115 protein-coding genes and 1 riboswitch (2 of these 116 cut by a window edge) are annotated in these 112,837 nt (G+C 60.2%); of the genes, 44 read left to right on the top strand and 71 right to left on the bottom strand.

Annotated elements, in window-relative coordinates; translation table 11 throughout:
- A protein-coding gene (locus GF108_RS16160) for a kinesin (protein WP_153668993.1) crosses the window boundary here: on the top strand, positions 1-706 show its 3' portion. It extends 4,433 nt beyond the left edge of the window; 706 of the gene's 5,139 nt are visible here — the last part of the coding sequence; its start codon lies beyond the left edge, outside the window; the stop codon is at positions 704-706.
- 49 nt (positions 707-755) lie between these two features.
- Here GF108_RS16160 and GF108_RS16155 read toward each other — a convergent pair whose 3' ends face one another.
- The 5 genes from GF108_RS16155 to GF108_RS16135 form a co-directional block, all read right to left on the bottom strand.
- Positions 756-1,088, bottom strand: a complete 333-nt coding sequence (locus tag GF108_RS16155) for a hypothetical protein (protein WP_153668991.1) — start codon at positions 1,086-1,088, stop codon at positions 756-758.
- A gap of 57 nt (positions 1,089-1,145) precedes the next feature.
- Complete coding sequence (locus tag GF108_RS16150) at positions 1,146-1,730, bottom strand: ABC-type transport auxiliary lipoprotein family protein (RefSeq protein WP_027231676.1); 585 nt, start codon at positions 1,728-1,730, stop codon at positions 1,146-1,148.
- Between the two features lie 68 nt (positions 1,731-1,798).
- On the bottom strand, positions 1,799-2,791 hold the full coding sequence (locus GF108_RS16145) for an MlaD family protein (RefSeq protein WP_027231677.1): 993 nt from the start codon (positions 2,789-2,791) through the stop codon (positions 1,799-1,801).
- Positions 2,792-2,794: 3 nt separating this feature from the next.
- On the bottom strand, positions 2,795-3,670 hold the full coding sequence (locus GF108_RS16140; RefSeq protein WP_153668989.1) for an ABC transporter ATP-binding protein: 876 nt from the start codon (positions 3,668-3,670) through the stop codon (positions 2,795-2,797).
- A gap of 23 nt (positions 3,671-3,693) precedes the next feature.
- Entirely contained in the window at positions 3,694-4,869 is a 1,176-nt protein-coding gene (locus GF108_RS16135; RefSeq protein WP_153668987.1) for an ABC transporter permease, read from the bottom strand.
- Positions 4,870-4,935: 66 nt separating this feature from the next.
- Between GF108_RS16135 and dgcA the strand changes: the two genes are divergently transcribed.
- Positions 4,936-5,919, top strand: a complete 984-nt coding sequence (dgcA, locus tag GF108_RS16130; RefSeq protein ID WP_153668986.1) for an N-acetyl-D-Glu racemase DgcA — start codon at positions 4,936-4,938, stop codon at positions 5,917-5,919.
- On the opposite strand, the gene GF108_RS16125 is transcribed toward dgcA, so the two are convergent.
- The 3 genes from GF108_RS16125 to GF108_RS16115 all read right to left on the bottom strand — a co-directional run bounded on the left by GF108_RS16125 (position 5,916) and on the right by GF108_RS16115 (position 9,148).
- Complete coding sequence (locus tag GF108_RS16125; protein WP_172982651.1) at positions 5,916-7,118, bottom strand: MFS transporter; 1,203 nt, start codon at positions 7,116-7,118, stop codon at positions 5,916-5,918. The genes dgcA and GF108_RS16125 overlap by 4 nt on opposite strands.
- 121 nt (positions 7,119-7,239) lie before the next feature.
- Entirely contained in the window at positions 7,240-8,337 is a 1,098-nt protein-coding gene (locus GF108_RS16120) for a glycosyltransferase family 1 protein (RefSeq protein WP_153668981.1), read from the bottom strand.
- Positions 8,327-9,148, bottom strand: coding sequence for a UDP-2,3-diacylglucosamine diphosphatase (locus tag GF108_RS16115; RefSeq protein WP_153668979.1), 822 nt, complete (start codon positions 9,146-9,148; stop codon positions 8,327-8,329). Before GF108_RS16115 ends, GF108_RS16120 begins: the two co-directional genes overlap by 11 nt.
- 228 nt (positions 9,149-9,376) lie before the next feature.
- On the opposite strand from GF108_RS16115, the gene GF108_RS16110 reads away from it, so the two are divergent.
- Together GF108_RS16110 and GF108_RS16105 are read left to right on the top strand one after the other, a co-directional pair.
- Entirely contained in the window at positions 9,377-11,674 is a 2,298-nt protein-coding gene (locus tag GF108_RS16110) for an NADP-dependent malic enzyme (RefSeq protein ID WP_091921986.1), read from the top strand.
- Between the two features lie 91 nt (positions 11,675-11,765).
- Positions 11,766-12,824 (top strand): DUF2865 domain-containing protein, encoded by a 1,059-nt coding sequence (locus tag GF108_RS16105; RefSeq protein WP_172982650.1) that lies wholly within the window; start codon positions 11,766-11,768, stop codon positions 12,822-12,824.
- Here GF108_RS16105 and gltX read toward each other — a convergent pair.
- The 9 genes from gltX to GF108_RS16060 all read right to left on the bottom strand — a co-directional run bounded on the left by gltX (position 12,742) and on the right by GF108_RS16060 (position 22,894).
- Positions 12,742-14,115, bottom strand: coding sequence for a glutamate--tRNA ligase (gltX, locus tag GF108_RS16100; RefSeq protein WP_153668975.1), 1,374 nt, complete (start codon positions 14,113-14,115; stop codon positions 12,742-12,744). The genes GF108_RS16105 and gltX overlap by 83 nt on opposite strands.
- A 68-nt stretch (positions 14,116-14,183) precedes the next feature.
- Positions 14,184-15,998 carry an ABC transporter ATP-binding protein gene (locus GF108_RS16095; RefSeq protein WP_153668973.1) on the bottom strand — a complete coding sequence of 605 codons (1,815 nt, stop codon included), beginning with the start codon at positions 15,996-15,998 and terminating at the stop codon, positions 14,184-14,186.
- 364 nt (positions 15,999-16,362) lie between these two features.
- Positions 16,363-18,033: an NAD+ synthase gene (locus tag GF108_RS16090; protein ID WP_153668971.1), complete on the bottom strand. Its 1,671-nt coding sequence runs from the start codon at positions 18,031-18,033 to the stop codon at positions 16,363-16,365.
- Between the two features lie 51 nt (positions 18,034-18,084).
- Positions 18,085-18,435: a diacylglycerol kinase gene (locus GF108_RS16085; RefSeq protein ID WP_153668969.1), complete on the bottom strand. Its 351-nt coding sequence runs from the start codon at positions 18,433-18,435 to the stop codon at positions 18,085-18,087.
- 49 nt (positions 18,436-18,484) lie between these two features.
- Positions 18,485-18,919, bottom strand: a complete 435-nt coding sequence (locus GF108_RS16080) for a GFA family protein (protein ID WP_153668967.1) — start codon at positions 18,917-18,919, stop codon at positions 18,485-18,487.
- Between the two features lie 31 nt (positions 18,920-18,950).
- Positions 18,951-20,138, bottom strand: a complete 1,188-nt coding sequence (gene nhaA, locus GF108_RS16075; RefSeq protein ID WP_153668965.1) for a Na+/H+ antiporter NhaA — start codon at positions 20,136-20,138, stop codon at positions 18,951-18,953.
- 75 nt (positions 20,139-20,213) lie between these two features.
- On the bottom strand, positions 20,214-20,789 hold the full coding sequence (locus GF108_RS16070; RefSeq protein WP_153668962.1) for an ester cyclase: 576 nt from the start codon (positions 20,787-20,789) through the stop codon (positions 20,214-20,216).
- Positions 20,790-20,936: 147 nt separating this feature from the next.
- On the bottom strand, positions 20,937-22,316 hold the full coding sequence (locus GF108_RS16065; RefSeq protein ID WP_153668960.1) for a class II 3-deoxy-7-phosphoheptulonate synthase: 1,380 nt from the start codon (positions 22,314-22,316) through the stop codon (positions 20,937-20,939).
- A 284-nt stretch (positions 22,317-22,600) separates the two neighbouring features.
- Positions 22,601-22,894, bottom strand: coding sequence for a putative quinol monooxygenase (locus tag GF108_RS16060; RefSeq protein WP_153668958.1), 294 nt, complete (start codon positions 22,892-22,894; stop codon positions 22,601-22,603).
- A 250-nt stretch (positions 22,895-23,144) separates the two neighbouring features.
- Here GF108_RS16060 and GF108_RS16055 point away from each other — a divergent pair, with 250 nt between their 5' ends.
- Positions 23,145-24,032: an alpha/beta fold hydrolase gene (locus GF108_RS16055; RefSeq protein ID WP_027231693.1), complete on the top strand. Its 888-nt coding sequence runs from the start codon at positions 23,145-23,147 to the stop codon at positions 24,030-24,032.
- Positions 24,033-24,073: 41 nt separating this feature from the next.
- Here GF108_RS16055 and gor read toward each other — a convergent pair whose 3' ends face one another.
- From gor to rpiA, 3 genes are all read right to left on the bottom strand, one after another.
- Complete coding sequence (gor, locus tag GF108_RS16050) at positions 24,074-25,465, bottom strand: glutathione-disulfide reductase (RefSeq protein ID WP_153668956.1); 1,392 nt, start codon at positions 25,463-25,465, stop codon at positions 24,074-24,076.
- Between the two features lie 119 nt (positions 25,466-25,584).
- Positions 25,585-26,151: a DUF2059 domain-containing protein gene (locus GF108_RS16045; protein WP_091922006.1), complete on the bottom strand. Its 567-nt coding sequence runs from the start codon at positions 26,149-26,151 to the stop codon at positions 25,585-25,587.
- A gap of 4 nt (positions 26,152-26,155) precedes the next feature.
- A complete protein-coding gene (gene rpiA, locus GF108_RS16040; protein ID WP_153668954.1) occupies positions 26,156-26,860 on the bottom strand; it encodes a ribose-5-phosphate isomerase RpiA in 705 nt (234 codons plus the stop codon).
- A 197-nt stretch (positions 26,861-27,057) separates the two neighbouring features.
- Here rpiA and GF108_RS16035 point away from each other — a divergent pair, with 197 nt between their 5' ends.
- The 6 genes from GF108_RS16035 (at position 27,058) to GF108_RS16010 (ending at position 32,610) form a co-directional block, all read left to right on the top strand.
- On the top strand, positions 27,058-27,741 hold the full coding sequence (locus GF108_RS16035; protein ID WP_153668952.1) for an HAD family hydrolase: 684 nt from the start codon (positions 27,058-27,060) through the stop codon (positions 27,739-27,741).
- Between the two features lie 174 nt (positions 27,742-27,915).
- The gene (locus GF108_RS16030) at positions 27,916-28,386 is read left to right on the top strand and encodes a BA14K family protein (protein ID WP_153669516.1); all 471 of its coding nucleotides are present in this window, start codon (positions 27,916-27,918) and stop codon (positions 28,384-28,386) included.
- Between the two features lie 232 nt (positions 28,387-28,618).
- The gene (locus GF108_RS16025; protein ID WP_370462194.1) at positions 28,619-30,031 is read left to right on the top strand and encodes a circularly permuted type 2 ATP-grasp protein; all 1,413 of its coding nucleotides are present in this window, start codon (positions 28,619-28,621) and stop codon (positions 30,029-30,031) included.
- Positions 30,032-30,089: 58 nt separating this feature from the next.
- Positions 30,090-31,031, top strand: a complete 942-nt coding sequence (locus GF108_RS16020; protein WP_091922014.1) for an alpha-E domain-containing protein — start codon at positions 30,090-30,092, stop codon at positions 31,029-31,031.
- 5 nt (positions 31,032-31,036) lie between these two features.
- The gene (locus GF108_RS16015) at positions 31,037-31,834 is read left to right on the top strand and encodes a transglutaminase family protein (protein ID WP_153668950.1); all 798 of its coding nucleotides are present in this window, start codon (positions 31,037-31,039) and stop codon (positions 31,832-31,834) included.
- A 32-nt stretch (positions 31,835-31,866) separates the two neighbouring features.
- Entirely contained in the window at positions 31,867-32,610 is a 744-nt protein-coding gene (locus tag GF108_RS16010) for a proteasome-type protease (protein WP_027231702.1), read from the top strand.
- A 1-nt stretch (position 32,611) separates the two neighbouring features.
- Here GF108_RS16010 and GF108_RS16005 read toward each other — a convergent pair whose 3' ends face one another.
- A complete protein-coding gene (locus tag GF108_RS16005) occupies positions 32,612-34,531 on the bottom strand; it encodes a murein L,D-transpeptidase (RefSeq protein ID WP_153668948.1) in 1,920 nt (639 codons plus the stop codon).
- A gap of 225 nt (positions 34,532-34,756) precedes the next feature.
- Entirely contained in the window at positions 34,757-35,131 is a 375-nt protein-coding gene (locus GF108_RS16000) for a gamma-butyrobetaine hydroxylase-like domain-containing protein (protein WP_027231704.1), read from the bottom strand.
- 193 nt (positions 35,132-35,324) lie between these two features.
- On the opposite strand from GF108_RS16000, the gene moaA reads away from it, so the two are divergent.
- The 8 genes from moaA (at position 35,325) to GF108_RS15960 (ending at position 41,818) form a co-directional block, all read left to right on the top strand.
- Entirely contained in the window at positions 35,325-36,314 is a 990-nt protein-coding gene (gene moaA, locus GF108_RS15995) for a GTP 3',8-cyclase MoaA (protein ID WP_153669512.1), read from the top strand.
- Between the two features lie 86 nt (positions 36,315-36,400).
- The gene (locus tag GF108_RS15990; protein ID WP_246663973.1) at positions 36,401-37,324 is read left to right on the top strand and encodes a DMT family transporter; all 924 of its coding nucleotides are present in this window, start codon (positions 36,401-36,403) and stop codon (positions 37,322-37,324) included.
- A 2-nt stretch (positions 37,325-37,326) separates the two neighbouring features.
- A complete protein-coding gene (mobA, locus tag GF108_RS15985) occupies positions 37,327-37,956 on the top strand; it encodes a molybdenum cofactor guanylyltransferase MobA (protein ID WP_370462193.1) in 630 nt (209 codons plus the stop codon).
- A complete protein-coding gene (mobB, locus tag GF108_RS15980; protein ID WP_153668946.1) occupies positions 37,953-38,480 on the top strand; it encodes a molybdopterin-guanine dinucleotide biosynthesis protein B in 528 nt (175 codons plus the stop codon). Before mobA ends, mobB begins: the two co-directional genes overlap by 4 nt.
- Before the next feature lie 223 nt (positions 38,481-38,703).
- Positions 38,704-39,495, top strand: coding sequence for a transporter substrate-binding domain-containing protein (locus GF108_RS15975; RefSeq protein WP_027231709.1), 792 nt, complete (start codon positions 38,704-38,706; stop codon positions 39,493-39,495).
- Between the two features lie 122 nt (positions 39,496-39,617).
- A complete protein-coding gene (locus tag GF108_RS15970; RefSeq protein ID WP_027231710.1) occupies positions 39,618-40,331 on the top strand; it encodes an ABC transporter permease in 714 nt (237 codons plus the stop codon).
- Entirely contained in the window at positions 40,328-41,170 is an 843-nt protein-coding gene (locus GF108_RS15965; protein ID WP_370462192.1) for an ABC transporter permease, read from the top strand. The genes GF108_RS15970 and GF108_RS15965 overlap by 4 nt, the downstream gene beginning before the upstream one ends.
- Positions 41,171-41,197: 27 nt before the next feature.
- Entirely contained in the window at positions 41,198-41,818 is a 621-nt protein-coding gene (locus GF108_RS15960) for a glutathione S-transferase family protein (RefSeq protein WP_153668944.1), read from the top strand.
- 7 nt (positions 41,819-41,825) lie between these two features.
- On the opposite strand, the gene GF108_RS15955 is transcribed toward GF108_RS15960, so the two are convergent.
- A complete protein-coding gene (locus tag GF108_RS15955) occupies positions 41,826-44,285 on the bottom strand; it encodes a penicillin acylase family protein (protein WP_153668942.1) in 2,460 nt (819 codons plus the stop codon).
- 62 nt (positions 44,286-44,347) lie between these two features.
- On the opposite strand from GF108_RS15955, the gene GF108_RS15950 reads away from it, so the two are divergent.
- Positions 44,348-45,217 carry an NAD(P)-dependent oxidoreductase gene (locus GF108_RS15950; protein ID WP_153668940.1) on the top strand — a complete coding sequence of 290 codons (870 nt, stop codon included), beginning with the start codon at positions 44,348-44,350 and terminating at the stop codon, positions 45,215-45,217.
- Positions 45,218-45,237: 20 nt separating this feature from the next.
- Here the strand turns inward: GF108_RS15950 and GF108_RS15945 are convergent, their stop codons facing one another.
- The 4 genes from GF108_RS15945 to GF108_RS15930 all read right to left on the bottom strand — a co-directional run bounded on the left by GF108_RS15945 (position 45,238) and on the right by GF108_RS15930 (position 47,783).
- Positions 45,238-45,717 (bottom strand): Lrp/AsnC family transcriptional regulator, encoded by a 480-nt coding sequence (locus GF108_RS15945; RefSeq protein ID WP_027231714.1) that lies wholly within the window; start codon positions 45,715-45,717, stop codon positions 45,238-45,240.
- A 193-nt stretch (positions 45,718-45,910) separates the two neighbouring features.
- Positions 45,911-46,531: a uracil-DNA glycosylase family protein gene (locus tag GF108_RS15940; RefSeq protein ID WP_153668938.1), complete on the bottom strand. Its 621-nt coding sequence runs from the start codon at positions 46,529-46,531 to the stop codon at positions 45,911-45,913.
- Between the two features lie 2 nt (positions 46,532-46,533).
- Positions 46,534-47,145: a glutathione S-transferase gene (locus tag GF108_RS15935; RefSeq protein ID WP_370462191.1), complete on the bottom strand. Its 612-nt coding sequence runs from the start codon at positions 47,143-47,145 to the stop codon at positions 46,534-46,536.
- Positions 47,142-47,783 carry a thermonuclease family protein gene (locus tag GF108_RS15930; protein WP_153668934.1) on the bottom strand — a complete coding sequence of 214 codons (642 nt, stop codon included), beginning with the start codon at positions 47,781-47,783 and terminating at the stop codon, positions 47,142-47,144. Before GF108_RS15930 ends, GF108_RS15935 begins: the two co-directional genes overlap by 4 nt.
- A gap of 157 nt (positions 47,784-47,940) precedes the next feature.
- Here GF108_RS15930 and GF108_RS15925 point away from each other — a divergent pair, with 157 nt between their 5' ends.
- Entirely contained in the window at positions 47,941-49,461 is a 1,521-nt protein-coding gene (locus GF108_RS15925; RefSeq protein WP_153668932.1) for a HAMP domain-containing sensor histidine kinase, read from the top strand.
- An 87-nt stretch (positions 49,462-49,548) separates the two neighbouring features.
- Positions 49,549-49,995: a DoxX family protein gene (locus tag GF108_RS15920; protein ID WP_027231719.1), complete on the top strand. Its 447-nt coding sequence runs from the start codon at positions 49,549-49,551 to the stop codon at positions 49,993-49,995.
- 30 nt (positions 49,996-50,025) lie between these two features.
- Here GF108_RS15920 and cobT read toward each other — a convergent pair whose 3' ends face one another.
- On the bottom strand, positions 50,026-51,045 hold the full coding sequence (gene cobT, locus GF108_RS15915; protein WP_370462215.1) for a nicotinate-nucleotide--dimethylbenzimidazole phosphoribosyltransferase: 1,020 nt from the start codon (positions 51,043-51,045) through the stop codon (positions 50,026-50,028).
- A 125-nt stretch (positions 51,046-51,170) separates the two neighbouring features.
- On the opposite strand from cobT, the gene cobS reads away from it, so the two are divergent.
- The 3 genes from cobS to GF108_RS15900 are packed head-to-tail and all read left to right on the top strand — an operon-like array spanning position 51,171 to position 52,901.
- Positions 51,171-51,938: an adenosylcobinamide-GDP ribazoletransferase gene (gene cobS / locus GF108_RS15910; protein WP_153668928.1), complete on the top strand. Its 768-nt coding sequence runs from the start codon at positions 51,171-51,173 to the stop codon at positions 51,936-51,938.
- Between the two features lie 19 nt (positions 51,939-51,957).
- A complete protein-coding gene (locus GF108_RS15905; protein ID WP_027231722.1) occupies positions 51,958-52,191 on the top strand; it encodes a DUF1289 domain-containing protein in 234 nt (77 codons plus the stop codon).
- Positions 52,192-52,196: 5 nt separating this feature from the next.
- Complete coding sequence (locus GF108_RS15900; protein ID WP_027231723.1) at positions 52,197-52,901, top strand: TIGR02281 family clan AA aspartic protease; 705 nt, start codon at positions 52,197-52,199, stop codon at positions 52,899-52,901.
- Positions 52,902-52,996: 95 nt separating this feature from the next.
- Here the strand turns inward: GF108_RS15900 and dusA are convergent, their stop codons facing one another.
- Both dusA and GF108_RS15890 read right to left on the bottom strand, forming a co-directional pair.
- Positions 52,997-53,998 carry a tRNA dihydrouridine(20/20a) synthase DusA gene (dusA, locus tag GF108_RS15895; protein WP_246663972.1) on the bottom strand — a complete coding sequence of 334 codons (1,002 nt, stop codon included), beginning with the start codon at positions 53,996-53,998 and terminating at the stop codon, positions 52,997-52,999.
- Positions 53,999-54,126: 128 nt separating this feature from the next.
- A complete protein-coding gene (locus tag GF108_RS15890; RefSeq protein WP_153668926.1) occupies positions 54,127-55,017 on the bottom strand; it encodes a dihydrodipicolinate synthase family protein in 891 nt (296 codons plus the stop codon).
- Positions 55,018-55,375: 358 nt separating this feature from the next.
- On the opposite strand from GF108_RS15890, the gene GF108_RS15885 reads away from it, so the two are divergent.
- Positions 55,376-56,437 (top strand): porin, encoded by a 1,062-nt coding sequence (locus GF108_RS15885; RefSeq protein WP_153668924.1) that lies wholly within the window; start codon positions 55,376-55,378, stop codon positions 56,435-56,437.
- A gap of 61 nt (positions 56,438-56,498) precedes the next feature.
- On the opposite strand, the gene phnN is transcribed toward GF108_RS15885, so the two are convergent.
- The 14 genes from phnN to phnG form a co-directional block, all read right to left on the bottom strand.
- Complete coding sequence (phnN, locus tag GF108_RS15880) at positions 56,499-57,113, bottom strand: phosphonate metabolism protein/1,5-bisphosphokinase (PRPP-forming) PhnN (protein WP_370462190.1); 615 nt, start codon at positions 57,111-57,113, stop codon at positions 56,499-56,501.
- An 11-nt stretch (positions 57,114-57,124) separates the two neighbouring features.
- Positions 57,125-58,264 (bottom strand): alpha-D-ribose 1-methylphosphonate 5-triphosphate diphosphatase, encoded by a 1,140-nt coding sequence (locus GF108_RS15875; protein WP_153668921.1) that lies wholly within the window; start codon positions 58,262-58,264, stop codon positions 57,125-57,127.
- Between the two features lies 1 nt (position 58,265).
- The gene (locus GF108_RS15870) at positions 58,266-58,973 is read right to left on the bottom strand and encodes a DUF1045 domain-containing protein (protein ID WP_153668919.1); all 708 of its coding nucleotides are present in this window, start codon (positions 58,971-58,973) and stop codon (positions 58,266-58,268) included.
- A gap of 85 nt (positions 58,974-59,058) precedes the next feature.
- Positions 59,059-60,390, bottom strand: coding sequence for a phosphonate ABC transporter, permease protein PhnE (gene phnE / locus GF108_RS15865; protein ID WP_153668917.1), 1,332 nt, complete (start codon positions 60,388-60,390; stop codon positions 59,059-59,061).
- Positions 60,387-61,355 (bottom strand): phosphonate ABC transporter, permease protein PhnE, encoded by a 969-nt coding sequence (phnE, locus tag GF108_RS15860; protein ID WP_091922052.1) that lies wholly within the window; start codon positions 61,353-61,355, stop codon positions 60,387-60,389. Before phnE (GF108_RS15860) ends, phnE (GF108_RS15865) begins: the two co-directional genes overlap by 4 nt.
- 75 nt (positions 61,356-61,430) lie before the next feature.
- The gene (gene phnD, locus GF108_RS15855) at positions 61,431-62,348 is read right to left on the bottom strand and encodes a phosphonate ABC transporter substrate-binding protein (protein ID WP_153668915.1); all 918 of its coding nucleotides are present in this window, start codon (positions 62,346-62,348) and stop codon (positions 61,431-61,433) included.
- Positions 62,349-62,432: 84 nt separating this feature from the next.
- On the bottom strand, positions 62,433-63,266 hold the full coding sequence (gene phnC / locus GF108_RS15850; RefSeq protein WP_153668913.1) for a phosphonate ABC transporter ATP-binding protein: 834 nt from the start codon (positions 63,264-63,266) through the stop codon (positions 62,433-62,435).
- A 119-nt stretch (positions 63,267-63,385) separates the two neighbouring features.
- Positions 63,386-64,000, bottom strand: a complete 615-nt coding sequence (locus GF108_RS15845) for a DapH/DapD/GlmU-related protein (RefSeq protein WP_153668911.1) — start codon at positions 63,998-64,000, stop codon at positions 63,386-63,388.
- Positions 63,997-64,707 (bottom strand): phosphonate C-P lyase system protein PhnL, encoded by a 711-nt coding sequence (gene phnL / locus GF108_RS15840; protein WP_153668909.1) that lies wholly within the window; start codon positions 64,705-64,707, stop codon positions 63,997-63,999. The genes GF108_RS15845 and phnL overlap by 4 nt, the downstream gene beginning before the upstream one ends.
- A gap of 9 nt (positions 64,708-64,716) precedes the next feature.
- Positions 64,717-65,493, bottom strand: a complete 777-nt coding sequence (gene phnK, locus GF108_RS15835; protein WP_153668908.1) for a phosphonate C-P lyase system protein PhnK — start codon at positions 65,491-65,493, stop codon at positions 64,717-64,719.
- Entirely contained in the window at positions 65,490-66,371 is an 882-nt protein-coding gene (locus tag GF108_RS15830) for an alpha-D-ribose 1-methylphosphonate 5-phosphate C-P-lyase PhnJ (RefSeq protein ID WP_091945365.1), read from the bottom strand. The genes phnK and GF108_RS15830 overlap by 4 nt, the downstream gene beginning before the upstream one ends.
- Positions 66,368-67,462, bottom strand: coding sequence for a carbon-phosphorus lyase complex subunit PhnI (locus GF108_RS15825; protein ID WP_153668906.1), 1,095 nt, complete (start codon positions 67,460-67,462; stop codon positions 66,368-66,370). Before GF108_RS15825 ends, GF108_RS15830 begins: the two co-directional genes overlap by 4 nt.
- Before the next feature lie 4 nt (positions 67,463-67,466).
- A complete protein-coding gene (phnH, locus tag GF108_RS15820; protein ID WP_153668904.1) occupies positions 67,467-68,078 on the bottom strand; it encodes a phosphonate C-P lyase system protein PhnH in 612 nt (203 codons plus the stop codon).
- Complete coding sequence (gene phnG / locus GF108_RS15815; RefSeq protein WP_246663971.1) at positions 68,078-68,551, bottom strand: phosphonate C-P lyase system protein PhnG; 474 nt, start codon at positions 68,549-68,551, stop codon at positions 68,078-68,080. The genes phnH and phnG overlap by 1 nt, the downstream gene beginning before the upstream one ends.
- Before the next feature lie 90 nt (positions 68,552-68,641).
- Between phnG and phnF the strand changes: the two genes are divergently transcribed.
- Positions 68,642-69,385 carry a phosphonate metabolism transcriptional regulator PhnF gene (gene phnF, locus GF108_RS15810; RefSeq protein WP_370462189.1) on the top strand — a complete coding sequence of 248 codons (744 nt, stop codon included), beginning with the start codon at positions 68,642-68,644 and terminating at the stop codon, positions 69,383-69,385.
- Between the two features lies 1 nt (position 69,386).
- On the opposite strand, the gene GF108_RS15805 is transcribed toward phnF, so the two are convergent.
- Positions 69,387-69,998: a pyridoxamine 5'-phosphate oxidase family protein gene (locus GF108_RS15805; RefSeq protein ID WP_153668902.1), complete on the bottom strand. Its 612-nt coding sequence runs from the start codon at positions 69,996-69,998 to the stop codon at positions 69,387-69,389.
- A gap of 138 nt (positions 69,999-70,136) precedes the next feature.
- On the opposite strand from GF108_RS15805, the gene GF108_RS15800 reads away from it, so the two are divergent.
- Positions 70,137-71,054, top strand: a complete 918-nt coding sequence (locus GF108_RS15800; RefSeq protein WP_153668900.1) for a sugar kinase — start codon at positions 70,137-70,139, stop codon at positions 71,052-71,054.
- On the opposite strand, the gene GF108_RS15795 is transcribed toward GF108_RS15800, so the two are convergent.
- The 3 genes from GF108_RS15795 to GF108_RS15785 form a co-directional block, all read right to left on the bottom strand.
- Entirely contained in the window at positions 71,051-72,079 is a 1,029-nt protein-coding gene (locus GF108_RS15795; RefSeq protein WP_153668898.1) for an aldose epimerase family protein, read from the bottom strand. The genes GF108_RS15800 and GF108_RS15795 overlap by 4 nt on opposite strands.
- Complete coding sequence (locus GF108_RS15790) at positions 72,080-73,537, bottom strand: NAD-dependent succinate-semialdehyde dehydrogenase (protein ID WP_153668896.1); 1,458 nt, start codon at positions 73,535-73,537, stop codon at positions 72,080-72,082.
- A 142-nt stretch (positions 73,538-73,679) separates the two neighbouring features.
- Positions 73,680-74,636 (bottom strand): AEC family transporter, encoded by a 957-nt coding sequence (locus GF108_RS15785; protein ID WP_153668894.1) that lies wholly within the window; start codon positions 74,634-74,636, stop codon positions 73,680-73,682.
- A gap of 102 nt (positions 74,637-74,738) precedes the next feature.
- Between GF108_RS15785 and GF108_RS15780 the strand changes: the two genes are divergently transcribed.
- From GF108_RS15780 to GF108_RS15755, 6 genes are all read left to right on the top strand, one after another.
- Positions 74,739-75,329: a histidine phosphatase family protein gene (locus GF108_RS15780; RefSeq protein WP_153668892.1), complete on the top strand. Its 591-nt coding sequence runs from the start codon at positions 74,739-74,741 to the stop codon at positions 75,327-75,329.
- A 106-nt stretch (positions 75,330-75,435) separates the two neighbouring features.
- Positions 75,436-75,717, top strand: a complete 282-nt coding sequence (locus GF108_RS15775) for an acyl carrier protein (protein WP_027231748.1) — start codon at positions 75,436-75,438, stop codon at positions 75,715-75,717.
- Between the two features lie 72 nt (positions 75,718-75,789).
- Positions 75,790-76,974, top strand: a complete 1,185-nt coding sequence (locus tag GF108_RS15770) for a beta-ketoacyl-ACP synthase (RefSeq protein WP_153668890.1) — start codon at positions 75,790-75,792, stop codon at positions 76,972-76,974.
- A gap of 11 nt (positions 76,975-76,985) precedes the next feature.
- Positions 76,986-78,263, top strand: a complete 1,278-nt coding sequence (locus tag GF108_RS15765; RefSeq protein WP_153668888.1) for a beta-ketoacyl-ACP synthase — start codon at positions 76,986-76,988, stop codon at positions 78,261-78,263.
- Positions 78,264-78,289: 26 nt separating this feature from the next.
- A complete protein-coding gene (locus tag GF108_RS15760; RefSeq protein WP_027231751.1) occupies positions 78,290-79,318 on the top strand; it encodes a zinc-binding dehydrogenase in 1,029 nt (342 codons plus the stop codon).
- Positions 79,319-79,324: 6 nt separating this feature from the next.
- On the top strand, positions 79,325-80,254 hold the full coding sequence (locus GF108_RS15755) for a lipid A biosynthesis lauroyl acyltransferase (protein WP_153668886.1): 930 nt from the start codon (positions 79,325-79,327) through the stop codon (positions 80,252-80,254).
- A 4-nt stretch (positions 80,255-80,258) separates the two neighbouring features.
- On the opposite strand, the gene GF108_RS15750 is transcribed toward GF108_RS15755, so the two are convergent.
- The 6 genes from GF108_RS15750 to GF108_RS15725 all read right to left on the bottom strand — a co-directional run bounded on the left by GF108_RS15750 (position 80,259) and on the right by GF108_RS15725 (position 86,381).
- Complete coding sequence (locus tag GF108_RS15750; protein WP_153668884.1) at positions 80,259-81,161, bottom strand: DmsC/YnfH family molybdoenzyme membrane anchor subunit; 903 nt, start codon at positions 81,159-81,161, stop codon at positions 80,259-80,261.
- Between the two features lie 519 nt (positions 81,162-81,680).
- Positions 81,681-82,448, bottom strand: coding sequence for a 4Fe-4S dicluster domain-containing protein (locus GF108_RS15745; protein WP_153668882.1), 768 nt, complete (start codon positions 82,446-82,448; stop codon positions 81,681-81,683).
- A complete protein-coding gene (locus tag GF108_RS15740) occupies positions 82,445-85,300 on the bottom strand; it encodes a molybdopterin oxidoreductase family protein (RefSeq protein WP_153668880.1) in 2,856 nt (951 codons plus the stop codon). Before GF108_RS15740 ends, GF108_RS15745 begins: the two co-directional genes overlap by 4 nt.
- A gap of 219 nt (positions 85,301-85,519) precedes the next feature.
- Entirely contained in the window at positions 85,520-85,699 is a 180-nt protein-coding gene (locus GF108_RS15735) for a hypothetical protein (RefSeq protein WP_027231756.1), read from the bottom strand.
- Complete coding sequence (locus GF108_RS15730; protein WP_153668878.1) at positions 85,696-86,061, bottom strand: hypothetical protein; 366 nt, start codon at positions 86,059-86,061, stop codon at positions 85,696-85,698. Before GF108_RS15730 ends, GF108_RS15735 begins: the two co-directional genes overlap by 4 nt.
- Positions 86,058-86,381: a hypothetical protein gene (locus tag GF108_RS15725; RefSeq protein WP_153668877.1), complete on the bottom strand. Its 324-nt coding sequence runs from the start codon at positions 86,379-86,381 to the stop codon at positions 86,058-86,060. The genes GF108_RS15730 and GF108_RS15725 overlap by 4 nt, the downstream gene beginning before the upstream one ends.
- A gap of 150 nt (positions 86,382-86,531) precedes the next feature.
- Between GF108_RS15725 and GF108_RS15720 the strand changes: the two genes are divergently transcribed.
- From GF108_RS15720 to GF108_RS15700, 5 genes are read left to right on the top strand one after another with little or no spacing between them, the layout of a single operon-like run.
- A complete protein-coding gene (locus GF108_RS15720; protein WP_153668875.1) occupies positions 86,532-87,803 on the top strand; it encodes an acetylornithine deacetylase/succinyl-diaminopimelate desuccinylase family protein in 1,272 nt (423 codons plus the stop codon).
- Between the two features lie 18 nt (positions 87,804-87,821).
- A complete protein-coding gene (locus GF108_RS15715) occupies positions 87,822-89,306 on the top strand; it encodes an ABC transporter substrate-binding protein (protein ID WP_153668873.1) in 1,485 nt (494 codons plus the stop codon).
- A 49-nt stretch (positions 89,307-89,355) separates the two neighbouring features.
- Positions 89,356-90,303 carry an ABC transporter permease gene (locus GF108_RS15710; protein ID WP_153668871.1) on the top strand — a complete coding sequence of 316 codons (948 nt, stop codon included), beginning with the start codon at positions 89,356-89,358 and terminating at the stop codon, positions 90,301-90,303.
- The gene (locus tag GF108_RS15705; protein ID WP_210386088.1) at positions 90,300-91,151 is read left to right on the top strand and encodes an ABC transporter permease; all 852 of its coding nucleotides are present in this window, start codon (positions 90,300-90,302) and stop codon (positions 91,149-91,151) included. Before GF108_RS15710 ends, GF108_RS15705 begins: the two co-directional genes overlap by 4 nt.
- The gene (locus GF108_RS15700) at positions 91,151-92,776 is read left to right on the top strand and encodes an ABC transporter ATP-binding protein (protein WP_153668869.1); all 1,626 of its coding nucleotides are present in this window, start codon (positions 91,151-91,153) and stop codon (positions 92,774-92,776) included. The genes GF108_RS15705 and GF108_RS15700 overlap by 1 nt, the downstream gene beginning before the upstream one ends.
- Positions 92,777-92,812: 36 nt before the next feature.
- Here GF108_RS15700 and cbiB read toward each other — a convergent pair whose 3' ends face one another.
- Genes cbiB through cobA form a run of 4 tightly spaced genes read right to left on the bottom strand, consistent with a single transcriptional unit; the run spans position 92,813 to position 96,963 of the window.
- Positions 92,813-93,793 (bottom strand): adenosylcobinamide-phosphate synthase CbiB, encoded by a 981-nt coding sequence (gene cbiB / locus GF108_RS15695; protein WP_153668867.1) that lies wholly within the window; start codon positions 93,791-93,793, stop codon positions 92,813-92,815.
- Positions 93,794-93,822: 29 nt separating this feature from the next.
- Positions 93,823-94,833, bottom strand: coding sequence for a threonine-phosphate decarboxylase CobD (gene cobD, locus GF108_RS15690; protein WP_153668865.1), 1,011 nt, complete (start codon positions 94,831-94,833; stop codon positions 93,823-93,825).
- 4 nt (positions 94,834-94,837) lie between these two features.
- Positions 94,838-96,136 (bottom strand): cobyrinate a,c-diamide synthase, encoded by a 1,299-nt coding sequence (locus GF108_RS15685; RefSeq protein ID WP_153668863.1) that lies wholly within the window; start codon positions 96,134-96,136, stop codon positions 94,838-94,840.
- Positions 96,133-96,963, bottom strand: coding sequence for a uroporphyrinogen-III C-methyltransferase (gene cobA, locus GF108_RS15680; protein WP_370462188.1), 831 nt, complete (start codon positions 96,961-96,963; stop codon positions 96,133-96,135). The genes GF108_RS15685 and cobA overlap by 4 nt, the downstream gene beginning before the upstream one ends.
- 112 nt (positions 96,964-97,075) lie before the next feature.
- Between cobA and GF108_RS15675 the strand changes: the two genes are divergently transcribed.
- On the top strand, positions 97,076-98,191 hold the full coding sequence (locus GF108_RS15675) for a cobalt-precorrin-5B (C(1))-methyltransferase (RefSeq protein WP_153668859.1): 1,116 nt from the start codon (positions 97,076-97,078) through the stop codon (positions 98,189-98,191).
- Positions 98,178-98,927, top strand: a complete 750-nt coding sequence (locus tag GF108_RS15670; RefSeq protein ID WP_153668856.1) for a cobalt-precorrin-6A reductase — start codon at positions 98,178-98,180, stop codon at positions 98,925-98,927. The genes GF108_RS15675 and GF108_RS15670 overlap by 14 nt, the downstream gene beginning before the upstream one ends.
- Here GF108_RS15670 and cobM read toward each other — a convergent pair.
- Genes cobM through GF108_RS15655 form a run of 3 tightly spaced genes read right to left on the bottom strand, consistent with a single transcriptional unit; the run spans position 98,919 to position 100,512 of the window.
- Positions 98,919-99,680 carry a precorrin-4 C(11)-methyltransferase gene (gene cobM / locus GF108_RS15665; protein WP_153668855.1) on the bottom strand — a complete coding sequence of 254 codons (762 nt, stop codon included), beginning with the start codon at positions 99,678-99,680 and terminating at the stop codon, positions 98,919-98,921. The genes GF108_RS15670 and cobM overlap by 9 nt on opposite strands.
- A 14-nt stretch (positions 99,681-99,694) precedes the next feature.
- A complete protein-coding gene (locus tag GF108_RS15660; RefSeq protein WP_153668853.1) occupies positions 99,695-100,084 on the bottom strand; it encodes a cobalamin biosynthesis protein in 390 nt (129 codons plus the stop codon).
- Positions 100,081-100,512 carry a TerB family tellurite resistance protein gene (locus tag GF108_RS15655; protein WP_027231771.1) on the bottom strand — a complete coding sequence of 144 codons (432 nt, stop codon included), beginning with the start codon at positions 100,510-100,512 and terminating at the stop codon, positions 100,081-100,083. Before GF108_RS15655 ends, GF108_RS15660 begins: the two co-directional genes overlap by 4 nt.
- Positions 100,513-100,682: 170 nt before the next feature.
- Between GF108_RS15655 and GF108_RS15650 the strand changes: the two genes are divergently transcribed.
- Positions 100,683-101,471 carry a TSUP family transporter gene (locus GF108_RS15650; RefSeq protein WP_153668851.1) on the top strand — a complete coding sequence of 263 codons (789 nt, stop codon included), beginning with the start codon at positions 100,683-100,685 and terminating at the stop codon, positions 101,469-101,471.
- A 138-nt stretch (positions 101,472-101,609) separates the two neighbouring features.
- A complete protein-coding gene (locus GF108_RS15645; RefSeq protein WP_153668849.1) occupies positions 101,610-102,254 on the top strand; it encodes a glutathione S-transferase family protein in 645 nt (214 codons plus the stop codon).
- A 36-nt stretch (positions 102,255-102,290) separates the two neighbouring features.
- Here GF108_RS15645 and cobO read toward each other — a convergent pair whose 3' ends face one another.
- The 10 genes from cobO to GF108_RS15600 form a co-directional block, all read right to left on the bottom strand.
- Positions 102,291-102,929 (bottom strand): cob(I)yrinic acid a,c-diamide adenosyltransferase, encoded by a 639-nt coding sequence (cobO, locus tag GF108_RS15640; protein ID WP_153668847.1) that lies wholly within the window; start codon positions 102,927-102,929, stop codon positions 102,291-102,293.
- 26 nt (positions 102,930-102,955) lie between these two features.
- Positions 102,956-106,687 carry a cobaltochelatase subunit CobN gene (gene cobN / locus GF108_RS15635; RefSeq protein ID WP_153668845.1) on the bottom strand — a complete coding sequence of 1,244 codons (3,732 nt, stop codon included), beginning with the start codon at positions 106,685-106,687 and terminating at the stop codon, positions 102,956-102,958.
- A gap of 12 nt (positions 106,688-106,699) precedes the next feature.
- On the bottom strand, positions 106,700-107,752 hold the full coding sequence (gene cobW, locus GF108_RS15630; RefSeq protein WP_153668843.1) for a cobalamin biosynthesis protein CobW: 1,053 nt from the start codon (positions 107,750-107,752) through the stop codon (positions 106,700-106,702).
- 4 nt (positions 107,753-107,756) lie between these two features.
- Positions 107,757-108,281, bottom strand: a complete 525-nt coding sequence (gene cobU / locus GF108_RS15625; RefSeq protein ID WP_153668841.1) for a bifunctional adenosylcobinamide kinase/adenosylcobinamide-phosphate guanylyltransferase — start codon at positions 108,279-108,281, stop codon at positions 107,757-107,759.
- Complete coding sequence (locus GF108_RS15620; protein WP_153668839.1) at positions 108,281-109,012, bottom strand: CbtA family protein; 732 nt, start codon at positions 109,010-109,012, stop codon at positions 108,281-108,283. Before GF108_RS15620 ends, cobU begins: the two co-directional genes overlap by 1 nt.
- Positions 109,013-109,139: 127 nt before the next feature.
- Positions 109,140-109,316: a CbtB domain-containing protein gene (locus tag GF108_RS15615; protein ID WP_027231779.1), complete on the bottom strand. Its 177-nt coding sequence runs from the start codon at positions 109,314-109,316 to the stop codon at positions 109,140-109,142.
- Between the two features lie 48 nt (positions 109,317-109,364).
- A riboswitch (cobalamin riboswitch) is annotated at positions 109,365-109,600 on the bottom strand.
- A 59-nt stretch (positions 109,601-109,659) separates the two neighbouring features.
- Entirely contained in the window at positions 109,660-109,749 is a 90-nt protein-coding gene (locus GF108_RS22750; RefSeq protein ID WP_370462214.1) for a hypothetical protein, read from the bottom strand.
- Between the two features lie 14 nt (positions 109,750-109,763).
- The gene (locus tag GF108_RS15610; RefSeq protein ID WP_370462187.1) at positions 109,764-110,063 is read right to left on the bottom strand and encodes a type II toxin-antitoxin system VapC family toxin; all 300 of its coding nucleotides are present in this window, start codon (positions 110,061-110,063) and stop codon (positions 109,764-109,766) included.
- 2 nt (positions 110,064-110,065) lie between these two features.
- Positions 110,066-110,308: a type II toxin-antitoxin system VapB family antitoxin gene (locus GF108_RS15605; protein WP_153668837.1), complete on the bottom strand. Its 243-nt coding sequence runs from the start codon at positions 110,306-110,308 to the stop codon at positions 110,066-110,068.
- 61 nt (positions 110,309-110,369) lie between these two features.
- Positions 110,370-111,818: a cobyric acid synthase gene (locus GF108_RS15600; protein WP_153668835.1), complete on the bottom strand. Its 1,449-nt coding sequence runs from the start codon at positions 111,816-111,818 to the stop codon at positions 110,370-110,372.
- Positions 111,819-111,927: 109 nt separating this feature from the next.
- Here GF108_RS15600 and GF108_RS15595 point away from each other — a divergent pair, with 109 nt between their 5' ends.
- Positions 111,928-112,837: the 5' portion of an isobutyryl-CoA dehydrogenase gene (locus GF108_RS15595; RefSeq protein WP_153668833.1), read on the top strand. 254 nt of this gene lie beyond the right edge of the window; only the first 910 of its 1,164 coding nucleotides appear in the window; its start codon is at positions 111,928-111,930; its stop codon lies off the right edge, out of view.

Genomic DNA, 112,837 nt, shown 5'->3' with positions numbered 1-112,837 from the left:
GACCGCCCAGATGCGCAAGGCCGTTTCCGAGCAGATCAACGCGCTCAAGGAACTCTCTGAAATCGTTCAGAAGTCGGGTCGCCTGACCGATGTTGGTGAAGGCCGCGCCGCACGCACGGCCACCGCTGGCAGGACAACGGCAACCGTCGCCCCGCAGCCGCAGCGTACGCCTCCGGCACCGGCGGCCCAGCCGGCGGCACCTGCTCCTGCCGCACCGCCTCTGCGCGGCAGCCTCGACGCGCGCGCTGCTGCGCCCCGCCCTGCCGGCAATGGCTGGGTTTCGGATCTCCTTCGCCGCGCTTCGAGCGATGAAGGCCCGTCCGAGCCAAAGGCCAAGGCAACGGAAACGCGTTCCCCCGGCCAGGTTGTGGAATCGCTGAACTCGTTGTCCATCGACATTACCCGCGCCATCGACCACGAAGCGTCCGTGGAACTCTGGCAGCGTTACCGTGCTGGCGAGCGCAACGTCTTTACCCGCCGCCTCTACACGCTGAAGGGCCAGCAGACCTTTGACGAAATCAAGCGCAAGTATCAGGCCGACAGCGAGTTCCGCCGTGCCGTTGATCGTTACATGGATGATTTCGAGCGCCTGCTCGAAGATGTCAGCCGCAACGACCGCGACAATGTCACGACGCAGAATTACCTGACGTCCGATACCGGCAAGGTCTATACGATGCTGGCGCATGCGAGTAACCGCCTGCGCTAAGGTGGCAATAATGTGCAAGTAAAAAAACGCGGCCTCCGGGCCGCGTTTTTTATTGGATCGTCCGATCTTTATTGTGCAATTTCTGCACTACTGAACCAAGCTTTTCGCGCAAGGCATCGGCGTCGCCCGAGAGCCTGCGGTTCGCATCGGAGAACCGCCCCACCCGCTCCCGCTCACTATCGAGACTGTGCTGCAGGTCGGCAACCTTCCGTTCAAAACCGGCAATCAGTTCGCGGCTTTCGGCCTGCATTTCAGTATTGCCGGCAGCACGTCCCGCAAAGAACGAGCAGGTTATTGCCGTCGATCCTGCCACCGCCAGGAATACCATCTGCGTTAAGGATAGATGGCTGACAATTTGTAAAAACGATTGCTGGCGATACATCGGCAATCCAACTTAAAAACAACTGCTGGGCTCAAATGCATTCGTAAGTTCGAAAAATTAAATGACCGACAGCGTCCATGAGACAACATCGGACGTCACATTATCAAAGGCGCGGTCGAGGGCAGAAATGTAGGCATCGTTGCCCGGTCCGCTGACGGGCGAGGACGATCGGAAAACCCGTGATGCGCGCACAGTGCCATTCTTGTCATTCAGGATTCTGATGGCGATTTCGACCACTGCATTGTTGCCGCGCTCGACATCGATATCGAAGGTGCGCACTTCGCTGAGCACCTGATAGTCGATCGCAAGGCCGTCGCCCGGACGCCCGACACCGCCTAGACGGTGCGTGCTTTCAAAAGCCTGGACAAAGCGCGACTGGACGATGCTTGGCAGCCTGTCTGCCCATTGCGCGCCCTTCAAATAGGAAATCGAATGCGGGCCTGAGCGCACGACGACATTCTCGCCATCAAGCGCTTTCAGCGCCGATGGCGCAGCGATCAGAATCTGCCTGCCTTGCTTGCGCGAGGCCGATACGGCAGGCGACGGGCTGGAGAGATCGAACGTGTCTAGTTTCTTGCTGCTGGCGCAGCCAGAAACGGACAAGGCAATAAGTAACGCGGGAACGGTCCTGAAACTCACCAATGCCCCCCAACGAAGCAAAACGAACTGTAAATATCTATTAACCTTCATGCTTTGCGAATCGACCAAAGTCAACGGCGTGTGCGTCCGTCATACTCAGGAACGCTACCGCTGCCGCCGAAAATGACCCGCTGCGGATTTTTCTCAAGATCGGTGATCGCCCGCTCGATGCGCTGCACCGACTGGCGGCTTTCATTGACGAGCGACTGAACGTCACGCAGGCCCTGACCCGAAAAGCGGTTGATGTTGTCGGTGATCGGTCCGAGCCGGGCATTCAAATTATCGGCAACCGCGCGATATGACTTCATCGTCTCACGCGCCTCGCGGACCACGCTGCCGTCCTGATCGGATAATTGCGTGTCGAGCTTGGCTAGCACACCATCGACGCGCGTCGAAGCAGTGTTGAGCTTTGCCATCATCTCGCGCGCTTCCTTGACGACCGCCTGCACATCCTCGGCGCTCTGGCTGAACTTGTCGATGACCTCGGAATTCTTGGCGAGCGCATCGGTGAATTTCTTGGTGTTGTTGACCGTGTCGACCAGCGGTCCCTTGACCTCGGTGATGAAGCTTTCGATAGAACTGACTGCACCGTCCACGCGCTCGAGAATGGTTTGCGCCTTTTGCAGAAGGTTGTTGACCACGGAGGGGTCGGCGTCCATGCGCGCAATCTGCTCGTCCTTGGCCGCTTCCTCGAGGAGGTTCGGCTCGTTGAGCTTGCCGCCCTTGAGTTCGATGAACGCCTGGCCAGTCAAGCCGGCAAAGCCGAGTGTCGCCTGCGTGGACCGTGTTATCGGCGTTGTCGCATTGACTTCCGTCTGCGCAATAACGGCGTCGGGATTATTGTCGTCGATCGAGAGCTTCTTGACCGTGCCGACCTTGATGCCGTTGAACAGCACTTGGCTGCCTTCGGAAAGACCGGTAACCGAGCCGAGAATACGGATTTCGAGGGTGGCTGTCTCGCTGCGATCGCCATAGCGCGCAATCCAGTATACGAACGCGAACGCAAGGGCGCAGATCACAAGCGTGAAAACACCGACCAGAACATAGTTGGCTTTCGTTTCCATGCGTTAGCTTACCTGACCCTTTTGCCCTTGCTCAGATACCGCCGCCGCACGGACGCCTTCTGATCTGCGCTTTGTCTTGCCGTCATTGACGATCTGGCGCGCACGCTTGCCGCGGAAATATTCCTGAACCCACGGATCGTCAAACGCCAACATGTCTTCGATGGTTCCTTCGACAAGAACCTTCTTCTTTCCCAATACAGCGATTCGGTCACACACCGCGAACAGGCTGTCGAGATCGTGGGTCACCATGTAGACGGTGAGACCCATCGTATCGCGCAGGTTGGCGATGAGTTCGTCGAAATCGGCAGCGCCGATGGGATCAAGGCCGGACGTCGGTTCGTCGAGGAAGACGATCTCGGGGTCGAGCGACAGCGCCCGAGCCAGCGCCGCGCGCTTGATCATGCCGCCGGAGAGTTCGGAGGGAAATTTTTCGGCTGTATCGGGCTTCAACCCGACGAGTTCGATCTTGAGCCGCGCGAGTTCGTCCATCAGCCTTTCGGGTATATCGAGATATTCGCGCATGGGCACCTGGATGTTTTCAAGCACAGTCAAGGACGAGAACAACGCACCATGCTGGAACAGGACGCCCATGCGCATGTCGACGCTGAGTTTCTCCTGATCATTCGCCCTGTCGATGTCATGACCGAAAATGCTGATCGTGCCGGATTGCTTCTGGTTGAGCCCCAGGATCGTGCGCATGAGCACGGACTTGCCCGTGCCGGACGCGCCGACGAAGCCAAGAATTTCGCCACGATAGACATCGAGCGAAAGATTATCGAGCACTTTGGACCGACCAAAGGAAACGCTCACATCCTTGACCGACAGGATGATGTCTCGTTCTTCGGTATTGCCGTTTTCCTGCTGCGCTGTCGGCGTCATTGGGTCTTCTTAAATCTCCGGCTTTAAAAATTGATCGATGCGTAGAATACGGCAAAAATGCCATCGACCACGATCACGACGAAAATGGATTTAACAACAGATGCGGTCACGCGCTGGCCGAGCGACTCGGCGCTGCCACCGACCTTCATGCCCTCGACCGAGGCCATGACGCCGATGATCATGGCCATGAACGGCGCCTTGATCAAGCCCGCAAGATAGCTCGAAATATCAATGGCATCGCGCAGACGCTGAATAAAGGCATCTGGCGGAATACCGGAATAGGCCCAGGTAATGGTCATGGCGCCGGCAAGCGCGGCAAAATCAGCGATGATGGTCAAAAGCGGCAGCGAAATGACCAGCGCGACCAAGCGGGGAAATACCAGCACGCCGACCGGATTGAGGCCGATAACCGTCAGCGCATCGGTTTCCTCGCGCATTTTCATCGAACCGATTTCGGCGGTGATCGCGCTGCCGGAGCGCCCGGCGATCATGATCGCGGTCAAAAGCACGCCGATCTCGCGCAAAACCAGGATGCCGACGAGATCGACGACGAAAATCTCCGCGCCGAAATAGCGGAGCTGGAATGCGCCCTGCTGCGCGATGATCGCCCCGATGATCGTCGACATCAGCACGACCACCGGAATGGCCCCGATGCCCATGCTGTCGATCTGGTGCACGATCGCCGCCGGGCGGATGCTGCCCCGGCGACTGCCCTTCATCTGCGCGCCGCGAACGGTAGCGCCGAGTATGTGCATCGATTTGACGAAGTCGTCGCCAAACGCATAGACGTTGCGTCCGATTGCGGCAAAGAAACGCACCGGGAGAGATACATGTTCGGGCGGCGGCGAATCATCAGGCGTGGTCGCAACTTCGCCGACAGCATCAAAGAGCGCGCCCCAGCTTTCCGATTGACCCTCGATCTTGACGTCCTTGCCGGCCTCCTGCAGCGTCGTACGCAGGCGCTCGATCAGCCACGTTCCTGCCGTATCGAGGAGCTCAATGCCGGAAAGGTCGATCACAAGCTTGGAAATGCTGGTATCGCGCTCGATTTCGCGCATGCGCTCGTCGACACGCCTGACATTGCGGGTTGTCCACGCACCCGATAGCGCAACAGTCGCGCCGTCGCCTTCCTTCTGGAATTCGACGTGAGGCGGCGCGGCGGTAGAAGCACTTGAATTGTTTGCTCTATCGGTCAACATCACACACACATATCGAGTCTCTCGACCGATGTCACTTGAACAATAGTTTCGGATAGGGCCCAAACAATGGCGCTGGAAATTTCGATTTCGGTTGAACGCTGGCCCATTGCCGGAACCTTCACGATCTCGCGTGGATCGAAGACCGAGGCAGCCGTAGTCATCTGCACATTGACCGATGGCCCATTCGTTGGACGAGGCGAATGCGTGCCCTATGCGCGCTATGGCGAGAGGCTCGAATCGGTGTGCGCCGAGATCGAGGCCCTGCGCGGCGCACTGACAAACGGCGCGACACGCGATGACCTGCCGGCCCTGCTCAAGGCCGGCGCCGCCCGCAACGCGGTCGATTGCGCATTGTGGGACCTCGAAGCCAAGCGCAGCGGAACCTCCGTTGTGGCCCTCGCCGGTCTCGCTCCTCTCCGCGAATTGACCACGGCGGTTACGGTGTCGTTCGGCGAGGCCGAGGCGATGGCAGCCTCGGCCAGGAATTTCGCCGACAGGCCCGTGATCAAGGTCAAAGTCGGCGGCGATAACGATGCGGCGCGCATTGCGGCGGTTGCGGCGGCAGCGCCGGCAAGCCGCATTATCCTCGACGCCAACGAGGGCTGGACCGATGCAAATATCATCGAAAATATGCTGGCGGCGGCGAAGGCTGGCGCCGTGCTGATCGAGCAACCGCTGCCCGCTGGAAAGGATGCGATCCTTTCCAGGATACCGCACCCTGTTCCGATCTGCGCCGATGAAAGCGCGCACGGCACCGACGATCTTCCGGACCTGATCGGCCGCTATGACAGCATCAACATCAAGCTCGACAAGACCGGCGGCCTCACGGAAGCGCTGCACATGCAAAGGACCGCCCGCGCGCTTGGATTTGGCGTCATGGTCGGCTGCATGGTCGGAACCTCGCTGGCGATGGCTCCGGCGATGCTGGTCGCCCAGGACGCGGATTTTGTCGATCTGGACGGTCCATTGATTCTCAAGGAGGATCGAGCGCCGGGCCTGGTATTCGAGGGCAGCCGGGTTTTCCCGCCGAGCCGCGATCTCTGGGGCTAATTTTGCCTCTGTTCCAGCCGTAGCGACACGCCCGCAAGCACAAGGCCGCAGGCGGCAAGCGCAACCATCACATAGAAGCCGTAAATTTCCGTCCTGGCGTAGAGCGGCCCCGAAACCATCGTGGCGATGGCCAGCGAGGTTCCGATGAAGAATGTCGAAAGCCCCTGGGCGGTGCCACCGCGTTCCTCGGGGATGGTCAGCGCAATCATCTTCTGCATGCCAAGGAATGAGAGCGCGAATGAGAAGGCGTGCAGGCTCTGGATGAGAAAGAAGCCCGCGACACCCAATCCCGAAGGGGCGACGAGCGGAAACGCGGCCCATCGAAACATGGCAAAGGCCGAGCCGATCATCAGCACCCGCGCAGGGTGAAGCTTTCCGAACAACCGTCGAAACATCGTGAACATGATCACTTCGGCAACAACCGAGATCGACCATAATGCGCCGATCACCGTTTCGCCTATTCCGATCGACTTCCAGTAAATTGCCGAAAAACTGTAGCCATAGGCATGGCTCGCCTGCGTGATGCCGGTTGCGATCAAGAAGGTGACGAAGGCGGGACGACGCAGTGCCCTGCCCGCATCGGCAATATCGACATCGGAAAGCGGCGAGAGCCGGCGCGGCTTGCCGATGCGCGGTACGACGAAGCTCATGGCGCAGGCGGCAATGAGTGTGGCCAGCAGGGCCGAAGGGATGATCCACTCGCCGAAATACTGGATAAAGACTCCGCCGGCGAAGGAGGCAAGCAGGAAGGAAATCGATCCCCAAACCCGCATTTTCGCAAAATCGGCTCCGTAACGGCGCACGCCGGAGAGGGCAATCGTGTCGGCGAGCGGCACTTGCGATGTCCATGGCGGCGCCAGCATCAGCGACACGATCAATATGCCGGTAAAGCCGAAGGGAACGAAATAGAAGGCGGCGACGATGACCGCAAGGACAGTTGCCGTCGTCAGGATATGCGCCCGGTCGTTGGACCGGTCGGCGAGCATTGAAACAAGCGGCGCGGCGATGACGCGCACGAAAAGCGGCATGGAAAGGACGATCGAAATCTCGGTCGGGGTCAGCGCCCGGTATTCGAGCCACAAGGGAAAATACGGCAGGTGCAGGCCGCTCGAGGCGAAGATGGCGAAATAGGCGAGAGCCACGCGCAGCTCGAAGCGAGGCGGCTTGTCGAGACCCGGATCCGCAGAGGCGGTGATCATTGCAGGACTTTCGGAAGAACGACGACGGCTGGGGAGAATCGCAATCATGATCCGCCCGCGCCACGCACCTATCACGAAATACTGCACCCGCCTAGAAATGCTCGCGATAATTGTGGGAGTTCTATAGGTCCGACGGTTGCCGCGCCGGGACCGCGCGCTTGCGGCCTATCCATCTGGCGACTGCTTCGCGCGAAGGAACGATCTCCGTCAGCGCGCTTTCGAAGATATCGGCGCAAGCTTCCCAGCTGAAGCTCCTGAGCCTTGCATCGGGATCGACCTTGCCCATCGCCAGCGCGCCAAGCGCGGCTTCGTGCAGATCGTCGGAAAGGACGCCTGCGCCCGAGACGCCAATCACATCCTTCGGACCTGGGACCGGATAGCCGGCCACGGGCACGCCACAGGCGATCGCTTCGAGCAGCACGAGTCCGAAAGTGTCAGTGCGGCTCGGGAAGACGAACACGTCCGAACCCGCATAGTGGCGCGCCAGTTCCTCCCCCTCCTTCTTGCCGGCAAAAACCGCATCCGGATATTTGCGTTTGAGCTCCGGCAAACTCGGCCCGTCACCGACGACGAGTTTCGTTCCTGGCAGATCGAGCGCTAGGAAAGCCTCGAGGTTCTTCTCCGGCGCGACCCGCCCGACGCACAGGAAGATCGGCCGGTTAAGTTTGAGATCGACCTCCGGCTGGGGGCGGAAGAGCTTGCGATCGACGCCGCGGGTCCAGACCCTCAGCGTTTTGAAACCGCGCGCGGAAAGTTCGTCGTTGATCGATTGCGTCGGCACCAGACAGGTTTCGGCGGCATTGTGAAAGCGGCGCAGGAAGGCGTAGGTCCAGGCCAGCGGCACCGGCATGCGCTCGCGCAGATATTCGGGAAAGCGCGTGTGGAAGCTGGTCGTGAACCGCCAATTATTCCTGAGGCAGGCGCGCCGTGCCATGATGCCGAGCGGACCTTCCGTCGCGATATGCACGAAAGCCGGCTGCAGCGCCTCGATGCGCGCTTTCACGGCATACGGAAGCGTCAGCGCCAGGCGGATTTCCGGGTAGGTCGGGCACGGAGCCGAACGGTAGTCGGCAGGCGAGATGATCGTTACCTCGAATCCGCGCGCCTCCATTTGCTCGCGCAGCTTCGTCAGGGTACGTACGACCCCATTGACCTGGGGATGCCAGGCATCCGAAACGATAACGAGCCGTTTGGGCTGCACGCTTGGCTCAGGCCGCATTCGCCGCCTTCGGGCGCTTGTCATCAAGGCGGATGACCGGTGCAAATCCAGCCTGTTCACCGATCAGGTGCGTCCACGACAGGAGTTCCATGCGGCCGTCAAAATGCTCGACGATGGCCGTGCAGCTTTCCACCCAGTCGCCGGTATTGATATATTCGATACCGTCGATCTGCTCGATGGTTGCGTGGTGAATGTGCCCGCAAATGACACCGTCAGCGCCGATGCGGCGCGCTTCATCGGAAACGACCGTCTGGAACGAGCCGATGAAATTGACCGCCTTCTTGACCCGGAATTTCGCCCAGGCCGAGAACGACCAGTAGCGCAGGCCGAGCATGCGCCGCACCTTGTTCATGATGGTGTTGATCGCGAGGGCCGCGTCATAGGCCCAGTCGCCGAGATAGGCGATGTGGCGAGCGTTGCGCACCACTACATCGAACTGGTCGCCGTGAATGACGAGGAACTTTCGTCCATCCGCGGTCTCGTGCATCGTCCGGTCGATGACTTCGATGCCACCGAAATGGGTGCCCTGGAAATCGCGCAGGAACTCGTCATGGTTGCCGGCGATGTAGAGGATGCGCGCGCCCTTGCGGCTCTTGCGCAGGAGCTTCTGCACGATATCATTGTGCTCCTGCGGCCAGTGCCAGCTGCGGCGCAGGCGCCAGCCGTCGACGATATCGCCGACGAGATAGATCGTATCGGCATCGTGATACTTGAGGAAATCCAGAAGAAAACTGGCTTTCGCACCTTTCGAACCGAGATGGACATCGGAAAGAAATAGAGTGCGGAATTTGCGGGCCTCGTTCTCGACCATGATGCTGATCTCCGTTCAGCGCTGACGCAGGGCGTCCGGTTGCGCTGACACAAACCCGATTCATGTCACAATCATATGACGATGCGGAAAACTGCATGTTTTCGGATGATAAACACTTGTAACAAAATGGACTTCATTTATGCGTCTGGATGTTATTCAAGCATGCTAGAAATGCCTGAACTGATGATTTGTGAACGCGCCGCACCAATTTCCGGAAGGACCCGCTCCATGGCCAACGACAAAACGCCCAGCAGCTCTGACCTCGATGAAAGCGCGCTGTTCTACCACCGCTTTCCTCAGCCGGGTAAGCTGGAAATCCAGGCCACAAAGACACTCGGCAACCAGCGCGACCTCGCGCTTGCCTATTCCCCCGGTGTTGCCGCCCCATGCCTTGCCATTCACGAAGACCCGGCGACCGCCGCTGACTATACGAGCCGCGCCAACCTCGTAGCCGTGGTTTCCAACGGAACGGCGGTGCTTGGCCTTGGCAATATCGGCCCCCTCGCCTCCAAGCCGGTCATGGAAGGCAAGGCCGTGCTCTTCAAGAAGTTTGCCAATATCGACGTCTTCGACATCGAGATCGACGCCAAGGAAATCACCCGCATTGTCGACGTCGTCTCAGCGCTCGAACCGACCTTCGGCGGCATCAATCTCGAAGACATCAAGGCGCCGGAATGTTTCGAGGTCGAGGAACAGCTGCGCGCCAAGATGAACATCCCCGTCTTCCATGACGATCAGCACGGCACCGCCATCATCGTCGCCGCTGCAATCCTCAACGGCATGGAGCTTGCCGGCAAGGACCTTTCCAAGATCAAGATCGTTGCCTCGGGCGCCGGCGCTGCCGCCCTCGCCTGCCTCAATCTTCTCGTCAAGCTTGGTGCGGACCGCAACAACATCTGGGTCTGCGACATTGACGGCGTTGTTTACGAGGGCCGCAATACGCTGATGGACCGCTGGAAATCGGTCTATGTGCAGAAAACCGATGCGCGCGTCCTTGCCGACGTTATTGGCGGGGCCGACGTCTTCCTCGGCCTTTCTGCTGCAGGCGTGCTCAAGCCAGAACTCCTCAAGCAAATGGCGCCGAACCCGCTGATCATGGCGCTCGCCAATCCGACACCGGAGATCATGCCGGAGGAAGCTCGTGCCGCGCGCGCCGACGCTATGATCTGCACCGGCCGCTCAGATTTCCCCAACCAGGTGAATAACGTCCTTTGCTTCCCCTATATCTTCCGCGGCGCGCTCGATTGCGGCGCGAGAGCGATCAACGAAGAGATGAAGATGGCCGCTGTCCAGGCCATCGCGGCGCTCGCCCGCGAAGAACCATCCGACGTCGCTGCCCGCGCCTATTCAGGCGAGACCCCGACCTTCGGGCCGAACTATCTCATTCCCTCGCCCTTCGACCCCCGCCTCATCTTGCGCATCGCCCCGGCCGTCGCCAAGGCAGCCATGGATACCGGCGTCGCCGAGCGTCCGATCGACGACTTCGATGCCTATCTTGACCGCTTGAACCGCTTCGTCTTCCGATCCGGGCTGATCATGAAGCCGATCTTCACGACGGCGAAAACGGCCGAGAAGAAGCGCGTGATCTATGCCGATGGCGAGGACGAACGCGTCCTGCGCGCCGCGCAGGTCGTGCTCGAGGAAGGGATTGCGCTTCCGACGCTGATCGGACGTCCGCAGGTTATCGAGACGCGCCTCAAGCGCTACGGTTTGAAGATCAAGGTCGGCAAGGACTTCGATATCATCAACCCCGAGGACGATCCGCGCTACCGCGATTACGTCGATCTTCTGGTCAAGCTCACCGGGCGACGCGGCACCACTCCGGAAGTGGCGCGTACCATGGTTCGCGCCAGCAGCACCGTCATTGCCGCGCTCGCCATCGTGCGCGGCGAGGCCGACGCCATGATCTGCGGGCTTGAAGGACGTTTCGAGCGGCATTTGCGCAATGTCGACCAGATCATCGGCAAGCTGGAAGGCATCCGCAATTTCTCGGCGCTCAGCCTGCTTATTTCGCAGCGCGGCGTTCTCTTCCTCACCGACACCTATGTAAGCATCGATCCGACCGCCGAGGAGATCGCCGAAAAGACTGTGCTCGCGGCGAGCGAAATCAGCCGCTTCGGCATCGAGCCGAAGGCGGCCTTGCTGTCGCATTCGAATTTCGGATCGCGCGATTCCGAAAGCGCCGCAAAGATGCGCCATGCATCCGAACTGCTGCGTGCCAAGGCACCGCATCTCGAGCAGGACGGCGAAATGCACGGCGATTCGGCGCTGTCGCAGGTGCTTCGCGAACGGGTGCTGCCGCATTCGCGGCTGAACGGCGAGGCCAATCTCCTCGTCTTCCCCAATCTCGATGCTGCGAATATCACGCTCAATGTGGTCAAGAGCGTTACCGACGCGCTCCATGTCGGGCCAATCCTGCTTGGCGCTGCCAAGCCGGCCCATATCCTGACGCCTTCCGTGACATCGCGCGGCATCGTCAACATGACTGCGCTTGCCGTGGTGGAGGCATCACAGCGCGTTGATTGAGACAGCGAACGTCTTATTGCTGCCGCATGGCCGTGGATGGTTCAGGCGCATTCGCACCCGTCGAATGCCCCTGAACTTTCCGGACCGCCTCATGCATCGGACACTCCAATCTGCCATCATCGCCGCTGCCGCAATTCTCGCGACGGCCCCGCTTGCTTATGCCAATTCCGACAATTGTGTCCGGATGCAGGAACGTCTCGACCAATTGAACAGCAATGCAGATGTCGACGACTACGAGTTGCAACTGCGCCGCGACCGCGTGGTGGCCGCGCTCGATGCCAATGATTGCCCCATCATTGACTCGCCCATTCACGATGAGCCGCGTTACGACATGCCGCTGCGCGATCAACCGATACCCGACTATCCGGTACACGAGGCACCCCAGCGCGATTACCCGCTGCGTGACACGCCGCGCCGCGCGACTGCCGCGCCTTCCTATGAGATTTACGGAACCGAGCCGGAACCTGTCGAGCCGGAAATGAGCACGGCCCCCGTCTCCGGCGGACGTTACCAAACGCTGTGCGTGCGCAGTTGCGACGGCTATTATTTCCCGATCTCCTACGATACGGGTGCGGAAAATTTCGCGCGCGATCAGGCGCAATGCCAGTCCCAATGTACGGGCGCGAAACTGTTTTATCGGCCGACCGAGAACCAGGACCCCGCCGCGATGATTTCGCTGCGCGGCGATGCCTACCGCAACACGCCGAACGCCTTCAAATTCCGCAAGGTCGGCGCCAATGGAACGCCGCAATGCAGCTGTCAAAAGACGGCCGGCGACTTCAAGGCCCTTGTCGATCCGAGGAAAGTGGCAGCGCCAACGCCCAAACCCGCTCTCGCCGAGCCAGCCAAGCCGGCCGCACCGAGGGTCGAGACCGCGACGCCTGCCGAGGCTGCAAAGCCATCAGCCCAACCGCAAGAGGCGAAGAGCGAGCCTACCGTTCCCGCCGGCGAGCCCGCGACACAGGCCTCCTCGATCATTCAGCTCGGGGAACCAGAGGCGAAAAAAACCGAGGTGGAGAAGCCGAAGCCGCTCACCGAAGACAAGCCGATCGATCCCAACCGCAAGGTCAGGGTCGTCGGGCCAACGTTCCTTCCCGACCAAGAAGGGGCAGCAGATCCGCAAGCTCCGGACCAGAAGCGAGCCCAGTAAGCGCGATGCGCAGCGGCATGAACAGGCTCTTGCCCTTGCGCCCGCTCTGATCCTTGACCGCATCCGTCCACTGTTTCCAGGTCTCCCGGCTCCAGGGCTCGGCCGGCAGCAGGTCGAAGGCGGCGCGCACGAAATCGGCATCCTCGGCCGCCACAGCCACATCCGTTGCAGGCCCCTCGTTCACGATCGTCCACCAGGCGGCGGCATCTAAAACCTTCGAAAGGTTGCCGCGCACGGCGAGCCAGAAGGCTCCCGCCCGGTCGCCCTTAATACCAAGCGCTGTGAGCCGTTCACTGACTTCCTCGAAAGGCATCGCATGGATCAGGGCACGGTTGAGCGCATCGAGATCGGCAGGGTCGAATTTCGAAGCGGATTTCGATGTCGCAGCCGGATCGAAAATCGCGGCCAGCGAAGCCATGTCCGGCACGGCGGTAACATTTTCCGATGTGCCGATCAGCACGGCAAGGCTCGCCACCGCCATCGGCTCGTAGCCATCGCGGCGCAGGCTACCAATCGACAATGCGCCGGTGCGCTTGGAAATACCTTCGCCCGACGCCGTCGTCAGGAGATTGATATGGCCAAGGGCCGGGACCTTGGCGCCCAGCGCCTCGATGATCGAGATCTGGACGCCGCTATTGGTGATGTGGTCATTGCCGCGAATGATATGGGTAATGTCCATGTCGATATCGTCGACCACCGAAGTGAAGGTATAGAGATAGGTGCCGTCCTCACGCACAAGGACCGGATCGGACAGCGAGGAGAGATCGACGGTTTCGCGGCCGCGCACCAGATCGTCCCAATGAACCTCGGTGCGCGCTATCGCAAACGGATCGTCCTTGAAATTCGGCAACAGAAAGCGCCAGTGCGGACGGCGACCCTCGGCCTCGAGCTTCTCCCGATCGGCAGCGGTCAGCTTCAAAGCCTCGCGGCCATAGATCGGCGGCAACCGGCGCGCCAGGCGCAGCTTGCGCTTGCGCTCGAGTTCCTCGGCGGTCTCGTAGCACGGATAAAGGACGCCCGCTGTCTTGAGCTTCTCGGCAGCAGCGTCATAGAGCGGGATGCGCTTCGACTGATATTCGATGCGCACTGGCTCGATGCCGAGCCATTCAAGATCGGCGATCGTTGCCTCGGCATATTCCGTCTTCGAACGCACGGTATCCGTATCGTCGAAGCGGAGGATGAACTGCCCCTTGTTCTGCAGCGCGAACAGCCAGTTGAACAAGGCTATGCGTGTGTTGCCGATATGGATGAAGCCAGTCGGAGACGGTGCAAAACGGACGATGGTGGTCATTGGTGGGGCATATCGGATGCCGCCTGCAATGGCAATATGGGCCGCGATTGCGCGCGGCCCATATTTCGTTAATCGTCGTTGAGGACGAGGCCCTTCGTCAACTCCAGCGCCTGCCGTTCGAACAGACTGCGGTAGATGCCGCCCCCGAGCCGGATCAGCGCCTCGTGGTTACCCTCCTCGACGATCTTGCCGTGGTCGAAGACCAGTAGCCGGTCAAGCGAGCGCACCGTGGAAAGACGATGCGCAATGACGAGCGTCGTCCGTCCCTGCATCAGCCGCTCCATCGCCTGCTGGATCAGCACTTCCGATTCTGAATCGAGGCTCGATGTCGCCTCGTCCAGAATGAGGATCGGTGCATCCGCAAGGAACGCCCTGGCGATCGCCACACGTTGCCGCTCGCCGCCCGAAAGCTTGACACCACGCTCGCCGACGAGCGTGCTGTAGCCCTTTGGCAGCGCCGAGATGAACTCGTGCGCGCTTGCCTGCCGCGCCGCTTCCTCGATCTCCTCCTGTGAGGCGCCGGGACGGGCATAGGCGATGTTCTCCGCCAGGGTCCGGTGAAACAGGATCGGTTCCTGCTGCACGATGGCGATTTGCTGGCGCAGCGACGCCTGCCGCACCTCGGCGATATCCTGACCGTCGATCAAAATCCGGCCCGCCTTTACGTCGTGCAGCCGCTGAATCAGCTTGACGAATGTCGTTTTGCCCGACCCGGAATGACCGACGAGCCCCACCCGCTCGCCCGCCCGGATCGTCACCGAGAACCGGTCATAGAGCGGCAGGCGGTGCGCACCGTAGAGGAAGGTCACGTTGTCGAACTCGATCCTGCCATCGGTAATGACAATCGGCTTTGCACCTGGGCGATCCTCGATGCCGAGGCGCTGACTCTGAATATCAACCAGTTCCTCCATGTCGTTGATCGAGCGCTGCAAGTTGCGAATGTGCATCCCGACTTCGCGCAAGTATCCCTGCAGGATAAAGAACGACGTCAGCACGAAAGTGATGTCACCGGCGCTGGCATTTCCGTCTGCCCAGAGGATAAGCGCAAAACCGATCACCGCCGCCCGCAGGAAGAGCAGCATCGTTCCTTGTGTCGTGCCGTTCCACGTCCCCCTGATCCAGGTGCGCGCCGTCCGGTCCTTCCACTTGTCCAAAACCTTGACGAGACGCGCATCCTCGCGGCTTTCCGCGCCAAAGCCCTTCACCACCATGTTGCAGCTGACGGCGTCCGCAAGCGAACCGCCGAGCTTCGTATCCCAGCGATTGGCAAGGCTTGCCATCGGCGCGACGAAGCCGAGCGACATCATCACCGTGACAGTGACGAAAACCAACGAACCGATGCCGATGATGACACCCATCAGTGGCCAGTACCAGGCCATCAGGATCGTCGATCCTGCGAGCATTATGATCGACGGGAACAAGGCCAGCAGCAGCGTATCGTTAAGCAAGTCGAGCGCCCACATGCCGCGCGTTACCTTGCGCACGGTCGATCCGGCAAAGCTGTTCGCGTGCCAGTCGGTCGAGAAACGCTGGATACGATAGAATGCGCCGGACGCGATGTCGGTCATCATCTTCAAGGTCAGGTGCGTCACGGCGACGAAGGTGACGTGCCTGAGAATGATCGCGCCGAGCGACAGGGCAAGAAGCGCCCCGAACGCCGCCATTGCGGCATTCCAGACAATTTCCTCACGGGCGTGCCCATTGACGACGGCATCGACGAGCCGGCCGGAATAGAGCGGCGTCAATACGTCGGCAAGGGTCGAAAGCATGACCGCCCCGGCGATAATGCCCACGCGCACCGGCTGTTTTTGCCAGTGGCACCAAGTGAATCCGAGAACGGCGCGGAATGCTCCCCCGCGCAGGTTGAAACGCAAAAAATTCATGACAATGTCCGGCGCCCAATTGCACCGGCCTCACAGATAATCAGGAACGAGCTTGCCGTGTAGTGGATAGGAATCAGTACGGCAGAAGTGATTTGGCGACTTGCCCGAATACGGGAAAGGCCAATGTCGGCGATGGGTTACCTTGACGTGTGAAGGTAATTGAAAAGCCTCGTGGGCTTTTCCGCATCACGTGTCAGGAACGAACGCCGCCCCGCGGGGACATATGGAAAACTGTCATTCGAAAACCTCCCGGTCTTCATTGCCGGACTTGGGCTTATAAGTGAATCGTTTTCGCGCGCCAAGCACCAATTTTTTCAACTTCGCGTGTTTGCGACATAGGTGAGGCGCGCCTGCAACACTCGTATCAGCGATCCCGGAATCGATTGGTGATCGGATAGCGGCGATCGCGGCCGAAATTCTTCCTGGTGACCTTTACACCCGGAGCCGATTGCCGGCGCTTGTATTCGGCGATGTAGAGAAGGTGCTCGATCCGCTCGACCGTCGCCCGATCGTGACCGCGCTCCACGATTTCATCGACGCTCATCTCGTTCTCGACGAGGGATTCCAGAATATCGTCGAGAACCGGATAGGGCGGCAGCGAGTCCTGGTCGGTCTGGTTTTCACGCAGTTCGGCCGACGGCGCCTTGCTGATGATGTTGACCGGAATGACCTCGCCCGATGGCCCGAGGCCACCGGCGGGAACGTTCTTGTTGCGCCACTCGGACATGGCGTAGACCTGCATCTTGTAGAGGTCCTTGATTGGATTATAGCCGCCGTTCATGTCGCCATAGAGCGTGGCATAGCCGACCGACATCTCCGACTTGTTGCCCGTCGTCACCACCATCGAGCCGAACTTGTTGGAGATCGCCATCAGGATCGTGCCGCGGGCGCGGCTCTGCAGGTTTTCCTCGGTAATCCCTTCCTTGGTGCCTGCGAAAATCGGGCCCAGCGCCTTGAGAAAACCTTCTACCGGCTCGAAGATCGGCACGATGTCGTACCGGCAGCCGAGCATGCGGGCGCAATCCTCGGCATCCTTCAGCGAATCCTTCGACGTATAGGCATAGGGCATCATCACCGCGCGCAGGCGTTCTTCGCCCAGGGCATCGACGGCGAGCGCGGCGCAGATCGCCGAATCGATGCCGCCGGAAAGCCCGAGTACGACATCCTTGAAGCCGTTCTTGTTGACGTAGTCGCGCAGGCCAAGCATGCAGGCGCGGTAATTGGCCTCCTCCCCCTCAGGGATGCGCGACATTGGACCTTCGCCGCACGACCAGCCATCCGCGCCCCGCTTCCAGGTTGTCACCATCAGTTGCTCTTCGAACTGCGACATCTGGAAGGCCAGATTCTTGTCGGAGTTGAAGGCAAAGGAGGCGCCGTCGAAAATGAGATCGTCCTGGCCGCCGAGCTGATTGGCGAAGATAAGGGGCAACCCCGTCTCGATCACGTGGCGCAGCGCCACCTGATAGCGAACGTCGACCTTGCCGCGATAATAGGGCGAGCCATTGGGAACGCAGAGAATCTCCGCGCCGCTCTCCGCCAGCGTTTCGCAGACACCGAGATCACCCCAGATATCCTCGCAAATTGGAACGCCGATCCGCACGCCGCGGAAGTTTACCGGGCCCGGCATGGGACCGGCCTGGAATACACGTTTCTCGTCGAACTCGCCATAATTCGGCAGGTCCACCTTGAAACGCTCGGCGATAACCCTGCCCTCGTCCAGAACCATGACGGCATTGTGCAGGCCCGATGGCCGTTTCAACGGAATCCCGATAATCACACCCGGACCGCCATCCGCCGTGTCGGCCGCAAACTCGTTCACCGCCTTCTCGCAGGCATCTATGAACGAACGCTTCAGAACAAGATCTTCCGGCGGATAGCCTGAGATGAATAGCTCGGTGAAGAGGATCAGATCGGCGCTCTGCCGCGCTGCATCGGCGCGCGCCTCACGGGCTTTGGCAAGATTTCCTTTGATATCGCCGAGCACCGGGTTGAGCTGAGCGATAGCTATGCGGAGGATGTCAGTATTTTTGCTCATAGTGAACATATATCGTTTCGTTGCAGGCAAGACAAGGCGAGCGCGCTCTTCCTAGGCAAAAAACACGCTCCAGAGCGTATAGAGCCAGACGGCGGCGACAAGGATAACCGAGATGAGCACGGCGAGCGATCCACAATCCTTGGCGATCTGGATCTCCCTGTGAAAATCGAGCGAAACGGCATCGCAGGCAGCCTCGATGCCGGTATTGAGCACCTCGATCAGGATCAGGAACAGCACCGATCCGGTCAATAGCAGAAAGGCAAGTCCCGAAGGCGCGATGAAGGCGGCAACCGGTATCGAGATGAAGAAGAGACCGAGTTCCTGTTGAACCGCCTTTTCATGCATGGCCAAATGTTTCAAAGCCCGCATGGAATTGATGAATGCCAGTACCAGCCGATGCATGCCCCACCCTCATTTGTCCGCACAAGCTTTAGAGCGAGTTCGGCCAAGGTCAATCCCCGGGCGTTTCATTGACGGTTACGACAACGCCGCCGCCGCTTTTCTCATATTGGGGCAGATGATCCTCGATGGCGTAGTAGTCGCCCTTATCGGCGACAAAGATATGGCATGCGCCTCTCAAACTGGTTGGCTCCTCGAATGCGCCGGCCATGACGGAAATATGATCGAGATCGCGATGCTTCCAGAACAGCGCCGAACCGCAATTCCTGCAAAAGCCCCGCCGAGCGAAAGCGCTCGCCTCGTACCAGCTGACGTTCTCTTCGCCCGAAATGCTGATCGCATCGTTCTCAACATTGGTCGCAGCATAAAAATGTCCGGACTGCTTGCGGCATTGCGAGCAATGGCAATAGACGACCCCGCGCAGTTCCCCTCTCGCCTCAAAACGGACCCTGCCGCAAAGGCACGATCCTTTATGCGTTTCCCTCATGCCGCACCTCCCGATGATTGACGAATTCCAGCTATTTTTTCGGCTCGGGCTTCTTTGAGCGGGCAGCCGCCACGGCCAGAACAAAGGCGCCGAACACCGCCGACAAGAGCGAGCCAAGGAGCACGCCGAGCTTCGTCTCGTCCTGCAGCAGCGGCGACTTGTCATAGGCGAGAAGCCCGATGAACAGGCTCATGGTGAAGCCGATGCCGCACAGGATAGCGACGCCGTAAATCTGGACCCACGTCGCGCCAGGTGGGCGTTCGGCAAGACGAAGCTTGATCGCCAACCAGGCAAAGGCGAAGACGCCAAGCTGCTTGCCGATGAAGAGCCCAGCCGCAACACCGATCGGCACCGGATCGGCAAGGTTTGACAGCGATACGCCGCTGAAGGAGACACCGGCATTGGCGAAACCGAAGATCGGCACGATGATGAAGCCTACCCAGGGCTGGATGGCATGTTCGAGTTCGACCAGCGGCGAATCAGCCTCGCCGCGCTTGCCTTTCATCGGAATTGTCAGCGCAAGGAGAACACCGGCGATCGTTGCGTGGATGCCGGACTTGAACACCAGAATCCAGAGGATGACGCCGAGAACGAGATAGGCCCAGAGCCGCACCATGCCGAGATAATTCATGGCGACGAGAATGGCGAATACCGCCGCCATGCCGGCGAGCGCCGGAACATTCAGGCCTTCGGAGTAGAACAGCGCGATGATGATGACCGCACCGAGATCATCGATGATGGCAAGGGCGGTCAGGAAAACCTTGAGCGAGAGCGGCACGCGCGCGCCGAGCAGCGAGAGGACGCCTAGCGAAAAGGCGATATCCGTCGCCGAAGGGATTGCCCAGCCGCGAATGGTGGCGCCCTCATTGAAGAACAGAAAGATCAGCGCGGGGACCATCATCCCGCCGACTGCAGCAAAACCCGGCAAAGCGCGCCGCGACCAGGTGGACAATTGTCCGCTGATCATTTCGCGCTTTATTTCAAGCCCGACAAGCAGGAAGAAAATCGCCATCAGGGCGTCATTGATCCAATGGAGGATGCTGAGCCCGCCGACGTAAGTCTTGAGAAAACCGAAATAATCTTCGCTGACCGGGGAATTGGCGATGATTAGGGCAAGTGCGGCAACCGCCATCAGAATGATGCCGCCAGCAGCCTCATTCTCCATGAACGAACGGAACGACGCAGTCAGGCGGATTCGGCGCGTGGGTTTAATGTCCATGCAGACTTGATAGAATCCTGAAACGGAAAACTCCAGTCCCGAAATCCGCCTTTCCCGCGTTGGTTGCGTGGCGGGCTACTGCGCCAGCCCAATCTGCTTCATGAAACTCAAATTGTCCCAGAAAAGATATTCCTCGTCCATCACGCCGGCGGGCGTCCAATGGCCAAGCGTCGCCATCGTCAGCTTGAACGGCTTGCCGGTGGGCGCGATGGATTTTCCATCGGGTGTCGGCATCGGTTTGGTGAACGTGCCTTCCATCGCCCCTATCACGCCGGTCCACTGCCCTTGGCCGAACCGCACCGGGTGCACATTGATATGCGTATCCGGTGCATAGACGAATATTTCCTTCAATTCCTCGACGTGATCGTGAAGCCCCTTGGTCGTATGACCATCGGGATAGTGGACGAGAATATCGGCAGCGTGGCTTTCGCCCAGACGATCCCATTTCTGGTTGGTATAGACATCGAAGTCCAGTGTATCGAATGTTTTCAGATTGGTGTCCGTCGTCTTCTCGGCATTCTGATATTTGGGGAGTTCTTCCATGAGGGCGGGAAGAGCCTTCTCCGCAGCCTTTGCGGGATCTTCTGCATATGCTTGAGCTGGCAGTCCGATCGTCAATGCAGCGAAGGCAACAACAATATAGTTGTTCATGGCTGAATTCCTTTTCTGGAAATATTTCGAATGGAAATCGTCAGTATTGGCCAGGCCAAAATCGCCAGCCTGCCGTGACGTACGTTATATAAACAAAGGGCGGCCATAAAGACCGCCCTTCGGGAATAGTGGCAGACAGTGCGTCGCTCAGGCGTTGACTGCCAGCTTCTGTGGGTGGCTGTCGCGCTCCTTCTTCAGAAGCTCGGCGACGAGGAATGCCAGTTCCAATGCCTGGTCGGCATTGAGACGCGGATCGCAGTGCGTGTGGTAACGATCCGAGAGGTCGTCCGCCGATATGGCGCGGGCACCGCCAGTGCACTCCGTGACGTTCTTGCCGGTCATCTCGATATGGATGCCGCCGGGATAGGTCCCTTCGGCATGATGAACTGCAAAAAAGCTCTCGACTTCCTTGAGGATACGGTCGAAGGGCCGGGTCTTGTAGCCATTGGCGGTGATCGTGTTGCCATGCATCGGATCGCAGGACCAAACGACGTTGCGGCCTTCCTTTTGTACCGCGCGGATCAGCTTGGGCAGATGGTCGCCGACCTTGTCATGGCCGAACCGGGCGATGAGGGTAAGGCGCCCTGCCTCGTTGGCCGGATTGAGCAGGTCGATCAGCCGGATCAAATCGTCGGCCTCAAGCGTCGGGCCGCATTTCAGGCCGAGCGGGTTCTTGATGCCCCGGCAGTACTCGACATGCGCATGATCTGCCTGACGCGTGCGATCGCCGATCCAGATCATGTGGCCGGACGTGCCGTACCAGTCGCCGGAGGTGGAATCGACGCGGGTCAGCGCTTCCTCATAGCCGAGCAGCAGAGCCTCGTGGCTGGTGTAGAAATCCGTCTCGCGCAGTTGGGCGTTGGTTTCCGAGGTGATCCCGACGGCGCGCATGAAGTCCATCGTATCGGCAATGCGGCGGGCCAGCTTGCCGTAACGCTCGCCCTGCGGGCTGTCGGAAACGAAGCCGAGCATCCACTGGTTGACGTTTTCGAGATTGGCATAGCCGCCCTGGGCGAAAGCGCGCAGCAGGTTCAGCGTCGCGGCGGACTGGCGGTAAGCCATCTCCTGACGCGCCGGGTCCGGGATACGGGCCTGCTCGGTGAATTCGGTGCCGTTGATGATATCGCCGCGGTAAACGGGCAGCTCAATGCCATCCTTCGTCTCCGTGTCGGCCGAGCGCGGCTTGGCGAACTGGCCGGCGATACGGCCGATCTTCAACACCGGCTGCGACGCGCCGAAGGTCAGGACAACCGCCATCTGCAGGAAGACGCGGAAGAAGTCGCGAATATTATCTGCGCCATGCTCGGCAAAGCTTTCGGCGCAGTCGCCGCCCTGGAGCAAAAAGCCCTCGCCGCGCGAGACTGCGGCCAACTGCTTTTTCAGCTTGCGCGCTTCACCTGCAAAAACGAGCGGCGGATAGGTACGAAGACGGGCCTCGACATCGCTCAAAGCCTGAGCGTCCGGATAGAAAGGCATCTGCTTTACCGGTTTGCCTCTCCAGGAAGTCGGTGTCCAGTTCTTCGTCATTATTGCACCCTGTTATGACCTTCAATATAGGTTGTAATTGATTGTGTTTCCCCGGGCTTTGCCGGAGGCGCTCATATAGTCCAATTGCTGCAGATATGCCAGTCCCGTCCGCAACCGCGGACAATATCAAGCGAACATGCCCATGGACACGAAGGGCACCCCTCTCAGGAACCGACATTTGAGCGGTCAGAGGTTGTTATAGCGTCTGCCATAACGTGTTGATTATGGCCTATGGGCAAAGTGAAGACGCGATCGATTACTCGATGAAGCGGTTCCTGTAATCTCTACTCAAGTTCCTCGATTGTGTATTCTCGGGGGATGGCGGAGGTAGCAGTGAACCACTCCGACGCGCGGGTTCTTTGCTGATGAAAATCAAAGGCAGCGCGATCTACAAAAAGCTCCTCCACCCGCCACACCAGAGCATCATCGGTGTGCGACACATCAAAAGAGATGCATCCTGGCTCGGCCCTGGTAAGTCGAAGGTGATCGGGAAGATAATCGATGACAAGCGCGACATCGTGCATCGATGCGCATCGCAGGAAACCGGAGAGTCTAACTGCGCCTGTTCTGTTACTCATAATATACCATCCATTTACGGCAGCGATTTATTCGTGTTGCACCCTGAGTAGGCCGGTTTCAGGTCAAACAGGTCTTGAGCGTACGAACGTCAGCGTACCGTTGATTTCGCTTTTACATCGATGACTGAAGCGTGGCTCTAGAGCGGAGAGACATTAGTTTTAAGTTCGCGTGTTGTCAGTTGCGAAATCACCATTGTCGGCAGCGCCATTTTGATTTACGTTAACGTCAAGGTAAGATCTGGGAGGATCGATGAAGGATATACGTTTTCTGGCGGCGGACGGCTTTCCGCTGCACGGTCATCTGTATGAAGGCGGCGGCGAAGGGCCGGCCGTCCTGATTTCGTCTGCAGCCGCCGTACCTGACGCGATTTACCGGCATTTTGCCGCCCACCTCATCGATCTCGGCGCATCCAAGGTTCTTACTTACGACTACCGCGGAGTCGCCCGCTCCGAGGCTCCCAGCCGCTGGAAATCCCGCCTCAACCTCAAGGATTGGGGCGTTCTCGACTTTCCCGCCGCCGTTGATGAACTGAGGCGCCTCTCGGGGTCGCGGCCCATGGTCGGTATCGGCCATTCCTATGGCGGCGTCGCCCTCGGTCTCAGCAACCGGTCTGCGAGCTTCGAGCGTTATGCACTGCTGGCGTCCTTGTCCGGCTACTATCGCAATACGGCGCAGCCCTGCGCCATGTACGCCAAGATGAACCTTGTCGGAGTGCCGCTTACAATTCCCTTCGGCAAATTGCCCAAATGGGGCGGGCTCGGTGAAGCCGTGCCGGGCACGATATTCCGTGACTGGGCCCGCTGGTGCCGCAATCCGAACTTCCTGTTCTCCGACCCTGCGGTTCCAGAAGCGCAAAACTTTCAGAAGGTGACGATCCCCCTCCTCTCGGTTGGCATCACCGACGATGTCTGGGGAACGCCGCGCGCGGTCGAAAGCCTGCTGCGCCGCTTCGACAATGCCTCCGTTCTGCACGAGATGTGGTATTCCCCGGCAAGTTCGGACGGCGCGCCGATCGGTCATCTCGGTTTCTTCCGCAAGCACCAGGCCAATAAATTGTGGCCGGCCGTGACGGATTGGCTGCTTAATGCCAAGGTTCCGGATGGAGCGGCGTTGCGGCCGGAAATGCGTGCCGCCTAGGCCTGCCTTTTGACGCGAGCCGCCGCAGCCCGGGCGCGCGGTCAATCGACACGTTTCCCATCGACCACGCGGTAACTCGGCCTGTACATCGTCACCAGTTCTTCGGAAGCTGTCGGATGCACCGCCATCGTCCTATCGAAATCATCCTTGGTGCAGCCGGCCTTGATGGGAATGGCAAGGAGCTGCGCCATTTCACCGGCATCAGGCCCGAGGATGTGCGCGCCGATGACCCGGCGTGTCGCCGCATCGACGATCAGCTTGGTCAGCATCTTGTCCTTGGCGCCCGATAGCGTGTTGCGCATCGGGCGGAACAGGGCGCGGTAGACTTCGAGTTCCTTGTATTCCCTTGCAGCGTCCGCCTCGCAAAGCCCGACCGTGCCGATCTCGGGCTGCGAGAAGACGGCCGTCGCAATGTATTTATGGTCCGGTTCGGTCGGATTGTTCTTGAACGCCGTCTCGAGGAAGCACATCGCCTCATGGATGGCGACCGGCGTAAGCTGCACGCGGTTGGTCACGTCGCCGACGGCCCAGATATTGTCTTTGGTCGTGCGCGAATAGGCATCGACCTTGATCGCGCCAAGTTCGTCGACCCCGACGCCGGCTGCTTCAAGGCCAAGCGACTTTGTGTTCGGCACGCGCCCGATGGCGAGCATCACCTGGTCGGCTTCAATGCTGTCGCCCGAGCCGAGCTGCACGGCGAGCCTGCTGTCACCCGAACGCCTGACTTCCTTGATCATCTCGACGCAGCGAATGCGGATACCCTTCTCGGTCATCGACGCATGCAGCAATTGCCGCAAATCATGGTCGAAGCGCGAAAGGATTTCCTTGCCGCGGTAGATGAGGGTCGTTTCAACGCCGAGGCCATGGAAAATATTCGCAAACTCGACGGCAATATAGCCACCGCCTTCAATAACGATGGCTTTCGGCAGTTCGGCAAGATGGAACGCCTCGTTGGAACTGATGCAGAGATCATGTCCCGGCAACGCCGCATGCGGATTGGGATGACCGCCAGTCGCCACAAGAATTTGATCCGCTGTCACCCGCTTGCCGGTCTTGAGGATCTCGATCGTGTGGTCATCGATGAGCACTGCCCGGCTGTCATGGATCTCGACGTTGGAATTGTCGAGCCCCAGCCGGTAAAGGCCTTCGAGGCGGGCAATTTCGCGGTCCTTATTGGCAATGAGCGTCGGCCAGTCGAAGCTCGCCTCCCCGACGCTCCAGCCATAGCCTGCCGACGCCTCGAAATGTTCCGGAAATTGTGACGCGTAGACGAAGAGCTTTTTCGGTACGCATCCGCGGATGACGCAGGTGCCGCCCATCCGATATTCTTCGGCAAGGCCGACTTTTTTGCCCATGGCGCCCGCAAGCCTGCCGGCGCGCACGCCGCCCGATCCGCCTCCGATAACGAAGAGGTCATAATCAAAGCCTGTCATGGCAAGGCACTCCGAATCTGCTGAGGTTCATTGCATATGGGTTCTATCGCGGTGTCTTGAAAGAACAAAGCCCGGCGCTGGGGCCGGGCTCTGTAGAAAGTTTCAAACGGGCTTCGCCGTTACTGCTTCGGCTTTGCCGGCGTCTCGGCCTTGGCGGGCGCCGGTGCATTGGCTGGCGCCATCGTCGCAGCGGTTGCCGCAATCTTCTCGGCGACAGCCTGCGCGAGGTCGCGGGCGACGCCGCGCTGCCAGATCGAGGCGGCCTTGTTCACTTCACGCGTCACGATCGGCCCTTCCGAAAGGAGCTTGAGGCCGGCCGGGGACGTGTAGAAACCGGTGATGGCGTTAAGTTCCTCTTCAGTGAAGGAAACCGCATAGGCGCGGGCGGCTTCGTTCTCAAGGTCGGCACGGCGCGCTGCGAGCTTGATCGCCTGCTCGTCGACGGCAGAGCTGATCACCGATTCGAGATTGGGATCTTTCTGGATAAGCTCGGCCTTGAGACCGCGGGCAGCATCGGGAAGGATCGAGTCGAACATGTCAGTCGCCTTGATGGCGGCCACCGCTGCACGGGCAGCTGCGAGATGCGAAGGGGTGATTTCCTGCGCTTGTGCCGAGCAGAGACCGCCCAGCACGATCGCAACAGACAAGGGTGCAATCAAGCGGCGAAAGCCAGATGCAAGGTTCATGAGTTTATCGCTCCGTTTTCGTTGTCAGTGTGCGGATGCCGTCAGCGCCAGCCAGAATGGCCACGCGCGCCAGATCCAGAAAAAGTCCATGCTCCACCACGCCGGGAATGGCGTGCAAAGCGAGTGATAAGGCTCTTGTATCCGGAATGCGGCCAAAAGATGCATCCAGGATCAAATGCCCGCCGTCTGTAACAAATGGTTCGGCTCCCGTCATCCTCAATGTAAGTGGCCCCGACAGATCGAGTGACGAGGCGGCGCGCTCGATGGCAATCTTCGTCGCCGCAAGCCCGAAACGATTGACCTCGACAGGCAGAGGAAACGCACCGAGTGACTCGACAAGCTTGCTTTCGTCGGCAATCACCACCATCCGCTTGGAGGCGGCAGCAACGATCTTCTCGCGCAGCAGGGCCCCGCCGCCGCCCTTGATGAGGGTCAGCTCGGGATCAACCTCGTCCGCCCCATCGATCGTCAGGTCAAGTTGCGGCGTCTCCTCAAGCGTCGTGAGCTTGACGCCGAGTTCGCGGCAAAGCGCGGCCGTGCGCTCCGATGTCGGCACGCCAATGACGTCAAGACCGTCCTTGACCCGCACCGCGAGCAGCCGCACGAATTCCTCCGCGGTCGAGCCTGTGCCGATGCCGAGCCGCATGCCGTCCTCGACATAGGTCAGCGCCTCGGCCGCGGCCTTGATCTTCAATGTTTTGGCATCCATCGGTGGTGCGCCTTCTTGTAGCTTTGACTTGATATGGCTTTGCCTTGACACTGGGCTCCCTAACACGTCAGACGATCGGGTCAAGGCTCATTGCCGGATTTATCCCGGCCTGATTATCGTACATGCATGCATCAGGGCACCGAACACACAATTTATCGCAACCTTCGCTCCGAACCGCGAATGCCACAGGAAAAAATATGCCTCAGCCAATCGTTGTTTTCGACCTAGACGGAACCCTGGTGGATACGGCCCCTGATCTTCTCGACAGCCTCAATCATTGCCTTGAGGCCAAGGATATGGAGAAAATCGATCCCGTCGCGCTGCGTCGCTATGTCGGCCATGGAGGCCGCGTCATGATCGAGCGCGCCTTCGAGGCGCAGCAGAAGCATTTAAGCCCGGAAGAACTCGACCGGCTGGTCGACATCTTCATCGAACACTACGGCATGCACATGCCGGGTCGCTCCGCGCTTTATGAAGGCGCCGAACAGGCGATGGAACAGTTGGCCGAAGCCGGCTACCTCCTCGCCGTCTGCACCAACAAGTTCGAGGGGTTGTCGGTCAAGCTTCTGGACGGGCTTGGCCAGACCTCGCGCTTCGGCGCTATCTGCGGCGGGGATTCATTCTCCTTCCGCAAGCCCGATCCGCGTCATCTCATCGAGACCATCCGCAAGGCGGGTGGCGATCCGGAGCGCGCCGTCATGATAGGCGACAGCCGGACCGACATCGATACGGCCAAGGCGGCAGGCATTCCTGTCGTTGCCGTCGACTTCGGTTATTCGGACTTGCCGGTTTCTGCTTATGATCCGAGCCGTATCATTTCGCATTTTCGCGAATTGAAGGTGGAACTCGCAAATGAGTTGATCGGGTCGGTGGATGCATGACGCAAGCAGCCTGCCGGAACAAATGAAGACCAGGCACGTTTAAGTTTCCGAGATAAGAGGCCGTTTTGGCCCGAAATCTGCGTATTTCTTACTTCTATGAAACGTGTGCGAGGCACTGCGTCTCGCAAGGAGGAGAAATTGAAGAAACTGACCTCGATACTTTCTGCCTTGGCAATGGTTGGGGGCATGGCGACGGCCACAAGCGTTCCTGCCTACTCTGCACCACTTGCGCCGGTGACGATTGAAACCGGCAACGCCAACATCGATCAGGTACAGTACCGGCGCCATTGGCGCGGCGGTGGCTGGAACGGCAACCGTGGCTGGTATCGTGACCGCGCCTGGAGCGGACGCCCATATTGGCGCGGTGGCGGCGGCTATTGGGGCGGCTATCGCGGCTACAACTATTATCGCCCGGGCTACAGATACTATAACGGGGCATGGTTCCCGCTTGCAGCTTTTGGCACCGGCCTCATCATAGGCAATGCTTTCAGCGCGCCGCCTGTCTATCGGTACGGTGGACCTGTGTACCGGACTGGCGGATCCCACGTGCGGTGGTGCTATGACCGCTATCGCTCCTACCGTGCCTACGACAATAGTTTTCAGCCCTATTCCGGGCCGCGCCGCCAGTGTGTTTCGCCTTACTGATCAAATGAATCGGGGTGATTCATCAGGGCCCGGGACTAAAATCCCGGGCTTTTCTTTCGGTTACCCCATCTCTAGCCCATGGATTAGACGAAAGTCGTCTTGCGCTTGCCTCTGCCGTGATGCAGTTGCCTAATTTTTAATCCGGCCGCCCGGCCACAGCCTTAAACGATGGATAGTGCTTGCTTTTTTCGATGAACCCGCTTGAATGTCCCTTATATGAAGGGGATTTTGAGTGAAGCCATTTGACGAGATGATCAAAACAGGCGGCGACGTTCGACCGCCCTATGAACAACTGAAATGCTGGCTCGACACCCAGAACCCCGAGCGGTTGGCACAAAAAGCCCTTGATGCTGAAAACGTTTTCCGCAAAACGGGTATCACTTTCGCCGTCTACGGCGACGAAGAGGCAGCCGAGCGCATCATACCCTTCGATATCATCCCGCGCATCATCACCGGCAATGAATGGCGCCGCCTGTCGCAGGGCATCGAACAGCGTGTCATGGCGCTCAACGCCTTCCTCGACGATATTTATCATCGCCAGGAGATTATCCGTGCCGGACGCATCCCGCGCGAACTCTTCACGCACAATGATGCCTACCTTCCGGAAATGGTCGGATTTCGTCCGCCCGGCAACGTCTACACGCACATTATCGGCGTCGACATCGTCAGGACGCAGGAGAACCAGTTCTACGTTCTCGAAGACAATGCCCGCACGCCTTCCGGCGTTTCCTATATGCTGGAAAACCGCGAAACCATGATGCAGCTCTTCCCGGAGCTCTTCCAGCAGATCAAGGTTCGCCCTGTCGAAACCTATCCAAAGCTGCTCAGGCAATCGCTGGCCGCGGTAGCGCCGCCCGGATGCAAGGGCCCGCCCACGATCGCAGTCCTTACTCCTGGTATTTTTAATTCAGCCTATTTCGAACATGCGTTTCTAGCCGACCAGATGGGCGTTGAGCTCGTCGAAGGCAGCGACCTCAAGGTTGAAGACGGCAAGGTGGTCATGCGGACCACCGAAGGCAATCGCGCCATCGACGTGCTTTACCGGCGCGTGGACGATTCCTTCCTCGATCCGCTCACCTTCCGCAGGGATTCCGCGCTTGGCGTGCCCGGCATCATGGATGTCTACCGCTCGGGAAACATTACGATTGCCAACGCGCCCGGCACCGGGATCGCCGACGACAAGGCGCTCTATTCCTATATGCCGGAGATCGTCGAGTTCTATACGGGCCGCAAGGCAATCCTCGAAAACGTGCCGACGCATCGCTGCTCCGAGCCCGACACCCTTAAATATGTACTCGAAAATCTTGCCGATCTCGTCGTTAAGGAAGTGCATGGCTCGGGCGGTTACGGCATGCTGGTCGGTCCGGCTTCCACGAAGAAGGAACGTGAGGTCTTCGCCGCCAAGCTCAGCGCCAATCCGAAGAACTACATCGCCCAGCCGACGCTGGCGCTTTCGACGACGCCGATCATGACCGAAAAGGGCCTCTCCCCGCGCCACGTGGATTTGCGCCCCTTCGTCCTGGTCTCGGACCGCATAAGGATCACGCCTGGAGGCTTGACGCGGGTCGCGCTCAAGGAAGGCTCGCTCGTCGTCAACTCCAGCCAGGGCGGGGGCACGAAAGACACATGGGTGCTCGACGATTAGCATTTTGATAAAGAGCCGCCGAAGACGGTTCCACAAGAACGAGGGATGATACTGGAAAATGCTGCTCGGCCGAACCGCAAATGGTCTTTACTGGATGTTCCGCTATATCGAGCGGGCGGAAAACATGGCTCGGCTGATCGACGCCGGTTTGCGCATGGCCCTGACCAAGACTTCCGATGCCCCTGAAGAATGGTCCTCCGTACTGATGAGCGCTGGCGTGAAGATCGGCTACGACAGCAAGTACACCGAATACAATGCCGGCCAGGTGTCGGACTTCCTGCTGCGTGACCTCAACAACCCGTCGAGCGTCATGTCTTGCGTGGAGACGGCCCGGCTTAACGCCCGCATGGTGCGCACCGCCTTGACCCGCGAAGCCTGGGAGAGCGTCAACGAGACGTGGATGATCCTGAAATCCACGCTCGCCAACCCGATACCGGAAACCGACCTGCCGCGCGTCCTCGACCAGATCAAGCGCGAGACAGCGATCATCCGCGGCGCCTTTCATGGCACGATGTTGCGCAACGAAATCTTCAATTTCGCCCGTATCGGAACGTTCATAGAGCGCGGCGACAACACCGCCCGCATTCTTGACGTCAAATATTACGTGCTCTTGCCTTCGATCTCCTATGTCGGCACGACCCTCGACAATTTTCAGTGGGAATCGATCCTGCGCTCGGTCTCGGCGCACCGTTCCTACCGCTGGGTCTATGACGTCGAATACAACCCTGTAAACATTGCCGATTACCTGATCCTCAACTCGCGCATGCCGCGCTCGCTCAACTTCTGCTATTCAAACATCGTCGACAATCTGAGATTTCTGGCCAATGACTACGGCCGCCGCCACGCCTGCCATGACATGGCGGAAGGCATCATGACCCTGTTGCAGGACAATGATATCCGGACCATATTCGATAGCGGCCTGCACGAGTTCCTGAGTGACCTCATCTATCAAACGAACAGCTTGAGCACGAAAATTGCTGAAGCCTACAACTTCGATTGAAGATCATGCTTCTCAACATCCAGCACATTTCCAGCTATCATTATGACGCTCCCGTACACTATTCGGTTCTACGGCTGCGTATGCACCCGCAAAGCGGACCGGGCCAGAAAGTCATCGACTGGTCTGTGCAAGTGGAGGGAGCGACACAGGAGGCAAATTACCGCGACGGTTACGGCAACCGCACCATACTGATCCGCCTGCAGCGCGACACAGAACGCCTCGTCATCCGTGCCATGGGCCAGGTCGAGACCGAAGATAAAGCTGGCGTGCTCGGCAAGGTCTATAACTTCATGCCGATCTGGCTCTACGAACGCGATACCGCTCTGACCAAGGCCGGAGATGCGATCCGCGCTCTCGCCGCCGATCTCGACAGCAGCCTCGAGCGGCTGCCTCTCATGCATCAACTGATGGGCATGCTGAACCAACGGGTCGCCTACACGCCGGGTTCGACGACGATCACGACAACGGCAGAAGAGGCGCTGCTTAACGGCAAGGGCGTGTGCCAGGATCATACGCACATCTTTCTTGCGACGGCGCGCCTGCTTGGCATCCCCGCCCGCTACGTCTCTGGCTACCTGATGCTCAATCACACGATTGAACAGACGGCGAGCCACGCTTGGGCGGAGGTGCATATCGACGGGCTTGGCTGGGTCGGTTTCGACGCCGCCAACGATCTGTGCCCGAACGAGACCTATGTGCGCATCGCCTGCGGGCTGGATTATCGCGAGGCGGCGCCGATTTCCGGTATACGCATGGGACCCGGCATTGAATCGCTTGCCGTAGAGATTAATGTGGAGCAGTAATCGGCTCTGGCTTTTAGAATCTGGGATTGATTATGACCTATTGCGTGGGGCTCAAACTAGACCGCGGCCTCGTGTTCATGTCCGACACGAGAACCAATGCGGGTGTCGACAATATTTCGACATTCAAGAAAATGTACACCTGGGCCAAGACTGGCGATCGGGTCATCACCTTGCTATCGGCCGGCAATCTTGCCACCACGCAGGCGGTTATCAGCATTCTCAACGAACGTACCAAGATGCCGTCCGAACGCGCGCCCAGCATCTATGACATGCCGTCAATGTTCCAGACCGCGCGCCTAGTCGGCGATACGATCCGCCACGTCATCGACGAGGTGGGCGCCAGTGGGCAGCGCGCCGATTCGTTCGGCGCCTCGATTATCCTCGGCGGCCAGATCAAGGGCGGCGATCCGCGCCTATTTCTCATCTACCCCGAAGGAAACTTCATCGAATCCACGCCAGATACGCCATTTTTCCAGATCGGCGAGCACAAATACGGCAAGCCGATCATCGTCCGCTCCTATGATCCGGCCATGACCTTCGAGGAAGCGACCAAGCTGCTTTTGGTCTCATTCGATTCGACGCTGAAATCCAATCTTTCAGTGGGCCTGCCGCTCGATCTGCAATTCTACCAGGCGGACAGTTTCAGGCTTGGTTTCGAAAGACGCGTGGAACGTCACGATCCCTATTATGAAATGATTTCAGATGGCTGGTCGCAGGCCTTGAAGCTTGCGCTGCAAAGCCTGCCGCCGTTCGAAATCGAGCCCAGGGGACACTAGGTCAGAGCTTCGCCGTCTGCGCGGTGACCGGACTTGCCTCACGCACCGCCCGCGTCTTGTCGATCGCCTTCTGTAGATAGGCGTCGCGCTCATAGACATCGTCGTAAAACTTGATTTCGCCCGTTGCCGCATCCGGCCAGGCGGTGAAGTACGAGACATAGACCGGCAGCGGGTTGGCGACCTTTACGCTGCGCTCGTTCTTGCCGAAATACGGCGTCAGGTCCGCGACCGACATGCCGAGCACGGCTGCAGCCATGTCGCGCGGGTGCTCAAGGCGGATGCAGCCATGGCTTAGTGCACGCATGTCCCGCTTGAAATAGGACTTCGCCGGCGTATCGTGCATGTAGATGTCGTGGCTGTTGGGGAACAGGATCTTGAGTTCGCCGAGAGCATTGTCGAGGCTCGGCTTCTGGCGAATGCCGACGCCGCCGCCGTTGGCGGCAACCTGCGACCAATTCACCGCACTTGACGGAATGACGCGTCCCGACTTGTCGTAGACCTCGTAGCCGCTGCTTTCGAGATAGGACGGATTGTTGAGGATTTTCGGCATCATCTCGTTAAGTATGATCGAGCGCGGCACGCCCCAGGAAGGATTGAAAACAACGGTTTCGATGGTGTCGTTGAAGAAGTAGGTCTGGTTGGTCGGCGATCCGACAACGATATTCATCGCCAGCTTCTCGGTACCGCCATCGAAATACTGGGCGCGAAAGGCAGGCTGATTGACGAATACATAACGCTGGCCGAAATCATGCGGCAGCCAGCGCAACCTTTCCATGGAATAGACGATGCGGTCGCGCTTCGAAGTGTTCGATTCAGCCTGAAGCGCTCCAATCGTGCTGGTGCCGATCACGCCATCCGGCTTGCGTCCCTGATCACGCTGGAAATCCTTGATGGCCTCGACGAGGCTCTCGTCGTAGATGCTGGCATTCTCATGGGCATCGAGAACGGCCTCATGCGTGAGGAGATAGGATTTCGGCGCCTTCGCCTTGATCAACGCCACCACATTGCGCAGTTCCGGATTGTCGTCGCCCGGACGGATCTTGGTGCCGGGTGCGACGCGGACGGTCGGCTCCGACGCATCGCCAAGCGCGGCGAGGCTCTGTTTCAGTTCGGCGTACCACTTGCTCTGCGGTGCAAAGCCGGCGAGCACCGCGCCCGGATCGCTGGCGGTGGCAAGCTGATTCATCACGTCGCGGGGTTGCAGGCGGTCCACAGCAAAATCATGAAAGCCGCTGAGGCGGTTCGGATTGATGCGGCCGTCGCCCTGATCCATCGCATAGCGAAGTGCGCGCGCCGATAGCGTCAGCTCGAAATCCGCGAGCTCTTTCAGCCGGGCGGGGATATCGCTGCGATCATAGTCGTCGGAGGGCATCTTGACGGCATAGTCGGCCGGATCGAGCCCCTCTTCGCCCGCCTTGGCAAACAACGCCATGACCGCCTTTGCCTTGGGGCGGACATCATAGGAAGCGGTCCAGATCGGCTGCTGCTTGGCGGCGTAATAGGAGACGACAGCATCGGCGATGTTCTTTTCCGCTAGGACATGCGCTTCCTTGAAGTGGTCGAGCTTCAGCCCGAAACGCTCCATCTGCGGTGGCGACACAATGCCGTGGTCGGCGGAAGCCGTCAGCTGCGGATCAACCTTGGAAAAGTCGATCTGAGTTACCTGCTCCGGCTTGTAGTCGTAATTTGTCGGGGCGGTGACAGTCACGCGCTTGATCGGTGCGGATGGGCGCCTTGCCTCTCCTGGCGCCTCGCCCGGCCGAAGCGCGCGCGGCTGGACGACTGGCTGCGACTCGACGCGGCGCTGGCCGAACAACAGCTCCATCAGATTGTTTGCGGCAGATGCGGGCGACAGCGGTATGGCTGTTGCCGAAAGCATCGCAGCCAAAAAGATCGCACGTTTTTTGGAATAGGAATTCATGATGTCCGCCCGGATGGTACTTGCCCACGGGTGTATCATGGGCCGGCCTCTGATTTGGTGTTCGGCCAGTTTCATCGCATCCTATTTAGAATCTTTTAACAATGCCCATCGATCGTTTGATTATTCTTGAACGGCACAATTTTGCGCCGTGTGCCGATTTCGACACAGGCGATTTTTCAGGATGGCAAAGCAGAAATAACCCGCGCGACACGGCGTATGGTGGTGTCAGTGCGGCCGAATTGCCGGCTCGCGGCTCAAGCCCTTTTCAGCAAGCTCGTCGAGATAGGACTGCCAGCGGTCGTCCTTGTTGCGCCCGAGTTCAATCAGGTAATCCCAGCTGAAGAGACCCGTATCATGCATGTCATCGAAAATGATTCGTACGGCATAATTGCCGACAGGCTCCATTTTCATGATCGCGACATTGATCTTGCCGGGCACCGTAACGCGCTGCTCAGCCGAGTGTCCCTGCACTTCGGCCGACGGCGAGGCAACACGCAGAAATTCGGCCGAAAGAATGTAAGTCTCGCCATTGTCGAAGCTGACCGTCAGCGACCGGCGGTCCTTGGCAACACGCAATTCTTTCGGCCAGGCACTCGTCATGGTGTATAATCCCTATATTGACGACCCTTGTGTAGCATGCGCAAGACGGCCTGCAAGTCGGCGTATAGTTTTCCTTGAAACAGCATGCTAGCGGCGATGACTGGACAAGCAAGCGGCCGCACCTTATCTCTCCTTCAGGAGGAAGCTCTTGGATCACGTTTCACTGCTCGAAAGACCCGGCATTCAGGCACCAATGGTCGACCCGTTCGGTCGAACGATCAGCTATTTGCGGGTTTCGGTGACGGATCGCTGCGATTTTCGCTGCACCTATTGCATGTCCGAGCACATGACATTCCTGCCCAAGCGGGATCTGTTGACGCTCGAGGAACTCGATCGTTTGTGCACGGCCTTCATCGAGCGTGGCGTCAGGAAGCTGCGGCTGACCGGCGGCGAGCCGCTTGTTCGCAAGAACATCATGCATTTGATCGGCGAACTGTCGCGTCACCTTCGCTCCGGCGCGCTGGAGGAGTTAACCCTGACGACGAACGGCTCGCAGCTGGCGCGCTTTGCAGCCGAGCTCGCCGATCACGGCGTCAGGCGCATCAATGTATCGCTCGATACACTCCATCCGGACAAGTTTCGTCAAATCACCCGCTGGGGCGATTTGGGCCGCGTCATGGAGGGTATCGACGCGGCACAGGCTGCCGGCATCAAGATCAAGCTGAACGCGGTCGCACTCAAAGGTTTCAACGATCACGAAATACCTGAGATGATCCGCTGGGCCCATGGCCGCGGCATGGATCTGACATTGATCGAAACGATGCCTATGGGCGAGATCGATCTCGACCGAACAGACCAATATCTGCCACTGTCGCTGGTGCGTTCGAAACTTGCCGAAGAATTCACGCTGCACGACATCGCCTACAAGACCGGCGGTCCCGCGCGCTATGCGCAGATCGAGGAAACCGGCGGCCGCATAGGCTTCATCACGCCGATGACCCATAATTTCTGCGAGAGCTGCAATCGTGTCCGCCTCACCTGTACCGGCACGCTCTATATGTGCCTCGGACAGGAAGATGCGGCAGATTTGCGTGCGCCGCTGCGGGCATCCGAAGGCAACGACCTTCTCAACGATGTCATTGACGAGGCCATCGGCCGCAAGCCCAAGGGTCACGACTTCATCATCGATCGCCGCCACAACCGCCCTGCGGTCTCCCGCCATATGAGCGTTACCGGCGGCTGATAATTCCGAATGCGCGGATTGATATAGGCTGATATATCAATCCTTGCGATTCCGGAGGAGGATCGCTGCAATTTCGGATAGAAGTCTTGGCATTATCTCCCAATCTGCGCGGCGCGATTTACATGGCCATCGGCATGGCCAGCTTCACCTTCAACGACGCGACGGTGAAATATGTCGGCGAACACATGAATATGGGCCAGGTCATGCTGGTGCGCGGCTCGATCGCCACCGTGCTCATCCTGGCGCTCGCCTGGCACAAGGGCATGCTCATTCCGCTCCGCGAGGCGCTGCACAGGATGACCATTGTCAGGGTGATCGGCGAAGTTGTCGGAACCGTGAGCTTCCTCGTCGCGCTCGTTCATGTTCCGCTGGCGCTGACCTCCGCAATCCTGCAGGCGCTGCCGCTTGCCGTTACCATGGGCGCGGCGATGTTCTTCGGCGAGCCGGTGGGCTGGCGCCGCTGGGTCGCCATCGCTGTCGGTTTCTGCGGCGTGCTGATCATTGTGCGTCCAGGCGGCGAAGGTGTCAGCCCCTATATCCTGCTGATCGTCGTCACCGTCATTTTCGCCGCGCTGCGCGACCTTGCCACCCGCAAGGTGCCGAAGACCATTCCGGTGCTCATGATTTCGGCGCTGACATCCATCGGCGTATCGCTTGCCGGCGTCGCCATGATCGGGCCGCTCGGCGGCTGGAAGCCGATGTCATTGATGAATACGATGCTGCTGACGCTTGCGGCCTGCTGTGTCATCGTCGCCTATCATTTTCTCATCCTCGCCATGCGTGAAGGCGAGATCTCGTTCATCGCCCCGTTTCGATATACCAGCCTGCTCTGGGCGATCCTCCTCGGCTTCCTGTTTTTTGACGACCTGCCCGATGTCCCGATGATTGTTGGTTCGCTCATTGTCATTGGCAGCGGACTTTATACGCTCTACCGTGAGCAGATCATTGGCCGTATGAAGCCAGTCGAAATTGCAGCGGCTGCGGCACGAACATCGCCAGATGGAGTTTAGCGGTGCGCATTGCAGGCATTATTCTCGCCGGGGGCCAGTCGCGCCGCATGGATGGCCGGGATAAGGCCATGTTGCCATTCGGCGATCGCCGGCTCATCGACCATGTTCACGAGCGCTTGTCGCGCCAGGTCGAAACGATCGCCCTCAACAGCAACGCCGATGCCGGGGGCTTCGCCGACCTCAATGTCCCGGTGCTTGCCGACGATATTCACGGGTTCGCCGGCCCTCTCGCCGGCATCCATGCGGGCATGGAATGGGCGGCAGCACAGCCGCTCCCGTTCTCGCACATACTTTCGGTCGCCACCGATACGCCCTTCTTCCCCGATGAGCTTTTGGCCGGGATCAGTCAGACGATCCTTGATGCAGACGACCACATAGGCGTTGCGGCCTCGGGCGGCCGGATGCACCCCACCTTTGGCCTTTGGCCGGTGTCCCTGCGATCCGATCTAAAGCACTGGCTCGACGATCCCGCGAATCGCAGGGTGACCGCTTGGCTGCAACGGCACCCGCACCGGGTTGCGGAATTTCCGCTCGTCAAGGCGCAGACAGACGATCCATTCGACCCGTTCTTCAATATCAATACGCCAGAAGATATCGCGGTTGCGCGACAGCACTGGAAGACAGCGAAATGAACCCCAGCGATCACCGCATTTTCGGCATTACCGGTTGGAAGAATTCCGGCAAGACGACGCTGGCGGTCAAGCTCGTCAGCGAACTTGCCAGACGCGGCTGGAAAGTGTCGACGGTAAAACATGCGCACCACGATTTCGATATCGACAAGGAGGGCACCGACTCCTGGCGCCACCGGAAAGCGGGCGCCGGAGAGGTCGCTATCGTTTCCGACCGGCGCTGGGCGCTGATGCATGAATTGTCGGAAGAAGCGGAACCCACCCTCGCCGAGATCATCGCTCGCTTCGCCCCCTGCGATCTCGTCCTTGTTGAAGGGTACAAACGTGAGCACCACAAGAAAATCGAAGCGAGAAGGCTGGATGCCCGATCGACGGATCCCTTGTCCACCGGCGACCCGACCATCGTCGCAATTGCCAGCGATCATGCAGTCAGCGGCGAGACGATCCCCGTTTTTGATCTCGATGACATTGCCGGACTTGCCGATATGATCGAACGCGAAATGCAACTTTCGCGCGATCCGAGTTAGAAAATGCCGTTTCAACCGAAACGCGCGCAACAAAAGTATTATATGCCGAATTTAATGTGATTGTGCCCGCCGGATTTGCGCGCCGGCGAACGATTCCCGGTTGCAATTCTTCAAAAACTAGTGGGAATATCGCGCCAGGAGCAGTAACAGCTGCGACTTGCCCGGAAGGCTGTTCAAAAAGAAACAGGGGAACAGCCGGGCCACAATAGAGAGGTTCAAATATATGCGTATCACCAAGCGTCTGGCACTTGCGTTTTCCGCTGCAGCCATTGCTTTCACAATGGGTGCGGCCCACGCAGAGGACGCCCTGAAACTGACGATTGCTTCCGAAGGCGCTTATCCGCCCTTCAACAACCTCACCCCAGATGGCAAGCTCGTAGGCTTCGACATCGATATCGGCAATGCGCTGTGCGAAGAGATGAAGGCGCAGTGCACATGGGTATCGCAGGATTGGGACGGCATGATCCCGGCTCTGCAGGCCGGCAAGTTCGACGCGATCATCGCGTCCATGTCGATCACGCCCGAACGCCTTCAGAAGGTAGATTTCTCCAAGAAGTACTACAACACGCCCCCCGGCATTGCAGTTCCGAAGGATTCCGATGTCAAGGACATCACTCCGGAAGCACTGAAGGGCAAGACCCTCGGCGTTCAGGCTTCGACCAGCCATTCGAACTATGCGCAGTCCAAATATGCCGGTTCGGAAGTGAAGATGTATCCGACTGCCGATGAGTACAAGCTCGACATTTCCAACGGCCGTGTCGATGCGGTCATGGATGACGTGGTCGTTCTCGGCCAGTGGCTCGACAGCGACGCAGGCGCATGCTGCAAGCTCCTTGGCACGGTCACGCCTGACCCGGCGATCCACGGCCCCGGTGCCGGCGTAACCGTCAAGAAGGGCAATACCGCCCTCGCTGACAAGTTCACTGCCGCGATCGCAGCCATTCGCGCGAATGGCAAGTACAAGGAAATCAACGACAAGTACTTCAAGATCGACGTCTACGGCGGCGAGAACTGAGCCGTTTGATCTGACCGAAAAAGGTGAATGGCGGTCAGCCGCCATTCACCGATCTTTCAAGAATGACGGGCAGGCCGGATTAAAGGGCCTTGGGGAATTGCCCGCGAAAAAGAAAGTCGCCTATGGAAGGCTCAATAGCATTACTCGGTTTTGGCGAGGGCGGATGGGGCCCGAGCATTGCCAGCGGTGTCCTCGTGACGGTAAGTTTGGCGCTGGCGACACTGCCCGTGGGGCTGGTGATCGGTTTCTTTGTTGCGCTTGGCAAGCAATCGCCCGAACCGTCGGTCAGGCTTGCCTCCAACATGTACACGACAATATTCCGCGGCCTGCCCGAACTGCTCACGCTGTTCGTCGTCTATTTCGGTGCGCAGATCGGTATCCAGAAACTCGCGGTGCTTGTCGGCTATACCGGTACCGTTGAAATCAATTCGTTTATCGCCGGCATGTTCGCGCTTGGCGTGGTGTTTTCTTCCTATGCCAGTGAGGTGTTCCTCTCGTCGTTTCGGGCAATCCCGAAAGGCCAATATGAGGGCGGCTATGCCATCGGCCTTTCAAACGGCCAGACGATGCGCAAGGTCATCCTGCCGCAGTTGATCCGTATCGCGCTGCCTGGCCTCGCCAACCTCTGGATGATCCTTCTCAAGGATACAGCACTCGTTTCCGCCATCGGCCTTGCCGACATATTGCGCCAGACTGGCGTTGCGGCCCGGGTAACCAAGCATGCTTTCCTGTTCTTCGGCACAGCCTGCATGATCTATCTTGTCCTCGCTGTCGTCTCTTCCTTCTTCATTGACGGCATTGAGCGCTGGGCTGCCAAGAGCGGGGTGAAGCGATGACCCAGACCTTTATCAACGCGCCGGCGCCGACAACGACAACGATGCGCCCGCCTGCCCCACCCCGGCGCTGGACGAAACCACGCATCATCGGTAACGCGCTGGTGGCGCTGTGGGCCGCTCTGATCCTCGGCCTTGTATTTTACCTTTATACCGCCTGGGATCCGGAGGTCATCGGGAAATATGCGCCGAGCTACTGGGCCGGTCTGAAAACAACGATCGGCCTTGTCACGGCGTCGATCATCCTTGGCGCGATTCTGTCGGTACCGGTTGTCCTTGGCCGGTTGAGCAAAAACCGCATCATCGCGTCGATAGCCTATGCATATGTCTATTTCTTCCGCGGCACACCGCTGATCGCGCAGGTGTTTTTGATCTATTACGGCCTCGGTTCATTCAAGCCGTTTCTGGAGGCGATCGGCCTCTGGGTCTTCCTGCGTGAGGCCTGGTACTGCGCCTTGCTCGCCTTCTCGCTGAACACTGCGGCCTACCAGGCGGAAATCCTGCGCGGCGCCATCAGAAGCGTTCCGCTTGGTCAATGGGAAGGTGCCGCATCACTCGGCGTCTCGAAGTTCGTCACCTTCCGCAAGGTGATCCTGCCGCAAGCACTGATCGTCGCCTTGCGTCCCTATGGCAACGAAGTGATCCTGATGATCAAGGGCTCGGCTATCGTCGCGCTGATCACGGTCTACGACCTGATGGGCTATACCCGCCTTGCCTATTCCCGCACCTTCGACTTTCAGGCCTATCTCTGGGCAGCCATCATTTATCTTATTTTGGTGGAAATCCTGCGCCACGTATGGGATTGGATGGAGCGACGCATCACGCGCCATCTGATCCGATAAACTCCCCCGCAGAAGTGATTTCCGGCCATGTTGAAGATTTGGGGTCGCATAAACTCGACCAATGTCAAGAAAGCGCTATGGGCCGCCGAAGAAGTCGGCGTCGCCTATGAGAACATCCCCGCCGGCGGCGCCTACGGAATCGTCGCCGATCCCGAATATCGGGCAAAGAACCCCAACAGCCTCGTTCCGACGCTTGAGGATGACGACCTGGTGCTTTGGGAAAGCAATAGCATCGTTCGCTATCTTGCCGCCAAGTACGGTCAATCGTCGCTCTTAACGGCCGATCCAGCGGCAAGGGCGCTCGCCGAGCGCTGGATGGACTGGCAGATATCGACGCTGGCCGGACCATTCCGGCCCGTTTTCTGGAACACGGTTCGCCTGCGGCCCGAGGAACAGGATCACGCGGCAAAAGCCAAGGGCCTTGAAGAGTGCGCACGTCTCTTCGGCATTGTCGACGCAGCGCTTGCGCGCAGCCCCTACCTGTCAGGCGAGACGCTCGGCGTCGGCGATATTCCGCTCGGTTGCGTTGCCTATGCCTGGTTCGAAATGCCGATCGAAAGGCCGAACCATCCCAACCTTTCCGCCTGGTATGAACGGCTGAAACAGCGCCCGGCCTATCAGAAGGCCGTGATGACGCCTCTGACTTGAACCGTTCTCACTTCCCCGGTTTCAGCCTCCAAACGCCCAGCAAACCATCCTGATAGGCGGTCTCGTCGGTCGGGATGGTGATTGCTCCTGTGTTTGCCCATGTCTCGGCAAAGTCGCGATAGTTTGACGAGAACACGTTACCCGACTGACCTGTCGTCTGGATGTACGTCGAGCGGTCAAGATCGGCTAGATCGAACAATCCACGGTAACTCGTGCCGTGGGTCACCCGGTAGGGATTGCTCTCGTCGGTATAGGCAGACTTGCCGCGGTCGAGCGTGAAGGCCCCGCCGGATACGGGGACGGTCACATTGAATATCCGGTCGAGCGGGCTGACCTGCGAAAACGGCCGATGCGCCCCATAGGCATAATGCAGCGCGCCATAGGTCCACGCCTTGCGATCCGATCCAAGTCGCGTTTCGAGATCCTTGAGCGCATCCTTGAGCGACAGCGCCAGAATATCGCCGCAGCTTTCCTTCCATGGGGTCCGCCGGTCATCGCACCAGTCGCGTGCCGCCCCTGGTCCAAGCCAGCGCAGCATGGCGGTGACATGGGCCTGCCAATAGGAGGGCAGCGCATCGCCGAGATCGTCCTCGAGAATGCGCTTGATCGCAATGCGCAGCCAGGCATTGAAGAGCAACGGTTCGATTTTGGCGCGATCCTCGACGAAGTCCCAACCCTTGAGCCTTGCCAAAGCATCCTGATCAACGTCGTTGCGGCCTTCCAGTGCCTTTAGCATCACCGGCAGGAGCACTGCAAAGCCATCGCTGCGGGCGTCGCCCTGCACCTTGCGATTGCTTTCCAACGTTTGTCCGTTTGCGCCATACACCAGCGTCTTGATGCGATTGAGCCGCCAGGGCTCATCCCAGTCGAAGGTGAGGAAATGCGGATAGCTCGAATCGACGATCTTGGTATTGGCGGTGGCGAGCACATTATCGGCTGGACTGTCGACGCGTGGCAGTTCGCCGTAGGGAATGAAGCCCTTCCAATCGTAGGTAGCATCCCAGCCCGGCGATGGAGCTCGTCCCATGATCTGGTTGGCGGGATCGCGCACCGGCACCCTTCCGGGCGCGATCATCCCGATATTGCCGTCGACATCGGCGATAACGATAGATTGCATCGGCGTGATGAAATCATGCATGCCATTCTGGAAGTCGCTGACCGTTGCAAAATCCCAGAGCTTGAAGCCCGCCGCGATCGTCTTGTCGTCGCCGGAAAGCGCGGTCCATGACAGGGCCGCGACGGTGCCTTCCGGCATGTAATGGTCGAGGCCGCGATAGTCGGCAGGGAGGACGGGGCCGTGGCGCGTCGCGAGGCGGTCGAAGCTGACGCTCTTTCCGCCCTTCACTTTGATGTCGACCCGTCTCTTGTCGAAGGCCTGAAAACCTTGCGGTGTCTGGTACTCGTCCGGATTGGCGGGATTGATCTTTTCAACGAAGAGGTCCTGCACGTCGGCCCCGGCATTGGTGAAACCCCATGCCAGCTTGTCATTGCGCCCAAGCAGGACAAGCGGCGCGCCGGGCAATGTAACGCCGACGAGATTCTTCACCGTGCCGTCGCCCCCCTTTACCTGCAGATGAGCGAGATACCAGATGGCGGGCGCGCTCAAGCCAAGATGCGGATCATTGGCGAGAATCGGCTTGCCGGTTTCGGTGCGTGCACCGCCGACAACCCAGTTGTTCGATGCTCCAGTGGAGACGACGTCGCCGAGCGCGGCGTAGCGGCGTTCGGCTTCCGATGCTCCGGCTTTCAACGTGCCGGTTTGAAGGCCGAGCACCTGCCGCAGATCCGGGAGCGGCGGCGGCGTATCGCCCTCGACCGGCGGCTCGAGATCGGTGATCTCCGCATCGCTCATGCCGAGCCGGGCGAATTTGAGGCGCAGGACTTCGTCATCGATATTGGCGCCGAGCGACACCGACATCAGCTTCAGGGTTACGATGACGTCCGCAGCCGTCCATTTCTCCGGCTTGTGACCAAGGATGACGAATTCCGGTGAGTATTTGGAGCCGAATGTCGGCGGCGCGCTGTCGATAAACGCATTGATTCCGCGCACATAGGCGTCGATCTTGCCACGATCCGCCGCGTCCAGGGATGAGACCGAGCTTTCGGCCGATTCGTAAAGACCAATCGACCGGATGAAGCGATCAGTGAAAATGGTCTTGTCGCCGAATATCTCGGAAAGGCGGCCCTGCCCCGCCATGCGGTTCATTTCCATCTGCCACAGGCGCTCCTGCGCATGGACGAAACCGAGCGCCATCAGCACATCCTCGACCGAGCTGCCGCTTATGTGCGGAACGGAGTTCCTGTCGCGGGTAATGCTGACGGGCGCTGACAGGCCCGCAAGTGTCGCTTCGCCTGCAGCCGGCGTAACCGAGCGGGCAAACCAGACATAGGCGAGGACCGAAGCAAGCAATGCTATGGGGATGAGCGAGAAGACAATCCACAATAGGCCTTTGATGATACGCCGCATTGTCCTAACGTCCCCCGAAGCCACACTTACACAACGACCTATCTGACAGAGGAATTTACGCAATGGCAACAGTCGCTTTTATTGGCCTCGGCGTCATGGGCTACCCGATGGCCGGTCACCTGAAATCACGCGGCGGCCATGATGTTACTGTCTTCAATCGCAACAATGCGAAGGCGCAGAAATGGGCCGACGCTTTCGGCGGCAGCCACGCGCCGACGCCCGCAGCGGCCGCAGAAGGCAAGGATTTCGTCTTCTCCTGCGTCGGTAATGATGACGATCTGCGATCCGTGACAATCGGGGAAAACGGCGCCTTTCATGGGATGAAGCAAGGCGCAATCTTCATCGACAATACGACGGCCTCAGCTGAAGTCGCCCGTGAACTCGACGCGGAAGCGCGCAAGCGAGGCTTCCACTTCCTCGATGCGCCGGTTTCGGGCGGACAGGCAGGTGCGGAGAACGGCGCTCTGACGGTGATGGTCGGCGGCGAAGCGGACGCCTTCGAGCGGGCAAAGCCGGTCATTGAGTCCTTTGCAAAGATGGTCGGTCTCATGGGTTCTGCCGGCGCGGGGCAACTCACCAAGATGATCAACCAGATCTGCATCGCCGGCCTCGTCCAAGGCCTCGCCGAGGGAATTCACTTTGGCAAGAAGGCCGGTCTCGACATCGAAAAGGTGATCGAAGTCATTTCCAGGGGCGCGGCCGGATCCTGGCAGATGGAAAATCGCCACAAGACCATGAATGCCGGCAAGTATGATTTCGGCTTCGCCGTGGACTGGATGCGCAAGGACCTTGGCATCTGCCTTGCGGAAGCCGAACGCAACAAGGCCAAACTGCCGGTTACTGCGCTGGTTGACCAGTTCTATAAGGACGTGCAGGAAATCGGAGGCAGCCGCTGGGATACGTCATCGCTCCTGGCGCGGCTTGAGAAGTAGTCGAGAGCTCCGGCCTGAACTCAGGCCGGCTCCTTCTCGATGCTCATATAGTCGAGCGGCAATTCCGTCGTGTATTTGATCTGCTCCATGGCGAAAGCCGAGGAAACGTCGCGAATGTCGATCTTGGTGATCAGGCGCTTATAGACGGCGTCATAGGCGGCAATATCCGGCACGACCACGCGCAGAAGATAATCGACGTCGCCGCTCATGCGATAAAATTCAACGACTTCGGGGAAGTCCTGCACAACCTCCGAAAAGCGCTTCAGCCACTCGTTCGAGTGCGAGCCGGTCCGGATCGAGACGAAAACAGTCACCCGCGTATTGACGCGCACGGGATCGAGGATGGCGACGCGGCGCTGGATCACGCCGTCTTCCTCGAGCTTCTGGATGCGCCGCCAGCACGGCGTCGTCGAAAGCCCGACCTTCTTGGCGACATCCGCCACCGCGAGCGTTGCGTCTTCCTGCAAAAGGCGAAGGATCTTCCGGTCGAGTCTGTCCATTTGCGTGTTCCCCTTACTGCGCGCTGCCCGCTGGCCGCACAAACAACGCAGTAATTGTTTGAATTTGCGCACAAACCGTTCGGTTTTGGCTCATGCTCTGGAATGAGATACTTTATGGTCTGATAATCATCGAGCGTACAAGAAAATTATTCCAATCTTTGTAATTCTCAAAAAAATTTCGTGCATATATTCACTAAGTTAGAATCCTGACCTTCTCCCGCAGCGCCGGAAGAACGTTATCTGCGAACCATGGGTTTTTCTTCAGCCACCCGCTATTGCGCCAGGATGGATGCGGCAGCGGCAAAATTGCCGGACTGGTGCTTGCGACGACGTAATCCTGCCAGTTCAGAACCGTCGCCGTCATGCCGCGCCGGCGCCGGTCACGAAGGTGATAGGCCTGAGCATATTGGCCGATCGTCAGGATCAGTTCGAGTTGCGGCATCGAGCGGAAAACGCGCTCGTGCCAGGTTTCCCTGCACTCGCGCCTTGGCGGCAGGTCGCTGCCATGCGCATCATAGCCGGGAAAGCAAAAACCCATCGGCACAATGGCGAATTTGTCGGGATCATAGAAGGTCGTCCGGTCGACATCCAGCCACTCGCGCAGCCGGTCACCCGAAGGGTCCTGGAACGGGATTCCGGAATTGTGCACGCGAATGCCGGGCGCCTGCCCGCAAATGGCAATGCGCGCCGTGGATGAAAGAATGCAGACCGGGTTGGGCTCATGCGGCAGCGCCGGGCCGTAGCGCGGAGCATCCCGGCAAATCCGGCACGCCTTTATCTCGGCCGAAAGCGTGCCAAGGTCGGCGGTGGACATTGTCACGCCTTGGCGCTTGGCCGACCGGATACCGCAACATGCCAACGGCGCAAATGCTCCAACTCCTCTGGTATCTGCAGCTTGGCCGGCTTCAGGAAGTCTGTTGCAACGAGCAAGGTGATGTCGGCAATGGAGAATCGGCTCCCGGCAATGAACTCGTTCCGTCCCAGTTGGTCATCCACGATCTTCATATATTGCAAGGCCTTGGGCCGGTTTGCTTCGCCCCAAGCGGGAACCTGTGGCACCTCCCATTCGATCATGGCGGGGTGGGTATGGCGGAAGGCGGCGGTGATCGCCGCCATGAGATAGAGCTCGACGCGCCGGTTCCACATCTCCACCATGGCCTTGCCAAGTGCGCCGACGCCGAAGAGCGGGGGTTCCGGGTGCATCTCCTCGAAATAGCGGGAAATCGCCACTGACTCGGTCAGGATCGTGCCGTCATCGAGTTCGAGGATCGGCAGGCGCTGCAGCGGATTGAGCGCTGTGATCGTGGCGGACTTGTGCTCCATCGCTCCCATATCGATTGGAACCAGCGGCACCTCGATGCCCTTCTCGGCAAGGAAAATCCGCAATCGGCGCGGGTTGGGCGCTCGCCCTCCATCATAGAGTTTCACCACAATCCTCCCAATAGCCGGCCGAGCCAGGCGTAAAGCTCATCCACGGGGCCTGGCGAGGAGTTCGGCGCTTGTTCGTTGGCAGTCGCCTCATGTTCCCTGCGCCAATCCTGCGGCGTTTCGAATTCGATGGCCCAAAGACCCCGCTTCGCCCGCACCGCTTTCGCTTCAACGTCATGATAATCGCCATAGGCGACTGCCTGTCCAGCCTCGACCATAGCGCGATTGAGATTGATGTCACCTGAATAACAGGTAGCGAGCGTCCGGTCGTATTTATCTTTCCCGGATGCCTCGCAGCGCACATCCCGTCCACCAACGAAGCCTATCAGTGCCTGACGCGAAGCACGCCCGCAGCCCGTCGCAGCCTGCCCATTCCCGCAATCCTGCGCAAGCTCCGGCGCATCGATCCCCTTGAGACGGATGCGATTGCCGGCAATCGAGACCGTGTCGCCATCGATGACATAGGCCTTGCCGGCGAGCGATTGTGCCGGCGGACGCACGTTAAGCCGCGCCGCAAGCAGTGCCACAAGCGCGAAGAAGATAATCATCAGCGCGAAATCGAACGCACGGCGCCAAGGCGGGCGCGGCGCCTGAGCAGGCCGCGGCCATCGGCGGCGATACCTGCGATAGCTGCTCATTGGCAAACCGTAAGAGTGTGGGGCATCTGGCGCTCGTGCCTGGCTTCAATCATTCGAATCGCAGCAATGGGTTTGATTCTCTATTAATCATTTCTGAATAGGGTTGCGATGCAATGCTGCCGACAAGTGCAGATTTGGGCCATCTGGAACGAGGCATATGGCATCGCTCGACGCAATCTCAGCAGACAAGAACATTGTTGACCGGCGCAAGCTGCCGCGCAACAAGGACCTGTCGGCTGTCATGCGCGGTGCGCGTGACCAGTTGATGGAACGCGCCGGCGGCAACCATCTCGAGCGCGAATTGCTGTTCATGCACACGCGCGCCCTGATCGTGAACACGGCAACCTTCCCGCTCCTGATCGTCATGATCGCCGGTGTCGGCGTCTTCTCGGGTTTTGGCGGGAGCATCATCGTCTGGGCCCTGGTCACCATGGGCCTTTACATGCTTCTCGGCTTGCTGGCGCGCAGGCTGGCAAAGCGCGGGATCGCCAATCGCCACGTCCATAAATGGCAGATGATTTTTCTCGGCGGTCACTTCATGACCAGCATTGGCTGGGCTTATTTTGCCGTACTCGATTGCGCGCCATGCGGCATCAGCTACTACCCAGTCGTCAAGGCCGTGGTGATCATCCTCGCAATGGCGATTACGGCCATCGTCACCTCCGCCTTGCGCGCCGCGATTCTAGCCGCTTTCACGCTGCCTGTCGTCGCCTATACGCTGCTTGCGGCCAAGCAACTCGGCAGTCCGCTATCGGCCATCATGGTGGTCATGCTGTTTGCCGGCCTCATCTTCTTCTACCTTGTCGCGCTTCGGCTCAACCAGTCGGTCGCCATCACGCTGGCGCTCCAGGCGGAAAAGGACGCGCTGATCGCCGAACTTGAAACAGCCAATGCCATGTCCGACGAAGGGCGCAGGCGTGCCGAAGAGGCCAACCTTGCGAAATCACGCTTCCTCGCCTCAATGAGCCACGAATTGCGCACGCCGCTCAATGCCATTCTCGGTTTTTCCGAAGTCATGGCTAAGGAAGTACTTGGGCCGATCGAGAACGGCACCTACCGCGAATATGCGAGCGACATTCATGCATCCGGTGAGCATCTCCTCAATTTGATCAACGAGATTCTCGACCTGAGCCGCATCGAGGCTGGCCGGTACACGATCAACGAGGAGCCTTTGCTTCTCGCCGATATCGCCAATGAGTGCATCCATATGATGAAGCTCAAGGCGCGCAACAAGGATATCACTATCGTTCCGCAGTTCGAGAAGGGCATGCTGCGCATCAAGGCCGACGAACGTTCGATCCGCCAGATCGTGCTCAATCTCATGGCCAATGCGATCAAGTTCACCCCCACCGGCGGGCGCGTCCATATCAAGGTTGGCTGGACAGCAGGCGGCGGGCAGTATCTGACGATCCGCGACAATGGCCCGGGCATTCCGCCGGAGGAAATTCCCGTCGTCCTCTCGACGTTCGGCCAGGGCTCGATCGCCATCAAGAATGCCGAACAGGGAACGGGCCTCGGCCTTCCGATCGTCCAGGCCCTCGTCAACCTGCATGACGGTCAGTTCCACCTGTTTTCGAAATTGCGGGAGGGCACCGAGGCGCTTGCAACATTCCCGCGCAGCCGTGTCATTGCTGACGAAGCCAGGCGCAGAGGCCACCCGCACCGAAAAGCTGCTTGAACACTCCACTTCAATTTATTGTCATTTGCCCTGGCGTGAGTGCGTCTGCATTGCTGGCGTTAACGCAACGAAATCAACGGGTAACCAATGAACGCCAACGGCAATGACCGCCCCCTCATCATCCCGGCGCTCGGCCGCATCTACCAATCGCTCGGCGACCTTTCCGAGACGATCCTGCGTGTCGTCGCCGGTGCGGCGCTTATCGTCCACGGATCGGGCAAGATCGCCAATCCTCTCGGCGCAGTCGGCATGGTCGAGGGGCTCGGCTTCTACCCCGGCGTCTTCTGGTCGCCTCTCCTGGCTGCCACAGAGTTCTTCGGCGGCATTCTGCTCGTACTCGGGCTCTTGACGCGCCCCGCCGCCTTCGCAACGACGATCGTACTTCTCGTCACCATCTATTACCACTGGATCGTGCAGGGACAGGGTTGGGGCGGCTCGGAAAAGTCGATCCTCTGGACGGCTATCCTGTTTTTCTTCGTCATTCGAGGCGCAAGCCGTCACTCGCTAGACGCGAGGATCGGCAAGGAGTTCTAAAAACGAAGGCCCGCTTGCGCGGGCCTTTTGTCAATCGCGGTTGCTGACGCCAGCCTGGTCGAAGGTCGCCATGCCGGAGTGGCAAAGCGCTGCGGCCTTGACGATGCCGGCGGCAAGCGCCGCGCCGGTGCCTTCGCCGAGCCGCATCCCGAGATCGAGCAGCGGCTTCTTGCCGAGTTGCTCGAGAACCTTGCGATGACCCGGCTCCGCCGAGACATGGCCGAAAAGGCAATGATCGATCGCCTGCGGATTGGCGCGGTGGAGGATCGCAGCGGCGGCAGTCGCGACATAGCCGTCGATGATAACGGGGATTTTCTCGACGCGCGCTGCGAGGATGGCGCCGACCATGGCGGCAATCTCGCGCCCGCCGAGCCGGCGCAGGAGTTCGAGCGGATCCTTGAGATGCGACGCGTGCAAGGCAACTGCCGTGCGGACAGCTTCGATCTTGCGACGCAGGCCCTCACCATCGGCGCCCGTGCCGGGGCCGACCCATTCTTCAGCCCTGCCGCCATAGAGGCCGTGGAAGATCGCGGCGGCAATGGTCGTATTGCCAATGCCCATCTCACCGATGCAAAGAAGATCGGTGCCGCCGGCAATCGACTCCATGCCGAACGCCATCGTCGCCGCGCAGGTCTTCTCGTCCATTGCCGCTTCCTCGGTGATGTCCGCGGTCGGATATTCGAGTGCGAGGTCGAAGACCTTCAGGCCGAGATCGTAGGCGATGCAAATCTGGTTGATAGCCGCACCGCCTGCGGCAAAGTTCTCAACCATCTGCGCGGTGACCGACGACGGATATGGCGAAACCCCCTTGGCGGTCACGCCATGATTGCCGGCAAAAACCGCGACCAGCGGACGCGTGACCTGCGGGCGCGAACGGCCGGTCCATGCTGCGAGCCACTCCACGATCTCTTCCATGCGGCCAAGCGCGCCCGGCGGTTTCGTCAGCGTCGCATCGCGCTTGCGCACGGCCGCGACGGCGGCTTCGTCGGGTCCGGGCAATGTCTCGATCAGCGTGCGAAAATCGTCAAACGGCAGGCCAGTGGTCATGATGGTCCCTTGCGGTCAAGTCTTCATGGCAAATTAGAAGTCCACGTCCTATAAGCGCTGGATCGAAAAAGGCAAAGGTCAACACGCGCCACAGAGTGTCGCGGCTTCCATATTGAGAGGTGTGCGGCATGGATTTGCTCAACGAGACGATGCGGGCGCTCGCTTTCCTGTCGCGACTGCCGGTTTCGTCGCGCTGGTTCCACGATTATGACGGCGCGCTGGCAAGTTCGGTGCGCGGCTTTCCCCTCGCCGGGATGATCATCGCCCTGCCCGCGGCACTTGTGTTGTTGGTGACATCGTCGCTGCCGGCCTTTGCAAGCGCGCTGCTCGTCACCGCTGTCTTGGCCGTGACGACAGGCGCTTTGCATGAAGACGGCCTCGCCGACGTGGCCGACGGCTTTTATGGCGGAAACTCGCCGCAGCGCCGGCTGGAAATCATGAAGGATTCGGCAATCGGCTCCTATGGCACCCTCGCCCTTATCTTCAGTGTGCTCCTGCGTACTGCATTGCTTGCAACGGTCATCGGCGAAGTCGGTTCATTGCAGGCGCTCGCCGTCCTTCTTGGAACCGAGGCCGCGAGCCGCGCCGCACTTGCAAAGTTCTGGCAAATCCTGCCGTCGGCCCGTCCTGGCGGCGTTGCCGACCGGGCCGGCGTTCCGACCACCAATGCCGCCAATTCTGCGCTGGCCATAGCCGGCATCGTGCTTCCGGTTGGCTACGGCTTTGCAGCCGGCATCCTCGCAGTCATCGCCGCCGGCGCCTTGGCCACCCTTGCGTTTTTCGGCTTTGCCGCTCTCTGCCGCGCAAAGATCGGCGGGCAGACCGGCGATACGCTGGGAGCCCTGCAGCAGTTCGTCTCTATTTCCCTGCTGCTTGGGCTTGTCATTGTCCTCTGATCATACCAATTGTTGAAACATGAGCATCATCGAGTCACCGTGCATCCTCGTTTGCGCCATCGACATGAAGACCGGGTACTGCTTCGGTTGCGGTCGCACGCGCGAGGAAATCGGGGCATGGTCGACCTTTTCGCCGGAAGCCCGGCGCGCGATCATGGCGGTCCTGCCGTCCCGACTCGAAACAGTCGAGCGGCGTCCCCGCCGCGAAACCCGCCGCAGCCGCATGGCGCGCGAGCGCGAAGAGGAGGCCTGACCAGCATGGGCCGGCTATTCTGGATTATCATCGCACTGGTCGGCGCAGCCTTGCTCCTTCTGATGGCTAACAGTGACGCCGGCTCGACCTTCGGCATGGCCAATGACGATTTTGCCCGCTTTGCCTATATGGGCATCTGGGGCATCGTGCTCGCCTCTGCGCTTCTCGGCTCAGGCATCCGGCTCGGCCATTTCCTGCGCAGCATGGCAATCTGGATCGTCATCATCCTCGCCCTCGTTGCCGGTTACCAATATCGCTATGAATTGCAGGATGTCGGCCACCGCATTACTGCCGGCCTTATTCCCGGCAGCCCGATCTCCAACCGTGATGCCGATGGTTTGATCACGGTGACGCTGGCAAAATCGGAAAGCGGTCATTTCGAGGTGCGCGGCGAGGTCAACGGCGCGACGGTGCCGTTCATGGTCGATACCGGCGCTTCCTCCATCGTCCTTTCGGCCGGCGATGCACGCCGGGCCGGGCTCGATCCCGACAAGCTCGCCTATGCCACGTCCGTGCTGACCGCAAACGGCATGGCGAAGGCCGCCAACGTCACCCTGGACGAGGTCAAGATCGGCGCTATCGAGCGGCGCAACGTCCGCGCCATGGTGATCCAGGACGGCCGCATGGACGGCAGCCTGCTCGGGATGAACTTCCTCAACTCACTCAGCGGCTTTTCCATGCGCGGCGACCGGCTGGTGCTTTCGGATTAGTCTCACTGCGGTCCGCAAGAACACTGGTGAATTCTGAAGGACGAGTGGGTCCTTGAGACAAGAGCCCGAGGACGACGGCGATTGCCTCCGTCAGGTCATGCCGCCTCGGCGGCAGCATTGCCGATGCCCGCATAGGCGCGGCGGATCACCGAGCTGTCGGCATCAACGCGATTGGCCTCCGTGGAAAGCATTTGACGCCACCGGCGCGCGCCGGGAGCGCCATGGAACATGCCGACCATATGCCGTGTGACGTGCGAGAGCCGTCCACCACGGGCAATATGCGCATCGGAATGGGCGCACATGTGGTCGATGATGCCTTCGATCGTCGGCGAAACCGTTGGCTCGCCATAGATCCTGCGGTCGACATCGAGAAGAAGCAGCGGATCCTGATAGGCCGCGCGCCCGACCATCACGCCATCGACGAGCCCCAAGTGCCGATCGGCCTCTGCGAGGGACTGGATACCGCCATTGATGCCAATGAATTTCGCAGGATTGTCCTGCTTCAGGCGATAGACGCGGTCGTAGTCGAGCGGCGGAATTTCGCGATTTTCCTTTGGCGAAAGACCCTTGAGCCAGGCTTTGCGCGCATGCACCCACAAAGCATCCGCCCCTGCCGCAAAGACACGGCCCGTCAGCTCATCAAGCGCGGCTTGCGTGTCCTGGTCATCGACGCCGATCCGGCACTTGACGGTCACTGGTATCGCCACGGCCTGTTTCATCGCGTCGATGCAGGCCGCGACGATATCGGGCGTTTGCATCAGGCAGGCGCCGAACGCACCCGACTGCACGCGGTCCGACGGGCAACCGACATTGAGGTTGATTTCCCTGTAGCCCATGGCCTCGCCGATGATGGCAGCCTGAGCCAGTTTCGACGGATCCGATCCGCCAAGCTGCAGCGCTACAGGATGCTCTTCGGCGTCGAAACCAAGGATTTTTTCGCGCTTGCCATGGATGGCAGCATCAGCGACGACCATTTCGGTATAGAGCAGCGCGCGGCGCGTGAACTGCCGATGCAGCATTCTGCAATGCCGATCGGTCCAGTCGATCATAGGCGCCACGGCGAAGATATGTTCTCCGCTGGCATAGGGGTTTGGCATGAAATTCATCCAGGTCGTTAAGCTCAGCGATGCCATTTAGGGCCTTGCGCCTTCGCGGCTCTTTACCACGCGCAGCGGCGCAAGGTCCATCACCGGCTATTTAGCGCAGGATATACGCTGGACAAGGCTCAAACCTCATCCAATGCGCTGATTGCTTTCATGATGCGGTCCTGATCGGCCGTGGATAGCGGCAGGATGGGCAGCGGCGGCTTGGTGGTCGCAAGCCCCATGGCATTTGCAGCGGCATGAACCACCCGATAGCTCGAAAGCTCCTTGAACAAGGCCCAGAGCGGCGCGAAAAGGCCATCGATGCGCTCGACCTCGGCAATGTTACCGGCCTTTGCGGCGCGCGCCAGTTTCAGCGACGGTACCGGCAGCAGCCCGGCAACAACGCTGTACCATGCGGCTCCGCCGGCAAGCAGCGCCCCCGGCGCATTCCAGTCGCCGCTATAGCCAATGGCAAACCCTGCAGGGAGTTGAGCCTCAAGCGCTTGGTGCACAGCTCGCATCTCCGGCAAAGGCTGCGCGGGATTTTTAACTGCCACGATATTCGATACCGCGGCCATGCGTGCGAGCAGTGCATTGCTGATCGTAAAATGCGTGGTGCCCGGATTGTTGTAGATGCATAGGGGAAGGTCGGTGGCGCCGGCAACGGCACTATAATGCTGGAGCACTTCGTCATCGGTCAGCGGCGTATAGGAGACCGGGGCGAGAAGCAGACCGTCTGCACCCGCACGCTTGGCGTCGCGCGCGAAATCCTGGGCGTCGCCCGTCCGCAAGGCGCCGGCGCTGACGATGATGGGCACCCGCCCGCCGAGGCATTCCCTCGCCGCCTCGATCGTCCGGCGTCTTTCAGCACGCGAAAGATACATGTAGGAACCGGTGCTTCCGAGAGGGCCGACAGAATCGACGCCGGCGCGCTCCAGCCGCTCCAGCAGCCTGCAAAGCGATTCGACGTTAACGTGCCCGCTCTCATCTGCAGGCGTAATCGGAAATGCGGACAGACCATGGAACAGCAAAGTTTTTATCCCTCGGTTGAATCAACCTGAAATGGTTAAGACTAATCGTCTTAATACATCGATATACAATGAACATCTAAGAAAACCAGGCGGGTTTAGCGCTTAATGCAGCCTGGGGACGCCCACTCAGAGACTAAAGTCTAATTTTGCCTAATTCTTTATCGTGTTACGCAAAGCCCTATTGTTTGGGCAATTGCGCCCCGACGAAACCAAGTCATTACCCCGCGTGTCAAAAGCGCAACAGCGATTTCCGAACCGGCGGTTCGATTGCAGATCGATTTTGCGCGATCGAACGAACAGGAATATCCCTGCTGCGGGGACACGAGCTTTGGTATCAACTTTGATCGGAGAACCGATAATGCGAATAAAGAGCTTCCTCCTTGGTTCCGCTGCAGCGCTGGTTGCAGTTTCAGGAGCACGCGCCGCCGACGCGGTTGTCGTGGCGGAACCCGAACCCGTCGAATATGTGCGGGTTTGCGATGCTTATGGCACGGGCTTCTTCTATATTCCGGGAACGGAAACCTGCCTCAAGGTAAGCGGCTACGTCCGCTATGACGCACAGGGTGGCGACGACGTCTATAGTGGCGGCCCGCTAGGCACCTGGGCCAAGCACACGCGCGCCGAGGTTCGCTTCGACGCCCGTTCCGAGACCGAACTCGGCACCTTGCGTTCCTACATCCAGTCGCGCTTTGACTTCACCGACGGTTCGGATGATGGCGCCAGCCTCCCGCAGGCGTTCATCGAGCTCGGCGGCTTCCGTGTCGGCGTTGCCGATGAAATCTTCGGCGCCTGGAACGGCTACGCCGGCGATATCATCAATGACGACGTGATCAACTACAACAGCTGGCAGAGCAACCAGGTGAGCTACACGTTCACCGGGGGAGACGGTTTCTCCGCCATCATCGCGGCCGAACAGGGCTCGGTCCACGACGATTATCCCGACTATGTCATCGACAACTACATGCCGCATGTCATGGCCGGCGCCAAGTACGAGCAGGGTTGGGGAACGCTGTCCGGTATCGTCGGCTACGATTCCAACGTCGAAGCCTTTGCCGCCAAGGCGCGCCTCGATGTGAACATCACCGATACGTTCAAGGTCTGGGGCATGGGCGCCTACCAGTCCGACTACGACTCCACGCGCGAGGAACGCAACTTCCTGACCCCGTGGCAGGGCGACTGGGCAGCCTGGGCCGGTTTCGCCGCAAAGCTCTCCGACAAGGCGACCGTCAACGGTCAGGGTGCGTACGCATCTGAGGGGACCTACGCCTTTGCCCTCAATGTTGCCTACGAACTTGTACCCGGTTTCACGATCACGCCGGAAATCAACTACACCAAGTTCGAGGATTTCCGTCAGGGCGACGGCACACTCGTCAACGACGATGCCCTCGGTGGCATCGTCCGCTTCCAGCGGAATTTCTGATCGCCTGACACAAAAAATCCGGAGGCAAACGCCTCCGGATCCCTTTACGACAAAGCTGCAATCAAATCTGGTCCGAAACCGCAGCGACTGCTGCCGATTTTCGCAACAGCGCCACGAGTTCATCGCCCGCGTCGGCGACCGGACCTGAATTGTCGATCATAACGGCATTTTCCGGATCGCATGGGTTGGGCGCGGCCCGCATCAATCGACGCTCGATCTCCTCGGCGCTTTCGCGCCCGCGCGCCGCAAGGCGATGCGCCAGAACCTCAGGCGAAGCCGTAATATGGACCACCAGGAAATTGGCGTAGGCCGATTTCAGATCGGGGAGAATGCCGCGCGATACATTGGCAATTGCGACCCCGCCCCGTTCGATCTCGTGATCGACTGATTTCGGCAAGCCGTAGTAAAGCCCATGGGCGAACCAGTCGTGGCAGAACGCCCCCTCGCGCTTGGCCGCCAAAAACGCGTCCTCGCTCAGCGTATCGTGGTCCTCCGCGTCGACCGCCGAAGGCCGGGTGACCACGCGGCGGACGAAATGGAATCCCGGCTCGTTGGCGAGCGCAGCGCGGGCATAGTCGATAATTGTATCCTTGCCGGCACCGCTAGGCCCGACAACCGCAACGAAGGCGCCGTTGCGCAACGGCGCGGACCCCACTTCGAGTGCGCGTTCGATCATTGCGGCGGCCATCATACGACCCGGCGGCCTTCGCGCCAGACAGTGCGGACCACGGGAATGTGCTCATCGACGCGAACGCGAACGAGGTCGGCGCGCTTGCCGATCTCGATGACGCCGCGGTCATCAAAACCGACCGCTTCGGCCGGGTTCTTGGTGACGAGGCGCACCGAATCCGGCAGCGATATGCTGTCCGCGGTCTCGCTCAGCATGAAGGTCGACTGGATCAGACTGAACGGAATGTAGTCGGACGACAAAATATCGAGATAACCGTGCTCCACGAGTTCGCGCGCCGAGACATTGCCGGAATGCGAACCGCCGCGCACGACATTGGGCGCACCCATCAGGACGGCAAGGCCGGCGCGCTTGGACGCAGCCGCCGCCTGGAGCGTCGTTGGAAACTCGGCAACGTGGATGCCCTGCTCTATGGCCTCGTCCACGTGCGCTTGCGTCGCATCGTCGTGGCTGGCGAGAACGATGCCGCGCGCACGGCATTTTTCCGCCAGCGCCTCGCGCTGCGGGCCCGAATACTGCGCGGACTCGCCCATGCGTTTCTCGCAATACAATTGGAAATCGCGGTCGCTGAGCTTCAGCTTGCGTTGGTAATAATAGGCGTAGGTTTCGAGATCGACGAACTGGCGCTGCCCCGGCGCATGGTCCATCAACGATGCGAGCCGCACGCGGCTGTCATTCTCGAACAGTTGAAAACTCTCAAGGCAATCCGGCGCCGAGACTTCACAGCGCAGATGCAAATAGTGATCGGCGCGCAGCCGGCCCTCATGGACGCTATTCTCGATTGCGTCGCCGAGCTTGCGCATTTCCGGCGCCGAAAGGTCCGCATCCTCATCCATGCCGACACGCAGCGCATCGAGAACAGTCGTAATGCCGGAGGTGGCGATCTGCGCATCGTGGGCAAGGACGGCCGCGATCGGGTTCCAGCGTACCCGCGGGCGCGGGAGATAATGCCCCTCCAGGTGATCGGTATGAAGTTCCACCAGGCCGGGTATGAGATAGTCGCCGCCGAAATCCTCGCCGCCTGAAGCTGTTCCTTCCGCAATATCGGCAAACTTGCCGTCACGCACCAGGACGGAACCGGTGATGACTTCGTTTTCGAGGACGATTTTCGCATTATTCAAGATCAGTTCGGCGGACATTTCAGGCAGACTTTCTACGGTTCGTTCCAGCAAGCGGGTGCAGTGAGTTGATTTCAAAAGGTGATCCGGGATGGGCCTCGGTAAACAGAGCAAGATTGCTGATCTCGACCGGCTCTTCGAGAACCGGCTCGAGGAATTCACTGAGGATGCGTTCAATTCTTGGCCGATCGGCCTCCGGCACCGGACCGGTCAGGGTCATGTGAAAACGGAAATCCTCGAACACGTAGGGATAGCCCCACTGTTCGAGATTGCGCCGCTCGGATACCGACAGCGCATCGGGATTGCGCCGCTTGATCTCCTGCTCGCTCGGAGCGGCGCGGAAGCGGTCGAAGGCGACGACGATATCGTTTGCCAACTGGTTGAGGCGGTCCAGCGGTTCGCTTGGAACCAGCGCGAAGAAACCGCCGAGGCAGCGAATTTCCAGTTTCGGGATTTCGACCGGATCGACCGAGGAGGCAAAATGCATCATGGCGGAAAGCAGTTCGCGCACTTCAAACCCCTCCGAGATTCGGAAAGGCGCTTTCAGCGTCGCATGGAAACCGTAGCGGCGTGGCGAATCGGTAAGCTGCGCGAAGTCCGCCGGGTCGAGGCCGCGAATATGCGGGACCTTCACCGCTTGCCCGCTGAAGGCATTGCGGCCGAGCCAATTCGCCGCGACTTTGAGAAGCGGGTCGCTCGCCGGCGGCGTGAAGTAGATCGCATAGCGCATGTCAGTGTGATTCCCTAAAAACAGTCTCGCGTTACGCTTCAATTATGACAAGCTTTGTATCGCTTGGGATCTGCGGATCGACAATCTAGTGCTGCTTTCCAGTCAGGCGTGAGCGCAATGCGTTGGAAATATTGTCGAAGATGAAGATGACGATGAGAATGAGCACGACCATATAGGCCACATTATGCCAGTTGGTGTTGGTGCGCATTGCCTCCCACAGCTTGAGGCCGATGCCGCCCGCACCGACGGCGCCGATGATCGTCGCCGAGCGCGTGTTCGATTCCCAGAAGTACAGCGCCTGGCTGGCGAATACCGGCAGGACCTGCGGCACGACGCCGTAGCGCTGCACGTTCACCGGCGATGCACCCACGGATTTGACACCCTCGCGCTGCTTGTCATCGATGTTTTCCAGCGTCTCCGAATAGACCTTGCCGAGCGTGCCCGTATCGGTGAAGAAGATCGCGGCGATACCGGCGAGCGGCCCGGGTCCGAAGGCGCGGGTGAAGAACAGCGCCCAGATCAGCATGTCCACCGAGCGCAGGAAATCGAAGAAGCGCTTGGTGATCTGGTTGGCGAAGAAATTCGGCATGATGTTGCGGGCCGCAACGAACGCGAGCGGAAACGCGATGATCGTTGCAAGCAGGGTGCCGATGAAGGCCATGACGATTGTCTGCAGGAGCTTGGTCCAAACGTCGCCATGCTGCCATGATGAATTGTACCAGATGTTGTCGAAGGCAAGCGCTGCATTCGACATCTCAGGCTTGATGCGCTCGCCGCTGGTAATCATCGACATCACTTCGCCGAACGACTTGCCCCAGAATGGCGATGCGGTATCGAAGACGAAATTGGCCCATCCGAGGAAGCGCCGGCTGACCACGACACGCTCGGGAATGATATCCGCCTGGCCGGCAAAGCCGAAATTCACCGTGACCTGATCCTCCTTCAGCTGTGCCCATTTCGGCAGGGCTCCTTGCGGCTTGGCGCCGTCCGGTTCGATCAGGATCGTCAGGCTTTCGCTTCCCCGGGTCGCAATCACGCGCTGGGCGTTGATATCGAGCGACTTGCTGGACCCGAAGCGGATCGACACGCCGTTGCCGCTCTTGATCACCCAATCCGGATTGGGATTGTTGCCAAGCTCGGAAAAGCGCGGATAGGAAACCGTTGTCGCCTCCGGGCTCATCTTGACGGTCGCCCTGACCGCGTAGGAGACCCAGTCGCGCGCATAGATTTCGGCGCGCTGCCACTGGCCGCTCGCGAGCACGGTGCCGATCGAAAAGAACCACCAGCAGTAGACGACGTAAAGAACGATGCCGGCAGCGATGACCAGCGGCAGGAAGCGCTTCCACACCGGCGGGTTGAAGACCTCCGGGTGACGGCTTTCGTAATCGGCGATGGCGGCAGCGGACAGGGCGGTCATGACTGTTTGCCTCCAAAGGCGAAGGCCTGCTTGCCGACGAGACGGCGGCGCAGCCAGGCGGAAAACTGATCGACGGCGATGATCGTCACCAGCAGCAGAAGGACGATGGCAAGCGTCTTTGCCTGGTGGCCGCGGCCGATCGACAGGCGCAATTCCTCGCCGATGCCGCCGCCGCCGACCGCGCCGATGATCGTCGAGGCACGCACATTGATTTCAAGGCGAAGCAGCGCATAGGACATGAAGTTGGGCATGACTTGCGGCACGATGCCGAAACCGACGCGCTCGAACCAGTTGGCGCCGGCGGCACGCAAACCCTCGTCCGGTTTCATGTCGGCATTCTCGACGACTTCGAAGAAGAGCTTGCCGAGCGCGCCGATCGTATGGATGGCCACGGCGAACATGGCGGGTATGGCGCCGAGCGAGAGGATTGCGGCGAAGAAACCGGCGATGACGATCTCGGGAAACGCGCGGAGAATTTCCATCGTCCGGCGCACGACGCCGCGGATCAGCCGGTTCTTGACGAGGTTCTTGGCGGCAAGGAAGCAGAGCAGGAAGCCGAAGATGAAGCCGACAAGCGTCGAAAGGATCGCGATATTGAGGGTCTGCAGCATCTTGTAGAAATATTCCGGAAAGTAGAACCCGCCGAACAGATAGACCCGGCCTTCCGGATAGTCGTATTTAAGGCTGCCGTCGTAATAGGGGGACGGCAGATCGAACAAGGCGCGCCACACTTCCCAGCCGTCGCGCGGAACGAGATCGCCAGCAAATTCGAAGAAGTGCGGCAGACGGTCGAAGAACTTGCCGGCGTTCGAGTCGTTGGCAAACCATAGGGACCCGGCGACCGCCACGAGCAGACCAATGCCGATCAGCCATGAATAGGCACGCCGGCGCGTCGCAAGCTCCAGCCAGTGGCGTTCTATCTCGATACCGTCGGGCGACAGGGTGGTGGTCGTAGCCTGGCTCATCAACCGATCCTTAGAGAGCACAAAAAATTCACGGCCAGAACCTTGAGGGAACTGGCCGTGATCATCGGAGGGCTATCAGCCGCCGATCTGCGCCTTGCGGGCGTCGATGATCGGCTGGTAGAATTTCGAGTTAACTTCCGTGTAGCCCTTGCGGTCGCCACCGGTCGAAGAAGCCGCGGCGAAGCAGGCCGGATCGGTCTTCGGAAGGTTCATCAGATATTCCTTGTACTTGGCGATCGTGTCCTTGTTCATCGATGAGCGAACAACGGTCGGACCGTTCGGAATAAGCGGCGACTTCCACAGTTCGACAAAATCCTTCATGTCGATCAGGCCCTTGTCGACCATCTTGCGCAGATTGCCGGAAGAATATCCCTCTTCGAACTTGCCGACGCCCGAGCCAAAGGTCGTGCCGGCGTCGAACTTGCCGTCCTTGACGGCGAGAACGAGGTTTTCATGACCGCCGCCGAAGCCGGTTTCACCGAAGTAATCCTTGACCGAAGCGTTGATGTCCTTCGGCAGCGAGGTAACGGGGATGAGGTAGCCAGAGGTGGAATCCGGATCGGCAAAGCCGAGCTTCTTGCCTTTCATGTCGGCAAGAGTCTTGATGCCGCTGTCCTTGCGGGCAATCATGATCGAATAATAGCCGGTCGAACCGTCGGTCTGGACGTCGGTCAGGATCGGTTCGACTGCCTTCGGATTGGTCAGATAGATCTTGGCATATCCGGATGCACCGAGTTCAGCAGCATCGAGCGTGCCGCCGAGGAGACCCTGAATGACGCCGTCATAGTCGGTTGCCGGGAAGAGCTTTACTTCCTTGACACCGAGGACCTTGGGCAGCTGGTCGACTACGCACTGGTAGTTGCGCAGGCGGTCGGCTTCGTTTTCGCCGCCGATCAGACCGATGCGGAATGTTTCGAGGTTTTCGGCACGCGCCATCGAACCGGCCAGCATGGCGCCGATTGCGATTGCACTAAGAAGGGCTTTCTTGAACATAGTTCTCTCCTGTCAAACGTCGATATGAGTTTGCGATCAGTTTCATTAGTGGCCCGTATCGTGGGCGAGCCGATCTCGGTGCGCTCAACGCGCGGCCAGAACGGCCTCCAGCTCTGAAATCGGCTTGGGTGTGCCGCGACTGATACTTGTGGAAGTGATTGCCTCCGAAAAAGCATCCTTCATGCCGTCCGCGCCGTAGATGCGACGCGCGGCAAGTTCGGTGAGATCGTCGGGTCCGCCGTCAAAGACGACCTTGCCGCCCTGCATGCCGATGATGCGCTGGCAGAAATGGCGGGCCGTATCGAGCGTGTGCAGATTGGTGATGACCGTCAGGCCCTCGCGCTCATTGATGTCGCGCAACGACTCCATCACCACCTGGGCATTGCGCGGGTCGAGCGAGGCGATCGGCTCGTCGGCGAGAACAACCTTGGGGTTCTGCATTAGAGCGCGGGCTATCGCGACGCGCTGCTGCTGGCCCCCGGAGAGCGTTCCCGCCCGCTGCAGGGCGGTCTTCGCGATGTCGAGGCGCTCCAGCGCCGCAATCGCCATCGCACGCTCCTCGCGCGAAAACATGCCGAGCAGGCTCTTGATCGTCGAGCGATGATTGAGGCGACCGAGCAGTACATTGGTCAGAACGTCGAGGCGCGGCACCAGATTGAACTGCTGAAAGATCATGGCGCAATCGCGCTGCCAGTTGCGCAAGGCGGCGCCCTTCAACTGCGCCACATTGATGCCTTCAAAGAGGATCGCACCTTCCGAAGGATCGACGAGACGGTTGATCATGCGAAGCAACGTCGACTTGCCGGCACCGGAACGGCCGATAATGCCTACCATCTGACCCTGGGGAATTTCCAGGCTGACATCGTCGATGGCAGTAAACTTGCCAAACCGGCGCGTCACGTTTTCAATCTTCAGCATAAGCAGGTCCCTATTGGCGCTGCACTGTCCTAGGACACGGATGTGAACGTGCGATGTCGTTTTTGTTGCAGCCGAATGACAACTTGATGTCAGTCCGTTAACCCTATCGCTCGTTCGATTTAGACCGCGTGTTTCTCAAGGAACGCCTCGATGGAGAGCGAGCGAAAATCATCGAGCGCAGAGCGCAACTTATCGTGGTCCCAATCCCACCAGGCAACGACCTGCAGTTGTTCAGCCGTTTTTCGGTCGAAGCGATCACGAATTTTGTGTGCCGGGACGCCGCCAACGATCGTGTAGGGATCGACGTTCTTCGTGACCACCGCCCCTGCCCCGATTACTGCGCCGTCGCCGACGGTGACGCCCGGCAGAACCGTCGCGCCGTGGCCGATCCAGACATCATGGCCGATCGTGACGGTATTAGTGCGCCGCCAGTCGAAAAATTGCTCGTCAACCGTGCCGTCGTCCCAGTAGTCGCCCGAGCGATAGGTAAAATGGTGCAGCGTCGGCCGCCAGGTCGGATGGTTGGGCGCGTTAAGGCGAACGCTCGAAGCTATGTTGGCGAACTTGCCGACCTTGGCGCACCAGGCAGATCCGTCCTGCATGATGTAGGAATAGTCGCCGAAGCTCGATTCACTGAGGCGGCAACGCTCGGCAACTTCAGTATAGCGGCCGAACGCGCAGCCTTCGACGCTCGCCGTCGGATGGATCAATGGCGTTTCCGAGAGTTTCGTCATGCCGCAACTCCGCCTGCGGTGGAAAACGCCGTGACATCGATGATCCGGTCGGCAACGGCCTCGCGCACATCCTCGTCGTGAAAGATGCCGAGCATGGCGACGCCCGCGGCCTTCTTGGCCTCGATCATAGACACGACGACGCTGCGGTTCCTGGCGTCGAGCGATGCTGTCGGCTCGTCGAGCAGCAGGACCGGGTGATCGGTAATGAAGCCGCGCGCAATGTTGACGCGTTGCTGTTCGCCGCCGGAGAAGGTGGCGGGCGGCAGCGCCCACAGCCGTTCGGGGAGATTGAGTCCCGAGAGCAGCACCGCCGCCTTGTCGCGGGCTTCGCCGCGATCGACGCCGCGGGCGACGAGCGGCTCGGCGACAACGTCAAGCGCCGAAACCCGTGGCACGGTGCGCAGGAACTGGCTGACATAGCCGACCATTTCGCGGCGGATACCGAGCATGGTTCGCGGATCGGCCGAGGCAATATCCACAAGGCGGTCGCGGTAGGGAACGATGATCTGGCCCTGATCCACGGCATAATTTCCGTAGATCATTTTCAGAATCGAGCTCTTTCCGGCACCGGAAGGGCCGCCAAGAACGGCGCACTCGCCGGCCTTGATCGAGAATGACACGTTGGTGACCACCGGCAAGCGGATGCCGTCACGCAGGTGCATGGTGAAACTCTTGGCGACATCGGAGACAACGAGAGGCGTTGGCATAATCTTCTCCTAGACCTGCAGGATGGATGAAACGAGAAGCTGGGTGTAAGGCGCCTGCGGATCGTCGAGGACGCGGTCGGTAAGGCCGGTTTCGACGATATGGCCGTCCTTCATCACCATCATGCGGTGCGAAAGCAGCCGCGCGACGGCAAGGTCATGGGTGACGACGATTGCCGCAAGGCCAAGGTCGCTGACGAGGCCCCGCAAAAGGTCGAGCAACCTCGCCTGCACCGACACGTCCAGCCCACCGGTCGGCTCGTCCATGAAGATGAGGCGCGGGTTGGTTACGAGGTTGCGTGCAATCTGCAGGCGCTGGCGCATCCCGCCGGAGAAGGCACGTGGCTCGTCATCGATGCGGTCGGCGGCGATTTCCACCCGCCCGAGCCAATCGGTCGCCGTCGAACGGATGCGGCCGTAGTGCCGGTCGCCGACCGCCATCAGCCGCTCGCCGACATTAGCGCCGGCCGAAACCGTCATGCGCAAGCCATCGGCCGGGTTCTGATGCACGAAGCCCCAGTCGGTGCGCATCAACAACCGCCGCTCGGCTTCGCTGAGGCGGTAAAGATCGCGGAACTGGCCGTCCCGCATGCGGTATTCGACGGAACCTGCCGAAGGCGCAAGCCGGGTCGCCAGACAGTTCAGAAGCGTGGTCTTGCCTGAACCGGATTCGCCGACGATGGCCAGCACTTCGCCCGGCCACAGTTCGAACGAGACATTCTGGCAGCCGATCCGGCTTCCATAGAATTTCGAGACTGCATTGACTTTGAGAAGTGGTGTATCGCTCATTCTGCTGCCTCCGCCGGATTGGCCGAAAGATGGCCGCGATGGCCATGCGCCTGCCGGTCTTCACAAAAATCCGTATCCGAGCACACGAACATGCTGCCGCCCTTGTCGTCGAGGATCACCTCGTCGAGGTAGGTACCCCTGGCACCGCACAGCGCGCAGGGCTCGGAAAAGCTCTGGATTTCGAATGGATGATCTTCAAAGTCGAGGCTGACGACTTCCGTGTAGGGCGGAACCGCGTAGATGCGCTTTTCGCGTCCTGCACCGAATAGTTGCAGCGCTGGCGAGCGATGCATCTTCGGATTGTCGAACTTTGGCGTCGGCGACGGGTCCATGACATAACGCCCTTCGACCTTTACCGGGTAGGCATAGGTCGTCGCGATGTGGCCGTGGCGGGCGATGTCCTCGTAGAGCTTCACATGCATGAGGCCGTATTCTTCGAGCGCGTGCATTTTCCGCGTTTCCGTCTCGCGCGGCTCGAGGAAGCGCAGGGGTTCGGGGATCGGCACTTGATAGACCAGGATTTGGCCGGCGGTGAGCGGTGTTTCCGGGATGCGGTGCCGCGTCTGGATGATCGTTGCTTCCGTTGTGCTGGTCGTCACCCGAACGTTTGCGGTCTTCTGGAAAAAGGCGCGGATCGATACGGCGTTGGTGGTGTCGTCGGCGCCCTGATCGATAACCTTCAGCCTGTCATCCGGTCCGATGACTGCCGCCGTCACCTGCACGCCGCCCGTGCCCCAGCCATAGGGCATCGGCATTTCGCGCGAGGCGAAAGGCACCTGGTAGCCCGGAATGGCAATGGCTTTCAGGATGGCGCGGCGGATCATCCGCTTCGTTTGCTCGTCGAGATAAGCAAAATTATATGTTGCGAGTTCGGTCATTCTGCTGCCTCCTGGACGTCGCGGCGTTCGTGTTCGGCCCGCATCCGGCGCACCAGGTCGAGTTCGGCCTGGAAATCCACGTAATGCGGCAGCTTCAAATGCTCGACGAAGCCGGTCGACTGGACATTATCGCTGTGTGAAATGACGAATTCCTCGTCCTGGGCGGCGGCGGTAATATCCTCGCCGAGCTCCCTCGCCCGCAATGCGCGATCGCAGAGCGACATCGACATCGCCTTGCGCTCGCTCTGGCCGAACACAAGGCCATAGCCGCGGGTGAACTGCGGCGGCTGCTTCGCCGAACCCTTGAACTGGTTGACCATCTGGCACTCGGTCAGGCGGATGCGCCCGAGCGTCAGCGGGAAATCAAGTTCCGCGACTTCAAGTTCGACCTCGACTTCGCCGATGCGGATTTCGCCAACGAAGGGATGGCTGCGGGCATAGCCCCGCTGTGTGGAATAGGCGAGACCGAGGAGAAAACCCTCGTCGCCGCGGGCAAGCGCTTGTAGACGCAGATCGCGCTCAAGCGGAAAGGCGAGCGGCTCGCGGGTCAGATCGCCAGGCGCTGCCCCTTCCGGCAACTCGCCATCCGTCTCGATCATGCCATGATGGCCGAGAATATCGGTGACGCGCGGCGCCGGTTCGTGCGTTTCCTCCACCCGCTCCTCCGGCGCTTCGACCGCGGCATCGGCGGCGAGTTCGGGATCGAGCAGGCGGTGCGTATAATCGAATGTCGGCCCGAGGAGTTGTCCACCCGGCAGATCCTTGAACGTTGCGGAGATGCGCCGTTCTATCGCCATTGCCGCCGTTTCGACGGGAAGCGTATAGCCAAAACGCGGCAGCGTCGTGCGATAGGCGCGGACGAGGAAGATTGCCTCGATCATGTCGCCCCGCGCCTGCTTGATGGCGAGTGCCGCAAGCTCGAGGTCGTAAAGCGATCCCTCGGCCATGACCCGGTCGACGCCGAGCGCCAGTTGTTCGACGATCTGGTCGAGCCGGATCGAGGGCACGGAGGGATCGCCCCTGCGCTTGTCGGCAAGAAGCCTGTGGGCATTGCGGATGGCAGTTTCGCCGCCCTTGACTGCAACATACATGGCCTTAAGCCTCCTTCTTCGCAACGCGGGTCGTGCGCGGCAGGGCGGCGAGCGCGTCCCGTCCGGCAAAGATCAGATCGATGCCGCGCGGAAAGGCGGCACGATTACCCGTCCATTGATCGATGAACATTTTCGGCAGCTGGCTCGGCGCGAAGTCCTGCGTGTCCTTGATACCGGGTCCACGGAGGGTGAGAACGTTCTCGCCCTCAAATCCGTCGAGCTGCAAGATGACCGTTGTCGAGCGGTCGGGATATTCCGACGTCCCTTTGGCAAAGGCTTCGAAGGACGGCATTGCGGCGATGTCTTTCACCAGCGCGAATTGCGCAGCCGCCGGATCGGAGACGAGTTCGAGGCCGGTATGAAATTTCAGCCAGCCGATGGCCTCCTTCGAGGCGCTGATCGACTTGTCGCACCAGACCGTTGCATCGTGGTCGAACAGCGTGGCGGCGATCGCCGCCATTACTGGCGTCAGCGGGGCCGGCGCTGCGACGAGCTCCGGCACGTCAAATACGCGGCCGGGATTGGCCATGGCATCCATCAGCGCCCGGAAAATCTGCTGCGATCCCATGACCGGATTGGCGAAGCCGCCCTCAAAAACCTGAGTATTCGTGCTCATCAGTCTTCCCCTCGCACCATTGTGAAGAAATCGACCTTGGTCGCTGCCGTCTCGGCGCGCTTGGTCCTGAGTTCCTCGTCGAGCCGCTGCGCGATTGGCGCAAGGACGGTCGTTTCGACCACATCGCGTTTGGCATCGTCCTGCCAAAGCGCATCAAAGACGGCGGCAAGGCGAACCTTTTCGCCCTGGCGACCAAGCGCATAAGCGTGGCCGACGGCACCGCTGCCGAGCCGCACGGTCGCGCGGGTCACAGTCGCTTCCCCGAGATTGAACGGAGCCCCCGACCCGCCGATGCGTCCGCGAACCATGACGAGGCCCGTTTCGGGCCCGCGCAACGTCTCGACTGCCGGCTTGTCGGTCCAGACCGACCAGAAGCGGGTCATCTCATCGGCGGTCGCCTGGGCGAGCAATGCCATGGCGGCCTTGCGCCCGGCATCGACGGTCGCCGGCATTTCCTGAAAATCTTTGGTCATTGACACCTCGCTCAAACTTGTCTATTCGTCTATACAACTAGACAATAAGTCCATCTATAGGGATGGTCAATGACAGGAGCATGACAAAGCGTGACTTCAGCGCGATTCATTACGCGAAACAGCGGTGTCGCCATCTGGCGGCAGATTGCCGACCAGATCCGCGGCGACATCACGGCGGGAAGAATGGCGAGCGGCGCACGCATGCCGCCCGAAATCGAACTCGCCGCGCGATTTTCCGTCAATCGCCACACCATCCGAAGCGCAATTGCCGCGCTTACGAAGGAAGGCGTGCTGCGAGCCGAGCAGGGGCGAGGCACATTTGTCGCGAATAGCCGCAAGCTGATTTATCGCATCGGCGAGCGCACGCGGTTCTCGCAGATACTCGCAACGCAGGTGCGCGAGACCAAGGGCGTATTGCTCTCTTACCGCACCGAAGCGGCGACGCCTGAAATTGCCGCGGCGCTTGGCATGTCGAAAGGAGACGTAATCCGCGTCGACACGCTGCACACGGCGGATGGCAACCCTGTCACCTGCTCGACGGCCTGGTTCGATGCCGCGCGCGTGCCTAACGCCGCCGAGGATTACCGTTCATCCGGTTCGATAACATTCGCGCTCAAGGCCGCGGGAATAGACGATTATCTGCGCAAGTCGACGATCATCGCGGCAAGACATGCCGATGCGGACGACCTGCGCCACCTCCAACTGTCGCCGGGGGCGATCGTGCTCGTTGCGACTGCGATCAATGTCGATATGGATGGCCGTCCGGTCGAATATGCCAAGACCCGCTTCGCCGCCGACCGCATGGAAATTGCGATCGACAACAAGGCGCTTTGATCTACCACATGGTCTTGGCTGCACGCTGCGGCCATTCGCGGTCATAGGCCTCGCCGCCGACACGGTCTTCGCTGAGAGCGGCGAGAACCTGGCCGGGGGTCGGAAACTCTTTCGGCGAGCGATGATTCTTCGGATTCCAAAGTTCGGAGCGGATCAAGGCGCGGGCGCACTGGAAATAGGCCTCCTCCACCTCGACGACCATCACCGATCGCGGCGCTTTTTCTTCGACGGCGAAACTTTCGAGCAACGTTCTGTCCGTATCGAGGAAGGCGCGGCCATTGACGCGGAACGTCGTGTCGACGCCCGGGATCAGGAAGAGCAGCGCGACGCGCGGGTCGCGGACGATATTGCGCAGCGAGTCGACCCGGTTGTTGCCGCGGCGGTCGGGGATCATCAAGGTGCGATCGTCATGGATGCGGACAAATCCCGCTAGATCGCCGCGCGGCGAGCAATCGAGCCCCTCCGGGCCGGATGTCGCCAGGGCCACGAACGGCGAGCCTTCGATGAGGCGGCGATATTCCGGCGTGATTCGGTCCGTGACCTTCGCCGTCGATGCCTCGGCAACACCGCTGTAAATCGCCTCGAGTTGTTCGATCGACGTGATGCGCGACATTCGATTCTCCATGCAAATATGGCGCGACTAACATTGCATTATTAAGCGGATATGACAGCCCCCGCCCCCGGAACTTTCCCATGACAGCAGCCGCCCACTCGTATATCAGTCGCAACCGACCGGATTGCGGAGGACTTCATGAACGGATTTGCGGCTATCGGCGAGTGCATGATCGAACTCTCGGGCGCCATTGGCGACCAGTGGCGCATGGGCTTTGCCGGCGATACGCTGAACACCACCTGGTATGTTCGGGCCCTCGCCGAGCCAGACCTCGCCGTGGATTACGTGACCGCATTTGGCGACGATCCCTTTTCCGTCAAGCAAAAGGCATTCTTGCGCGACAATGGTATCAACACGGCGCACAGCCCGACGATTGTCGGCGCCCGGCCCGGCCTTTACGCAATTACCCTGACCGGTGCCGAGCGGTCCTTCACCTATTGGCGCAATGACGCCGCTGCGCGGCAGTTGGCGGATGACGCCGATGCGCTCGCCAAGAGCCTCGAAGGCCGCCGTATCATCTATTTCTCCGGCATCACCATGGGCATTTTGAGCCCAAAGAGCCGGCAGACTGTGCTCAACGCTGTCAGCAATGCGCGGCGTCACGGTTCGCTCATCGTATTCGATGCCAACTATCGTCCGCGTCTGTGGGAAAATGCCGAGACGGCGAAGCAGGTGCTGAGCAACGCTTTCCATGTCAGCGATATCGCCTTGCCGACATTCCCGGATGAAAACGCACTCTTCGGCGACGTCACGCCAGCCGATACGGCGGCCCGCCTTGCGAGCTATGGCGTCAAGGAAATCGTCGTCAAGGATGGAACGGAGCCGGCGCTGGTCGTTTCGGGAGGCGTGAGTACCAATGTACAGGCCGCCAAAGCCAATGCGGTCGACACGACCGGCGCTGGCGACAGCTTTAATGGCGGCTATATCGCCGCCCGGCTCGCCGATCTCGATCCGGTTGCGGCCGCCAAAAGGGCGCACAAGGTGGCGGCGCGCGTCGTCGAATTTCACGGCGCGCTTGCCCCGATGGACGAAGCGCGCAAAGCCTTTGATGCTTAAGCCTGCTTTGCTTTGCTGAAGCTGTACTTGGTCATTTGGCTGTAGGTCTCCTGCGGCCGAAGTATTGCCTGCGGGAAATACGGGAAATGGGGTGAGTCCGGCCACACCTGCGCCTCGAAACAGAAGCCCGCATAATTATCGTAGGTGCTTCCTGTCAGCCCGATCGGCGGACGCCCGCCCAGCGTATTGCCGGCATAGAACTGCACGCCGGGTTCCGTGGTAAGAACGTTCATCTCGACGCCCGACTTCGCGCCCTTGGCCGATGCGACCCGCCGCAGGGGCTGACGCTGGCTCGACAGGCAGAAATTATTGTCATAGACCACCTGGGCGCCACCTTCTTCGCGGCGGATCGACCGGTAATCCCAAAAATCGTGCGTTGTGCCCGCCACCGGGAGAACCCGCCCGTCGGGAATGAGATCGGCATCGACCGGCAGATAGGCCGCCGCGTCGATGCGCACCTGATGGTCAAGCGCATCGGTTGCGCCGCCATCATCGAGATTGAAGTAGCTGTGATGGGCAAGGTTGCAGATGGTGGGCTTGTCGGTCACGGCATCCATTCGGATTGCGAGTGTGCCCTTCGATTCCAGCATATAGGTGCAGGTGATGTTGAGATTGCCGGGAAACCCCATCTCGCCATCGCCAAGCTGGATGGTCAGCGTCACATAATCCGAGCCGACGGCGACGACATCCCAGCTGCGCTTGCCGGCACCCCGGCTCCCACCGTGAATATTGTGCCGATCGTGAAAATTCCGCTCCAGCGCATAGGTCTCGCCGTCGATCGTGAGTTCGCCGCCACGAATGCGGTTGATCGACCGGCCGACCGTCGCGCCAAGATAGGGCGAGTGTGCTAGATAATCGGCGAAGTCCTGATAACCCAGGACCAGCGGCGGTTCGTGGCCCTTGAGGCGCAGGTCCTGGATGACTGCGCCCCAGGTCAGAACCTTGGCGGTCAGTCCCCCGCCGGAGATCGTGATGCGGTGGACTGCTTCGCCCTCAGGCGTATGGCCGAATAACTCAGTGTTCATTTAGAGGCCGAGACCTCCGACGCAGACATATTTTGTATCGAGGTAGTCTTCGATGCCCTGATGTCCGCCCTCTTTGCCGAGCCCCGATTCCTTGACACCGCCAAAGGGCGCCTCGACCGTGGTGATCATGCCTTCGTTGACGCCCACCATGCCGTATTTGAGCCCCTCGGAAACGCGGAACACGCGGCCAAGGTCCTGCGTATAGAAATAGCTCGCAAGGCCGAACTCGGTGTTGTTGGCAAGGTCGATCGCTTCCTGCTCCGTCTCGAATTTGTAGACCGGCGCCACGGGACCGAAAATCTCTTCCTTGGTGAAGAGCATGTCTTCCTTGGCGTCGCTGATGATCGTCGGCTCGTAGAAGCTGCCGCCGAGCGCATGACGCTTGCCGCCGGTCACGACTTTGCCGCCCTTCTGCTTGGCATCGGCGACGAATTCCTCGACCTTGGCGACTGCCTTCTCGTCGATCAGCGGACCCTGTTCTGTCCCGGTTTCGAGACCGTCGCCGACCTTTAGTTTCCGGGTCGCCGCAGCAAACTTTTCGATGAAGGTGTCGTAGATACCCGATTGTACCAGGAAGCGGTTTGTACACACGCAGGTCTGGCCGGAATTGCGGAATTTCGCGATCATCGCACCCTGGACGGCGCGGTCGACATCCGCATCGTCGAACACGATGAAGGGTGCATTGCCGCCAAGCTCCATGGACACCTTCTTTACGGTGTCCGCCGCCTGCTTGATCAGGATCTTGCCGATCTCGGTCGAGCCCGTGAAGGTGATCTTGCGCACGAGAGGATTGCTGGTGATTTCGCCGCCGATCTCCGAGGCAGAACCGGTGAGGATGTTGACAACGCCCTTCGGAATGCCGGCCTCCTCGCAAAGCGCACCCCATACAAGCCCGGAATAGGGTGTCTGGGTGGCCGGCTTAACGACCGCCGTGCAGCCTGCAGCGAGCGCGGGACCGATCTTGCGTGCGAGCATCGAGGACGGGAAATTCCAGGGCGTGATGGCCCCGATGACGCCAACCGGCTCTTTCGTCACGAGAATGCGGCGATCGGCCCAAGGTGATGGAACGATATCGCCATAGGTCCGCCGCGCTTCTTCGGCGTACCAGAGAATATAGGCCGCCGACATGCCGACCTCGCCCCTGGACTCGAACAGCGACTTCCCCTGCTCCAATGTGAGGAGTTCGGCCAGGGCGTCCTGGTTATCGAGGATGGCGTCGTGCAGCTTGCGCATCATCTTGGCGCGCTCGAGCACCGATGTCTTGCGCCAAGTCTTAAAGGCCTCGGCGGCAGCGTCGATGGCGCGCCGCGTTTCGGCCTTGCCGGAATTCGGAACCGTGCCGATCTTCAGGCCGGTTGCAGGGTTGATGACGTCGATTGTCTTGCCGGAATCGGCGCCCACCCACTCACCATTGATCAGGTTTGCCTGCTTCATGAACGGGCTGGATTTCTGCAACATCATATTTCTCCCTGTGTTCGAAGGGTTATTGTTGTCCGTGAGTTCCGTGAAGGATAACCCTGCATCGCCATTGGCAATGTGCGTCTCGTGAAGACGATGCGGCTACCCTGCTCCTTTTTGCCAAAAGCTGCAACTGCCTTGCCTAGCCGAAAATATGCGTGACGACGGAAACCCAAAACGCGAGCGTTAGGGCCGACAGCGCCGTTGCCATGACCATGGAATTCGAGGCGAGCGCCTGCCCGGTGCCGAAGCGCGTCGCAATCAGATAGGAGTTGACGCCGGCAGGGAGTGCGGCAGCGGTGACGGCAATCTTGGCGGTAAATGGCGGCAGGCCGATCAGCAAAGCCGCAGCAAGGACAACAGCCGGCATCAAAAGGAGCTTGATTGCCGACATGACAAGCGAAGCGGCGATGTGGCCCGACACACCGAATTTCTTGAGCCCCATGCCCATAGCGAAAAGAGCGACCGGGCCGGCGACGCTTCCCAACGTCTGAATGAGCGAATCGGCGACGACGGGCATGCGCAGGCCAGTCAGCCGCCATAGCCAGCCAGCGAGGATACCGATGACGAAGGGGTTGCGCAGCAGGCTTTTGAAGAATGAGGCAACCACCGCGGTTAAATGAGTCTCGCCATCGAACACCCCGTCGCGGCGCAGGGCAAACTCGTGCAGCGTTATGGATGCGGCCATCATGATCGGCATGTGAACGGCGACAATCAGCGACAGGATGGCGAACCCCTCCTGCCCAAAGACACCGAGCATCAGCGGCATGCCCAGGAACACGAGATTGGAAAAGGCCCCGGAAACCCCGGCGACGACACCGGCGCGATTGTCACGGCCGAACAAGACCTTGATTGCCAGATCGGATGCGATCCAGGCAACGACCACACCAATGAAGTAGCTGATCCACAATTGCCAAGGGGCAGCGCCGTGGAAATCGGCCGTCACCATGGTGCGGAACAAGAGAAGCGGCGCAGCGACGACAAAGACGAAGTCTGACAATCCGTCGCCCACCCGCTCATCAAGCAGCTTGAACTGGGCTGCAGCGTAGGCGATGGCAATCACACCAAAGACAACAAGGATTGTTTCAACGAGACCCATCACATTCCGCAATAGGCGGGCGGGCCATGCCGCGCAAGCAGTTCCAGGACTTCACTTTATTTTTCTTCGCCAAATCACCATTTCGCCTGATAAGGAGGCCAGATGTCGAGGCTGCTTATCCATCCATTATGTGTCCATATGCTCGCGTTGGCGTTGAGCGCGCTCGCATTTCTTTCTACCGCCGAGGCGACCGATGCGGCCTGGGCGCGCGTCCAGCGGGGTGGATATACGATCCTCATGCAGGGCGCCGATGTTTCGGGAACGCTAAGTCCAACCGTCGATCACTCCGTCGACTGCTCGGCGACGCAGACGCTTTCTGATCGCGGCCGCCAGCTTGCGCAGAAATTGGGGGCGCGGTTTGCGGCGCGCGGCGTGCGGATCGATCGCATCCTGACCAGTTCCACCTGCAATGCGCGTGAGACGGCCCGCCTGTCGTTCGGCTCCATTCCGGCCGAGATTTTCAAGCCGCTGGATCCGCTCCCCGCCGATGAAGCGGAAAAGGCCGCTGAACTCGAAAAGATCCGCGTTCTGATCACGGGCTTCAAGGGGTCCGGCAATCTGGTAATGCTCACCGATCGCGCCAATATAACGGCTCTGACGGGCGTAACTCCGCGGCCCACGGAAGCCGTGGTGGTTATCCCCAATGACGAGGGTGAGGCTATTCATGTGGCTGGACGAATTATATTCGACTAGACGGCGCACAACCTTGGGTCTTTCCATAGACCTTGAAAAACGTTAGATACCGGCTCATCAGACATCAGTGCCTTCGACGGGCACCGGAAGAAAAAAGGAAAATCAATTGTCCGAAACATTCGACAAGGTTGCCGATATCATTGCCGAAACCAGTGAGATCGATCGCGACTCCATTACGCCGGAAAGCCATACAATTGACGATCTCGGCATCGATAGCCTTGATTTCCTTGATATTGTTTTTGCAATCGACAAGGCCTTCGGTATCAAGATCCCGCTCGAACAGTGGACGCAGGAAGTCAATGACGGCAAGGTCCCGACCGAAGAATACTTCGTGTTGAAGAACCTGTGCGCCAAGATCGACGAACTCGTCGCCGCCAAAAAGGCCTGATTTCCGAGCAACGATTCGGACCGGGTCAACTTCACCTAACGGGGTGCACCGCGTGGACGGTGTTGCGAGACAATGCAGAACAACACCGTCGTCATCACTGGGATTGGACTGATCTCATCGCTGGGCGAAGGCGCCGACGCCCATTGGCAGGCCTTCAGCGGCAAGGCTGAACCGCGCACCGACAGTGAAACCTTCAAGCCCTATACGGTCCACCCGCTCGGCGAGGTTGACTGGAACAACCAGATACCGAAGCGCGGCGACCAGCGGCAGATGGAAACCTGGCAGCGCATCGGCACCTATACCGCCGGCCTTGCGCTGCAGGATGCGGGCATCAAGGATGACGAGGCACTTTGCGCTACCATGGATATGGTCGTTGGTGCCGGCGGCGGCGAACGCGATGTTGCGGTTGACCTGCAGATCCTTGCCGAAGCGCGCGTGCGCAATGACCTCGGCACGATGCTCAACGAGAAACTGTCGACGGAACTGCGCCCGACGCTGTTCCTCGCCCAGCTCTCCAATCTCCTTGCCGGCAATATTTCGATCGTCCACAAGGTCACCGGTTCCTCGCGCACTTTCATGGGTGAAGAAGGCTCCGGCATTTCTGCGATCGATACAACTGTTGCGCGCATCCGTTCGGGCCAGAGCACCCACGCCCTCGTCGGCGGGGCATATAACGCCGAACACCCGGACATGCTGCTCGGTTATGAGCTGAACAATATGCTGAAGCAGGATGGCTGGGGGCCGCTGTGGCAACGTGAAGACGCTGCCGGCGGCGGCATCGTCACCGGTTCGGGCGGCGCATTCCTGGTCCTCGAAAGCGAGGAACACGCGAAGAAGCGCGGCGCTCGCGGATATGCGGCGATCGACGGCGTCTACAGCACGCAAATCCGCCGCAGCCGCGACGATTTGAAGGAGACGATCGCCAAGCTTCTCGGCGCTGCAACGGCCGACTCGCCGGCTGACGTCATCATTTCCGGGGCATCCGGCGCCAAGCGCATCACTGCCGCCGAGAAGGCAGCGCTCGACGCATTCTCGAGTTCGTCCATACGCGGTATCGCTGGCAAGCTCGGTCATTTCCGCGAGGCGCAGTTCCCGCTGGTCGTTGGCCTCGCCGCGCTCAGCATCTATCACGGTACCGCTTTTCCGCCCATCGATCCCGACAATGAAAAGGCCGGCCCCGAGCGCGTCAACACGGCGCTGGCTACCTCGATCGGCGGCTCGCGCGGCGAAGGCGTTGCCCGTCTCGTCAAAGTTTAAGGATATGCCGCATGTCCAAATATACTGATCATCTGGGCCGTCCGCTTGTTGCGATTACCGGCCTCGGAGTTGTTTCCTCGCTCGGTCAGGGCAAGGAGGAAAACTGGGCCGCGCTGACATCCGGGACGTCGGGCATCCACAGGATTACCCGTTTTCCCGTCGATGGACTGCGCACGCAGATCGCCGGCACCGTTGATTTCCTCGACGAAAGCAACAAGGGCGCTGTCGCGCTCTCGCAGAAGCTCGGTTCTCTCGCCGGCGAGGAAGCAATCACCCAGGCGGGCCTCTCCGTCGATGATTTCGGCGGCCCGCTGTTTCTGGCAGCGCCGCCGGTCGAACTCGACTGGCGCAACCGCTTCGCGCTCGATGCGCTGGTCCGCAATGAAGGCGAGCCCGGCTACGATCTCCTTCTCGCAGCCTGCCGCCGCGCGCCGCAGGTAGACATGTTCAATACCGTGGAGTTCGGCTACATCGCCGAACAGCTCGCCGAGAAGTTCGGAACCCGCGGCCTGCCGGTGACGCTGTCGACGGCCTGCGCGTCTGGCGCGACTGCGATCCAGCTCGGCGTCGAGGCGATCCGCCGCGGCGAAAGCGACAAGGTGCTGTCGATCGGCACCGATGGTTCGGTTTCGGCCGAAGCCCTGATCCGCTTCTCGCTGCTCTCTGCCCTTTCCACCCAGAACGAGCCAGCCCACAAGGCGGCAAAACCCTTCTCCAAGGATCGCGACGGATTCGTCATGGCTGAGGGTTCCGGGGCAATGGTGATGGAATCGCTGGAAGCAGCCGTCGCCCGCGGCGCCAACATCCTCGGAATCATGCGCGGTTGCGGCGAAAAGGCCGACGACTTCCACCGCACCCGTTCGAAGCCGGATGGCTCGCCCGCAATCGGAGCGGTCCGTGCAGCGCTCGACGATGCCGGCATCGCAGAGGATGCGATCGACTACATCAACGCCCACGGCACCTCCACACCCGAGAACGACAAGATGGAATATCTCGCTCTGTCGACCGTGTTCGGGGAGCGCATCTCGAAGCTGCCGACGTCGTCCAACAAGTCGATGATCGGCCACACATTGACGGCGGCCGGCGCCATCGAGGCGGTATTCTCGATGCTGACGATCCAGACCGGCACCATCCCGCCGACGATCAACTACGACAATCCCGATCCGTCTATCGATCTCGACGTGGTGCCCAATGTGAAGCGTGAAGCGAGCGTTTCATCGGTGCTTTCCAGCTCATTCGGCTTCGGTGGACAAAATACCTGTCTTGTCATGACCGCAGAACCGAACTAATCCGTGGCCTGAACAAGGAAACGGATATGCGTGCACTACAGCTGATCGACGACCGCAAGCTCGAATTGGTCGATATTGCCCCTCCGCCCCCGCCCGGCGTCGGCGAGGTTACGGTGAATATCAGGGCCGTTGCGCTCAATCACATTGACGTCTGGGGCTGGCGCGGCATGGCCTTCGCCAAGCGCAAGATGCCACTGACGATCGGCGCGGAAGCATCCGGCGTTGTCGATGCGATCGGCCCAGGTGTCAGTTCGGTGCTGCCCGGCCAGCTTGTTTCGATTTACGGTGCGCAGACCTGCGGTCTTTGCCGGCCCTGCCGCGAAGGCCGCGACAATCTCTGCGAACACGTATCCGGGGTCCATGGCTTTCACCTCGACGGCTTTGCCCAGGAAAAAGTCAACCTACCGGCTCGCCTCCTCGTCCCGGCGCCCCCCGGCGTCGACGAGATCGGCGCTGCGGTCGCGCCCGTTACCTTCGGTACGGTCGAGCACATGCTCTTTGACAATGCCAAGCTTGAGCCCGGCGAGACGATCCTCGTGCATGCCGGAGGGTCGGGCATTGGCTCGGCCGCGATCCAGCTAGCCAAGAAGATCGGCTGCACGGTCATTACGACTGTCGGTTCCGACAACAAGATCGAGAAGGCGAAGGCGCTGGGCGCCGACCACGTCATCAACTACCGCGAAGATCGCTTCGAAGGTGTCGTGCGCAAGCTGACGAAGAAAAAGGGCGTGGACGTTGTCTTTGAACACGTCGGCGCGGACACCTGGGCGGGTTCCATGCTGTCGCTGCGGCGCGGCGGGCGTCTTGTCACGTGCGGCTCGACATCCGGCGTATCGACGAACATGAACCTGATGATGCTGTTCCAGCAGCAGTTGAAGCTGCTCGGCTCCTTCGGCTGCCGCATGGAGAACATGGCGGATGCGATGCAGAAGATGGCGCGCGGCCTCGTTCATCCGGTCATCGATACGCAAGTCGGTTTCGATGAAATCGACACGGCGCTGAAACGGATGGAAGGCCGGGACGTTTTCGGCAAGATCATCCTGCGCATCAACTGATTTGCGATGAAGCTCAATACGAAACTTGCTCTGTTCCGGTGGAGCCAGAGGCTCAAGTCGTTCAACTACTGGCTGACGGCGAATGTCGTCTTCGGCATTTTGTGGCTGTTGCGCCGCCTGCCCGCACAGGCAGCAATGGATTTCATGGACGCCGCGGCGCGTAAGATCGGTCCGCTGATGGGGCGCCACCGCGTCGCCATGAACAACCTGCGCAAGGCCTATCCGGAAAAGTCCGAGCAAGAACTGCAGGACATCGCGCGCGACATGTGGGGCAACATGGCGCGGCTCACTGCCGAATATGTCTTCCTCGACGCCATCTTCGACTACGATCCGCACAGCGGCAAGACCGGGATCATCGAAGTGCATGGCCGGGAAATCTTCGAGCGCCTGCTCGGGGAAAAGGACCGGCCGCACATATTCTTCACCGGGCATACCGGCAATTTCGAACTCCTGCCGATCTGCGCCGCGACATTCGACTTGAATGTAACAGCGCTGTTTCGCCCGCCGAACAATCCCTATGTCGCCAAGCGCATCCTGGGCGCTCGCCGCACCAATATGGGGCACCTCGTTCCATCGAAGGCCGGGGCGGCATGGTCGCTCGCGACTGTTCTTAATGCCAACGGCAATGTCGGCATGCTGGTCGACCAGAAATTCCGCCGGGGCATCCCCTCGACCTTCTTCAACCGCCCCTGCAAGACCAACCCGCTTCTGGCCAAGCTCGCGCGCCAATATGATTGCGACGTTTATCCGGCCCGCTGCATCCGCCTGCCCGGAGGCCGCTTCCGCCTCGAGCTCGAGGAAAAGATGGAACTGCCGCGCGATGAAAAGGGTGCGGTCGACCTTTCTGCCACCGTGCAAGCTTTGAACGACAAGGTGGAAAGCTGGGTGCGCGAATATCCCGGCCAGTGGATGTGGTTCCACAAGCGCTGGAACTGATCACCTAGTAATAGTTCATCACCGCATGCCGGGCCTCGGCGAAGAAGAGCCAGCGCTCGGTAAAGAGGCCGAGAAGGTGCGTGAGGACGCCCACGGCAAGGACGAATTGTGCCAAGAGGCCGCCGCCAATCGCCATGGCAGCAAGCAAGGCAACGAACGGCAGCACGATGCCGCTCAGAAACGCTATCATCCAGAGCTTGGCCGCATGCTTGCGGGCAACGCGAAAGCCCATTTCGCGCGTCAAGTAATTCTCCAGCGCGTGCGGACGCTCGAACAGCCGCACCTTGCCGATATGTCCGAGCCCGGTTGCCGTCTCCGGCGTCGACAGGGGGACGAGCGTCATTGCCCGCTTTCGCCATATCATCTTGGCGAGAAGGGCAAGCAGAATGAATAACAGCGCCAGAAGCTCGAGGCCGAGCGCGCCTCCGGCAAAACTCGCAGCGAGCAGAAACCCGCCGGCGAGCGAAAACAGCAGGAAGCAAAGCGGCGTCAGCGGGGTATTCCAGTTGCCGACGGTCTTGAGCGACGCATAGATCATCGATGTGCAATAGACGGTGATCAGCGCGCCTGCGACGGTGATCAGGCCAAGCAGCACATCGTGACGATCGTCGAAGACAGCCAGTGCGGCGCTCAAGGTCAGCGGCACGAAGGTTGCGATCGCCATCACCCCTTCGCGCGACAGCCAGCTCGATCTCCACTGGCTGACCGCCCGCCAGGCGCGCTGGGGATTGCCGAGATGGAGAAGCGACGAGGACAGCCCGATGCCGATCAGCCCAATCGAAATGACATAGGCGATCTTGGTCGAGAGCGCGGCCGGATCGAGAAAGCCAAGCCCAAGAACGACGACAAGACCGTAGCCAAGGCCGGACAGGGTCGTGAAGACGATGATCGAATAGGCTGGATGCATTTATTGCGGCCTCGACATTGCGGGGACCCGCAGGTGGTGAGGTTCACCCCCCTCTGTCCTGCCGGACATCTCCCCCACAAGGGCGGAGATCGGATGGCTGCAAGCCTCTTTTCCAATAAGCACGGCGGTAGTTAGCCCAACCCGTGAAACAGGCTGATCTCCCCCCTTGTGGGGGAGATGTCCGGCAGGACAGAGGGGGGTGAGTGGATCATCGGTCAATTTCTTTCGAATGCAGGGTGCCGCCTTTCCCTCCCCCTTGTGGGGAGGGTGGCTGCGCAGCAGCCGGGAGGGGCGTGCCTGGTATGAAACAAAACGCTTCGCCGTCGTAACGACCCCGCCCCGGACCTTCGGTCCGACCCTCCCCACAAGGGGGGAGATCGGATGGCTGCAAGCCTCTTTTCCAATAAGCACGGCGGTAGTTAGCCCAACCCGTGAAGCAGGCTGCTCTCCCCCCTTGTGGGGGAGATGTCCGGCAGGACAGAGGGGGGTATCGTTGGAACGCGAGCTTGACATGCTAACTCACATCCGATCGAGCGCTCTGTCGAGCCAGGCAAAGAAACCGGTCGCACCTTCGCTGTTCTCGGCAAGCGGCACCAATGGCGCACTCTCGCTCAGGGCCTTTCGCGGGCGCGGCGGCAAGTATTTATTGGTCGGCCGCGTCCCCTGCTCCGGCATCAGATCGAAACCACCGCGCTCCGCTACCATGATCGACACCTCGGAGGCCGGATCGCCGAGATCGCCGAAATGGCGCGCATTGGCGGGACATGTGCGAACGCAGGATGGTATCCGGTCCTCCTGCTGCAACGTCTCATTGTAAATGCGGTCGACGCACAGCGTGCATTTCTTCATGACGCCGGCGGCGAGATCCATTTCGCGCGCGCCATAGGCGCAGGCCCAGGCGCAGAGCCCGCAGCCGATGCACTTGTCCTCGTCGACAAGCACAATCCCATCTTCGGCGCGCTTGTAGGAAGCGCCGGTCGGGCAGACGGTGACGCAGGGCGCATCCTCGCAATGCAGGCAGGATTTCGGAAAATGAACGATGCGCGCATCGCCTGCCTCGCCGATGACTTCACCACCCTCCGGTACCACCTCGAAACTGTGAATGCGGTTGAGAAACGTGCCCGAAACGTCGGCGCCGTAAGGATGCTGGTCCGAGAGCGCATTGCCGTAGCCGCCCGTGTTCCATTCCTTGCAACTGATGACACAGGCATGGCAGCCGACGCAGACATCGAGATCGATGACGAGGCCGAGCTTCGTGGAGGTGCGGTTTTGCGGCAGGGTGGTCATTTGCGCGCCCACTCCTGGCCGTAGCGAATTTCGTCGGCGCCAGGCTTCTGGCTGCCGGGCCGTTCAATCGCACCAAATTGCGGCTCGCTCATCGCATCGCCTTCCTCGGCCTTTTCGATACGGACGCGCAAATCATACCAGGCCGCCTGTCCGGTGATCGGGTCGGAATTCGACCAGCGCATGCCGTCAGCCTTGGGCGGCAGGAGTTCATGGATGAGGTGGTTGAGCAGGTATCCCTTCGTCGCTTCCGGCGCATCGGGCGCGAGTGCCCAGGCCCCCTTGCGCTTGCCGATGGCGTTCCATGTCCACATGGTGCGTCCGTTTACCGCTTCTGTCCGCGCGATCTCGCATTTGATGCGGCCATGATGCGAAATTACCCACGCCCAATCGCCGTCCTTGAGCCCAACCTCGTCGCAGATCCCGCCCGGAACATAGAGCGGATTGCGCGTATGGATTTGCCGGAGCCAGGCATTTTGCGACCCCCAGGAATGGTACATCGCCATTGGACGCTGGGTCAGCGCGTGATAGGGAAAGGCTTTCGTGTCGATGCCCTGTTCCTCGAACGGCCGGTACCAGTCAGGCAGCGGATCGAAGCAATCGATGAGGCGCTGCCTGTACGCTTGCGGCGCAACCGGCTGGCGCAGGCCCTCGGCGGACAAGCGGAACTTCTGCAGCGTCTCGACATAAAGCTGGATCGTGACCGGCTGCGGGGCGTCGAAGAAGCCCATGTCTATGGCGAATTGCTGGTAGGCCGCGTTATGATGCTTGAAGTAGAGCGCTTCCTCCGGAATGTGCTTCACCCAGAAGGCGCCGTGTTCGATGTATTGCTTGAGCTGATCCTTGTTTGGCGCGCCCCTGCCCTCATCCTCGCCGGCCTCGCCGCGAAAGCCGGAAAGCGGTCCGATGCCGGGCTTGCGCTGGTGATTGACGATGTAATCAGCGTAATCCTTGTAGAGCGCTTTGCCATCCGCATCGACGAAGCCCGGCAATTTCAGGCGTGCACCGAGATCGATCAGCACCGACTGGAAACCGCGCACGTCACGGTCGGGTTTCAGGACCGGCCACCGGATTGCGTCGCAGGCCGCTTCCGGCTCCGAGATCGGACGATCGAGCAGTGAAATGCAGTCATGGCGTTCGAGATAGGTCGTATCCGGCAGAACAAGATCGGCATAGGCCACCATTTCCGACGAGTAGGCGTCGGAATAGATGATCTTGGGTATCCTGTACTCGCCTGTGGCAGGATCGCGCTCCTCGAGCATCCTGATCGTGCCGCGCGTGTTCATTGACGAGTTCCAGGCCATGTTGGCCATGTAGAGAAAGAGCACGTCGACGGGATAAGGATCGCCCGCCGAGGCATTGGCGATCACCATATGCATCATGCCATGGGCCGAGAGCGGCGCCTCCCAGGAAAATGCCTTGTCGATCCGTTGCGGCTTGCCGTCTGCATCGACCAGTAGGTCTTCCGGCCCCAGCGGGTAGCCGAGATGGGGTCCTGCCAGCGGCTGGCCGGGCTTCACATGCTCAGGCTTGCCGTGCGGCCGGGGATGAGCCGTGGCGGGTTTCGGGTATGGCGGCTTGTAGCGATAACCGCCGGGGCAGTCGATCGAGCCGATGATGGTCTGCAGGACGTGCAAAGCACGGGCAGACTGGAACCCGTTGGAATGGGCGGAAATTCCGCGCATGGCGTGGAAGCTGACGGGGCGCCCGATCATCACCTCATGCTGCTCGCCCTTCATGTCCGTCCACGGCTGCGCAATGACGATCTCTTCCTCGAAGGCGACACGCGCGATCTCGGAGGCAAGGCCGCGAATGGTCTTTGCGTCGATCCCGGTTTCGGCCGCCACTGCCTCCGGCGCATATTTCGGATCGAGATATTTTTCAGCCATCAGGCGAAGGACACTGCGCACCTTGCGATTGTCGGCAGTCATGAAATCCGCGTTGAGATCCGCGAGATGCCCGGGCTCGTCAAATCGAACGATTGCCCCGGTCGCTCGGTCGCGCACCAGAGCCTTGCCGAGATCATCGCGCAGAAAGAGCCCATGATCCTCATGACCCGGATCGTCGATCACGAGCCAGGGGGCGTTGGTGTAGCGGCGCAGATAATCGAGATCGATGCGGCCGGTGCGAAAGAGTTCATGGATAATGGACAGGATCAGCAGGCCATCGGTGCCAGGCCGGATGCCGATCCAGTTGTCGGCGATGGCGGAATAGCCGGTGCGGACGGGATTAACCGAAACAAAGCGCGCGGCCCGCTTTTTGAGCTTGGAAATGCCTATCTTGATCGGGTTGGAATCGTGATCCTCGGCGACGCCGAAAAGCACGAACAGCTTGGTCTTGTCCCAATCCGGTGCACCGAACTCCCAGAACGCACCGCCTATCGTATAGATGCCGGCGGCGGCCATGTTGACGGAGCAGAAGCCACCATGGGCAGCATAGTTCGGCGTGCCGAAATTCTGCGCCCAGTAGCTGGTCAAGGCCTGCGACTGGTCGCGTCCGGTAAAGAAAGCTAGCTTTTGCGGCGCGGTTTCTCGTACCGGTTTCAGCCAATCCACGGCGAGCGACAGCGCCTCGTCCCAGCTGATTTCCCTGAATTGGCCGGAGCCGCGTGGCCCGGTGCGCAGGAGCGGCGCCCGCAGGCGCGCGGGCGAATAGTGCTGCATGATGCCGGCAGAGCCCTTGGCACAGAGCACACCCTTGTTGATGGGATGATCGCGATTGCCCTCGATATAGCGGACCTTGCCATCCTTCAGATGGACATCGATGCCGCAGCGGCAAGCACACATGTAGCAGGTGGTCTTGCGAACTTCATCACCAACCGGCTCCGACAGGGCAAGGTCTGGTTCTGAATTCATCTCTTGAGTCGCCCCGCTGTTTGCATACCCGATTGTTTCACAATGCGTAGTGAAAACAATCCTGTAACAGTCGATCAGTTGCAGTTTGGCGAAGCGCTTCAGCCTCGACTGCGAGAGCCTGCCCGACTCGGAGCCATCTTAGCGGTTTTGCAGCGGGGTATTGTAGGGAAAGCGGCACATGGCTTTATTTGTGCAGACAAATTGCAACCGGGGCGGGAATCAGGACCGATCGGCACGCCGCCGCTTGTACATGGTCCAGGCGTCGCGGATCTCCCGCAACGGCATCTGGGGGTCAACGATCCTGGCCAGCGGCACAATGTCCGCGAGCGACCCAGCCTTGGGCCGCTCCACGCATATCAAATCGATGAGCCGTTCGCGCCGATCGAAAAGCGGCGTCATTCCCAAAGGCCCATCGTGTCGGCGGTCCAGGCGCCCTGGCGAACCATGCGGCGCCTCGCCTTGAGGAAAAGCAGCGCTGCCAGTGCCGCGATCAAGAGGCCGGCGCCAACGTTCCAGACCATCGAGATACCGACGGCTATAAGGATGACGAGTACCGGGATGAGGCGGCGAAACCAGTTTTCGACGACAGCGTCGCGGTCGGCCTTGAGCCGGCGCTCGCGCATCAGTTCAGCCTTTTCGTGCCTGGTCATGACGACACCTTCAAACATGACGGCACAGGGGTCATAACCCGCGGCCTCGGGATCGAAAGCCTCGTCGATACGTCGTTGGCGGCGATATTCCACCAGGGTCCAGCGTGTCATTTTACGAGTTCTACAGCCGAATGGGGCAACGGCACGTCAGCATGGGACGGCGCAAGCAGCGCCAGCGCAAGGATAAGGCCGATAACGCAGAGGACACCAATAGCACAGGAGCCGCGGCGCTCGTCGGAGCTGCCTTCGTGCTCTTGTTCCATACGTGCATATTCAGTCTCTGCTACTCGTTCTTCGCGGAGCATCGTCGTGGTCCTGTTTGGTGAAAAAGTTGCCGTTACATTGCGGCGATTGACCAGATGGCCCTTGTCGAGTTCAAGTTCAATCGGGTGCGACAAAACTGTACAAATGCGCAATTTACTTGCTGCCAAGGGGCACTTTGTAACGCTTACTTACGTTTGCCGGGCATCCATCAAAGAAAGTGCAAAGTAGTGCAATGCATTCATGAACCTGTTGCAATGGGGCCTTGCCCCGGCACTTGCCTCTTGCCAAATCAGCGGGTCCCCTGATTTGATGCGCGCATGGACGAAAAGCTGCGCCAGGCCATTGATAAACGCCGTGACGACCTGGTCGCGCTGACGCGTGATCTCATCCGCTTTCCGACGATTAATCCGCCCGGGGAAGCCTATACGCCCTGCGCCGAATATCTGGCGAAGCGCCTGCAAAAATCCGGTTTCGAAACGCAACTGATTCGGGGCGTCGGCACGCCAGGGGATACTGACCGCTATCCGCGCACCAATGTTATCGCCCGCTTTGACGGCCGCACCCATGGCCAGACCGTGCATTTCAACTCGCATATCGACGTGGTCGACACCGGTGAGGGCTGGACGGTCGACCCGTTCGAGGCCGTGGTCAAGGACGGCAAGATTTATGGTCGCGGCGCCTGCGACATGAAAGGCGGGCTGGCGGCATCGGTCATTGCCGCCGAAGCCTTTCTCGAGGTCTATCCGGATTTCGCCGGCGCAATCGAGATTTCTGGCACTGTCGACGAAGAGTCGGGCGGATTTGGCGGCGTCGCTTTTCTTGCGAGCAAGGGCTTTTTCTCGAAGCCGCGTGTCCACCACGTCATCATTCCCGAACCGCTGAACAAAGACCGCATTTGTCTCGGACATCGCGGGGTGTGGTGGGCCGAAATCGAGACCAAGGGCGAAATCGCCCACGGTTCGATGCCGTTCCTCGGCGACTGCGCGATCCGGCATATGAGCGCGGTTCTCGATGCCTTCGAGAACGAGTTGTTCCCGGCGCTCGAAGGGAAGCAGACCAGGATGCCGGTCGTACCGGAAGGCGCGCGACGCTCGACCATGAACATCAACGCCATCCATGGCGGCCAAACCGACGACTATTCCGGCCTGCCCTCGCCCAACGTGCCGGACTCCTGCCGGCTGACGATCGACCGCCGCTTCCTGCTTGAGGAAGATATTGCCGAGGTGAAACGCGAGGTCACATCGATCCTCGACCGCTTGCAATGGGAACGCCCGAAATTTCACTACGAGATTCGGGACATCATGGAGGTGCAGCCCATCATGACCGAGCGCGACGCGCCGGTGGTGACAGCGGTGGCGGAGGGCATCCGGTCCGTATTCGGACGCGAGCCCGCCTATGTGATTTCGCCCGGCACCTATGACCAGAAGCATATAGCCCGCATCGGGCTCCTGCACGATTGCATCGCCTATGGGCCCGGCATTCTCGATCTTGCACACCGGCCGGACGAATATGTGGGCATCGACGACATGCTCGAATCCGCTAATGTCATGGCGCTTGGGCTCAAGATTCTCTTGTCCGGATCGGTTTGACCTGTTGGGAGTGGTTGAATGAACAATTTCGCAAAATCGGCACTGGTGGGCGCGGCCCTGGCGCTGCTCACCTCGAGCGCAGCCTTTGCCGCGCGCGCCGATCTCGTGCTCGGCATCGTCCTCGAGCCGCCGCATCTCGATCCGACAGCAGGCGCGGCTGCCGCCATCGACGAAATCGTCTACGCCAATATCTTCGAAGGGTTGACCCGTATCGGGCCGAAGGGCGAAGTCCTGCCGGCGCTGGCGGAAAGCTGGACGCTTTCCGACGACGGCAAGACTTATACGTTCAAGCTGCACAAGGACGTGAAATTCCACGACGGCACCAGCTTCGACGCCGAAGACGTGAAGTTCTCGCTGGACAGGGCGCGCGGCGGCCACTCCACCAATGCGCAAAAGGGCCTGTTTGCAGCAATCGATACCGTCGAGGTTGTCGATCCGTTGACGGTCAAGGTCACGCTGAAGCAGCCGAGCGGCGATTTCCTCTATAATATGGGCTGGGGTGACGCCGTCATCGTCGCGCCGGAAAGCGCCCAAACCAACAAGGAAAAGCCGATCGGCACCGGGCCATTCAAATTCGATAGTTGGGCCAAGGGATCGCAGATTGTTATATCGAAGAATGCGGCCTATTGGGGCAAGCCAGCCCTGCTCGACAAGGCAACATTTCGCATCATTCCCGATCCTGCCGCTGCGACCGCGGCGCTGCTCGCGGGCGATGTCCAGGCTTTTCCGGTGTTCCCGAGCTATGAAACCATCGCGCAGTTCGAGGCGGATCCACGTTTCAAGGTCGTCATCGGCACCACCGAGGGTGAAACCATCCTCGGCACGAACAACAAGAAGGCGCCGTTCGACAATTTAAAAGTGCGTCAGGCTATCGCCCATGCGATCGACCGCAAAGCGCTCATCGACGGCGCGATGTTCGGGCTCGGAACCCCCATCGGTTCGTTCTTTCCGCCCCACCACCCTGCCTATATCGATCTGACATCGCAAACCGCTTTCGACCCTGAATTATCGAAGAAGCTTCTTGCGGAGGCCGGTCACCCCGATGGGTTCAAGACCACGCTGAAGCTACCACCGCCGACCTATGCGCGGCGCGGCGGCGAGATTATTGCGGCTGAACTGCGCGACGTCGGGATCCAGGCTGAAATCGTGCCGCTCGAATGGGCGCAATGGCTCGATCAGGTGTTCAAGAACAAGGATTACGACATGACCATCGTGTCGCACACCGAGCCGAACGATCTCAATATTTTTGCCCGCGACGACTATTACTTCAACTACGACAATCCGGCTTTCAAGGATCTCATCAAGCAGATCGAGGCGACGTCCGACACCGCCAAGCGAACGGAGCTTTACCAAGAGGCGCAGAAGATACTCGCGACCGATGTTCCCGCGGCTTTCCTGTTTCAACTCCCCAAGACCGGCGTCTGGGATGCCAAGATCGAGGGCCTTTGGGAAAACGGCCCGATCCAGGCCAACGACCTGACCGCTGTGAAATGGGCGGATTGAGTTTGCACCTGACGGAGGGGGGTGTGATCGATCGCCACCCGCGCTCCTTATGCTGAACTACGCCGTAAAGCGCATCCTGATTGGCCTTGCGACAGTATTCGCCGCGTCGATCGTCGTCTTCGCCATGCTGGAAATCGTTCCGGGCGACCCCGCGCGGCTCATGCTCGGCATGAATGCGACAGAAGATGCGGTTCACGCCCTGCAAGAGCAGATGGGCCTCAACCAGCCGCTTCTCGCGCGCTACTTCCATTGGCTGGGCGGCCTCCTGACCGGCGATCTCGGCAGGTCCTATACCTATTCGGTCCCGGTGGTCGACCTCATTGGCGAGCGCGTCGCGGTATCCCTGCCGCTCGCCCTCATCTCGCTCGTGCTCTCGACGGCAATCGCATTGCCTGTCGCCCTTTATTCCGCTTCGCGGCGCGGGACAGTTGCCGATACCGCCAGCATGGGCGTCGCCCAGATTGGCGTGGCCATCCCGAACTTCTGGTTTGCCCTCCTCCTCGTTTATATTTTTGCCGTGACATTGCGGCTTCTGCCTGCGGGCGGTTTTCCCGGCTGGAGTGCCGGCATCTGGCCGGCGTTGAAGGCGCTCATATTGCCATCGATCGCACTCGCATTGCCGCAGGCGGCGATCCTCGCGCGGGTTGCCCGCTCCGCCCTCCTCGATGTGCTTGGCGAAGACTACATCCGCACCGCGCGCGCCAAGGGGCTCAGCAGGCGCGGCGTTCTCTACCGCCATGCGCTGCGCAATGCACTCATCCCGATCCTGACCATTATCGGGCTGCAATTCGCCTTTCTGCTCGCCGGAACAATCATCATCGAGAACGTCTTCTACCTTCCCGGATTAGGGCGGCTGGTGTTTCAGGCCATTACCCAGCGCGACCTCATCGTCGTTGAAGGCGTTGTGATGTTGCTGGTCGCGACGGTCATCCTCATCAACCTCGTCGTCGATCTTTCCTATGCCATCGTCGATCCGCGTCTGCGGAGCCGCCCATGACCGCCTCCCCATGGCAGGAAGGGATGTCCAAGGCGATCGGCAACCGGTCGTTTCTGGTCGGCCTGATGATCACCGGCGTCGTTGCCGTCATGGCCGTCCTCTCCTTCGTATGGACTCCCTACGCCGTAGGGACGCTCGACATTGCCGGCAAGTTGAAGCCGCCCTCCTGGAGCCACTGGCTCGGCACCGACCATTATGGCCGCGACATCCTGTCGATGATCATGGTCGGCAGCCGCAACTCGATTGCGGTCGCCTTCGTCTCGGTTGCGATCGGCCTCGCGATCGGCGTGCCGCTTGGGCTTTGGGCCGCAGCGCGAGGCGGCTGGATCGATGAACTGCTCATGCGGTTCAACGACCTGGTGTTTGCTTTTCCCGCACTGCTTTCAGCGGTGATGATAACCGCGGTCTTCGGACCCGGCGCGATCAACGCCATTATCGCCATCGGCATATTCAACATCCCAGTCTTCGCCCGCGTCGCCCGCGGTGCGGCGCTGTCGCTTTGGCCGCGCGAATTTATTCTCGGCGCGCGTGCCTCCGGCAAGGGCGCGGCGCGCATTACGATCGAGCATGTCCTGCCTAACATCGCCAATCTGCTTGTGGTCCAGGCGACGATACAGTTCTCGCTGGGCATTCTCGCCGAGGCCGGGCTCTCCTATGTCGGCCTCGGTTCGCAGCCGCCGATGCCAAGCTGGGGTCGCATGCTGTTCGAGGCCCAGACCATGATCGGTCTTGCGCCGCACATGGCGCTGTTTCCGGGTCTTGCCATCGTCATTACGGTGCTTGGCCTCAACCTCCTTGGTGACGGGCTGCGCGATGTACTCGATCCGCGATTGCGGCGGGAGCGCTGATGGCTCCCCTCCTTGACATCAAGGACCTGCGGCTGACGATTGGTGGCGTGCCTGTGCTGAACGGCATCGACCTCGCCATCGAACCCGGAGAAATCCGCGCGCTCGTCGGCGAATCCGGTTCTGGCAAGTCGATGACTGCGCTTAGCGTCATGAAGCTTCTGCCCCATGGCGCCCGCGCCGGGGGCCAAATCCGCTTCAACGGCACCGACATTCTCGCAGCGAGCGAGGCCGAAATGTGCCGCCTGCGCGGGGACGACATCGGCATGGTTTTCCAGGAACCGATGACGGCGCTCAATCCGATGAAGACGATCGGAGAGCAGGTCGCCGAAAGCATCCGATTGCATACAGGGGCGAGCCGTGCCGTGGCGGAAGAGCGAACGCGCGCCATCCTTGACCGCGTCGGCCTGCCGGCTGCGAAATTTCCGCTCGGCCGTTATCCGCATGAGCTTTCGGGCGGCCAGCGCCAACGCGTGGTCATTGCCATCGCCTGCGCGCTAAAGCCGAAGCTCCTGATCGCCGACGAACCGACAACTGCCCTGGACGTCGTGCTGCAGGCACAGATTCTCGATCTGTTGCGGGACCTCGTCGAGGACGAGAAAATGGGCCTACTCCTCATCAGCCACGATCTGGCGGTCGTCGCCGATGTCGCCGACAGCATCACCATTCTGCGGCACGGCGAAGTCATGGATCGCGGCGAGACCACGCAAATCCTGACGGAACAGGCCCATCCCTATACGCGCCAGCTGGCGCAAGCCTCGATGCACGTGCCGGATCGGTCGCGTCCCCACATCGCGGAAGACGACGGACCGCTCCTTTCAGTCCGCAATGTCGCGCGCATCTACCCCGGCACGCGCACGGGGTTGTTCGCAAGAAGCGAGCCGACGATTGCGGTCGACGATGTAAGCTTCGAACTCGAGCCCGGCCAATCCATGGCCCTTGTCGGGCGCTCCGGTTGCGGGAAGTCCACGCTGGCGCGCATGGTCCTGGCCTTGGACAAGCCGACGCACGGCGACATCGCCCTTTCCGGACGGCGGATCGACAATCTCGGCGAAGCAGCGCTGCGCCCGGCGCGGCGGCATATGCAGGTCGTGTTTCAGGATCCTTACGGTTCGTTTAACCCACGCCACAAAGCCGGGCGTCTGGTGGCCGAACCCCTCTTTCTCTTCGATACACCGCTCTCGCAGGGCGAGACACGTGAACGGATCGACACCGCGCTTGAACGCGTCGGAATCGCGCCGAAAGATCGCGACAAGTACCCGCATGAATTCTCCGGCGGCCAGCGGCAACGCCTCGCCATCGCCCGCGCCATCATCACCGAGCCGAAGCTGGTGGTGGCGGACGAACCGGTATCGGCCCTCGACGTTTCGATCCGCGCCCAGATACTCGACCTTTTCGCCGATTTGAACGGCCGCCTCGGCATCGCCTATCTGTTCATTACCCATGATCTCGCCGTGGCACGCGCGATAACGGAAAGTGTCATGGTGATGGCTGATGGCAGGATCGTCGAACGAGGTCGGACGGACGAGGTGCTGCGCCATCCGCAGTCCGACGCCGGGCGCGCATTGGTTCAAGCCTCGCCGGACTTGCACAGGTCGCTCGCCCGCCGCATTGGCGAACAGGGATAACGCTGGCGCGCCTGGTCGACGTATCGCGATGAGCCGCTAAAGCAGCAAACCGAACAGGAAAAGCACCAGGACGACGCCAGTCAACGCGGCGGTCGCAACGCCGAAAATATCCAGCGCATCTTCGATATTGTCGGCGCCGGCATCGCGGCGGCCAGCACCATTGAGCATGGGCTCATTGGCAACTTCGCCGCCATAGACCCGCGGCCCCGCCAGTGCGACCTCGATCGCCCCGGCCATCGCCGCCTCGGGCCAGCCGGCATTGGGCGAGCGGTGGAGGCGCGCGTCCCGCATCATGACGTTGAAGGAGCGCAGTGCCGCGTCGTAACCATGGACGATCCAAGCCGCCCCCGAAATCAGGAGGCCTGTCAGCCTTGCCGGAATCCAGTTGGCAACATCGTCGAGCTTTGCGGCAAACCGCCCAAAATCGCGATGGCGGTCATTGAGATGGCCGATCATGGAATCGGCTGTATTGAGCATTTTATAGGCCAGCAGGCCGGGGAGCCCGAGCAGCGCGAACCAGAAAGCCGGCGCGACGATGCCATCCGACGTATTCTCGGCGAGACTTTCGATCGCCGCTCGGCTGACGGCGGCATCGTCAAGCGTTTCAGGATCACGGCCGACGATCATGGAAACGGCGCGCCGGGCGCCAACGATGCCTTCCTCACGCAGCGCGACGGCGACCCGGCTCACATGATCGGCAAGGCTCTTCTGGGCAAGGAACACGGCGACGATAAGCGCTTCGATCAGTTCGCCAAAGGGCGGGATTGTCCGCAGTGCAAGGTGGATCACCAGACCCGCGACAGCGGCAATTATCAGCAGACCGAGCGTGACGACAAAACCGTCGCGCCGGCGCTCCTCATCGGATTTCGAAGACGTGTTGAATCGCTTGTCGGCAAATTCGATGGCCTTGCCGAAGAGCACGATCGGGTGCGGCACGCGCTCCCAGAGCCATTCCGGATCGCCGAAATACCGGTCGGCAAGGAGTGCAAGAAACAAGATCAAAAGATTGATTTCCATAAGTGAATCGATCCTGTTGAATCAAAATGTCAGCCGCCGACTCGCGCGAGCGCCGCATCAAGACGCTGCCGCAGCTTGTACGCCGCTTTGTCATCCAATGGCAGACCAAAACGCAACCATTGTGGCGCATAGGCAAATTTTCTTGTGAGGACATGTTCATGGCACATTGCTTCGTGCAGCCGCTGCGCCTGTCTGAACTCGACCAGCGAGAACAACATCGTTCCACCAAATTCCGCAAGGCCCGCATCGCCAAGCACGTCGGAAAGCAACCGCCGGCGCAGGCGCAGCCGATCCGTATAGGCACCGAGCAATTGGCGATTTGAAAAGGCGTGGGCTGCTATCGCAAGCGCCGGCCCCGATGCCGCCCAGGGACCTAGGCGCCGCGTCAAAGCGCGGGCGACGTCACCATTGGTCAGCGCAAACCCGAGCCGCAAGCCACCGAGGCCGAAGAATTTGCCGAAGGATTTGAGCACGACCAAACCGGCCATGCCAGCATGCCGGGCAACGCTCGTCTCGGGATGTGGATCGGCAAAGGCTTCATCGACGATCAGAAACCCGCCCTTTGAAGCCAGGCGACGTGCGAGTTCGAGCAGGACATCGGCGGCGATCACCCGGCCGTCGGGATTGTTAGGGTTGACGATCACGGCGACACTTGCCGATTGCGGAACGTCCTCGATATTGCGGCAATCCGAAATCATCCAGCCTGCATCGAGAAACGAAACCTGATGTTCCTGATAGGTCGGGCCGAGAATCGCAACCTCGCCTTTGCCGGCAATATCGGGAAGCAGCTGGATAAGCGCCTGCGTGCCGGGCGCCGCGACGATGTGCGCTGCAGTTCCCGCGCCGTAATAATCCCTTGCTGCGCCAAGCGTGGCCGCGAGCAGCTTCTCGTCGGGAAGCCTGTTCCAGATCTCAGGCGCAATGGCAGGCAACGGGAAGATCTCTGGATTGATCCCGGTCGACAGGTCGATCCAGTCTTCACGCACGCCGCCAAAACGCTCGATGGCGCGGTCGAGTGCGCCTCCATGTTCGATCCGCATCGACCTACCCTGCCAAATCAATGATATGCATATAAGAACCGCTCACCGAACCAACGCGCAAGCCAGCTTCGCCAAGGTCTTCGCCTAGCGCATCGCTGACGCGGAAAAGCCGCGGCGCATCGCCTTCGTGCACGATGCTCGCATAGTGGAATTCATGCGCGGTCAAGGGCGCCGCAAAAGGCGATGCCGCCAGAGGCGTCAGGCGGCGATAACCGAGGTGGAGCTTGCGTCTGGCGAAGCTCGTCTCGACCGGCAAAAGGCCGAGCATCCTGTGGGCGACGCCCTCGGCGTCCTCTATGCTGGTCCCAAGCACCATGTAGCCGCCGCACTCGCCATAGATCGGGATCCCGCTCAACGCCGCCTCGCGCATTCCGGCGGTGAAAGCGGACGCCGAAGCAAGTTTGCCGGCGTGCAGTTCAGGATAGCCGCCGGGCAGATAGACCGCATCACACCCAATCGGCGGCGCTTCATTGGCAATTGGCGAAAAGAAGTGGATTTCGGCGCCGCGACGTCGCCAGCCATCCAGCAGATGCAGGTAGGAGAAAGCAAAGGCGTTGTCGTAGGCAACCGCAATGCGCTGGCCGAGCGGCGGAACGCGCGCAACATTGGCCATGGAGGCGCTCGGACCATAGCTTCCGGCGATCTGCTCGAGACGCTTAAGATCGACGCTTTTGCCGATGAGCGCAGCGGCATAGTCGATAAAGGCGTCAAGGTCAGCATGTTCGCCTGCCTGAACCAGTCCGAGATGCCGTTCGGGAAGCTGCAGGCGCGGGTCACGCGGCAGGACGCCGATTACGGGAATGCCGACCGGTTCGAGCGCCGACCGCAACATAGCTTCATGGCGAGGACTGCCGACGCGGTTGAGGATCAGCCCCGCTATCATCACGTTGCGGCGAAAATCACGAAAGCCGCTGACAAGCGCCGCAATCGAGTGTGACTGCCGCGCGCAATCGACAACGAGGATCACCGGCAGCGACAAATGCGTTGCAAGATCGGCGGCAGAGCCGCGCCCATCGATCGCCCCGTCGAAGAGGCCCATCATGCCCTCGACGACAAGCAATTTTGCACCTTCCGTATGGCGCGCGGCCAAGGCGCTGATCAGGTCGGGCCGCATGGCCCAGGGATCGAGATTGAGGCAAGGCGCGCCGCTTGCCACCGCATGATAGGCAGGATCGATATAGTCCGGCCCCGCTTTTGCCGGAGCGATCCCGACACCGAGATCGCGAAGTGCACGCAGGAGACCGAGCGTAACCGTGGTCTTGCCGCTCCCGGACGCCGGCGCGGCAATAAGCAAGCCTTTCATCCCGCATCCTTTTCCCGGCGGGTCCCAAGCGGATCCTGGGTTAGCACCCGCCCCTCGATGGCGCCGAGCCAATCGAGCGCCGCACGAAGGCGCACCACTTCACCCACGACGACGATTGCCGGGGGACGAAGGCCGGCGCGTTCGACTTCGGCCTGCGCATATTCGAGCGTCGTTTCCAGAACCTGCTGTTCGCCCGTCGTCGCGTTGCAGACGAAGGCGATCGGCTCGCTCTTCTTGCGTCCGGCGGCTATCAGTCGCGAGGCAATCAGACCGATATGTTTCATCGCCATGTACATGACGATGACCGAGGAACCCTTTGAAATGCTGGTCCAATCCATCGAATCAGGCACGAGCCCGGTCGCGTCATGACCGGTGAGGAATGTGACGCTCTGGTTGGTCTCCCGGTGGGTGACCGGAATGCCCGCATAGGCAAGGCCGCCAATGCCCGCGGTTATGCCGGGGACAATGCGGAAGGGCACCCCATGTTCGACGAGGGTCAGCGCCTCTTCACCGCCGCGCCCGAAGACGAAAGGGTCGCCCCCCTTCAGCCGCAACACCTTCTTGCTCGCTTTGGCGAGCTCAACGAGGCGGAGCGAAATATCGCGCTGTTGCGGTGACGGCTTGCCGCCGCGCTTACCGGCATATTCGAGCGTCGCGCCGGCATGGGCATAGGAAAGACAGTCTTCATTGACGAGGGCATCATAGACGATCACGTCTGCCTGCTCGAGCGCATTGACCGCGTGCAGGGTCAAGAGACCCGGATCGCCAGGGCCCGCTCCGACGAGCCACACGTGCCCGGGCTCGAATTTCGGCAGCCTAGATTTCATTGTGCCCATCGCTTACTCCAGTCTTTTGCGCATAGCACAATTTTTCCGAGAGCAAGCATGAACTTATCGGAAAAATCATGCAACGGGCGATGGAGCCCGCTATAAGGAGCCCATGAACGACGAACCCGATGCCGGGCTGCGCAAACCGGACGAGACCAAGGAACGGCCATTGCGGCGCGGATGGACCACGGGCGCCTGCGCCACGGCGGCCACGAAGGCAGCGCTGATCGCCTTGATCACCGGCGAGTTTCCCGATCCAGTTGCCATTATTCTTCCGAAGGGCGAGGTGCCGCACTTCCAGCTCGCGATCGAATCGATCGGCGACGGCTACGCCATGGCCGGCATTGTCAAAGACGCGGGTGATGATCCTGATGTCACGCATGGTGCGACGATAATCTCCACCGTCTTCCCGGCTCCGCCCGGAAGCGGCATCCAATTTGTCGCCGGCGAAGGCGTGGGCACGGTCACCCTGCCCGGCCTTCCGATTCAGCCTGGCGAGGCCGCGATCAATCCGGTTCCGCGGGAGATGATGACGAAAATCTGCGAAGAGATCTGCGCCCAATACGAATTGCCTACCGACCTTGTGATTACCATTTCGGTACCGGAGGGCGAGGACCTCGCCAAGAAGACATGGAACCCTCGCCTCGGCATTGTCGGCGGCATTTCGATCCTCGGCACCACCGGGGTCGTTCACCCCTTCTCGTGCTCGTCATGGATCCACTCGATCCATCGGGGCATCGACGTCTCGCGTGCGGCTGGCCTTACCCATGTGCTCGCGGCAACTGGTTCCACCTCCGAAGATGCGGCGCAGGCAATTTACCACCTGCCCGAAATCGCGCTGCTCGACATGGGGGATTTTGCCGGCGGCTTGCTCAAATATCTGCGCGTCCACCCCATCGACCGGCTGACGATTGCCGGCGGTTTTGCCAAGCTTACGAAACTTGCACAAGGGGCGCTCGATCTTCACTCCGCCCGCAGCCAGGTCAGCATGGAATTCCTCGCCGATGAGGCGACCAGGCTCGGCTTGAATCCTGACACGAGGCAGCGGATTCTCGATGCAAATACCGCGCAGGAAGTGCTTGAATTGACTCAAGAACTTGGTATCGACCTCGCCGCACCCATCGCGGTGAAGGCCAGGGAGACTGCCCTCGCCACCCTCAAGGGGGCCCCGGTAGATGTCGAAGTCATCGTGACGGACCGCAAGGGAGCAATCCTTGCCCGGGTCTGATCGGCCGATCCTCATTCTTGGGGGAACGGCTGAAGCCTCCAAACTTGCAGCCCGCCTCATGGAGAGCGGCTACCGCGTCATATCTTCGCTCGCCGGACGCACGAAGGACCCGGCGAGGCCCGAGGGCGAAGTGCGGATCGGCGGCTTTGGCGGTGTAGCCGGCCTTTGCGATTATATCGCCCGCCAGCACGTGGCCCTCCTTATCGACGCCACGCATCCCTTTGCGACGCAGATTTCGGACAACGCGATCGCAGCAGCCGCTTCGACGGATGTGCCTTTCGTGCGATTGGAGAGGCCAGCCTGGCTGCAACGGCCGGGCGACGCGTGGACGACCGCCATGACGCTCGAAGAGGCGGTAGCGGCGATCCCAACCCGGGCACGCGTGCTGCTTGCGCTCGGCCGGCAGCACATCGCGCCGTTTGCGCGCCGCGGTGACGTGCATTTCGTCGTCAGGATGATCGATCCGCCGGAAGTGCCCCTCGGCCTCATCGACTACGAACTGGAGTTGTCCAAACCCGGCAGCCTTGAGGAAGAAACCGCCTTCCTTAAAGCAAAACGGCTGTCGCACATCGTGTGCCGCAATTCCGGGGGCACGGCATCCTACGCGAAGATAAGAGCCGCACGCGAACTCGGCTTGCCGGTGATCATGATCGAGCGTCCGCATCGCCCGGGCGCCAATACGGTCCCGGACATCGACGGCGTTATCGAATTCGTCGCGGCAAATCTCTCATTCTGAGCGCCGGCGCAAGCTGTGGCTGTGGCCCTTGTTGTAGAGGGCCGAGTCGCGGAATGCATCGGCCGCAAGGCCGCGACCGACAAAGATCATCGCGGAACGAGTGAGACCGGAGGCAGCGATCTTGCCGCCGATATCGTCAAGGGTTCCGTGAATGAACTGTTCGTCTGGCCAGCCCACCCGATAAGCAACAATTACAGGGCAATCCGCGCCATAAAGCGGCGTCAATTCGGTCTCGATACGCTGAAGGTTGCGGATCGACAGATGGATGACGAGCGTCGCGCCGGATTTGCCAAGCGTTGGCAGATCCTCGCCCTCCGGCATGGCCGACGATTTCATCGACGTGCGCGTGAGGATGATCGTCTGGCACACCTCAGGTACGGTCAGCTCTTTCTTGAGCGCGGCAGCGGCAGCGGCAAATGCCGGCACGCCCGGCGTGACATCATAATCGATGCCCAGCGTATCCAGCCGGCGCATCTGCTCGGCAACCGCCCCGTAAATCGACGGATCGCCGGAGTGGACGCGCGCCACATCCTTGCCTTCCGCATGGGCTTTCTCTAACTCCGCGACGATCTCATCGAGCGTGAGCGAAGACGTGTCGACCACCCTCGCCCCGGATGGCGCCTCCGCCACCATTTCCGGTGGCACGAGCGATCCCGCATAAAGGCAAACCGGGCAGGACTGGATGAGTTTCAGCCCGCGAACGGTGATAAGGTCTGGCGCCCCTGGTCCAGCGCCGATGAAATGAACTGTCATGATGAACCTGTCGCCTAATTCTTCGCCGCAAGCGCCGCGGTGGCATGCGCCGATTTGGTCTTGCCGACCAGCAATATGCTATCAGGACCGCCGCCGACAAGCGCCGCCGCCTCCGCCACTCCATGACAGCCCATGAGCGCGAACACCCTTTCGGACGGGTTGAGGAGGCGCGGCGTCTGTTCCTCTAGCAATTCGGCGCCGAAACATTCGAGCCGGAGGCCTAGTCCGTTTGCCGCCAAGACGATGGCCGGCTCGCCTGCGCGCTGGTCGATCGAGTAGACACCCTTCAGATCCTTTGCGGCAATCCCTGCCTGCTCCAGCACCTTCCTCGCCAGTGCCGAAACTTCCTCGGGTGCACAGCCCCGTTCGCACCCGAGGCCAAGCGCGTAGCCCGTCGGCGTCATCCGCGGTTCTTGTGCAGTTCTTCCGGGGTAACGCCAAGCAGCCCGGCCGTCGTGCGGATCAGGTTTGCTTCCTTCGGGTCAAGATCGTTGTCGGCGTTGGCGATCGTAAGAAGATGGCGCAAGAGTTGCACCTTGCGCTCGAATGGCACGTCCGAAAATGCCAGCACCGCCTGCTTGCTCGTCGTTTCGTAGCCAAAATCCTTGAGATATTCCGCGACCTCGGCGAATTCATCGCGCGGAATGCCGAAATCAGTCTCGGCAATGCCGAGGATCGCAGCATATTCGGTTTTGTCGGTCTTGCCGTCGGCCAGCGCGACGTGCAACAGCAGCAACAATTCGGCGGTCAGCACCGGGTCGTCGGCGACCTTCTGTACGGCGCTTTTCGCCCCAAAAAATTCACTGATCCGGTCAAAAATACTTTCGCTCATCGTATCCCCGCGTTCTGTCGCAAAACGATTGCAGTGCAGCGCGCCGAATTCAAGTGCCGAAACAACACACTGTCGGCCGATTCGAACACGCTTGTGCGACCCGGCGTGAAAATTGCTCGCCAACGAAGCAGATCCGTCTATGGTCCCGCCCCGTCGCAGCGAGAATCCAGATGTCCGCCATCTTCGAAAACATACCCATCCTTCTGATCATTGCGGCCTTTGCCGCAGGCTTCATCGACTCGATCGCCGGCGGCGGCGGGTTGATCACGGTGCCTGCGCTGCTCCTTGCAGGGTTTTCGCCGGTTGAATCGCTCGGCACCAACAAGCTGCAATCGCTGTTCGGATCGGCATCGGCAACGATTGCCTATGCGCAGAAGGGTTTTGTGCATCCGAGCAAGCAACTCCCCTCGGCATTGATGTCGGTGGTCGGCGGCGTGGCGGGCGCACTTCTCGCCGGGTTCCTGCCGGGCGACGTGTTGCGCGCTTTCCTGCCTATCCTGCTGATCGCCATCGCCATCTATTTCGCCGTAAAGCCGAACATGGGCGACGTCGATCGTGCCCAGCGCATCACACCGTTCATGTTCGGCATAGCGGTTGTGCCGCTCATCGGCTTCTATGACGGCCTGTTCGGTCCGGGCACGGGATCGTTTTTCATGTTGAGCTTTGTCTCGCTTGCCGGCTTCGGGATTTTGAAGGCGACGGCCAATACCAAGCTTCTCAACTTCGCCTCCAATCTCGGCGGCTTCGTCACCTTCGCCTTCCTTGGGGTGATCAACTGGAAAGTCGGATTGCTCATGGGCATTGCCCAGTTTGCAGGTGCCCGCGTCGGCGCGGGCCTCGCCATGCAGATCGGCGCAAGGATCATCAAGCCCTTGCTTATCATCGTGTGCCTGGCGCTCGCCGCAAAGCTTTTGCTGGACGCCGACAATCCGCTGCGCGTCTGGCTCGCGCATAGCTGAGATTGGGCGGACGGTCCTCGGGACTTCGATTTCTACTTGCAACGAATGAAAATAGTTCAAGAGCGGTGTCGATTTCCGGCAAACTCATTCGTCACGAAGGGAAGCGAAAGAATTCGCCCAGGTAAGGAAACGAATGCGATGACAATCACTATCACAGCATTTGAACGATCGCCCGATGGCGGCAAGGGATTGGCGCGCGATACGCGCGTTCGTTGGGCGCTCGAAGAAGTCGGCCAACCCTATGAGGTTCGTCTCGTTTCCTTCGCCGAGATGAAGAAGCCCGCCCATCTGGCCCTTCATCCCTTCGGCCAGATCCCAACCTATGAGGAAGGCCCACTGTCGCTGTTCGAGACGGGCTCGATCATCTTGCATCTTGCTGAGCAGCATGAGGGCCTGCTGCCGAAGGAAAAGAATGCCCGCGCGCGTGCCATCACGTGGATGTTCGCCGCACTTAACACCGTCGAGCCGCCGATCCTCGAATTGACGACCGCAAGAATATTCGAAAGTGACAGACCCTGGAGCGCCGAGCGCCTGCCATTGGTAAAGGAACGTGTTCGCGCTCCACTTCACAAGCTCTCGGCTCACTTGGGCGCCGACGAGTGGCTTGATGACAGGTTCAGCGCGGGTGATCTGTTGATGGTTTCCGTGCTGCTGCGACTGAGAATGTCGGGCATTCTCGACGAATATGAAAACCTCGCCGCCTATGTGGTTCGCGGGGAAGCCCGGCCCGCCTATAGACGCGCTTTCGCCGCGCAATATGCGATCAACGCACCATCGGCCTGACATACTAACGCATGGAATTGAGCCAGCAGCTACGGCCTAGAACTCGATGCCCTTCTGCGCCTTGATGCCGGAACGGAAAGGATGCTTGATCATTTCCATCTCGGTCACGAGATCGGCGAACTCGATAAGCTCGTCCTTGGCGTTCCGTCCGGTAATGATCACGTGTTTCATGTGGGGCTTCTGCTTCAGGACGTCGATGATCTCCTCGACGGGAAGATAGTCGTAGCGCAGCGCGATGTTCAGCTCGTCGCACAGGACAAGTTCGGTCTCGTCATCGAGGATCATTGTCTTGGCCTGCTCCCAGGCATTGCGTGCCATGGCGATGTCGCGGGCGCGATCCTGAGTTTCCCAGGTAAAGCCTTCGCCCATGGCCGAGATCGTCACCTGTTCTGGAAATTTCTCCAGGACCCAGCGCTCCCCGGTATCCCAGGAGCCTTTGACAAACTGGACGACACCGATCTTCATGCCGTGGCCGAGTGCGCGGAAAACGACGCCGAACCCTGCGGTCGATTTGCCCTTGCCCTTACCCGTATTGACGATGACGAGGCCCTTCTCGTCCGTCTTGGTGGCGAGAATCTTGTCGCGTACCGCTTTCTTCTTGCGCATCTTGTCCGCGTGGCGCTCGTTGATTTCCTCTTCGGTCATGCTCAGAAGTTTCTGTGATTTTTCAGACATTTGGCGTTTCCTTCAGATTCTTTTTATCAGGCGGCGAGCCGGCTCAGCTCAAAGCGTGCCGAGTTGGAACGCGGCGTCCAGAAACCGCGTTCGACCGCTTCTTCGAGTTTCTCGGCCATCTCGCGCAAGGCATGCGGGTTCTTTTCATTGAGGAAGGCGCGCACATTGTCATCGACCAGGAATGCCTGGTACACCGCCTCGAAGTGGTGATTGCCGACAGCGCCGGTCGTGGCGGCAAAAGCGAAAAGATAGTCCACCGTCGCCGCCATCTCGAATGCGCCCTTGTAGCCATGGCGCATTACGCCGCTGATCCATTTCGGATTGGTGACACGGCCCCGCACTGTCCGGGCAATTTCCTCGTCCAGCGTGCGGATGATCGGCTTTTCAGGACGCGAATGGTCATTATGGTAGATCGTCGGCTGCGCGCCCGAAAGGCGCTCGACCGCCGCCGACATGCCGCCCTCGAACTGGTAATAGTCGTCAGAATCGAGAAGATCGTGCTCGCGATTGTCCTGGTTTTGCACCACGGCCTCGACCGAACGCAAGCGCTCTTCGAGCAATCCGCGCTCGGCGCGCCCCTCCTCGCCCGCGCCATAGGCATAACCGCCCCAGACGAGCCACGCCTCTGCAAGGTCATCGCGCCTGTCCCAGTGCTTTTCGTCGATCAGGGTTTGCAAACCCGCCCCATAGGCGCCGGGCTTCGAACCGAAGACGCGAAATCCGGCACGCTGCCGGGCCGTCTTCTCATCGATTCCCTCGCCAAGCATCCGTTCGCGTTCGCTGCGCATGCGCGCCGCGATCGGGTTGTCTGCTTGATCCTCGTCAAGTCCGCCAACCGCCCGCACTGCAGTGTCGAACAGCGCGATCTGATCGGGAAACGCATCGCGGAAGAAACCGGAAATGCGCAAGGTGACATCGACGCGGGGGCGGCCGAGCATTGCAATGGGCACTATTTCGTAGCCGGTGACACGGCGCGATGCCATGTCCCAGACCGGCTTGACCCCGATCAGGGCAAGGGCCTGCGCAATATCGTCGCCGCCGGTGCGCATGTTCGACGTGCCCCAGGCTGTCAGACCAAAGGATGTCGGCCACTCGCCATGGTCCTGGGTGTAACGGCGGATCAGGAGATCGGCGGACTTCTGCCCAAGTTCCCACGCGGCCGGTGTCGGCACGGCGCGGCTGTCGATCGAAAAGAAATTGCGGCCCGTGGGCAATACATCCGGTCGGCCCCGCGTCGGCGCGCCGGAGGGTCCCGGCGCGACAAACCGCCCGTCCAGTGCCTGGAACAGGCCGTTCATTTCAGCATCGCCGCATTCCGCCACGGCCGGCCCGAGTGTCGCCCGTATGCCCTCAAGCACGGCGTTCGTCGCAGCCCAATCGGGTGGACACGGCGTATCCTCGGCAACAAGGCGCGCAGCGAGTAACTCGATGCGTTCCACCGTATCACCGGCGATACGCCAATTGGCGTCCGACTGCAGCGCCAGACATTCCGGTCGCGGTCCATTCCAGACCGCAGCCATATCGCAATCCAGCGGGTCGAAGCCATCGAGCCCGAGGTCGTGTGCGATCGCGCGCTGCAGGCTTTGGTCCGCGCCGATGCCGGAGCCACGCGGCACGCGGGCAAGCGCAACCACGAGATCCGTCAAAAGCCGTCCTTGCGGCGATTGCCCGAATATATGGAGGCCGTCGCGAATCTGCATTTCCTTGAGGTCGCAGAGATAGGCGTCGAGCTTCTGCAGCGCGAGATCGTCGGCATCGTGGTCGTGGATACCGGCATCGCGGTCGAGCCCGATATCGCGCACCAGATCGAGGATCTGCACCTTGAGCCGCACCAGCCGGCGCGGATCGACGCCGGAGGCTTCATAATATTCATCGACGAGCGCTTCCAGATCCTTGAGCGGACCATAACTCTCGGCGCGCGTCAGCGGCGGCGTCAGATGGTCGATGATGACGGCCGAGGAGCGGCGCTTCGCCTGCGTGCCCTCGCCCGGGTCGTTGACGATGAACGGGTAGATGTGCGGGATCGGTCCGAGTACCGCTTCCGGGTAGCAGGTTTCGGAAAGCGCAAGCGACTTGCCGGGCAGCCATTCGAGGTTGCCGTGCTTGCCGACATGGACGATCGCATGGGCTCCATAAACTTCGCGCAGATAGGCGTAGAAAGCGAGATAGCCGTGCGGCGGAACGAGATCAGGAGAGTGATAGCTATCCTTCGGATCGATATTGTAGCCGCGCGCCGGCTGGATCCCGACGAGGGTTTCGCCAAAGCGGGCAAGCGGCAGCGCGAATGCTTCTCTTCCCTCAAGGAAAAACGGATCGGCTTCGGGCTTGCCCCAGCGTTCGGTGACGGCTCGCTGAATCGAGATCGGAAGGCATGCCAGGAAACGATTGTAATGATTGAGCGATATAGTTTCGCGAATCTCACGGTCATCGCTTGCTGCATTGGTCGGCCCGGCCATCAGGTGCTTCATAAGCGCGTCGCCATCCGCAGGAATGTCCGCGACCGCATAGCCTTGCTTCATCATCTCGGTAAGCACATGCCAGGTCCCGGCTGGCGTATCGAGGCCGACGCCATTGCCGAGCCGTCCATCGCGATTGGGATAGTTGGCCATCACCAGCGCGACACGCCGCTCCCCCGCCGTCGTGCGCCGCAGCGCCGACCAGTTCGCCGCAAGTTCGGCTACGAATCCGATGCGGTCCGGCATGGGCTCATGCGTGACGATATTGGCTTCGACAGCCTCATCGAACGCCCGTGCCGACTTGAACGAGACGGCGCGGGTGAGAACCCGCCCGTCCACCTCCGGCAGCGCGACATTCATGGCAAGATCACGGGCAGACAGACCTTGATCGGAAGCGCGCCACTGCTCGGCGCTCGATCCTGAAAAAATTACCTGCAGAACGACCGCGCCATCATGTTCGAGCACGGTGGGCTTGCGCGCAGCGCCGGGCGCCGAAACGGCAAATCCCGTGGCGTTGAGGACGACGATGGGTGCCGCCTCACCGAATATGCTTTCAAGCGTCGCCACGGAAACCGGGTCTTTCAGGCTCGATACAAAAACAGGCAAGGGATTGAGACCCTTGAGCCTCAAGGCATCGACCAGCGCCTCGACCGGTTGGGTCTGTCCGCTCTGCACCAGTGCGCGGTAAAAGCAGATGGCAACGATCGATGCGTCCGCCTGCCATTGCGACCGCAACAGGTCGAGCGATGGCGCGGGCTCGCCGGGCCACCATAGGCCTGCTTTCAGCAGGGGCGCCGCCTCCTGCGGTTTCTCGGCTCCCTCGACAAGCGCGCCGCAATAGTCGAGAAAACGGCTCGCGTTCTGCGCGCCGCCCTCGAGCAGATAGTGCCAGAGTGCATCGCGATCCTGACGCGGCACGTTCGAAAAGCGATCAAGGCCGGGATCGGGTTTGTCGTCGCCCGGAAGAACCGCCAGCTGCACCTTGTGATTGATCGCGCAGGCGTGGAGCGCTTCGAGACCATAAGGCCAGTAGCTCTCGCCGCCGATGATGCGCACGACAATCAGTTTGGCGTGACGAGCGGTGCGTTCGACATAGGCGTCCACCGACATCGGATGCGCCAGCGCCATCATGTTGGCGAGGCGCAAGGATAGCCCTTCGCCATTGTGGCGATGGGCCGAGGCAAGGCTGGCCAGTTCGGTGTCGGCCGCCGAAAGAAAAAGCACATCTCCCGGCGTCTGGCCGAGATCGATTGCCTCGGTGCCTTCGGCTATCGTGCCTTTCTGGGCAAGCAGGAGATGCATCAGTCTTCCTTATCAGGCAGCCGCCGCGTTCATCGCCGACTCGATGGCTATCGCGTCGATATCGTGAAGGCCGATGACGACGAGCCGTGTCTGCCGCGCCTCGCCCGGATGCCAGCTGCGATCGAAATAATGCTCGATGCGCGAGCCTACCGCCTGAACAACGAGGCGCATCGGCTTGCCCGGAACATCGACGAAGCCCTTGAGGCGCAGAACGTCGTGATCGGCGATCACGCCTTTCAGCTTCTCGACAAAAGACTTCGGCTCGGAAACCGGCCCGAGACCAACGACGAAGCTCTCGAATTCGTCATGGCTGTGTTCCTCGCCGGCTTCATGCTCCATCTCATGATGCGACTTGCGGTTGGCGATGTCCTGCTCGGTACCCACGCCAAGCCCAAGCAGCAGCTGGTTGCTGATCCTGCCGAAGCTTGCGGGGATCATGTTGAGGGTACGCACCGAACGGCTTTGTACGTCGCCCTTCACCCCGTCGAGCTCATCCCCGCTGATGAGGTCGGTCTTGTTGAGAATGATGAGGTCCGCCGCGCGGATCTGGTCCTCGAAGAGTTCTTCGAGCGGGCTCTCATGGTCGAGCGATTCGTCCTGCGATCGCTGCGCGTCGACCCTGTCGTGATCGTCGGCGAAGCGACCTTCCGAAACTGCGGCGGCATCGATAACGGTAACGACGCCGTCGACAGTTACCTGCGTCTTGATTTCCGGCCAGTTGAATGCCGCCACCAGCGGCTGCGGCAGCGCAAGGCCAGAGGTTTCGATGACGATATGGTCAGGACGATCAGGACGATCGAGCAGTTTCGTCATGGTCGGTATGAAATCATCAGCCACGGTGCAGCAGATGCAGCCATTGTTGAGTTCGATCACATCCTCGTCGCGACAAGCCTCAATACCGCAGCCCTTGAGCAACCCGCCATCGACACCGAGATCGCCGAATTCATTGATGATCAGCGCGATGCGCTTGCCATCGGCATTTTCGAGCAGATTGCGGATCATCGTCGTCTTGCCCGAACCAAGGAAGCCGGTGATGACCGTTGCCGGAATCTTCTGACCCTGCATGTTGTTATCCCTTCATTTTGAGCGGCAGACCTGCTGCCACGAAATAGACTGTTGCCGCGGCGCCAGCCACGGCCTGATGAAGACGTCCGGCATGATCGCGAAAGTCGCGGGCCATGCGGTTCTCCGGAACGATGCCGAGGCCAACCTCGTTGGAGACGCAAACGACCGCACCTTTAAGATGCGGCAGCGCTGCGGCAAACCTTGCCGTTTCCGCCATCACATCGCGCTCGGCCATCATGAGGTTGGTGACCCAAAGGGTAAGGCAGTCGACAAGAACCGCTGTGCCCTCGGCCGCATGCACTTCCAGCGCGGAAACCAGATCGAGCGGTTCTTCGACCGTCGTCCATAAGACGCCGCGCCGCGCCTTGTGCTGGTCGATGCGAGCGGACATCTCATCGTCCCACGCCCTGCCCGTCGCAAGATAGATTGCTTCGTTGCCGGATGACTCGATCAGTCCCTCGGCAAAGGAGGATTTGCCGGAGCGCGCGCCACCGAGCACAAACGTGACCCCGCGCTCCAGCACGGCCATCAGGCCTCAAGCTCCGAAGCCGCGTAGCTCTGGATGGCAAAGCCGAGCGCAGTGCCGAGCACCACCCAGAAGAAGAGATTGGTCGCGAGCGTCGATACCGCGAACTCGGATGCCAAGGTCGGCGGCACGGCGGAAGTGAGATCGTCCGCTTCCGGAGCGCCATAGATATGCGGCGCAACAATCAGCACGAGGCCGAGAATCCTCGCCCAGATTTCCTCACGCAGAACGATGAAGTAGACGCCGCCCGCCGTAAGCAGCACCGTGATGAGCCACCAGGCTTGCCGCGTCGCGAGATCGGCGGCAGGCATGGCCGGCAGTTCCGGCGCAAGACTGAACGATGGCGCAAGGTTGAAGATGAAGAACCCGGCCAGGCCCCAATAAATGCCGTTCTGCAGGGTGATCTTGCGTCCAAGAAACAATGCGGCCGCGCCAGTGATCAGGGCGAAACCCGCTCCGGCGACAAGATTGATCAGCAAGGTATTACCCAAGCGGCCGAATGGCAGCGCCGGGCTCGCCTCTTCCTCTTCGTGAGTGTGCGGCGCCACGGCAGGTGCAGTCTCGCCGGTGGCGGCAGGCGCTGCGGCATGCTCGTGCTCGTGGCCGCCTGCGGCGTTCTCATATTCTTCCGCGTGCAGGATAAGTGGCACGCTGCGCACATACATGGCTGGCGTCAACAGAATACCAGCAAACAGACCGGCCACGATCGTAGCCAGAAGATATTTAACCAACATCGATATCTCTCCGTATTCCCATATCAAGACACCGGGCTGTCGAAACGACACCCGGACCAGATAAACCCTCAGTTTTCAATGCTTAAGCGGTGGCGGCCGAATCATTACATCCAGCCGGGCTCCAACCTCAGTGGCAGGGGAATCCGTAGGAATGGCGGGTATCGTGCGCCGTATCGTGCAGCGTTTCGGAATGGGACAGACCCACGCCATAAACGATGAACACGCCGAGCAGCATTGAAACCACCGCCGTCGTCAGACGCGATGCGAGCGGGAGAGATATCGTAGTCGAAGTACGTGCAGCCATAACAACCTCCGTGCAGGGCCAGAAGGGACTTTCCCCTTCGGTCTTGGGCACCATTGCCCTATGACTGGCAGGTCTCCTGGCTCGCGGGTCGCAGGATCAATGCCGCCTTCCCGGTTTCCCAGTGGCTGCCCTCGGCTTGCGCCTTCAGGCCTTGGCATAAATCCTCGCCGCTCTACAGTCGCGGGGTCGGCTGCGGTAGGGCCGCCCTGATGGGTACGGCCGTCGCATTCCCTTTTGATCCCATGGCCTTTGGCCGAACGGGAACCAATCATGGGTTGAACGTTATTCACCAAGCGCCAAGAATGTCAAACGAAACCGCGAGACGTTTTTCGCTTTACTATGGTCAAGGGACCACTTCGAGATCGGTGTTCCTGTATTCGTCATCCGTCGCCAGGATGGGCACCCGATAATATTTTGCACAGGCATAGTGCAGGCAATCGCCGAGATTTAGCCCCCGCCGGCCCTGCCGTACAAGTGCGCAGCAGCGAGAGCGAGACGCGTGGCTTGTTTGGTTGGGGGAAGGTCAAGCAGTTCGATGCCTCTAACCTCGAGAAACTCGGTGACCAGGCTTTCGACCTCGGCAACGGGAAGATTGAACTTGTCCGGACGCGACAAGGCGAGGACAGCTTCGAGCACCGCGACTGGCGACGTAAACCGCTTTGTCGCGCCAACCAGTGCATCCGAGATTCGCGCCGCCTCTGCCTCATCAGCAAGTATCGCCACGAGCGCGCAAGCATCGACGTACACGATCAATCATCCCACATTGCGTCGAAAGCCGATTTCGGCAACGGCTTTCGCGCTTTGTCATCGAGTTTGATTTTGTGGCGCGCGCGCAGACGCGCTGCGGTTTCTCGCGGCGTCTCCGCTTTCATGCGGTTTTCAATCGCTTCGCGCATGGCGATGACGATTGCCTCGGTAATGCTGACCTCCTCGATTTTCGCAAACCTGCGGGTCAGTTCATCCGCCTCTTCATTGGTGACATTGATTGTCATTCTAGCCCTTGAACATGTAGATAAACCATCGAAGTTAATCTACATGATCTTGTCTACACACTCAACGTGGCAGCAACGCCTGCAAGTCGAGGACTTCTGCCAGTTGGTCGGCTATCGAATCGAGCGCAGCATCGACGCCCGCCCTGTAGTCGAAGGCATTGGCGTTGATTCCCAGCGAACGCAGCAAGGCGGAGCGATAGGCATCGGTGCCGAAAAGCCCGTGCATATAGGTCCCGAAGACCTTGCCGTCGGCAGAAATCGCGCCATCCTCAACGCCGTTGATCATCGCCGTCGGGCGGCTGCAATCCGGGCCGGTCGTCTTGCCGAGATGGATTTCATAGCCGCTCAGCGGCACGTCATATTGCAGCGAATGAGCCGCAACATTGCGAACGGTCTTTTCCGGCTCCATCACCGTTTCGATATCGAGGTGGCCGAGACCTTCGATTTCCGTCGCCGCACCTTCGATGCCCTCAGGGTCGCGCACCGTGCGTCCGAGCATCTGATAGCCACCGCATATTCCCATGATCGAGCCGCCGCGACGCCGGTGAAGGTCAAGGTCCTTGTCCCAGCCGTTTTCCCGGAAGCGTAGAAGATCGCCGATCGTCGATTTCGACCCCGGGATGATGACGAGACCTGCATCGACGGGCAGTTGCTCGCCGCTTCGAACAAACACGACATCGACATCCGCCTCGGCCATCAGCGGATCGAGGTCGTCGAAATTGGCGATGCGGTCAAGCACCGGCACCGCGACTTTCAGTGCGCGGCCCTTCCCCTTTACCAATCGCTCCAAGACGACGGAATCTTCCGCGGGAAGCCGGGAAGCATCCTTCAGCCATGGCACGACGCCAAATGAAGGCCACCCGGTGAACCGGGTGATTGCCTTCAACCCCTCGTCGAAGAGCGAGACGTCGCCGCGAAACTTGTTGATGATATATCCGATGATCGCGGCGCGATCCTCCGGCGGCAGAATTGCATGGGTGCCGACAATCGATGCGATGACGCCGCCGCGGTCGATATCGCCGACGAGAACGACCGGCACATTGGCGCGGGTTGCAAAGCCCATATTGGCGATATCGCCTGCCCGCAGATTGATTTCGGCAGGCGACCCCGCGCCCTCGACGATGACGAGATCGGCTCCATCGCAAACAATGTCAAAGGACTGCATCACGGCATCGAGCAGTTGCCCCTTGAGCTTCTGGTAGTCCCTGCCCTTCGCATGGCCCCAGACCTTGCCTTGCACGATTATCTGGCTGCCGGTTTCCGACTGCGGCTTCAGGAGCACGGGATTCATGTGGACGGAGGACGGCACACCGCAGGCCAGCGCCTGCAGCCATTGCGCGCGGCCTATCTCGCCGCCGTCATCGCTGACCGCCGCATTGTTCGACATGTTCTGCGGCTTGAACGGCCGGACGACCAGCCCGCGCTTGTGCGCAAGCCGGCACAGACCCGCCACGAGGACGGATTTCCCAACATCTGAACCGGTTCCCTGCAACATGATTGCGCGCGTCATGGGCTTTGAGTAGCGGATATGTCTTTCTCTTCCTAGTCCTGCCTTGGACGTTGCGCCCCGGGAAGCTTGGGATAGAGTGGCAGGCAATAAGAAATGCAGGGAGGGTGCCATGGACAGTAGCGTTGATTCGACCGCTGGCCAGTTCGAACTCAATGAGGATCAACTGGCGATCCAGGCCATGGCGCGCGCCTTCGCCGCCGACCGCGTCGCGCCGAGCGCGCTGGCGTGGGATCGCGACAAGCACTTTCCCGCCGATGTCATCCGCGAGACTGGACCGCTCGGCATGGGGGGCATCTACGTGCGCGAGGATGTCGGCGGTTCAGGCCTGAAGCGGCTCGATGCCGTGCTGATCTTCGAGGCGCTCGCCGCCGCCTGTCCGGCGTTCTCGGCATTCATTTCCATCCACAACATGGGCGCGTGGATGATCGACACGTTCGGCAGCGAGGAGCAACGTCAACGCTTCGTTCCGCGCCTGACATCAATGGAGTGGCTTGCAAGCTATTGCCTGACTGAGCCGAACTCCGGTTCCGATGCTGCCGCCCTGAAGACCCGCGCGGTGCGTGAGGGCGATCAATACATTCTCAACGGCGCCAAGCAGTTCATTTCGGGCGCCGGCGATTCCGACCTGTACGTGACGATGGTGCGCACCGGCGAGGATGGACCGAAGGGCATCTCTGCGCTGGTCGTCCCGAAAGATGCGCCCCTTTCTTTTGGCGCCAATGAATACAAGATGGGCTGGAACGCCCAATCCACCCGCCAGGTCATCTTCGAGAACTGCCGCATCCCAGTTGCCAACCGGCTCGGCGAGGAAGGTGACGGCTTCCGCATTGCCATGGGCGGGCTCGACGGCGGGCGGCTCAACATTGCGGCATGCTCGCTTGGCGGCGCGCAATCGGCCCTCGACAAGGCGCTGGTCTATGCCAGTGAGCGCAAGGCGTTCGGCAAGGCGATCAATCAGTTCCAGGCGCTTCAGTTCAAGCTTGCCGATATGGAGACAGAGCTTTCGGCTGCCCGCATGC

The organism is Phyllobacterium sp. SYP-B3895 (genome assembly GCF_009647635.1).
In the GTDB taxonomy this organism is placed as follows: domain Bacteria; phylum Pseudomonadota; class Alphaproteobacteria; order Rhizobiales; family Rhizobiaceae; genus Phyllobacterium; species Phyllobacterium pellucidum.
Note: the sequence above shows the minus strand (reverse complement) of the source record. Positions and strands in the feature narration are given on the sequence as shown.

Coding starts and splice junctions, on each gene's coding strand:
- GF108_RS16155 (WP_153668991.1), bottom strand. CDS start 1,088: ATGTATCGCCAGCAATCGTTTTTACAAATTGTCAGCCATCTATCCTTA.
- GF108_RS16145 (WP_027231677.1), bottom strand. CDS start 2,791: ATGGAAACGAAAGCCAACTATGTTCTGGTCGGTGTTTTCACGCTTGTG.
- GF108_RS16140 (WP_153668989.1), bottom strand. CDS start 3,670: ATGACGCCGACAGCGCAGCAGGAAAACGGCAATACCGAAGAACGAGAC.
- GF108_RS16135 (WP_153668987.1), bottom strand. CDS start 4,869: ATGTTGACCGATAGAGCAAACAATTCAAGTGCTTCTACCGCCGCGCCG.
- dgcA (WP_153668986.1), top strand. CDS start 4,936: ATGGCGCTGGAAATTTCGATTTCGGTTGAACGCTGGCCCATTGCCGGA.
- GF108_RS16125 (WP_172982651.1), bottom strand. CDS start 7,118: ATGATCACCGCCTCTGCGGATCCGGGTCTCGACAAGCCGCCTCGCTTC.
- GF108_RS16120 (WP_153668981.1), bottom strand. CDS start 8,337: ATGCGGCCTGAGCCAAGCGTGCAGCCCAAACGGCTCGTTATCGTTTCG.
- GF108_RS16115 (WP_153668979.1), bottom strand. CDS start 9,148: ATGGTCGAGAACGAGGCCCGCAAATTCCGCACTCTATTTCTTTCCGAT.
- GF108_RS16110 (WP_091921986.1), top strand. CDS start 9,377: ATGGCCAACGACAAAACGCCCAGCAGCTCTGACCTCGATGAAAGCGCG.
- GF108_RS16105 (WP_172982650.1), top strand. CDS start 11,766: ATGCATCGGACACTCCAATCTGCCATCATCGCCGCTGCCGCAATTCTC.
- gltX (WP_153668975.1), bottom strand. CDS start 14,115: ATGACCACCATCGTCCGTTTTGCACCGTCTCCGACTGGCTTCATCCAT.
- GF108_RS16095 (WP_153668973.1), bottom strand. CDS start 15,998: ATGAATTTTTTGCGTTTCAACCTGCGCGGGGGAGCATTCCGCGCCGTT.
- GF108_RS16090 (WP_153668971.1), bottom strand. CDS start 18,033: ATGAGCAAAAATACTGACATCCTCCGCATAGCTATCGCTCAGCTCAAC.
- GF108_RS16085 (WP_153668969.1), bottom strand. CDS start 18,435: ATGCATCGGCTGGTACTGGCATTCATCAATTCCATGCGGGCTTTGAAA.
- GF108_RS16080 (WP_153668967.1), bottom strand. CDS start 18,919: ATGAGGGAAACGCATAAAGGATCGTGCCTTTGCGGCAGGGTCCGTTTT.
- nhaA (WP_153668965.1), bottom strand. CDS start 20,138: ATGGACATTAAACCCACGCGCCGAATCCGCCTGACTGCGTCGTTCCGT.
- GF108_RS16070 (WP_153668962.1), bottom strand. CDS start 20,789: ATGAACAACTATATTGTTGTTGCCTTCGCTGCATTGACGATCGGACTG.
- GF108_RS16065 (WP_153668960.1), bottom strand. CDS start 22,316: ATGACGAAGAACTGGACACCGACTTCCTGGAGAGGCAAACCGGTAAAG.
- GF108_RS16060 (WP_153668958.1), bottom strand. CDS start 22,894: ATGAGTAACAGAACAGGCGCAGTTAGACTCTCCGGTTTCCTGCGATGC.
- GF108_RS16055 (WP_027231693.1), top strand. CDS start 23,145: ATGAAGGATATACGTTTTCTGGCGGCGGACGGCTTTCCGCTGCACGGT.
- gor (WP_153668956.1), bottom strand. CDS start 25,465: ATGACAGGCTTTGATTATGACCTCTTCGTTATCGGAGGCGGATCGGGC.
- GF108_RS16045 (WP_091922006.1), bottom strand. CDS start 26,151: ATGAACCTTGCATCTGGCTTTCGCCGCTTGATTGCACCCTTGTCTGTT.
- rpiA (WP_153668954.1), bottom strand. CDS start 26,860: ATGGATGCCAAAACATTGAAGATCAAGGCCGCGGCCGAGGCGCTGACC.
- GF108_RS16035 (WP_153668952.1), top strand. CDS start 27,058: ATGCCTCAGCCAATCGTTGTTTTCGACCTAGACGGAACCCTGGTGGAT.
- GF108_RS16030 (WP_153669516.1), top strand. CDS start 27,916: ATGGTTGGGGGCATGGCGACGGCCACAAGCGTTCCTGCCTACTCTGCA.
- GF108_RS16020 (WP_091922014.1), top strand. CDS start 30,090: ATGCTGCTCGGCCGAACCGCAAATGGTCTTTACTGGATGTTCCGCTAT.
- GF108_RS16015 (WP_153668950.1), top strand. CDS start 31,037: ATGCTTCTCAACATCCAGCACATTTCCAGCTATCATTATGACGCTCCC.
- GF108_RS16010 (WP_027231702.1), top strand. CDS start 31,867: ATGACCTATTGCGTGGGGCTCAAACTAGACCGCGGCCTCGTGTTCATG.
- GF108_RS16005 (WP_153668948.1), bottom strand. CDS start 34,531: ATGAATTCCTATTCCAAAAAACGTGCGATCTTTTTGGCTGCGATGCTT.
- GF108_RS16000 (WP_027231704.1), bottom strand. CDS start 35,131: ATGACGAGTGCCTGGCCGAAAGAATTGCGTGTTGCCAAGGACCGCCGG.
- moaA (WP_153669512.1), top strand. CDS start 35,325: ATGGTCGACCCGTTCGGTCGAACGATCAGCTATTTGCGGGTTTCGGTG.
- mobB (WP_153668946.1), top strand. CDS start 37,953: ATGAACCCCAGCGATCACCGCATTTTCGGCATTACCGGTTGGAAGAAT.
- GF108_RS15975 (WP_027231709.1), top strand. CDS start 38,704: ATGCGTATCACCAAGCGTCTGGCACTTGCGTTTTCCGCTGCAGCCATT.
- GF108_RS15970 (WP_027231710.1), top strand. CDS start 39,618: ATGGAAGGCTCAATAGCATTACTCGGTTTTGGCGAGGGCGGATGGGGC.
- GF108_RS15965 (WP_370462192.1), top strand. CDS start 40,328: ATGACCCAGACCTTTATCAACGCGCCGGCGCCGACAACGACAACGATG.
- GF108_RS15960 (WP_153668944.1), top strand. CDS start 41,198: ATGTTGAAGATTTGGGGTCGCATAAACTCGACCAATGTCAAGAAAGCG.
- GF108_RS15955 (WP_153668942.1), bottom strand. CDS start 44,285: ATGCGGCGTATCATCAAAGGCCTATTGTGGATTGTCTTCTCGCTCATC.
- GF108_RS15950 (WP_153668940.1), top strand. CDS start 44,348: ATGGCAACAGTCGCTTTTATTGGCCTCGGCGTCATGGGCTACCCGATG.
- GF108_RS15945 (WP_027231714.1), bottom strand. CDS start 45,717: ATGGACAGACTCGACCGGAAGATCCTTCGCCTTTTGCAGGAAGACGCA.
- GF108_RS15940 (WP_153668938.1), bottom strand. CDS start 46,531: ATGTCCACCGCCGACCTTGGCACGCTTTCGGCCGAGATAAAGGCGTGC.
- GF108_RS15930 (WP_153668934.1), bottom strand. CDS start 47,783: ATGAGCAGCTATCGCAGGTATCGCCGCCGATGGCCGCGGCCTGCTCAG.
- GF108_RS15925 (WP_153668932.1), top strand. CDS start 47,941: ATGGCATCGCTCGACGCAATCTCAGCAGACAAGAACATTGTTGACCGG.
- GF108_RS15920 (WP_027231719.1), top strand. CDS start 49,549: ATGAACGCCAACGGCAATGACCGCCCCCTCATCATCCCGGCGCTCGGC.
- cobS (WP_153668928.1), top strand. CDS start 51,171: ATGGATTTGCTCAACGAGACGATGCGGGCGCTCGCTTTCCTGTCGCGA.
- GF108_RS15905 (WP_027231722.1), top strand. CDS start 51,958: ATGAGCATCATCGAGTCACCGTGCATCCTCGTTTGCGCCATCGACATG.
- GF108_RS15900 (WP_027231723.1), top strand. CDS start 52,197: ATGGGCCGGCTATTCTGGATTATCATCGCACTGGTCGGCGCAGCCTTG.
- dusA (WP_246663972.1), bottom strand. CDS start 53,998: ATGCCAAACCCCTATGCCAGCGGAGAACATATCTTCGCCGTGGCGCCT.
- GF108_RS15885 (WP_153668924.1), top strand. CDS start 55,376: ATGCGAATAAAGAGCTTCCTCCTTGGTTCCGCTGCAGCGCTGGTTGCA.
- phnN (WP_370462190.1), bottom strand. CDS start 57,113: ATGATCGAACGCGCACTCGAAGTGGGGTCCGCGCCGTTGCGCAACGGC.
- GF108_RS15875 (WP_153668921.1), bottom strand. CDS start 58,264: ATGTCCGCCGAACTGATCTTGAATAATGCGAAAATCGTCCTCGAAAAC.
- GF108_RS15870 (WP_153668919.1), bottom strand. CDS start 58,973: ATGCGCTATGCGATCTACTTCACGCCGCCGGCGAGCGACCCGCTTCTC.
- phnE (WP_153668917.1), bottom strand. CDS start 60,390: ATGACCGCCCTGTCCGCTGCCGCCATCGCCGATTACGAAAGCCGTCAC.
- phnE (WP_091922052.1), bottom strand. CDS start 61,355: ATGAGCCAGGCTACGACCACCACCCTGTCGCCCGACGGTATCGAGATA.
- phnD (WP_153668915.1), bottom strand. CDS start 62,348: ATGTTCAAGAAAGCCCTTCTTAGTGCAATCGCAATCGGCGCCATGCTG.
- phnC (WP_153668913.1), bottom strand. CDS start 63,266: ATGCTGAAGATTGAAAACGTGACGCGCCGGTTTGGCAAGTTTACTGCC.
- GF108_RS15845 (WP_153668911.1), bottom strand. CDS start 64,000: ATGACGAAACTCTCGGAAACGCCATTGATCCATCCGACGGCGAGCGTC.
- phnL (WP_153668909.1), bottom strand. CDS start 64,707: ATGCCAACGCCTCTCGTTGTCTCCGATGTCGCCAAGAGTTTCACCATG.
- phnK (WP_153668908.1), bottom strand. CDS start 65,493: ATGAGCGATACACCACTTCTCAAAGTCAATGCAGTCTCGAAATTCTAT.
- GF108_RS15830 (WP_091945365.1), bottom strand. CDS start 66,371: ATGACCGAACTCGCAACATATAATTTTGCTTATCTCGACGAGCAAACG.
- GF108_RS15825 (WP_153668906.1), bottom strand. CDS start 67,462: ATGTATGTTGCAGTCAAGGGCGGCGAAACTGCCATCCGCAATGCCCAC.
- phnH (WP_153668904.1), bottom strand. CDS start 68,078: ATGAGCACGAATACTCAGGTTTTTGAGGGCGGCTTCGCCAATCCGGTC.
- phnG (WP_246663971.1), bottom strand. CDS start 68,551: ATGACCAAAGATTTTCAGGAAATGCCGGCGACCGTCGATGCCGGGCGC.
- GF108_RS15805 (WP_153668902.1), bottom strand. CDS start 69,998: ATGTCGCGCATCACGTCGATCGAACAACTCGAGGCGATTTACAGCGGT.
- GF108_RS15800 (WP_153668900.1), top strand. CDS start 70,137: ATGAACGGATTTGCGGCTATCGGCGAGTGCATGATCGAACTCTCGGGC.
- GF108_RS15795 (WP_153668898.1), bottom strand. CDS start 72,079: ATGAACACTGAGTTATTCGGCCATACGCCTGAGGGCGAAGCAGTCCAC.
- GF108_RS15790 (WP_153668896.1), bottom strand. CDS start 73,537: ATGTTGCAGAAATCCAGCCCGTTCATGAAGCAGGCAAACCTGATCAAT.
- GF108_RS15785 (WP_153668894.1), bottom strand. CDS start 74,636: ATGGGTCTCGTTGAAACAATCCTTGTTGTCTTTGGTGTGATTGCCATC.
- GF108_RS15780 (WP_153668892.1), top strand. CDS start 74,739: ATGTCGAGGCTGCTTATCCATCCATTATGTGTCCATATGCTCGCGTTG.
- GF108_RS15770 (WP_153668890.1), top strand. CDS start 75,790: ATGCAGAACAACACCGTCGTCATCACTGGGATTGGACTGATCTCATCG.
- GF108_RS15765 (WP_153668888.1), top strand. CDS start 76,986: ATGTCCAAATATACTGATCATCTGGGCCGTCCGCTTGTTGCGATTACC.
- GF108_RS15760 (WP_027231751.1), top strand. CDS start 78,290: ATGCGTGCACTACAGCTGATCGACGACCGCAAGCTCGAATTGGTCGAT.
- GF108_RS15755 (WP_153668886.1), top strand. CDS start 79,325: ATGAAGCTCAATACGAAACTTGCTCTGTTCCGGTGGAGCCAGAGGCTC.
- GF108_RS15750 (WP_153668884.1), bottom strand. CDS start 81,161: ATGCATCCAGCCTATTCGATCATCGTCTTCACGACCCTGTCCGGCCTT.
- GF108_RS15745 (WP_153668882.1), bottom strand. CDS start 82,448: ATGACCACCCTGCCGCAAAACCGCACCTCCACGAAGCTCGGCCTCGTC.
- GF108_RS15740 (WP_153668880.1), bottom strand. CDS start 85,300: ATGAATTCAGAACCAGACCTTGCCCTGTCGGAGCCGGTTGGTGATGAA.
- GF108_RS15735 (WP_027231756.1), bottom strand. CDS start 85,699: ATGACGCCGCTTTTCGATCGGCGCGAACGGCTCATCGATTTGATATGC.
- GF108_RS15730 (WP_153668878.1), bottom strand. CDS start 86,061: ATGACACGCTGGACCCTGGTGGAATATCGCCGCCAACGACGTATCGAC.
- GF108_RS15720 (WP_153668875.1), top strand. CDS start 86,532: ATGGACGAAAAGCTGCGCCAGGCCATTGATAAACGCCGTGACGACCTG.
- GF108_RS15715 (WP_153668873.1), top strand. CDS start 87,822: ATGAACAATTTCGCAAAATCGGCACTGGTGGGCGCGGCCCTGGCGCTG.
- GF108_RS15710 (WP_153668871.1), top strand. CDS start 89,356: ATGCTGAACTACGCCGTAAAGCGCATCCTGATTGGCCTTGCGACAGTA.
- GF108_RS15705 (WP_210386088.1), top strand. CDS start 90,300: ATGACCGCCTCCCCATGGCAGGAAGGGATGTCCAAGGCGATCGGCAAC.
- GF108_RS15700 (WP_153668869.1), top strand. CDS start 91,151: ATGGCTCCCCTCCTTGACATCAAGGACCTGCGGCTGACGATTGGTGGC.
- cbiB (WP_153668867.1), bottom strand. CDS start 93,793: ATGGAAATCAATCTTTTGATCTTGTTTCTTGCACTCCTTGCCGACCGG.
- cobD (WP_153668865.1), bottom strand. CDS start 94,833: ATGCGGATCGAACATGGAGGCGCACTCGACCGCGCCATCGAGCGTTTT.
- GF108_RS15685 (WP_153668863.1), bottom strand. CDS start 96,136: ATGAAAGGCTTGCTTATTGCCGCGCCGGCGTCCGGGAGCGGCAAGACC.
- cobA (WP_370462188.1), bottom strand. CDS start 96,963: ATGAAATCTAGGCTGCCGAAATTCGAGCCCGGGCACGTGTGGCTCGTC.
- GF108_RS15675 (WP_153668859.1), top strand. CDS start 97,076: ATGAACGACGAACCCGATGCCGGGCTGCGCAAACCGGACGAGACCAAG.
- cobM (WP_153668855.1), bottom strand. CDS start 99,680: ATGACAGTTCATTTCATCGGCGCTGGACCAGGGGCGCCAGACCTTATC.
- GF108_RS15660 (WP_153668853.1), bottom strand. CDS start 100,084: ATGACGCCGACGGGCTACGCGCTTGGCCTCGGGTGCGAACGGGGCTGT.
- GF108_RS15655 (WP_027231771.1), bottom strand. CDS start 100,512: ATGAGCGAAAGTATTTTTGACCGGATCAGTGAATTTTTTGGGGCGAAA.
- GF108_RS15650 (WP_153668851.1), top strand. CDS start 100,683: ATGTCCGCCATCTTCGAAAACATACCCATCCTTCTGATCATTGCGGCC.
- GF108_RS15645 (WP_153668849.1), top strand. CDS start 101,610: ATGACAATCACTATCACAGCATTTGAACGATCGCCCGATGGCGGCAAG.
- cobO (WP_153668847.1), bottom strand. CDS start 102,929: ATGTCTGAAAAATCACAGAAACTTCTGAGCATGACCGAAGAGGAAATC.
- cobN (WP_153668845.1), bottom strand. CDS start 106,687: ATGCATCTCCTGCTTGCCCAGAAAGGCACGATAGCCGAAGGCACCGAG.
- cobW (WP_153668843.1), bottom strand. CDS start 107,752: ATGCAGGGTCAGAAGATTCCGGCAACGGTCATCACCGGCTTCCTTGGT.
- cobU (WP_153668841.1), bottom strand. CDS start 108,281: ATGGCCGTGCTGGAGCGCGGGGTCACGTTTGTGCTCGGTGGCGCGCGC.
- GF108_RS15620 (WP_153668839.1), bottom strand. CDS start 109,012: ATGTTGGTTAAATATCTTCTGGCTACGATCGTGGCCGGTCTGTTTGCT.
- GF108_RS15615 (WP_027231779.1), bottom strand. CDS start 109,316: ATGGCTGCACGTACTTCGACTACGATATCTCTCCCGCTCGCATCGCGT.
- GF108_RS15605 (WP_153668837.1), bottom strand. CDS start 110,308: ATGACAATCAATGTCACCAATGAAGAGGCGGATGAACTGACCCGCAGG.
- GF108_RS15600 (WP_153668835.1), bottom strand. CDS start 111,818: ATGACGCGCGCAATCATGTTGCAGGGAACCGGTTCAGATGTTGGGAAA.